Here is an 86,644-nt window from a genome sequence, read left to right on the forward strand (position 1 = left end):
GGAATTGGCGCGACCGAAATAAGCAAGTCAATCAAGCAGCCTGAGTGACCCCTACGCGGCTCTCACCGGATGCTTACAGTAATTCGGCCGAACGGTGCCATTCTGCTGCCCGATCTGCTAGCCGGTCATATTCGTTTGCAACCCGGAGCAACCGCTGCTTCTCTGCTGGGCTGCGCAAAACTCATCTGCCTTGGCTCTGGTTTCTTCCGCGCGGTCGCGCCAGTGCTTAGGATTTTGCAGGTAGCTTTTCATGTCGAACTCCCGGGATTCCGTGGGGAAACACATGGGGCATTGCACCTCGCTACGCTGATTGACGCGCGCCGAAGTAGGAACGAAATCGCGAGCTTAGGCGTCACGCGACGTCCGGAACTCGGACCGTAGTCCTGGTTGCGCTCAGGACACGAAGGGAGGCCATAAGATGGCCGCCCTCAGCGTCACCTAAGCCCGCTCTCGTGCACAGCCGGCAGCATTCCATTAGCGCGAGCGTCCCAAATCCAACTCGATTGCATCTCTTTCCCGAGTTCAGGAACGGAGGCGTTGCTGATTTCGTTCCATGAGCGGGGAGGATTCCAGTGTGATGACGATGGAAGATACGCTTCAACTTGCCTTGGTTGTTGCCTTTGCCGCAGTGTTGCTGGCGACGAGCCAGGCGTTTACGCACTATCGATCGTCAAGAAGCACCGATGTGCCTACTGCGGCAATGAGCTTGCGTGCAGAAAAAACCCGCGAGACCGATGTTGCAGGTTCGAGGCGTGCTTGGGCGCACAGCCTTTATCGTTGAATGTCTGTTCGCCTACGACGGCGCCTGATCAGCCAATAGACGCCGTAGCCAACGGCGAGAATTAGGAGACCTGCACCAGCGATCGGCCCGGGGGCTCCGTTGACGTTCTTGTTCTGCCCCGGCGCGTTTGCGCAATTACCCCTGTCGTTGCAGGCCTGCGCAGGCGGGATGAAGGTTGTCAGAGCGAGGGCCAAAATCGCGGCTGCAACGCCAAAGCCGGGTTTGACGTCTCCCTTCTTTCTGACTGACATTAAATGTGAAAATAAATAATATATAAAAAAACTTTAAATACAATTAAGTAAATGCCGAACTTTCCCGGCCGTGTCACGTTTCCGCTTCTTCCAAGAGGAGGCGGCTCGTATGCGCATTTCAATACGCACTGCCAGACAGCTTTGCGAGCAACTGGTATCAGATAGGGACATGCTCGCGCGGAAGATGTCGGATTTGCTTTCGCTTCGAGAACTCGTAGCCGGCGCTGAAATTGCGGCAAGTTTCCGCAGCAGCAAACTGCGCTCATCACTGAGACCGATTGCGCCCCTGAGCGAGGTCGCGGAGGGGACAAATGCGCTCCTCAGCTTGCTCGGATCGGAAGTGGAGCGAGTCACCGAGGCCAGAAAGACGAGCTGTTAGCCGTCTGGCTTTGGAGCCTTACAAGCGTCTGCCGAATATCGGTAGCGAGGAGCAACGCGTCGTTGCTTTTCGCGATGGCACTTAACGCATGTAGCAGCGGCCCTCTCGTGCCCGTGCTTTGATATTGGGGGTGGTCGTTGCAATGCCTGCGCCCATGCACCCAACGCGCCCTCACGTGCGTTGGCACGCGCTGTAGCGATTGCCGTTGTCTGCCCAGCCCGTGCGCCTCAGGTGCGCCGATGGTGCATCCTCCCCCGGGCACAGAGGCGCGCTTAGGGTGCACGGTGCGGGCTGCGCTTTTCTGAGCAAAGAGATGTTCGAGAGGGCATCCTCTACCGATGGCTGCTCGGGATTCCTGTCAACAGCCGCTTATCCGTAGCGCTAGCCTTGGACACGAAATCATGCTGCTCGCCTATGCCCAAATGCTCGGTTTGCCTTTTCACGACCTGTTCAAGCTGAAGCGCCTCAATGGCAAGCTCATCAGCCAAACGCTTAAACAGCCCGCGTTTACTTGGATCGGTCGCGGACATGCCCATGAGGGCAAAGTCGTTCGCATCAGCTCGGAGTCGGTGCAATTTTTCGTTGTGGTCCTTCATGGCTCATGTCCTTCGTTGGCGAGTGCCTGCGCGGACATGGGATTTTGGACAATTCGACCCTAAGTCTCGGTTCGGTTGAGCACAGTATGACATTAAATTTGCAGGAGTGCGCTGCACAATTGACGACCCGGCGAACGCTGTGAGCGGCCGGTCACCGTTCAGCGCGAACGAGACGACATCCTTCTTCTTCGTTTCCGGGTTCGGCTCTGGCGCGTATTCGGCGAAGCTGTTGAAAGGACTAGGCACCGGTTCTCCCGGCTTGAGCCAGCCGCGCCAATGCGGCGAGGACGTGTTGCGGATGTTGGTTACGGGCGGGCCGCCGGTCGCGGCGGCGGCATGCCCCAACGCGTCAGCACCATCTCGCGGCCGTCGCCGGCGTTGCGCACCACGGGGGCCGGATAATCAGGAAACACGCCCGGCATCGGCGGCAGGTTGCCGACATAGCGGTTGACGACCCGGAACAGTGCGCGGATCGCTTCCTGGTTGGTGGTGATGGAGTAGAGATTGCACATCAGGGGTCCTTAGCGTTCGTCCGGCCACCAGGTCGAGGGGATCCTGCGCCGAGATCTTGGTCGGTCGCAGCGCGACGAGGTGGCTCCGCTTGTAGGGATAGCCGCGCTCGTCCGAGCACAACTTGCAGCGCATGTAGCGCTCGAGCTCGTGGATCGGTGTCGTCTTCGGCCGGCGGACGATATCGAGGGCGACGGTCTGGTGCGTCTCGCATCCGAGGCACTTCACCTCGAGATAGGTGTAGCCGGCATTGAGTGCGTCGCCGAGGGCAGGCGAGGGCTGCGCCGGTCCCTGGAACGCAAGCATGCGCTTGTTCCAGGCTTCGCAAGCGAGCCGGTCGGCGCCCTTGCGCGCCTCGGCCGCTTGTTCGGCTGCCGCGCGCACTGATGCGCCAAAAATGCTCTCTCTGGACTTCGTACCCATCTCCTAAGCATCGCGTCCGGGCGCCGCCAGAGCAAGCCGCTAGGCCCTGTGGATTGACGGGGAAAAGCGTCTACAGGCTCGGAGGCCGAAAGAAGCAGCCCGGCCAGGGGCGGACCGAGCTGCTAGGGGACAGTGCACAGCACGGTTGGTGATCGTGTGCGCGCGCTTCCAACTTTGCGACGAAGCATCGGTTCCAAACCAGCCTGCCTGCCGGCGGTGTGCTGACCTTCTCGGAGCCGCACGGCTCGCCCGTGGTGACGAACAGCAATTTCAACCGGCCGATTGAATATCCTTCGCACGGCTATGCTTGAGTGGCCGGCAGCAGGGGGCAAGGCAACGATCTCAGCCGGACGTGGTCAGAGACGAGCAGGGTGCCTATGCCTGCCTCGTCTTCTACGCGAGAATGCCCCGCACAGTGGCGGAGGGGCATGACGGCTGAGGTATCATCTGTCTGAGATCTTCCTCATATTCGAGGCTTGCCAAACCCCTGCTGATCGTCGGGGCTTCCTTTAGAAATCGCGCCGCCGGGCTCGAAATACAGCGTCCCGACGGCGTTCATCTCACGGGTGCCCTGAAATCCCAGGACCGGCATCCTAGCGAGACGCTATCGGGGTGCATGTATGAAATGGCACACATAGTAGCAGCCCGGCCCAGGGGACAAATCCGGACCGAGCTGCCTTTGGGCACTACACACGTGGATCCTGTGTGCGACCGTTCAACGTTGCTACAAATGGACTGTTCCGCGTGGCCTCGCCAGCCGTGCCGAAGGGGCAAGAAGAACTCGTTCCTCGGGCGGAGATTACGAGGCCCAGAGCCGGCGAAAGACAGCTCGGCCGGGGCGTTGATGGCCCGAACTGCAAGGGGCAGGGTGCAGGTTGGTTTTTCTTGCCGCGGCCCATCCGGCCACCATAGAATACTTCCATTGTTCAAAAACGGAGTGCCGGCGTGGCGACAGGTATTGTGAAGTGGTTCAATGCAACGAAAGGTTATGGGTTCATTCAACCCGACAAAGGCGGCAAGGATGTCTTCGTGCACATCTCGGCCGTAGAAAAAGCGGGGCTTAGCGGTCTCAATGAGGGGACCAAGGTGAGCTACGAAGAAATGACCAACAGGGGCAAGACGTCCGCCGAAAATCTAAGAGTCGGATGAATTCAAATCCGCCGGCCTCGCGCTGGCGAAATTATGCCGAACATATAACCCGGCCTCAGTGCCGGGTTTTTCTTTGGGGCGGGCGGGAGCAGACGACTAGCCTGCTCGTGTCGCATCAGTGTCGCCAGCCCTTTCTGTCGAAGGCTGTCGAGTACCCCTTCGGAAGGCGCGGAGCTTCGCCGCGCTGCGGGACATTGCAGAACGGGCCGGGCGAGCCGGCCCACCGCACTCGCAGCCGTGCTCACCCTGCCACGCCCGCTTCGGGTGGTTCTCGCAGACCCAGCCACTATCCTCGCAAAGAAGGCACTTCATCTCATGTTCCAAGGCTGGAACACATTGGGGCAGAGGACGTTAATTTTCAGCCCCAGTCTGTTTGTCCGGGAGCCTGGAGAAAATTCCATCTGCGAGGCAAGCAAGTATGAATGGCATTTGGATGTCTCGGTGGAGATCATTTTGGAGAGAGATGGCGTCAAATGCGCGAACCATGGGGATCGGGGGCTACGCCTTAGTAGGCATCCTACTGATGTTGCTGAGCGCCGTGATTGTCCTTGCGATCATGGGCTGGTCGTCGGCTGAAGAAGCAGATGTTACTCCCTTCGGATATTCGCGATGGCAATCGGGATCCTGTTTTCTCTGGTGTTTGGTATCGGATTAATGGCTCTGCTCTTTTACAGCAGCCGCGCGGGCTACGACGAGCCCGCCAGGCTCGTCCCGCCGGACACTGACGAAAATCCCGAGTCTCGAACGCAAGATTGACCGTAGAACGGATTTGTGTCTGCGTAGGCTGATCGCGCTCCTGTTTCTTTGGCGCCAAGTTAGGAACGGACCTTTGGCACACACGATCCCTTAACCGTGAGCGCAGTCGCGCAAACGGCAGCTCGGTCTACCCCCGGCCGGGCTGCTTTATTTTCGTCATTGGGTGGTGTCCGCAATTAACCCTCGGCGTTAGCTTCGTCCTAATTGGGTTTTTGAACCAAGCGGCCGGCCATGGCATTAAGACGTTCATGGCTGAGTCATTCGGCACCGAATTTACGATTGTTGAAGTAACGGCAGACGACGCGATGACGGCGCAGCGGGACGAGGGCGCTGACCGCCACGACCAGCGCCCAATCCCGTTTTGTGAGCAGTTCATATTCAAACATCCTGATATCGCCAGGCAGCCTCACTTGGCGCCCCCTCTCGGCGAACAACTCCGCACCGGCCGGCGTGATCCGTAGGCCTCATTCGGATCGTTGGCTGGGTCGATGGGCATCACATGGCTCCAGGCTTAGGTTCCGGTGGAAAAGGGGAGGGAGCGGTGGGCCGGTTTCCTCCACGTTTCCCTCTGACATCCACCTCGATTTGCCTCCAAAAAAATTGTCTAATCGAATTGTACCTTACCCGTTTTTATCGCACCAAACGTGCCGGGCCGCCGTCCTAACTGATTGAAACTACAACAATTCCGAGTAACCTCCGAGCGCACCAATGGTCTAACACATTGGTATAAAAGGCGTTTTTGCTATTCTGTTGTTCCCGCATTGTTACTCGCAGCGAATGTTAGTACCAGCGAGTGTTCAGCGTCTCACGCGCTTTCGTGTGGCTCCTTATGAGTTGGTCACCTCCGGAGACACTCGCGTTGCAGCCTGTTGTCCAAGCCTTGTACCCAGTGTCTCTCGAAGAGAGTCCGGCGTTTGCTCCCGTGGTTCTCGCATTTCTATTTGAACGAAGATCCGGCGAGACAAAAGCACTGTTTCCTTGCGAGAGAGCTGCGCGTAGCTCAGCGTAGAAATCGGCCGGCTCTTCTCGCATTTATAATCGCCACGAGGCCCGAGCAGCGTTCGATCAAGGACAATCGGGCAGGGTGCGGTTGGGCATATTGTGCGACCCTGTTCTTCAGCGCGCGCACCGCCGGACGTCGATGCTGGCCTTTGCCGCCAGATAGACTAGAGGCGAGAATGTTTGCCTCTTGGGTTCGAGTCGTCCCCGCTACCATCGAGATCTGTAAGAATAGCTTAGTCCCACACACTTCCTAGACGTGCGGCCTCGGAATTTGTTCCGATACCGAGCGTACCTACCGTCGCGGAAAGGGACGCGATCGATCTGCGGCCCCTGCTGCGCGCTGCCCGCCATTTCGACCAGCAAGGCCGGCAGCTTCGCTGGCCTGCGCCGCGATTCAGCAGGTTGCGGTGCCCGGTCTTGCCGCATCAGGGCGGTCAGGGGCGATCCGGCGGAACGATGGCTGTGCGGGGACGCTCGTGTCGTCATAAAAATGTAATGGTGCCGACCTAGCTACCGTGCCGCAGATCGCTGCGTTTGTAAGGGGGCAGGGCGTTTGATGCGAGATGCGCTCGCAACCGCGCGCGTCCGCAGGGCATGTACCTGCCGGCCGCTCAGTCAAGGATTGGCGCTGATGCTCGCGCTGTCCCCGATCGGCGGGGCGATGGCGCGCGAGCGGCACATCAACTTTGATCTGGCCGCGCAGCCGCTCGGCAGCGCCTTGGTTGAATTCGCCAATCGGACAGGCATGACGGCGCTGATCGACGGCGAGTTGGCGAATGGGTTGCACTCGCCGCCTGTCAAAGGTCGTTTTTCTCCAACCGACGCCCTGCAGGTGCTTCTTGCCGGAACAGGCCTTGCGATCCGCTACGTCGGTGCCAACGCTTTCACCGTGGGCCCGCCGCCGCCGAATCCAACAGTCGGCATCCCGGGATCGCAATCGACGCATCGCTCTGACGAGAGTGCCTATTTTGCCGAGCTTCAGAATTCCGTCGAGCGCGCGTTGTGCCGTAATGATGACACGCGGCTTGGCACTTACCGCGCTGCATTTCAAGTGTGGATCGAAGAGAGCGGGCGGATACGGGCCCTGCATCTCCTTGGTTCGACCGGCAATGAAAGCCTCGACGCGGCGATCACTACGCGAATTACGAGTGACACCGTCGTGCCCCCGCCACGGGATTTGCCGCAACCGATCACGATAATCCTGCGCGCCGCATCGTCGAATGGTGGTTGCTCTCGCTCCGCGGGGGCACGACCATGACCGGCGCGCGAGCACGAATGATGAAGGTTTTCGAAGCAAGCTACCAACGGTTTCGCGAACGTCTTCGCTGGAGGCTTGGCTCGGACGCGTTGGCGACCGAGGTGCTGCATGAAACCTGGCTGCGAATAGCGCGCATAGACGATGTCGGCTTGGTGCAGCAGCCCGAGGCCTATCTGTTCCGGATGGCTCTCAATGTCGCCGCGGATCAAAGGGAGAAGGACAATCGGAAACTCACCGCTTCTGAGATCGAAGCGATTCGTCACACGATGGATGGCGCGCTTGATCCAGAGCGCATAGCTGAGGCGCGAGCGGAGCTTGCGATGCTCCGGGCTGCACTGGAAGAGCTGACGCCGCGCCGCAAAGCCATTCTGCTTCTCGCGCGGCTGGATAATGTGAAGCACGAGGAGATCGCAGAGCGGTTTGGCATTTCTCCCCGGATGGTCGAGAAGGAGCTCTTGAATGCGCTGCGGCATTGCTCCAATCGGCTTGAAAGAAAGCTGAATCGCAGGTTCAGTTCTGGTCCCCGAAAAGGGTCTTAGAAGTGCCATGCGCGAAGACGATCCGATCACACCGCCCGACATGCGGGCGACCATTAAACAAGAAGCACAGCAATGGCTGGTGCTCCTGACCTCCGGACGCGCCACCGTGGCCGATGCCGCGGCGTTGAAACGCTGGTGCGAGCGCAGCGAACTGCACGCTGAAGCCTTCGCGGAAGCGAACCTGCTCTGGGACAACATCGCATCGGCATCGCGACGTCCCCGGCGCGCCGTCCTCAACCGACGCACGATTTTGGCTGCCGCGGGGGCATCTGCGGCGGCTGCGGCACTCGGCTACTTTGTTGTGGAGCCGCCGCTTGACCTTTGGCCGTCGGCCTCCGAGTTGCGGGCGGACCTGCGGACCGCAATAGGCGAGCGACGTCGGATTGCGCTGCAATCGGGCGCCTCGATCGATCTCAACACGCGTACGAGCCTCAACATGCCACACGAGGCCAGCGAAGGGTCGCTGGAACTGGTGTCGGGTGAGGTGGCCATCGTCACAAGCAAGTCGCTCGATGCGCCGCTGACGATCATGGCAGCAGGCGGCCGCATCCGCGCTGTCGACGCGCATTTCAATGTACGCTGCGAAGGTGTGCGGGCGACCGTGACCTGCGAACGCGGCTCGGTGGCGATCGACTACTCCGGAAACTCAGTCACGCTGTATGAAGGCCGGCAGATCGCCTATGCCCAAGGCGCTTTGGAGCCCGTTGTCGCGGCCGATGTTGGAGCCGTCCTGGCTTGGCGCGAAGGCCAGTTGGTGTTTCGTCAAACCCCACTTTCAGAAGTGATCGGCGAGGTCAACCGCTATCGGCCAGGGCACATCATGCTCATGAACGAAGCGCTTGGCCGGCGCCGCGTGGAAGTTCGGCTTACGCTCGACCGTATCGACGATCTCATTGCGCTTATCCAGGACGTTTATGGCGCGCGCATTACACAACTGCCCGGCGGTGTCGTCGTTGTGTCATAGAATACGCCGAATGCGTGTGCGACGAGAACATTCCCTCTCATTCGAATTTTTTTCTCCGGCGCGGTTCAGTAACGCGCTGCTCGGCCGGTCTTACCGGGTGACATTGAGGGGATAGGCTCAAGACGTGTTTGCAGCGTGCATCCGACAGTTGGATGTCCGGGCGGCGTCGTCTGAACGGCATGTTCCCGACCGATTAAGAACCGTCGAGGAATGATCATGGCGTCGAGCAGTCGCAAGTCGCAGTTCACAACACGTCGTGCCAAGTTGTTTGCGACGGTCAGCGCTTTGGCTCTCATTGCGACGGTGCCGAGCGCAATGGCGCGGCCTCTTGGCGGACAACCATCGTCTCCCACGGCCGCTGCGGTCGCGGCCGCTCAGGCGGCCCAGCTCGAGGCTTCGAAGGCGGCGCGTGACGCGCAGAGTGCCTTGCAGCGCGCGACACTCGCGGTGCAGGCCATGCAGGCAAGCCAGCAGGCTGCTCGCGATGCGGCGCGCGTTCAGCTCGACGCCACGCCGAATATCGTGCCCAACGGCTTGCGGCCGGGCGGTCTTCAGGTGGCTCCGGGCGTGGCCACAAGGGCGAACCTGTGGCAGGGAGCGGAGCTCCCGACCGAGACCGTCAGTGCCGGCAACGCCAACGTCACGATCAAGCAATCGCAGCAAAAAGCCATCCTCGAGTGGAAGACCTTCAACGTCGGCGGCCGCACCCAGCTCTATTTCGACCAGCGTGCAGGCGGTTCAAATGCGTCGGATTGGATCGCGCTCAACCGCGTTCTCGATCCTTCGGAGGCACCGAGCAGAATCCTCGGCTCCATCAAGGCCGAAGGCCAAGTCTACATTATCAATCGGAACGGCGTCGTCTTCGGCGGCGCGAGCCAGGTGAATGTGGGGGCGCTCGTTGCTTCTTCGCTGGCCTTGTCCAATGAGCAGTTCCTGGCCGGTATCAACAAGCAGCTTTACGGTACCGACGCGAGCGGCGGCAACACCTACGTCTACAAGCCCCAGTTCGGTTATCTGGGGCAACAACAGCCGAACCAATTGGTCTCCGTCAACGACCCCAGTCAGGTTCCGGGCGCGGTGATCGGCGCGGCGCCGGGCAACGTGAGTGTTGAGGCCGGCGCTCGGATTGAGACCGCGAGCGCCGGCAAGGTCATGCTGTTCGCGCCGAAAGTGATCAATTCCGGCCAAATCTCGGCCCCGGATGGTCAAGTGATCATGGCTGCCGGTGAGCAGATCTATCTCTTGAGCAGTCAAACGGGCGTACGCGGTCTGGACGTCGCCGTATCGTCCCCGATGCGCTGGCTGTTCGACTATTATGCGATGCAGGCCGCGACCGATCCGCTAGCTCCGGCCAACGTCTTCGCGCGGGATTTGCGCGACATCGTCTTCCCCGAAATGGCGGCGAGGGCGGCTTCGGTCGGCTACCGCGTCGCCAATGACGGTGTGGTCCAAAGCGACCGTGGGAATATTACCATCATGGCTCGCGAGATCGTACAGGACGGCGCGCTTTTCGCGACTACAAAGCTGAACAATCGTGATGGCTCGATCCGGCTGCTCGCCTGGGATCAAGGCATGATGGCGAACGGTAGCTCGTTCAGCGGTTCGCCCCTGCAATACTGGTCGACCGGAAGTCTGACCCTGGGCAAGAACAGCGTCACCATGGCGACACCCGACCTGAGCGACGTCGAAGAGATCGAGCAGACATCACTCAAGACACGTTATCAGCCCGGCCGCGTCGAGTTGCGCGGAAATCTGATAGATGTGAAGGCAGGCGCAAGCGTGATCGTTCCGGCGGGCAAGATCAGCATCGTGGCAAGCACCTCGCCGCTTTCGGGGGAAGAGCCGATCTCCGGTGAGCCGACCGTTCGCGACGGCAGCCGCGTTTACATCGGCGAAGATGCCTATTTGAGCGTTGCGGGCCTGCAGGACATTGCGGTGTCGATGGACCGTAACTTCGTCGAGGCCCAGCTCTACATAAACGAGCTGCGCGATACGCCGCTCTATCGTGATTCCTGGTTGCGCGGCCTCAAAGTGATCGTCGATCGACGGCGGTCGGGTACCTTCACCAGCGGGCCCATGGCCGAGGTCAATTGGATCGACGGCCAGCCCGGGCGTTGGGTCGGCACACCTTTGGCTGATGTCTCGTCCTGGGTCGGTGTGGGTAAGACGGACCTTGCCGAACTCTCCACCAAGGCCGGCTCGATCGTCATAAAATCCAGCGGTTCGATCATTACCCGCGAGGGCTCATTGCTCGACGTCTCGGGTGGGTCGGTGCGCTATACGGATGGTTGGAACACCACCACCAAGCTGCTCGGCGCCGATGGACGAGTCTACAATATTGGCGACGCCTTTCCCGACCAGCTCTACACAGCGGTAGCGGGGGGCTTTACCCGTCGCCATGACCGGTGGGGCATCAGCGAAACGTGGACCAACCCGCTCGGCAAATCAGCGCGCACATTCGAGAAGGGATACACCGAGGGGCGTGACGCCGGTGAGATTCAACTCTTTGCAGCCGAAGCACTCGTTCTCGAAGGTAGCTATTGGGGCGGCGTGGTTGTCGGCGAGCGCCAGGCGGCGCTCGGTAATCCAGCGAAGGCTGGTACGTTAAAGATTGGCGCCAACAGCGATCCGGCCCGGTTGTGGCTACCCGGCGAGCTCATCATTGCGAGCGATCCGGTTCGCCTGGCTGATGATTTCAACGTCTCGAGCGCGCTCGACACCATCTGGTACGATCCGAATTCGGCCAATCCGCATCGCGACAAAGTCACTTACCTTGACCCCGCCGTGCTCGCCCAGTCCGGCATGGGTTCCTTCGAGTTCTATGTCGCCAAGGGTTTCACGCTCGGTGAAGGCGAAGCGCTCGAACTGTTGCCCGGCGCCAAACTGAACGTTATCTCCAACGTGCCGAACAACCTGCCGACCACGTTCACTGTCGACGGGACGATCCGTATCGCCGGCGGCGATATTTGGTTTGTCGGCCAGCACAGCACTTTCGGGGCAAATTCGCGCATCGACGTCAGCGGACAGTGGATCAATGAACTCTTGAACCCGGCAGCGCCGCTCTTCCGGAAGATCAATGGCGGTACGGTTCAGGTCGCCGGAGACTTCAAGCAAGGCGCTGTTATCGACGTTTCGGGTGGGGCAAGGCTCAGCGGTGGCAGCAAGCCCAGCATCACGGCCGGTGACGCGGGACGTATCAGGCTAGGAATTGCCGATGCCGATATGCTGTCGAATATCGATCTTCGCGGCTATGCGGCGGGCTCGGGCGGCGAACTGGAGCTCATTACGAACTCCGATGTAGAATTGGGCGGCGCCGGCACAAATGCCGCCGCCTTCCATCTGAACGATTCTCTTTTAGGTGATCGCGGCTTCCGTTCGCTGGCGATCACGACGCAAGGCTCGATTACGGTTGCCGATGGGGCGAACATCGAGCATCGCGTCTCCAACCTGGTGATCGATACCAAAAAGGCATTCGCTGCCGAAACGGGGACGTCCATTGCGGCTCTCGGAGCGCTTGCCGTCCTGCCTGTCTACGAGCGGGTCGAACGCAAGCCCAACGCTCTCAATCTGGCAGGCGGAACCAATGTCACAGTCGGAGCTGGCGCCGTCGTCAGGACTGACATCGGTGGCACCATTTCTCTTGCGACCTCCGAAACCGGCGGCAAGGTTGTGGTCAAAGGCACGCTGGATGCTCCTGCAGGAACGATCCAGCTTTCGGCGAACAATGGCGACGTTATGCTCGCTGATGGCGCCGAATTGCTGGCGCGTGGCGTATCGACGCTGGTCAAGAACGGCAATCTCCCTCCGGTCGTCGATGTTCGTGCTGGCGGTTCAGTGGGCATCAGCGGCGCCGTGGTGAACCTCGATGCCGGTTCACTCATCGATGTCTCGGGTGCGAGCGGTATTCTCACGGTGCCGAATGGCGGCCTCCAGCACAGCAACCTCGACTCCCGCATCGATAGCAACGGCGGTTCGATCTCCCTCACGCTGCAATGGGGTGTGATTGCAGGTCGTCTGGTCGCCAAGGCGGGCGGCCCTGGTGCGGTTAACGGCAAGATCTCGATAAACGCGGAGGTCTCGGGCGGCTTCAATCCGATCGAGGCGATCAAGAACGATGCGGGGCTCGGACAACTCGATCCCGACTGCTGGGGATATGTGGCCAACGGTGCGTGCGACAACAACCCGCTCGACGTGATCGGGTTCGACCTTGCGCGAATTGCCCGCGATCTGGGGATTCCGGCATCGGGCTCATGGCTCATTTCAAAGGAAATGATCGAGGCCGGGACCGGTGGAAACATCATCATCACCTCCGCGCCGGCGGCAAGCAGTAGCGGTGTTGATCCGAGAAATTACGGCTGGACCGACGCGACCATTCAAGAACTCCGGGATACGGTCGGGACGGACTTGCTTGCGATTTTCCCGTCCACTGTGCAGGTTCGCAATGCTTACGTTCGACCGGGTGTGCTGGCGTCTGGCTCTTTCGCCGACGTGTCGCTGACGACGGCAGCAAGCATCAAGCTCGACAATGCGGTCGTCAAAGCGGATCGTTCTCTTCAGATTTCGGCACCGCTCGTCAATCTCAACGGCGGCCGCTCCAGCCTGATCGCGCCATACATGTCATTGACTGGAACCGGACAGTCCAGCACCAGGCGCGAAGGCGGGCTCACATTGGTCGCATCCGTGATCGACGTGAACAGTGAGATGAATATCCGCGGCTTCGCGGAAACGGTCTTTGATACATCCGAGTTGCGGCTCAATGCACCGTTCGACGCCAGCATCCCGCCGCTCTCTGTTCTCGATGTCGATGGAGCGTTGGTTTTGAGAGCCGGGCAGGTCTATCCGGCGACGGGCACCAAGGCGACAATCAAAGCATCCGATCGGATAACGGTCGAGCGGAAGGACGTGGTCGCTCCGCCGTTGTCGGCCGGCGGCAGTTTGACTCTGGCGGCGCCTGTCATCGAACAGAACGGTGTGCTTCGAGCGCCGTTCGGGCAGATAACGCTAAAAGCAAGCGAGCGTCTGATCCTCGGTGCCGGCAGTGTGACATCGGTGTCGGGTGCTGGGCTCACCGTGCCATATGGAAGTCTGTCCAACGGAGAGAACTGGCTCGATCCGACCAAGCCAGGTGCGGTGGGCGCCGACGGTGTTCTGACCTCGCCTCCCGAGAAGCGGATTTCGCTTGAAGCCCCGGTTGTCGAGAGCCGGGCGGGGTCGGTCATCGATATCCGCGGCGGCGGCGACCTCTATGCGCGCGAATTCGTGCCTGGGCCCGGCGGTTCGCACGACATCCTGGCGTCGGCCAACAGCTACGCGGTGGTCCCCGGCTTCAATGGCGCGTCGCCGCGCGGTGCGGTTGGCGAGCGGGTCTGGCTCGCCGGTGGCAACGGTCTTGCTGCCGGCTGGTACACGCTGCTGCCGGCGAGCTACGCGGCGTTGCCCGGCGCTTATCTCCTCTCGCTTGTCTCCACGGCGACGACCACGCCGCTGGCGAGGCCTGTGAGCCTTGCCGACGGATCGGTCATGATGAGCGGTCGGCGCGGCGATGCGTTGCTAGGCAGCGAGGATCAGCTCTCGTCAGTCTGGCGGGTGATGACGGGCACGCAGTTGCGCCAGTACACCGAGTACAACGAGGCCTTCGCCAACACCTTCTTTGTCTCCGATGCATTCAAGCTCACACAATATCGCTTGACCGGGCTCAATGTGATGACGCCGCGGCTGCCGCTGGATGGCGGCGCCGTCGTGTTCAAGGCGACGCAGCAACTGATCCTCGACGGCAGCCTGCAAGCGCAGACGCCGGAAGGGGGCCGCGGTTCTCTTATCGACATCGCCGGAACCAAGATTGCGATCGTTGGCGCAGGCGTAGACCGCTCGGATCTGCGCGCCAATGGTTACCTGGTCATCGATTCCGCGAGCCTGTCCAGGTTCGGCGCTGGGAGTCTGTTGGTCGGCGGCATGCGCACAGGAGATCCCCTCGGCTTGCGTCTCGACGTGACCGCGAGCGATATCCTGGTCCGGAACGACTCCGGTTCGGCGCTCATCGGGCCGGAGATTATCCTTGCGGCGAGCGGGCTCGTCGACATCGGCGCCGGCAGCGTGATCAGGGCGGAGGGGACGGCGACGCGCGGCGCTGGCAATCTCATCATGAAGCCGCAGGTGGCGGCGCGTTACGAGGATCCCGACGGTTGGGACGACGGCAACCCGGCCGACGACGTCATGGTGGCGCCCTCCAAGGACTATGGCGCGCTGATCCGCGTGTCGAACGGTGATGCCGTCCAGGTGATCCGCGAGAATGTGGATACGACGATCGGTGGCACGGTGCGGGTCGGCGAAGGCGTTCGCCTTACGGCTGACGGTGCGCTCCTGATCGATGCGACGCAGACGACAGAGCTTGCCGGAAGCGCGCTGCTGTCAGCGGCCTCGCTGTCCGTCGCGTCGGGCCGGATCGGCTTCGGCGGTGGCACCAACGGCCTCGTCCTGTCTCTCGAATCCTTAAAGCAACTGAATCGCGCCGAGAGCCTGACGCTCCGCAGCTATACGACACTCGATTTCTATTCCTCGTTCAACCTGAGCGGCGCCGGACTTGCCTCGGTGACCTTCGATGGCGCCGGCCTCGTAGGATATGGCGCCAAGGACATCGAGGTGTCCGGCGGCTCGATCGCGCTCATCAACAGCGGTGGAGGAACGGCGACTGCGGGCACTGGATCGGGCACGCTGACGCTGGCCGCGGACCAGCTCATTCTCGGGGCCGGAACGAAAACGATCTCCGGTTTCGATCATGTCGTGATGGCGGGACGTCGCCAGATCACAGGGCAGGGCAATGGCGGGATCGACACCGGCATGGCAGCGCTGACGATCGACACCCCCTTGCTGACCGGGCGCAGCGGCGCTGCGCAGTCGTTGATCACGGGCGGCATGCTACGGCTCGCGGGAGCCGGCACGGCATCGACGAGTCTCGAGGAGAGCCTCGGCACCCGGCTTACGCTCCGCGGCCAGACGATTGAGGTCGCGACCCGCATTGCCGCGCTCGGCGGCGCGGTCGAACTGACGGCCGGCGCAGGTGGCGTGACGTTGTCCAACGGCGCGGTGATCGATGTCGGCGGCTTCGCCAAGCAATTCTTCGACGTCAGCGCCTATGGCGATGCCGGACGCATCAGCCTGACCGCCGTCGACGGCGGCAATGTTGTCGTTGGCTCTGGCGCGATCTTGAATCTGGCTGCGCACGCTGGCGGTGGCAATGCCGGCAGTCTTGCGGCGACGGCATCTGGTGGCGGCACGGTTGTGCTCGATGGCGCGGTCGCCGCGCAGGCCGGAGCGAACGGGAAGGGCGGCACATTCGTGCTCGACATCGCCGAGTTGCCGGGTTTTGCAGCTTTCGCCGACCGCCTTAACGCGGCGGGCTTCACCCGCTCGCGCCAATTTCGCATCCGATCCGGCGATGTCGTCGTTTCCGGCATGACGCAAGTCGAGGACTTTCAACTTGCGGCCGACCGGGGACGGGTGACGATCGCCGGCACCGTTGATGCACGCGCGACGTATGGCGGCAATATCTTGATCTCGGGCGGCAATGGCTTGGTGATGGAGAGCTCTGCCCATCTTCTTGCCGGTGCGACCGACGCCACACTTGGCTCTGGCCGAGTAACGCTCGAGGCGGCGGGCGGAAGGCTCGATGTCCGCGGCGGCGCGATCGATGTCGCGGGCGGCGAGGCCGGCCGGGTGCGCTTCCGCGCGCTGCAGAACGCAGGCCACGATGGCATCGCCGTCGATGCTTTAGCGGCCCATATCATCGGCGCTCGCTCGGCGGTGCTCGAGGGCGTGAGCGTCTATACCGGTGCGGCCACCAGCGCGGTTCAGGTCCAGGCGGTTGACGATGCCCACACGTTCGGTACCCATGCTGGTGCTATCGCGGCTGCCTTGGGGCTCAGCTCACGCGGCATCGAGCTCATGTCCGGGATCGAGATTCGCAGCACCGGCGACCTGTTGATCGACCAGGACTGGAACCTGTTCGCCGACTTTGGAGCTTCACAGCGTGAGGGCACGTTGACGCTCCGCGCTGCCGGCAATCTGATCATCAACGGCAACCTCAGTGACGGCTTCGATCGGGCCGACCGGTCCGGGGTGTTGCAGGATGCCGCATCCTGGAATCTTCGCCTCGTCGCGGGGGCCGATCTCGGCTCGGCGTCGGCGATCACCACGATGCCGCTCGCCGGTCTCGGCAGCAATTCTGGCACGATCACGGTAGGTAACAGCAGCAGTGGCATACTGGTGCGCACCGGCACCGGCGATATCGATCTCCGCGCCGGGCGCAACCTCGACCTCGCTCACTATCAATCGGTCGTCTACACTGCGGGGCGCAAAGATACGACGACCTGGGACAACTTCACTGCGCCCTCAGCGGCGACCTACGGAATCGAGGGTGGACACCTTACGATCGCCGCGGGAGGCAGCATTTCGTCGGCGCTTCCGGCCAACCCGAAGGACAACCAGCTCTTCGTTGAATGGCTCAAGCACGTCGGCGGCACGGATCAAGACTATGTCTTCCGTCCGGGCGAGCAGAGCTCCTGGTGGATTGACTACGCAAACTTTGCGCAAGGCGTTGGCGCGCTCGGCGGCGGCAATGTCTCGGTCTTCGCCGGAGGCGATCTCGACAATATTCTCGTGGCTCTCCCGACCAACGGTCGGGTACGCGGCGGTCGCACGAGCGGCGAGGCCAAATCGTTGGAAATGCGCAATGGCGGTGCACTGACTGTCGACGTCGAAGGCGCGCTCCGCGCTGGCTACTACTATGTCGGCCGTGGCACAGGCACGGTCACCGCGGGAGAGACTGCGACCGGGCGATCCGTAACCATCAGCGGACGCGTCGCCGGAATCTACAACATCGCCCCTGTCTTCGCTCTCGGCGACGCCGAATTGAGTGTGCGCACGGCCGGCGATTTGATCGTCCAAACCGTGCTCGATCCGCTGATGCTGAGCGGTGACCCTCTGTTATTGGGCGGTATCGCTCGTCGGAGCGCGATCATGAGCGGCTATACAAACCGCACCGCTCTCAATCTGGTATCGATCGGCGGCGACGTTCGACTCGTCAATCAAGGTCAATACCTGTCGAAGGACTTGAACCTCAGCTACGTTTTCGATGGAGATTCCGACTACGGTACGATCGGTCTCTTCGCCACGAATCTCTATCCTGCGATCACCAACGTGCTCGCGCTGAATGGCGACATCGTCAACTTCGGGAGGCTCTACACCGCGCCGGGCACGCGTCCGGAGCTGCAGTTGCTCGCCGACCGGGACATCGTCCTGGGCTCGATTACCCAAACGCGCGCCATTCCGGAGATGATGCCGTCTCCGTTCCTGCCTGTGGACGGCATCAACGGTCTCGTAATCACTTTCGCGGGCTCGCCTTTCGACGACATATTCCAGGATCCGCGGCAAAGCGGAAGCAGCTTCCACTTCATGCTGCAGAATGCCATTTCTGCCGAACGGGTCACTCACGGAGATCACGGTCTCTTCCTGCAACCATTCGCAACCCCGCGGTGCTCTCCAACGCCGAGGACTATGAGCCGAGCCGCATCTACGCCCGTCGTGGGACCCTCTCCAACGTGCTCCTGCGGAACGACGGCGATCCACTCTCGACGCAGGTCATGACCGCGGAGCAGACATGGTTCCGTGCCGGCACGGATATTCGCGACATCAACTATCAACTGCGAAATGTGCGTGGAACTGACGTCTCGCTTCTGGAGGCCGGCAACGACATCATCGGCGGCACCGTGCGGGTTCAAGGACCGGGATCAGTCACGCTGAGCACGGGTCGCGACGTCTACGGACAGGCTCTGTCCATTACCACGACCGGCAATCGCAGTTTCGACGGCAATAACCGGCCGATCGTCGGCACCGACATCAGAGGGCTACCGGAGCAGGGCGCCTCGATCTCTGTGATGGCAGGCCTGCAGGACAAGCGGCCATCGTACGATGCTTTCATCGCCGCCTATCTCGATCCCTCGCGTGTCGCGGCCATGCCGGCCTATTTGACGACAACATTGCCGGACGGCACGTTGGTGCCGCTCTATCTCACCGATCGGAGCGAGGAGCGCGACGGCCAGCACAAGCTGCTCAGATTTGGCCTCGTCTCTTTCATCGAAGAGAGGACGGGCGAGACCCTGTCGCCGCTCGAGGCGTGGGCGCGCTTCCAAAGCCTGCCGGAACTGGTTCGCCATGCCTTCGTCAATCGCGTCTATATGCAGGAGCTGCGTGAGGCCGGCCGCGATCAATTGACGCCCGACAGCAAGGGCCGGCCGCTCAATGGCGGATACAACCGCGGCTACGCAGCGATCGCGGCCTTGTTCCCGGGCGAGGGCTGGAAGGGCGATGTGCTCGGCCAGTCGCTGACATTGCGCACCATGGCCGGCGGCGGCATCGAGGTGCTGGCTCCCGGCGGTGGATTGCAGGTTGCAGCACTGGGCGCAGCCATCGGGGACGGGCAAGGCCTCGTTGCGCTCGGGCCGGGCGATATCAGCGTCTTCGTGAAGAAGAGCGTCACGGTGAATCGGTCGCGTGTCCTGACGTTTGGCGGTGGAGACGAGACGCTATGGGCTACACTTGGCGATATCGATGCCGGTCGCGGCGCAAAGACGGCCCGCGTTCCTTCGGCGCCGGAGGTTGCCACTAGCGTTGATGCGGTTACCCGTGTCCAAGAGCGGGCGGATATTTCCGGTAGTGGCATCGGCACCATCATCGGTTTTGCTGGCGTGGTTCAGGGCGATGTCGACCTCGTTGCGCCCGAAGGCACGGTGAATGCAGGGGATGCGGGCATCCGGGTTGCGGGCAATCTCAATCTCGCGGCGCTGCATGTCCTGAACGCCGCCAATATTGAAGTCGGCGGCCTGTCCAAGGGCGTGCCGGTGATCGAGGCGCCGAATATCGGTGGACTGGCGGAGGCCGGAAACACGGCCGGGGCCGCGGCCCAGCAGGCGGCGCCCCCGCAACAGCGGGCCAACGAACCATCCTCCGTCATTATCGTCGAGTTCCTCGGATTCGGCGGCGGCGATGGCGAGGAAGAACGTCCTCGCAAGCGCGAGCAGCGCTCACAGAATCCCGATAGTGCGGTGCAGATCGTTGGCGCGGGTAATCTTAGCTCAGGCGCGCTGCAACGACTGACGGCGGACGAACGCAAACGGGTCGTGCCGGCGAGTAGCGACGATGGACTTGTCCACTGAGACCATGCAGCCGACGCGAAGCGACTATGACGATCAAACTCGTTGCGTACACACGTTCCTCAATTCATTCGACGACCACGGCGCGGCGCATGACTTTCTGCGCCTTCGCCTGGTCGACACTGAACGCCAGCGTCCCGTAGTGCGAACCCCATGATCCCGATGCGTTCGGTGCGCGGGTGGCGAGGAAGAGGTCGACGACGTCCTGCGTGCTGTGACGCAGGAGCTCTGCACCCTGCAGGACGCGTGCGACCGCTTCGGTCATCGGACGGGCGACGAACTCGTCCTCAACGGCTTCGCGAACCAGCGTTTCGGTATGAAGGACCAGCGCGTCGAAGCGAGCGTCCTGACCGAGCAGGGGATGGGTCTCGTCGAAGAGTGCCTGGATCGTGCGCGGGTCCTTGGCCATCGCCCGACGGACATCCATGCACATCATGTTCGCCGTGCCCTCCCAGACGCTGTTCAGCGGCGCTTCGCGGTAGAGACGCGCCATCGGATTTTCTTCGATGAAGCCGTTCCCACCATGACACTGGAGCGCTTCGTAGGCGATGGACGGGGCGCGCGAGCAATTGAAGAGTTTGGCCGCTGGCGTGGCTACGCGGGCGAGCAGCCGTTCGTGTTCGGAGGCCTTCATCTGGTCTGTCGCCTTTGCGACGCGCAGCGCCAGAAGCGTGGCAGCTTCGACTTCGACGGCCATGTCGGCCAGCACGTTGGTCATCATCGGTCGGTCCGCGATGGAGGTGCCGAACGCCCTACGGGTGGTGGTGTGCTGCAGGGCCAGCGTCAGCGACTGACGCATCAGACCGGCGGAGCCAATCGCGAAGTCCAAGCGGGTCAGGTGCGCGTGCGACAGTATCTCGCGGATACCGTGGCCTTCCTCGCCGACGCGGATCGCCATGGTGCCGGCGTACTCGACTTCGCTGGAAGCGTTGCTCTTGTTGCCGGCCTTGTCCTTCAGACGCTGGACAAAGAAGTTGTTGTAGCTGCCGTCGGGCAGCGTACGCGGCAGGAAGAAGCAGGTCACGCCGCCATTGACCTTGGCGAGCGTGAAGAAGCCGTCGCTTTGCGGCACCGAGCAGAACCACTTGTGGCCGGTCAGTTCGTACCAGTGCGCCGTCTTGCCGTGATAATCCTCGGAGTGGGAGAAGCGAGCGGTCGTCTGTGTCTCGCGGAGATCAGAGCCGCCTTGCTTTTCGGTCATGGCGTAGCCGATCACGACCGAAGGCTTCTCGCTCACCTCGCGGCGGCTGAATTCGTATTCGGTCCCCTTGACCTTCTCCGCCCAGATCGCCAGCGCGGGCTCGGCCTCGAAGCCCGCGTACGAAGCGTAGGCCATGCCGGTCGGACAGGCGGTGCCTTGTTCGACCTGATTCCAGACGTAGGACAGCACGGCGCGGGCGTAGTGGCCGTTCTTTTGGTTGGTGCGCCAGGCGAGGTTCGGTACTTCATGCTTCCACGCCAGCGACATCAGTTCGTGCCAGCTCGGATGGAAGTCGACCCAGTCGATGCGGTTGCCGAACCGATCGTGGGTCTTCAGTTCGGGCAAGTGGCGGTTGGCGAGGCGGGAGAGCTCCTGCACATCCTCGTCGCCCGCGATCGCGCCGAGGGCCTCGCAGCGGTCCGTGGCCCAAGGAGCCTCGCGCTCGATCGCGGCGCGCAGCACGGCGTCGCCGGTAAAGGCGTTGAAGCCGGCGGCGGGCTTGGCCTGGTTTAGGACCTTGTGGGTGCCGTAACGGCTGGCGGGAGCTTCGAGTGCTTGGGTCATGGGACGCCTCCAATTCGTTCCTAGGTTCGTGGCTCGCTGCGTTGGCGAGCATTCTCGAAACCGAACCGACCCTCAGGCAGGATCGGAAAGTCCACCAAACTGAATCGATTGTTCAGTTTCATGTCAGCTCAGAAACGCTGATTTTCGCTAAATTACATCACCTCTTGACACCGATTGATTTCCGAATCAAGATGAAAATGAATTCGATTTCATTTTTGGTGACGAGATGGCGACTAGACAGGTCCGTTCCCTCGACAAGAAGACGCATATCCTGCGGGCCGCGCGCGGCGTCGTGATGGATGGCGGATTCCAGGAGCTTCAGATGAACGCGGTCGCGGCCGCAGCCGACGTCGCGGTCGGAACGATCTATCGATACTTCCCGTCACGTGCGGATCTCTGCGCCACCATCGTCAGCACGGTTTCGCAGCGCGAGGTCGACGTTCTATCGGGGATCGCCGTCGCGGAAGGAGAGCCGTCGCAGAAGGTGAGGGACGCGGTCCGCACTTTCGTGCTGCGAGCCGTGCGCGGCAAGCGCCTCGCCTACGGCCTTATCTTCGAGCCGATCGATCCGGAAGTGGAAAGCACGCGACTGAAGTATCGACTTGCCGTCGCGCGCGTCTTCGAGACCATTATCAAGGAAGGCCTCGCCGCCGACGAATTCCGCAAGGTCGACGTCAGGGTCGCCGCAACCTGCCTCGTCGGAGCCTTCATGGAAGGTCTGATCAGCGTTCTCGCGCCCGGAGCCAGCGGCGTCCCGGTGCAGACCGAAGAGTTCGCGGATTCCATCGCGGATCTATGCCTCGCCGCGGTCGCGAAGCCGGACAACCACCTGCTCGAGCGAGAGCGTCCCGCGACCGGTGCGGTGGAAGCCGTCTCTCTGAAGAAGTCCTGAGCGGCGGAAGAGCGAGGGGCCGACGGGGGCTCCCGCGGCCATGGGCCGACTGCTTCGCCCGATCAATGGACGCGGTAACGCGTCGGTTCACTTGGAAAGGACAACACAGATGGGCAACATGAAGGTGCTTTCCCTCGCCGACATCAAGTCGGCGGTCTCGCTCGATGAGTGGCAGACCCGGATCGATCTCGCCGCCTGCTACCGATTGATGGCCGTCTTTGGAATGACGGACCTGATCTACAACCACATCAGTGCACGCGTTCCGGGCGAGGAAGGAAGCTATCTCATCAACCCGTACGGGATGCTGTACGAAGAGATCACGGCGTCGAACCTCGTCAAGATCGACATCGACGGCAACACGCTCCTGCAACCCGATCACGGCTACAACGTCAACGTCGCCGGCTTCTATCTGCACGCTCCCATCCACAGGGCGCGACCGGACCTTCACTGCATCATCCACACGCACACCCGCGCCGGCACCGCCGTCAGCGGTCTGAGCGAAGGCTTGCTCCCGTTGTCCCAGACCGCGATGCGCTTCCACGGTCGGGTCGGCTACCACGAATTCGAAGGACCGGCGATCAGCGGCGAGGAGTGCGATCGCGTCGTCCGCGATCTGGGCGAACACGACGTGCTCCTGCTGCGCAACCATGGGCTGCTCGCCTGTGGCCGGACGATCCCGCAGGCCTTCAACGCCATCTACTGGCTCGAGAACGCTTGCCGGATCCAGGTCGATCTTCTGGCCTGCAACCGGCCGGTCCATCAGCCGTCTCCCGCCGCGATCGAGAACACGGTGACGTGCTTCTCCGGCAGCGAGATCACGCTGCTCAATGAAGCGGACACGAACCCCACGCTCAACGAAGGCGCGAGGCGGAATTCGGGCGGATACGGTTCGCTCGAATGGGCGGCCCTGCTGCGCAAACTCGACCGGCTCGATGCCTCGTTCCGGAGCTGATCGGGATGCCCAGCGCAAAATTCGGATTCATCGGGTGCGGCAGCGTCGGACGTACGCTCGCACAAGCCTTCAGTCGGGCGGGGTATCAGGTGGCCGCGGCCTGGAGCCGGGGCGGCGAGGGCGCGCTCCAAATGCGGCAGGAAGTCGAGGGGCTGCATGCGCTCGCGAGCGCGCAGGACGTGGCGGACGCGTGCGACTTCGTCTGGCTGACCGTATCGGACGATGCCATAGCGCGCGTCGCCGACGGCATCGCCTGGCAGTCGCATCATAAGGTCGTCCACTGCAGCGGCGCGACCGACATCGAAGCGTTGGCGAAGGCGAAATCGGACGGCGCGACGATAGGTGGCTTCCACCCCCTGCAGATGTTTACCGATCCGGCCGTCGCTCTGCGGGGCTTGCCGGGCGTGACGGTCGGCGTGGAGGCCGCCGAACCCGCATTCCTCGAGACGCTCAAGCGGCTGGCCGGCGACATCGGCTGCACCACCGTGGAGGTACCCCGAGGACAACGCGCGATCTACCATGCCTCGGTCTATTACGTTGGTCCTTTCTTCATCGCGCTGCTTTCGGAGGCCGTGTCGATCTGGAAGTCCTTCGGCGCCAGCGAACGTGACGCCTTGAACGCCCTCCTGCCGCTTCTCGCCGGAACCACCTCGGCAGTCACCAGCAGCAGCCTGGCCAAGGGAATGGGCGGCTGCGTCGCGAGAGGCGATGTCGGCACGGTGCGACGGCACGTAGCCGCGATGGACCTCTTCAGCCCTAACGCCGGTGAATTGTATCGCTCCTTGACTGAGCGAACCATTCCACTTGGGCTTGCGCGAGCAAGCCTGACGACATCGGTCGCGGACCAGATCCGAGAAGCGTTGTCGACCGCCCCGACAGCGAAAGGCTGAGAAGAAGCCGACATCCCGAGAGAAGGAAATGCAGTGGGTGCCATTCCGGGATTAATACAAGACAAGCAACTGATGATCAGCGACTTCATCGGTTATGCCCAATAGTATCGCTTGCTCTTGAGTATGCCTAAGGCTTCAAGCCGCCGTCGGGAATGTCAGCCAAGTTGGAATCGTATGCCGGTTACGGCAACGGAGGCTCCGGCCAAGCTCGGAGAGGGCGGTACGACGGCTGTACGAATCTTGCGGCGTCCTTGGCGGACCGCTGCTGCAGCTCTGATCGAGTGGAGCGGTACGGCTTCAGTGATCCTCGATGCTGCGCTGAGGGCGACGTTACAGTTTGGTTACAGCGATCCGCTCCTCGCATTACAGATGCAGCCATATCGCCCTGAACTCTCCGAAAAGAAAGCATACGAACGCGTGAGGGCGTCGGTTCAGGGCCCGCAGGATTCTTTGTCAACCTGCAACTCGCCGAGGCCCCGCATGTGAAGCTGAGGCCCACATCTGAAAGGGAGAATGCCTCATGTCCAATCTCACGGGAACCAACGGCGACGATATCCTGACCGGCACCGATGGGCCGGATCATATCTTCGGCCTTGCGGGCAACGATACGATTGACGGCAACGGCGGCAACGATACGCTGTCAGGCGATGACGGTGATGATACGCTCAACGGCGGTGATGGTGACGATCATGTCCTCGGCGGCGCGGGCAACGACGTCATCACCGGCGGCAACGGCAACGATCTTCTCGAAGGCGGATCGGGAAACGACCACATCAGCACCGGAGCGGGCAACGATGTCGTGTTCGCCGGTGACGGCATCGATACGATCGATCAGATGGCCGGTCATGACGTCGTCCACGCAGGTGCGGGCGACGATCTGATCTCGTGGAACGACAAGGTCGGTGATGTTGTCTTCGGCGATGAGGGCAACGACCGGATCATCGGTTCCGACACCGCGGCCGACGAGAGCCATGGCGGCGACGGCAACGACTTCATCCAGGCCTTCACGACTGACGCCGCGCACGCCACCGCAGGCGACAAGATCTTCGGTGATGCCGGCAATGACACCCTGATCGGCGGCGACGGCAACGACCACATCGAGGGTGGCACCGGAAACGATACCATCAACGGTGGAGGCGGCAACGACTACCTCGATGGCGGCGACGGCGATGATCACATCAGCACCGGTGCCGGCAACGATACGGTGTTTGGCGGCGATGGCAACGACACCATCGACCAGATGGCGGGCCATGACGTCGTCCACGCCGGCGACGGGAACGACACGATCTCCTGGAATGATGCCGTCGGTGACACCGTCTATGGCGACGGCGGCAACGACAGGATCATCGGTTCCGACACGGCGTCCGATGAAAGTCACGGCGGCGACGGTGACGATTTCATTCAGGCCTTCACCACGGATGCCGCACATGCGACGGCGGGCGACCGGATGTTCGGCGACGGCGGCGATGACACGTTGATCGGCGGCGATGCCGCGGACCACATCGAAGGCGGTACCGGAAACGACACCATCAACGGTGGAGGCGGCAACGACTACCTCGATGGCGGGTCGGGAAATGACCACATCAGCACCGGGGCCGGCAACGATCTGGTTTACGGTGGCGACGGCAACGACACCATCGACCAGATGATGGGACACGACGTCGTTCATGCCGGCGCCGGCGATGACGTCATCTCCTGGAATGATGCGGTCGGAGACACCGTCTTCGGCGACGGAGGCGATGACCGGATCACCGGTTCCGATACCGCGTCCGATGAAAGCCATGGCGGCGACGGTAACGACATCATCTCCGCGTTTACGACGGACGCGGCGCACGCCACGGCGGGCGACAAGATCTTCGGTGATGCCGGCGACGACACCCTGACCGGCGGTGACGGCAGCGACCATATCGAAGGCGGCACCGGAAACGACACCATCACTGGAAATGGCGGCACCGACATCCTTGATGGCGGTGACGGCGACGATCACATCAGCGGCGGCGGCAGCCATGATCAGATATTCGGCGGCCTTGGCAACGACGTGATCGATCATATGGGTGAGCACGGCTTCGCCGATGCGGGTGACGGCGACGATATCGTACAGTGGACCGAAACGTTCGGTGACGTGGTTCATGGGGGAGCCGGTAACGATAGGATCACCGGTGAACTCGCCTTCAATCCGCCGCTGGGCGGGGAGGCCGCCGCTGAGATTCACGGCGATGCCGGCAACGACTTCATCCAGGCGGCCAGTCCAGGCAGCAGTACGGTGTCTGACAAGCTCTTCGGCGACGAAGGCAACGACATCATCATCGGAGGCAGCGGCGCGGACCGCATCGATGGCGGTGTGGGCAACGACACTATGACCGGCAACGGCGGTGCCGATACCTTCACCTTCCAGATGTCGCAAGCCGGGCACGACGTCATCACGGACTTCGACGTGAACAACGACGTGATCAATTTGTCGGGCTTCGGCCCCAATTTTGATGCGCTTGCGCACGTGCATGACACCGCCAACGGCGCCGTTCTAGACCTCGGCGCCGCTGGGGACGTGACATTCCAGGGCGTCCATGCCGCGGACCTCTCTCACCACGACTTTGTCCTGAGCTAAGTCCGATCAGGATTGCCTGTCCTCGAAGCGACCTAACGGCGCTTCTGCCAAATACGGTCGCCCTCCTGTTTGGGGAGGGCGACCGTACTGGATGGGTTTTGAAGTCGCGACGTGCCTGTCAGATACGGCAGGAGCGCCGAGACTCGAATGTCACGACGAAGACATCAGAATTGGAAAATTGGGGCGCCGCATATGAAGCCGATGTCGAAGCTTGCGGTGGTCGATCCACATGAGAAAAGCGAGACAATCCTCAGCCGCGCCATCGGCTGTTGCAAGATTCAGCTGCTGGCGGTGGGCCTGTTCAGCGGCGTGGTCAATCTGCTGCAGCTCACCATCCCGATCTACATGATGCAGATTTTCGACCGCGTGCTGACGACGCACAATGTCGATACGCTTCTCTATCTGTCGCTGATCGCGGGCGTGTCCATCCTGTTGCTGGCTATTCTGGAAATCTCGCGCAATCAGACCCTGCAGCGCGTTGCAACCTGGGTCGAGCAGAAGGCCGCGCCGGAGGGCTTTGCGAGAGCGATGGAGAGCGTGCTCGCCGGTCATTCCTATCGCATGGAGGCACTACGCGATCTCGCCATTTGCCGCGGCTATCTCGGCTCGCCTGCTTTGCTTGCCCTCTACGATCTTCCCTGGGTGCTGATTTTTCTCGCCGTGATCTTCGTCCTGCATCCGGTGCTGGGTTGCATCGCGACGGCAGGAGCGATCCTCCTTTTTATTCTCACCTTGCTGAATGAGCTGACCACATCGCGACTGATGAAGGAGGCAAATGTTGCGGCGGCCAATTCGCAACGTCGCGCCGAGAGCAGCGCGCGCAATGCTGAAGTGATTGACAGCATGGGCATGTTGCCGGCGGTGATGCGCCGCTGGCAGGAGGCGGTGGCCGAAGTGCTGCCGCCGCAGCGGCGCGCGGCGCAGCGAGCCTCCGTTCTGCTGGCAATGGCCAAGTTCGCGCGCCTCTCGGTGCAGATCGCCGTACTTGGCGCGGGCGGCTATCTGGTGCTGCAGCATGAGCTGACATCGGGCGTGGCCGTTGCCGGCTCGATCATCATGGGCCGGGCGCTTGCGCCGGTGGAAATGCTGATCGGCAGCTGGAAGCAGCTTGTCCAGGCCCGGCAAGCTTTCTTTCGCTTGCAGCATTTTCTTCGCCAGCCTCGTCTTCGTCCGCCCGGACGGCCATTGCCGGCCCCGGTCGGCCGCCTGTCGGTGGAGCGTGTCACGTACGGCTTGCCGGGTTCGACGTCCCCGATCGTCAAAGGCGTGCAGTTCGCGCTGTCCCCAGGTGACAGTCTTGCCGTCATCGGCCCCTCGGCGGCCGGCAAGACCACGCTGATCAAGATGCTGATCGGCACGCTTGCGCCAAGCGCCGGCACCGTGCGCCTCGATGGCGCCGACGTCCATCGCTGGATGCGTGAGGATTTCGGCCGCTACGTCGGTTATCTGCCGCAATCCGTCGAGCTGTTCGAGGGTTCGGTATTCCGCAACATCGCACGGATGGGAGAGGCGACGCCCAAGCAGGTTTACCAGGCCGCGCAGCTTGCGGGCTGCCACGACATGATCTTGCGGCTTCCCTGCGGCTACGACACCGAGATCGGCGAGAACGGGCAGTATCTGTCCGGCGGGCAACGGCAGCTGATCGGCTTGGCGCGCGCACTGTTCCGTAGTCCGAAATTCGTGGTGTTGGATGAACCCAACAGCAATCTCGACGGCGATTCCGAGGCCAATCTGGCCGACACATTACGGAAGCTCAAGGCGCGCGGCACCACGGTGGTCCTGGTCTCGCACCGTCCGCGCTTGGTGCAGCATGTCGACCTTGTCTTGCTGATGCGGGATGGAGCGGCAGAAATGTTTGGACCGCGGGCCGAGATCCTGAACCGCGTTGTTGCCCCGGCACCCGACGCCCGCCCAACATTCACCGAACCTCGCATCGCCAGAGCCGCCATACCCGCCCGACGCGAACAGAACCGTGTTGCATCATGACCCGCGCTCTCACCTCTCCATCCGGGCGAGCCGTCGTCGCTGACGGCCACGGCCGATCGATCGCGTCGCCTGCGCCACCATTGATGGAGACGCCTCATCCGTCAACACGCGGCGTGATCCTGCTCGGATTCATGGCCATGGCGGTCTTCATCGGCGGCTTCAGCGTCTGGTCCGTCTCCGCTCCGCTGGCGGAAGCGGCGATCGCGAATGGTTTGATCGAGGTCGAGGGGCAGCGTCGCGTCATTGCGAACCAGGAGGGGGGATCGGTTCAGGAACTGCTCGTGCGCGAGGGCGATCATGTGCTTGCCGGTCAGGTGTTGATGCGACTGAACGACGTGCAGGCGAGCGCGACGGCCGAGACGGCGCGAGCCGAGCGCTGGGCATTGCTTGCAAAATTGGCCAGACTGGATGCGGAGACAGCCGGAAGGAGCGATATAAGCTTTCCTGACGATCTGCTGGCGGCGGCGAGCGGGCAAGGCTTCGACGCCCTGCGCGCCGCCGATGTGGTCAGCGGGCAGCGCGCGCTGTTCGAAGCGCGCACGGTCAGCTTGAAAAGCCAGGTCGCCGTGCTGCGAGACCGGGTCGATCAGCAACTTGGCGTGATTGAATCGGCAGAACAGCAGCAGCGAGCCACCCGGCAACAGCTCGAACTGATACGGCACGAGGCCGAGATCAAGCAGGGGTTGTTGACAAAGGGCTTGGCGACGCTGTCCGTCGTGCTGGCCTTGCAGCGAAACCAAGCCGGATTGGAAGGGACACTGGGTGACCTGAGCGGACAGATCCAACGCGCGCGGGCAACGATCGCGGAATCTCGTTCATCGATGAAGCAGATTCAAGACCAGCGGCTACAAGATGTCTCGAACGACATACGGGAAGCCCGTATCAGGCTGAACGAGGTGGACGACAAATTGCGCGCCGCGCAGGATGTCGCCGTGCGTCGCGATGTGGTGGCGCCCGAGGACGGCACGGTCCTTGGCATGAGGGTGTTCAACATCGGCGCTGTCGTCAAGCCCGGCGATACGGTCATGGAACTACTGCCATCGCGCGACCGGCTGGTGGCCAACGTGAAACTTTCGCCCAACGATATCGATGTCGTGTATCCCGGCCTTGAAGCACAGGTGCGTCTCCCCGCGTTCAAGCAGCGCCTCGTACCGTTCGTTGCGGGCCGCGTCACTTTCGTCGCCTCCGACGTCACCGCCGATGAGCAGACAAAAAGCAACTACTATAAAGTGCAGATCCTGATCGATCAGGACCAGCTTGCTCGTCTTCCCAACGTCCGCCTCACGCCGGGAATGCCGGTGGAGGCGATGGTGCAGCTTGGGGAGCGAAGCTTCTTCCGCTACATCACGCAGCCAGTTCGGGACAGCTTTCACCGCGCATTTCACGAGCAATGAGTGCGTGGTCTGCGCGAAGAGCGTGCAAGGTCGAGATTTCGAGCGATGGCGCCAAGAGCTGGAAGGATGCGCAGCTAAATCTGCCGGTATTGCCGAAGGCGCAAACGCGCTTTCAGATGGATTGGACCTGGGACGGTAAGCCGACCAAGATCGTCAGCCGTGCGACCGACGATAAGGGCAATGTCCAGCCCGACCGAAAATCCTTTATCGGCGCAATCGGGACCAACGCAACTTTTCACTAGAACGCGCAGCAGACCTGGAGCATTGAAGAGACCGGGAGGGTTCGAAATGTCCTCGACTAGCAAGGCACTCCTCACTGGCGCTATTGCGCTCGCTTCTCCCGTACTTGCATATGATTTCGGCCGTCCCGCGACACCCGGCGAGATCCCGCTAAGGAATATCGACGTCAGGCCCGATGGCAAGGGACTCCCGCCCGGCAGCGGTACCGTGGCGCAAGGATTTCGTTATCAGGAGAGCATGCAATGTCCGCTGATGGATTGATCACGCTGCCCAGCAGCTTTGGCCCGGAAGAAACGATGCACCGGTTTGAAGCGGAGGTTCGTACCAGGGGCATGGCGGTATTTAGCCATATCGACCACAGCGCTGGCGCTGCTGCGGTCGGCCTGCCACTGCGGCCGACGAATCTTCTGATCTTCGGCGCGGCGAAGGCCGGCACTCCGCTGATGCAATCGGTGCAGACGATCGGCATCGATCTGCCGTTGAAGGCGCTGGTCTGGCAGGACGAGGAGGGCAAGACTTTCCTTTCCTACAATGATCCGGCCTATATCACGCGTCGGCACGGTATCGGTGAATCGGCCAAGGCTGTCATTGAAGCGATGGCGAGCGTGCTGAAGGAAATGGCAGCAAAGTCGACAACGGCTCCTTGAGATCAGCGGGAGCCAACAGTGAGGCGCCCGCCATTCTGCGGATGTCTGCGCAGGTGGCATCCGTACGGATACGCGCGGCTCAATAAGAACCGTTACACGCGTAGCCAGTTAGGGACGGGTGACATTGTCTCCAACCGTTCCTACGACAGGCGCCGGCATCGCGACACTGAATCCGATCCCGGAGGTGCAGCCGGCAACGTCGATCTGATCGCGCCGCTCGGCACCATCGACGCAGGCGAAGCCGGCATCCGCGTCTCGGGCAACGTCAATCTTGCCGCGTTGCAGATCGTGAACGCGGCGAATATCCAGGTCCAGGGCAGCGCGACCGGAATTCCGGTCGTGCAGGCACCGCCGGTTGCCACGCTGAGCTCGGCGGGGAACGCCACTGCCGCCACTCAGCAAAGCGCCGCTCCAACGCAGTCGAACAATGACCGCCCATCGGTGATCCTGGTCGAGTTTCTTGGCTTTGGCGGTGGCGACGGCTCTCCCACGCCGAATCCGAACCCCGAAAAGAAACGGAGCGGTGACGACGGGCGAGCCCAAAACCCTGATAGCGCCTACCAGGTGCTCGGCGCGGGCGAGATGACGATGGACGAGGCAAAGCAATTGATCGCCGAACGCCGCCGTCGGATGCAGCCATAGTCGGGCCGAGGCGCGGCATCCTGAAACGACGTCGCGCCCCGTCCTCGACGCGTACCATCGCATCCTGCAGGTTGAGCCGAGGTAGCCGGAGAACGTCTACGTTGTCCGCTCTGGCGCGGCGACAAATTTTCCGCAACCGAGGTCGGTCGATGGCTTTCCGTAACACCCTTGGCGTACGCTAAGGGTGTTGAAGCTCGTGGGCCGGCGATTCCGAACCCGACGGGCGCCGTCGCTCACCGATCGCACGCCCGATTCGGAAATCCGGAAAACAGGATGATCCTGCTCAGCTACATCTATCGCTTCGTCTCCAATTTCGTGTTCCTGGCGCTGGTCTATTTCAGCCTCAACTTCATGGAAAAATACGAGCATCGCGCGCTCGTCGCGCTTCTGGTGCTGGTTTATGCCGCGATGCATGCGGCGTCCGCCTTGCGTTCGTTCTATTTCTTCCAGCGAATCGAACGCCTGGAAGGGGAGACGCGTCGGCTTGGGACGGCGGTGGTCGAGGGACCAAGTTCGACAGCGTCACGCAAGCAGATCGTCGGTGCCGTCACCGAGCTGCGTCATGCCGGCGAGATCAAGTCCTATATCGACCTGCTGTTCCTGGCGCTCGTCATTCTGCTCTGCATCGCCAAGATCGTGACGAATTGAGCGCCTGACGCTGCAATCGCCGCGCCGCGCTCTTCAGCGCTTTGCGACCTGAAGTGCGCGTCTGTTCGGCTGCGCCTGCACGGCATGCTTGGGGACGCCCCGACCCGCATGACCTCCTTGCGGGTTCTGATGCACGGCATGCCGGGAATGCGGCGCCTGGCGTGCGCCAATGGTGCGGGCTCTCGCGGACATCGGCCCCATCGCATTGGCGGCTTCAGGAGATGCTGCCACCTGTTGCGGCCGTTTGGCGGGTGAATGCGACGCGAGCAACGCCACACGCAGGCCTTCGGGCATCCTGAAGACGGAGGAGGCGGGGACCGGCAGGGCCGGACCGCTGTTCTCGGAGACCCGCAATGGCTCCGGCCATGCCGTCTGCGCGGCGATTGCGGCGCGCGGGCGGCGTCCTCGATCGAACAGGCCTGGATCACGCCAATCCAGATTCGAGAGTCCGGGGGCGGGCAGTTCCTGCGTCTGGACGAACACGAAATTCGCAATCTTCGGCCAGCGCACCGTTGCGACGGTCTCGATCGGCGGGTGCAATAGCCATTGCACAGGTTCGGTTGGCGTGGCCGGCTGCTCCGGCGTCGCCGGCACCACATGGACGATCCGATAGCCGCGCGCCTTCAACTCCTGCAGGATTTTCGGCAGCGCCGCCACCGTGCGCGGCTGGATGTCGTGCAACAGCAGGATGCCTTTGCCCTTCTCCTCCAGCCGCTGGATTGCGAGCTCGTAGACGCGCGCCGGAGCGATATGGCGCCAATCGTCGGCAACGAAATCGGCGCTCCAGTTCTGGATCCCACGCGACGCCAGATAGGTCTCGACCGCTTCGGCGCGCAGCAGCCCTGGAATGCGGAAGAAGGGCGCGAGCTTGCTCGCGTCGCCAAGCGCGGCCACCGTCGAGGCGATGCCGGCATCGACCTCCTGCTTGGCCTGCTCGATCGACATCTTGTTGAAGGTCAGCGGATGGTTCTGGCTGTGCGTGCCGACGGTGTGGCCGGCGGCGACGAGCTTGCGGACACCCTGCGGATTGGCTTTGGCCTGACTGCCGATGATGAAGAAGGTCGCCTTCACGCACTGGCTGGCAAGAATGTCCAGCACCTGGTTGCTGTATTTCGGCAGCGGGCCGTCATCAAATGTCAGCACCACTTCGTGATCGTCCAGCGGCAAGGTCTCGGCATATTGCATGGTGCCGATCCGGGGATGCTCGCGGGGATCGACCACCAGCGTTCGCGAGGTGCCGAGCGCATCAGGGGGACAGTCAGCCGCGATTGCGGACTGACTGCTCGCGCCGATCAGAATCAGCAGGGAGAGGGCAGTCCATGACCGCTTCCAAAATCCCTCGCCAACGCTACCGATCATCACACCCTGGCTGCATTCTCTTTGTCCGACGCCGAATCCTTACAGGTGGCGTCATGAACGCTACCTTAATGCTTTGTAACCCACAGCTGTCCTTTGGTTCAATGTGTTTGATCCGACACGGTTTTCGAGCCCGGCGGCACGATATGCACGATCCTGTAATTGTGATCGCGCAGATAGCGCAAGAAGGCCGGAAGCATCGCCGCGGTCTGCGTCTTGGGATCGTGCAGCAGGATGATTCCCTTGCCGGCGGCGTTCAGGCGCCCGGTCAGAAGCTTCAGCTCCTCCTGCGGCGTCATCTTGTTCCAGTCGCTCGCCCAGAGGTCGGCGCCGAACACGGCGATACCGCGCTTCTCCAGGTTCGCGAGCGTCTCCGGCGACATCTCGAAATAGGGGAAGCGAAAGAACGGCGTGCTCGGCGTCGTGGTCGCGCGCCCATGCAGCGCCGTTTCGACGGCGGCAATGCCCTTGTCGATCTCGCCAATGGCGTCGTCCGGTTTCATGTATTTGAGGTTGTGATGCGTCCATGTGTGATCGCCGATCGTGTGGCCGAGTGCCGCGATCTGGCGGACCAGCTCCGGATGTTCGGAGGCCGGCTTTCCGATCATGAAGAAGGTCGCGCGCACGCATTCGTGAGCGAGTGCCGCGAGGATCTTACGGTCGGTTGATGGCCATGGCCCGTCGTCGAACGTCAACACCACCTCGTGATCCTGCAGGGGGAGCGTGTCCGGAAAGCTCTTGGTGCCAACGCGCGGATAGCTCGCGGGATCGACGGTCAGGACGCGCGACGTTCCGAGTGCATCCTTGCGCGGGCATTCGTCGGCGGCGTGCGCCGCGCCGCTCCACGCGAGCAGGGCAAGAATGGCTGCACCGAACGATCTCATAAGCACACCTGTTCTTCGCGGTTGGCGATATTTGGCATTGCGCGGGACGCAGCCGATTGGGTAATGCGTGCGACGATAACTCAGACGAGTTCCTACCTTCTGTCAAACGGTGAGGCGCGGCATGGCCGAGAATATCGACGCTGCCCATCCCGCCGAAGCATCCATCCTCGATCGGTTGCCAATGCGGGACGAGGAGGGGCAGCTCCGCCACGAATTCGTCGAAAACATCGCGAGCGCGATCCACACTGCCGACCGGCCGTTCCTTTGCGAGGTGGTGGCGGAACTTCATGAGGCGGATCTCGGCGATCTCATCGCCGCGCTCGCGCCGGAAGACCGCGTCAGCCTCGTCGAGATCACCGGCACCGATTTCGACTTCTCGGCACTGAACGAGGTCGACGATGCCGTGCGCGAGGAAATCCTCGAAGAGCTCGAGCCGGAGACCGTCGCGGAAGGCGTCCGCGAGCTGGAATCCGATGATGCGATCGAGCTTCTCGAAGGTCTCGACGAGGAGGACAAGGAGGAGATCCTCGACAGGCTTCCGCCGTCCGAGCGCGCTGAGCTCGAGCGCAGCCTGCTGTATCCGGACAACTCCGCCGGCCGGCGGATGCAGACCGAGTTCATCGCGGTGCCGCCCGCTTGGACGGTGGGGCAGACACTCGACCACATGCGCAACACGCCGGACCTGCCGCACCGGTTCTACGAGATTTACGTCGTCGACGGCGACGGGCACTGGCTGGGCGCGGTACCGCTCGACGTGCTGCTGCGTTCCCGCGACCCGGAGCCGCTCACCGACCTGATCGATGAAGATCGCCGCCGCGTCTCCGCCCTGGAGGACCAGGAAGAGGTCGCGCGGATGTTCGGCAAATACAATCTGGTGGCCGCGCCCGTGGTCGACACCACAAACCGGCTGGTCGGTGTCATCACCATCGACGACGTCGTCGACGTCATCGAGGAGGAGGCTGACGAAGACCTGAAGGCGCTCGGCGGCGTCACCCGCCACGAAGAGTTGTCGGACAATGTCTGGACGATCGCGCGAGGGCGATTCAATTGGCTGCTGGTCAACCTCGCGACCGCCTTTCTTGCGTCCTCTGTGCTCGGCCTGTTCGAAGGCCAGCTCGAAAAGATGGTGGCGCTTGCGGTGCTGGCGCCGATCGTCGCCAGTCAGGGCGGCAATGCGGCGACCCAGACCATGACCGTCGCGGTGCGCGCGCTGGCCACCCGCGAGCTCGGATCCTACAACGCCGCCCGGGTGATCCTGCGCGAGATCATGGTGGGCCTCGTCAACGGTCTTGCCTTCGCCGTCATCACCGGCATCGCCGCGGTCGCCTGGTTCAAGATTCCGGGCCTTGGCGTGGTGATCGGGCTCGCCATCGTCTGCAACCTGGTTGCCGGTGCGCTCGGCGGGATTTTGATCCCGATGGTGCTTGAACGGGTGCGAGCCGATCCGGCCGTTGCGTCCGGCACCTTCGTCACCACGATCACGGACGTGGTTGGCTTCTTCTGCTTCCTCGGCATCGCCACTTTGTGGTTCGGCCTGAACTAGCGTCTCGCTTAGCGTTAATCGGGCCTTAAGTCGGTTCGCCCACAATGCGGCTTTCCGGAGCAGACCATGAAGCGCCTGCGGCTGAAAGCGGATGGACGGATCGTCGAGCTGCGAGACGGGCAGGAGTTCCCGCTCGCGCCCGAGACGCCGACCGGGTCGCTCACGGTGCGCGACCTGCGCCGCCGATCGCATCTGACCCAGCTCGAATTCGCCGCCAAACTCGGCGTGCCCGTGGAGACGATCCGCAATTGGGAGCAGGGCAAGCGAGCCCCGCGCGGACCGGCACGGGCGCTTCTGGCGGTCATCGCCCATTCGCCGGAAACGGTATTCGCTGCGCTGGCGACAGAGGCCTCTGCGGCGTGAGTTGGCAGCGGAGCTGCGGCGGCCCATAATGGGCGCATGAACATCATCGAAGCCAATGGCGCCAGGATCCCGGCGATCGGGCTCGGTACCTGGGAACTGCGTGGACGCACCTGCGCGCGGATCGTCGAGCAGGCGCTCAGGCTCGGCTATCGCCACATCGACACCGCGCAGATGTACGACAATGAGCGCGAGGTCGGCGAGGGGCTCCGCGCATCCGGCGTGAGACGCGACGACGTCTTCATCACGACCAAGGTCTGGACCACCCATTTCAGGCCCAACGACCTCGAGCGCTCGGCCAAGGAAAGCCTGGCGCGGCTGCGGCTGACCGAAATCGATCTCTTGTTGCTGCACTGGCCGAACCCGCAGGTGCCGCTGGCGGAAACGATGGGCGCGCTGGCGCATGCCAAACAGCTTGGGCTCGCGCGCCATATCGGGGTGTCCAACTTCACGGTCGCCTTGATCGAGGAGGCGGTGGCGGCCTGCGCGGAGCCGTTGGTGTGCGACCAGGTCGAGTATCATCCCTATCTCGATCAGGCGAAGGTGAAGGGCGCCTGCGCCCGGCACGGCATGGCGCTGGTCGCCTATAGCCCGATTGCGAAGGGCCGCATCCGGAACGACCGCGCATTGGCGCGGATCGGCGACCGCTATCGCAAGACGGCGGCCCAGGTCTGCCTGCGCTGGCTGGTGCAGCAGAATGTTGCCGCGATCCCGCGGACATCGAAGCTCGAACGGCTGTCCGAGAACATCAACGTCTTCGATTTCGAATTGTCGGAGGACGACATGAGCCTGATCTCGGCCATGGGCGGCGCCTCCGGCCGCATCACCGATTTCGGCTTCGCGCCGAAATGGGATTGAGACACCCCTCGATTGCCCGCTATGCTGATGACGGGCAGGGGGCTCAAACCTGATCAGTTGCGAATGAACCTGCGGGAGCTCATTCCTGTGGACGTGACGGCGTCGGCGGTTGCGCACGTGTCCGTGCTGGCCCTGGTGCTGCTCCTGTCCGAAGTCCATCCGTTTGACGTCGTGGCGGCTGACACCGTCCCGGTCGATATCGTCACACCGCAGGACATCGAGAAGAAGGACATCGAGAAGAAGCCCGAACCGACCCCGTCGCCGTCGCCTTCTCCGTCACCATCCATCGATCTGTCTGCGCTCCAAGAGCCGCCTGTAAGCACGCCGCCTCCACCGGCGCCGCAGCCCGCAGCGCCGCAGCCGGCAGCGTCGCCGCCGCCCCACCAGAACCAGCCGGAACCGGCGGAATCAGGTTCGGTCCGGCCGCAAGCCGCGGCAACACCGGCGGCCGCCCCAGCCTACACGCCGCCGGAGCCTGATCTCTCGATCAAATACAATGTCCAACTCGGTCTGCCGCCGGCCCTTCCGCCGATGGCGGCGCCAGCCCCGGCGCCGGTCGCGCGCTACGGTGGCAAGGTGGACGATGATTTCGATGCACCGGCCGTCAGAGCCGCCGACCTCACTCCGAGCGTCGTCGCCGAGTTTCGCCGCCATCTCAAGACCTGCTCGAAGCTGCCGGCGGCGCTAAAACCTTCCGACGACGTCAAGGTCACGCTGCGCGTGTTCATGACGCCGCAGGGGACGCTCGCCGACGAGCCGTTGCTGATCGAGGCGAGCGCGTCCGAGAAGGGACCGGTGTTGATGCGTGGCGCGATGACTGCACTGGAAGCGTGCCAGCCCTACAAGATGCTCCCAGCGGATCGCTATGGCGAGTGGAAGGTGCTCGATCTCAGCTTCACGCCGCAGGACTTCGCTTCGTAGCCGCGAAGCCAATGTCGTCGACGTCACGATGCGAGTTGGACGGTCGCGCCGCGCTGTGGCAAAGTAGCAATTCAACCGGATCCCCCGCACATGTTGAAGCTCGTCATCGGCAACAAGAACTATTCGTCATGGTCGATGCGGCCGTGGCTGGCGCTGCGCGCCAACAACATCGCGTTCGAGGAAGTCTTCATACCGCTGTACACCGATAAGGCGGACAAGGATCGGATCCTGAGTTTCTCGCGTGCCGGCAAGGTGCCGACGCTGATCGATGGCGATGTCACGGTCTGGGATTCGCTGGCGATCATCGAATACCTCGCCGAGAAATATCCGGAAACAAGGCTCTGGCCTGAGGATCGCGCGGCCCGCGCCCATGCGCGCTCGGTCTCCGCGGAGATGCATTCGGGCTTCATGCCGCTGCGCAATGAATGCGGCATGAACCTGCATCGCCCGATCCGGGCGATTCCGTTGTCGGACGATGCTCGCGCCAATGTCGCGAGGATTCAGGAGATCTGGGCGGACTGCCACGCGCGCTACGGCAAGCAGGGGCCGTTCCTGTTCGGGGCGTTCTCCGGCGCGGATGCGATGTTCGCTCCAGTCGTGCATCGCTTCCGCACCTATGCGATCCCGGTGAAGCCCGAGGCGCAGGCCTATGTCGATGCGATGATGTCGCTGCCGGCATTCCAGGAGTGGACGCGCGACGGGCTTGCCGAAACGCTCGTCATCGAGCGGTTCGAGACCGTCTAACCCGGCCGACCCAATTCGCAGTCATGCCTCGTGCTTTCCGGCGGCCGCCTACCATGCGAGCCCGGATGGCGGGCTGCCCCTAGGTGGCTGGATCGCAGGAATCCGCACTTTCGCCCATTCTCGTCGTGGAACGCGGCCGACTCGCTCGCGGGCCTTCTATCCTGCTGAAAAATATACGAATTTCGTGCGTTTGCTGGCCCCCGATCCTGCTGGATTTCGGGGCCGTTGGTGTGCTAACTTGACGCGGGGTTCTCAATGTTGGCCGCCGCTGTGGGACCTAAGGCAGCGCGCCGACGATCCAAGAAAATGGAGAGGGCGTTGAAGCACAAGTACGGCGTTGGAGAGACTGTCTATTTCACTGCGAGCAACGTGTCTCGTCCGGCCGCTACCGGGACCTATCAGGTGGTCCGGCTGCTGCCGACCGACGGTGACGATTGCCAATACCGCATCAAAAGCTCGACCGAAGCTTTCGAACGGGTCGCCAAGGAAAGCCAGCTCGCCCTGTCCTGAAGAGAGCTGTGCGCAAGCACCCGGTAGGCGCGGTTCCCTGATGGGTCGCCGTCAAAAGGCCCCGTTCGCAGAACGACTCTGCCGAAGGCCGAATGCCCGAAAGGAGGCGTTCGCCTTTGGCGACTGTGTTTTATGCTGCGTTGAGGGACATCGCGCATGAGCTGGGTTTCTTCGCTGGATCATATCTGGCGCTCCGCGACTTTTCCGATGTGGCTGACGCTGGCCGCCGCAGGATTTTTTGGGGTGATCCTGCTGATCACGCTGTTGCGCGCGGAGAAATCCGTGGCCAACGGCGCGTTGACGGTCATCACCTTGCTTGCGATTGCGGTCGCTGCTGCCTCGACCATTCGTGGCTTCGATTCCGGTAATCGGCTTGCTTCCGCTGATGCGCGATCGGCGCAGCCGGTCGTCGCGGCGCCAGCCGCGCTCGCCTGCATCGATGACCTCGCGGGCGATGCCGTGCTGAACGCCTGCGAAAAGGTGTTATTCGGTTCCGCCGACTCTGCGGCTGCCGCGGTCGCCTATGCGGCTTCCCAGATCTCCCGTCTAACGTCATTGGGGGATATTGCGACCGCCGAGCGCAACACATCGCCCGAACTGCAGGCGCTGCGTCGCGCGGTCGAGCGGGACCGCTACGGGCTCATGGCCTATGTGCTCACTGTCCGCGACCATTGCACGCCGGCCTCATGCGCGGCGTTCGGTTCGCTCGGGACCACCCAGCAGATCGCGTCCAATATGGACGAGCACCTCTATGAGAACCTGATCACCCGTTACGCGCCGTCGTGGAACGCGCCCGCGCCTGCCATTGCAGCGGCGGCCGGAGCAGGGGTGCTCGGAGCACTGCCGCCGTCGGTCCCCACCGGCAAACCTACCAACGCCGAATTTCCGTCGGCCGCGAATACCCCTCCGATCAGCATCATGACGCCTGAGCCCGCACCGAAGCCGTCGGCGGCTGCGGCGGCCGCCACGACCGCAGCTCCGCCTGCGTCGCGTCCCGCGCCAGCGGCTTCGCCCGCGCCGCCGGCCGCCGCCAAGAAACAGGCTGTGGCCAAACGTCCGCCGGCACCCGCGCCGGTGCCGATCACGCCGTCACCACCGGCGTCCACAGCCGCTCCCGCAACTTCGGACGAGTGATCTTTTCAAAACCGGAGCCGGCGGCTAAAGCGAAACGATCATGCCGCTTCATCTCATCAAGCTCGCCGTCGGTTGCGACTCGGTCAAGGAACTCAAGACCTGGGTCGCCGAGCGGATGGCGATCGCAAAGAAGAAGGGCTTGCCGCAGCGTCACATCCACATCACGCGGATGACGCCGAAACGGGAGGAGGAAATCCTTGCCGGCGGCTCGCTCTATTGGGTGATCCGCGGCGAGATCGCCGCGCGCGAGAAGATCATCGCGATCGAGCCGTTCCGCGACAAGGACGGCATCGGCCGCTGCCGCATCGTGATGCAACCCAAGGTGATCGCGGTATCGCCTCGCCCGATGCGCCCGTTCCAGGGCTGGCGCTATCTCACCGCCGATGCCGCGCCGCCCGACCTGACCAAATCGGCCGCTTCCGGCGTCGCGGCGATGCCCGAGCCGATGCGGCGCGAACTGCGCGATCTCGGATTGCTCTAGATTCTTGTTTTGACGCGTTTTCTTCACGCGAACCGGTGTCCACTTCGCTCGAAAACGCTCTAAGGCGCGGCCGCCCTAAACCGCGATATTGTCGATCAGTCTCGTGGTGCCGAGCCGTGCGGCCACCAGCATCCGCAACGGGCCGTCCTTGATCGAGGCGATCGGCGCCAGCGTCTCGGCGTGGCGCACTTCCAGATAGTCGAGCTTGAAGCCGGCCTTCTCGATCAGCTTGGCGCCGCCGGCGACAGCCGGCTTGATCGCTTCACCGGCACGGATCCGGCGGGCGGTTTCCTTCATGACGCGATAGAGTTCAGGCGCCACGCGCCGTTCTTCGGGCGAGAGGTAGACGTTGCGGGATGACATTGCGAGCCCGTCGCGCTCGCGCACAGTTTTCGAGCCGATCACCTTGACGCCGAGGTCGAGGTCTCGCGCCATCTGGGTCACGACCCGCAACTGCTGAAAGTCCTTCTCGCCGAAGATCGCAAAATCCGGCCGGCACTGCGTGAACAGCTTGCCGACGACCGTTGCGACCCCGCCGAAGAAATGCGGGCGGAAGCGGTCTTCGAGGCCGACGGTGGCGGGCCCCTCCGGCGCGATCCGCGTGGCAAAGCCATCCGGGTACATCGTCTTGACGTCGGGATGCCAGATCAGGTCGACCTTCTCGGCGGCGAGCTTTGCGACGTCGTCCTTCCATGTACGCGGATAGGAGCCGAAATCCTCTGATGGCGCGAACTGGGTCGGATTGACGAAGATCGAGACGATGACGCGCTGGGCGCGTCGCTTGGCAAGGCGTACCAGCGACACATGCCCGTCATGGAGAGCTCCCATGGTTGGGACCAGTGCTGTCATGGCCTTTCTTCCGCGCAAAGCCTCGACGGAGCGGCGCAAGGCGGGGACGGTGCGGACGACCACGGGACTTCGCGACATCTGGATTCAATCTCTTGGGCTGGTTCGGTCTGGTCGGGCGAGACGGGCTTGGACTCGCTCGATGAGGCGGGCACCCGACCATACCAAGGGGAAGGCGTCGACGCCAAGGCGGCAGGCGGGCGCACCTGACCCGCTTGGCGACCTCAAGCGATTGCGGGCTGGCATCTCCCGCGATGGATTCATGATCAAGGAAGACAGTCGGCTGCTCCTTGAGCGCATGGCGCATTTCACTTGACCGTCGAAGCGCCCGATTTGAAGATATCAAGGGGATCAGGTCATGCTGGTACAGGCTAGTCAGGCGCAATCCGGCTCCGCCCATGTGGTGGTGCTTGGCAACGAGAAGGGCGGTTCGGGCAAATCCACCACCGCCCTGCACATCGCCGTCGCCCTAATGAAGGCCGGCCAGCGGGTCGCCACCATCGATCTCGATTGCCGCCAGCAGAGCTTTACCCGCTACATCAATAACCGGCGGGCCTGGGCACGGCGCACCAATCTCGGCCTCGAAATCCCCGTGCATCATTGCATCAAGTACGGCGAGACGATGCAGATCGCGGAGAACGAGAACGCCGAGTTCCAGCAGTTCATGGCGGCGATCAGCGCGGTCGAGCGCAATTTCGATTTCATCGTCATCGATACGCCGGGCACGGACAGCTACCTGATGCGGCTCGCCCATTCGATGGCCGACACGCTGGTCACGCCGATCAATGACAGCTTCCTTGACTTCGACGTGTTGGGCACCATCGATCCCGTTACCTATTCGGTGATCGGCGAAAGCCATTACGCCGAGATGGTGCGCGACGTCAGGCGCAAGCGGCGCCAGGTGGACGGCACCACCACCGACTGGATCGTGGTCCGCAACCGCCTCTCGATGCTTGGGTCGCGCAACAAGCAACTCGTCGCAAGCGGCCTGAAACAGTTGTCGCTGCGGCTCGGTTTCCGCTCGATCGACGGCTTTGCCGAGCGCGTCGTGTACCGGGAATTCTTCCCGCGCGGCCTGACCGCGCTCGACGATATCGACGAGCAGACGCTCGGCACCCGGCCCAGTATGGGCCACGTCACGGCGCGCGAGGAGGTGACTGGCCTCCTGCGCCAATTGAAGCTGCCGCTCGACGAGCGCGGCCGCCGCCGCGCGGCCAACCGGGCCGAATGGTTCAGCCAGGTCGACAAACCGCTCGAGCTCCACGACATCATCGCGACTTGAGAGGGCGGCTCACGCCGGCTGCAGGATCGTCATCTTGAAAGGGCCGCCATTGGCGGCCGCGTGCGCCACCGCCTCGTTGACGTGGTCAAGGTCGAAGGTGGTAACCTCAAACAGGTCGAGCGGCAGCAGGCCCGCCCGGATCATGCCAACGAGACCGAGCGTTGCTTCCGGCGGATACATCCATACGCCGTGGATGGTGATGCATTCGCGCATGATCCAGGGGTAGGGCAATTCGAGGCCTGGGCCACCCAGCATCCCGACGCCGCCCATAAGCACCACGCGCCCGTAGGGGCGCACCGTCGTGATGGCCGCGCGCACCGTGGTTGCACTAACCGAGGGCGGCATCAGGTCGATCACGCAATCGATCGGGCCGTCAGCCGCCTCGCGCATCCGCCGGCGATCGTCCTCCTCATTGCCGGAAAGCCGGACCGGGCGCACCCTGTGGCCGAAGCGACGCCCCAGGTCGGCGAGCACCCTTTCATTGCGCCCCGGCGCCACCACGCATCTCGCGCCCATGGCGAGCGCTACCGCGACGGCGGCGCTGCCGAAATTGCCGGTGGCGCCGCTGACCAGCACCGTCTCCCCCGCCTGCAGTCTTGCCGCCAGGAAGCCGCCATACGGCACAAGGCATGTGCCGAGCGCGCACCAGGCTGGCGCGCGGACCGCATCGATCGTGCCGATGCGCTTGACGTTCTCGGTTGGGACCAGCGTCTGTTCCGCGAACGAACCGTGGCGGAAGTGCCGCTGCAGCCGCAACCCGCCTTCGCCGCGCGCTCCAGCCTTGCAGGGTAATGTCGGGCGAGATGGCGTCGTCGCGGGAGCGGAAGGTCGGGTCGCAATAGACCCAGTCGCCCACCGCGAGGTGCGTGGCGTCGGGCCCCACCGCGCGAACCCTTCCGATCGCGCCGGGTCCCGGCACGGCCGGCAACTCCAAGAGATAGTTTCGTTCGCCGCTGAAGACTTCGTTGGCATAGGACAGTACGCGCGTCGCCACGACGTCAACCACGACTTCACCGGTGCCGATCACCGGGTCGGTAACGGTTTCGATCGCGAGTGGCGATCCAAATGATCTCAAAACAGCAGCTTTCATGGCTCTTACCCCGCTTGAGACTGCATCATCGAAGCGCCTGTCCCGGGCAACAAGACCTGGTATTATCCTGGGATCAAGAGTCCCTCCTTTCGTCGCAGGAAGAGTCCCATGGCAGATGCCCGGCAAAGCGAACTCGGCGATTTCCTGCGCTCGCGGCGGGAGAAGCTGACTCCAAAAACTGCCGGCATTCCGATCGGACGACGCCGTCGGACGCCCGGCCTGCGCCGCGAGGAGGTGGCCGAACTCGCCGGCATCGGCGTCGATTGGTACACGCGGCTCGAACAGGGCCGCAGCGTCAGCCCTTCGCTGACGACGATCGACGCCTTGGCGCGAGCGCTACGGTTGACCAAGGCCGAGCACGCGCATCTGCGGGCGCTGATCCGCGACGCCGATCGGCGGCCGTTCATCCCGGAGGTGGTGCCACCGGCGATCCGGCGCACGATGGAGAGCTTGAACCAGCCGGCCTATATCACCGGGCGGCGCTGGGACATTCTGGCCTGGAACGATGCCGCAGAACAAACCTTCGGCTTCAGCCGACTTCCGCCAGCCGACCGCAACGTGCTCATCTGCATGCTGACCAATGAGGCGACGCGGCGTCTGTTCGGTCCATCATGGGCCGACGAAGCCCGCCGGATGGTGGCCCAGTTTCGCGCAAGTCACGATCTGTGGGCGGGCGATCCTGCCTTTCGCGACCTGCTCGCTCGGCTGCAGCACGGCTGCCAGGAATTCGCCCAATGGTGGGGGGCGCACGATATCAAAAGCAGCGTGTCCGGCCGCAAAGTGCTCAGCCATCCCAAGAGGGGCCGCCTAGCCTACGAATATGCGAGCTTTCAGGCCAATGACGACCCGGCGCTGAAACTTACCATCTACACGGCTGCCTGAACCCGTGTGACTACGGGGGAGGGCCCAAAGCTGGGAACAAACTTCAAAATAGGCCGTTTTATTACAAATGTATTGAGCGCCTAGACCCGAATTTCGCAGGTGCCATCATAAGGTTAGGAGGAAAGCCAAATCCCACAGCTACTTGTGCGTATGCACAAGGATTAGGTGCATCGCACAACGATCAGGCGGTCAACACACAACATTTGGACTTCCCGTCACGTCGCTGTGACATATATCATCCACACGGACCGTCAGAGTCCGGACAAATGGGATATAGCGCCAGAGGCGGGCGCGCCGAGGACGAATATGAAACGTGGAATTACCGTTCTGCTTTCACTTACCGTGCTTGTTACTGGCGCGTATTTCACCGCCAGCAAGTGGGCTATCCGTCACGAGACACTCAAATTCTATGATCCGGCGCGGGACAATCGCCTCGTTCCCGTCGACGTGGCCGTGCGCTGGGACAAGGAGATGCAGGCCAACGCCGGCATGATCACCCTGCCGGTGGCGATCCTCAACCACGGCAACACCGTCAAGAACACCGAGTATTCGTTCCTGACCAACATCTTTGCCGCGCGCGGCTATCTGGTGATCAGCCCGCAGCACGACCTGCCGACAGACCCGCCGATGGTGACCAAGGCCGGCGAGCTCTATGTCGGCCGCTTGCCGCAAATCCAGCGCGGCGTGGCCAATATCCACTTCGCTATCGACGAGATGAAGAAGCTCCAGCCTAACGCCGACTATGCCAAGGTCACCATGGTCGGACACTCGATGGGCGGCGACATCTCGATGTACTTCGCCAAGCAGTATCCCGACGAGATCAAGAAGGTCGTGACGCTGGACAATCTGCGCGTGCCGTTCCTGACCGACGGCAAGTTCAAGATCCTGTCGTTCCGCTCGAAGGATACCCATTTCAAGCCTGATCCGGGCGTCGTGCCCGATGATGAGGAGTGCGAGAAGTCCGGTATCACCGTGGTGAACACCAACTTCCAGCACAACGATATGCGCGACACCGGCCCGGACGTGGCGAAGAACTCGATCCAGGCGATGCTCGACAAGTTTCTAGTCGATAGCGACAGTGAGGTGGCGCCGGTCGACACCAGGAGTGCGCCGCCGAAGATCCTCGAACCGGGACCGGTCTCGCTCTACGTACCGGATCCCTCGACCAAGAAGGTCCAGAAGACCGAGACCGAGAAAGATCGCTCCGCCGTACCAAACTGACCTCTGGCCCCAATGCTCGGCGCATCCCGCGCGCGCATTGACGCTTTCCTGGTCTCGGCCCACATAATCCTCGCAGCAACGGCGAGGATTCATGGCTGGCGAACCGACCAAACCGAAATCCGGTAACGACATCGCTGCGCAGGCGGCCGAGGCCCGCAAGTTCGGTCGCCTGCCGGAAGCATCTCCGTCCAGCTCCGACGATATCGCCGCCTTCGTCGCCAAGGCGCGCGCGATGTCGCCGCATCAGGCCAGCGGGCGCGGAAGGCTGATTTTTGCACTCGACGCCACCATGAGCCGGCAGCCGACCTGGGACATGGCCTGCGCGCTGCAGGCGGACATGTTTCGCGAAGCCGCTTCCCTGGGCAGCCTGGATATCCGCCTAGTCTACTACCGCGGTTTCAACGAATGCCGGGCGACTGGCTGGATTTCCGACAGCGCTCACCTTGCCAGATTGATGGGCAAGATCGATTGCCAGGGCGGCAATACTCAGATCGGCAAAGTGTTGTCGGAGACGCGCCGCGAGGCGGTCGCCTCCGGGGTGCGGGCCGTGGTGTTCGTCGGCGACGCCATGGAGGAGTCCGTCGATGATCTCTGCACCAAGGCCGGCGAACTCGGGCTGCTCAAGGTACCCGTCTTCATGTTCCAGGAAGGCGGCGACGCCACCGCCGAGCAGGCGTTCCGCGAGATTGCGCGGCTGACCGGCGGCGCCTATTGCCGCTTCGATCCGGGTGCAGCGGCGCAATTGCGCGAACTGCTGCGGGCCGCTGCGGCCTACGCCGCCGGCGGCCGCGAGGCGCTGCTGCTGTTGTCGAAAACCGCGAGCGGTGCGGCCAAGTTGATCGGCCAGATGAAGTGACGGTGGTCGCCGCGTCGCCTGACAGCGCACGGCGGTGCACCAGCCAGGCTGGGTCGTTGTGGGCTTGGTTCGCGATGCTTTTCCTCGCCGCCGCGATTATATTGCGCCCATGCCAACCCTGATTGCCGGCGTCGTCGCCGTTGTCACGCTTTATCTCCTGCTGCAGATGTTTCGGGCCGCCAACCCGGCGATGATGGCGCGCGCGATCAAGATCGTCGGCGGCGTGTTGTCGCTCGCGGTCGCCGCCTATACCGGCATCAGGGGCGAACTTGCTGTGGCGATCCCGCTCGGGATCTTTGGCGCCGGCCTGCTCGGCTGGTCGCCGAACGTGCTGGGCAATTTCGGCAGCATCTTCGGCGGCACGCAGCGCTCCGCCGGACAGAGCTCGCGCGTGCGCTCGAAATATCTCGACATGAGCCTCGACCATGACACCGGCGCGCTGTCGGGCCAGATCGTGGAAGGACCGAATGCCGGCCGCTCGCTTGACGAGTTCGACCTTCAGGGATTGCTGGCGATGGCCGCCGGCTTCGACGCCGAAAGCGTCACGTTACTTGAAAGCTATCTGGACCGCCGGTTTCCCGCTTGGCGTCAGGACGCGCAGCGCAACGGGGCAGGGGGGCAACGCCGCGCGGCGCCGGGCGGCAAAATGACGGAAGAGGAGGCCTACCAGGTCCTTGGCCTGCAGCCGGGAGCCTCGCGTGACGAGATCAGCCGGGCGCACCGCGCTCTCATGAAGAAACTGCATCCCGACCAGGGGGGGTCGACGTACCTCGCCGCCCGTGTAAACGAGGCCAAGGATACCTTGCTTCGCACGCATTCTAGCTAACTCCGGCACGCTACCAACGCTACAAACCGAGAGTTGCCGCCGCTTCTCTGTGCTGACGCACCCTGTCTCGCCCGCCGTTGTCCAGCGTGGTCGATCCCCTGTTCTCGAAAGCTTAACCGTAAATCCTTGCCGAGAAGTTTCGCGAGGGAACAAGTGGCCGCGGCTGCGACAGGCCGACGCAAAAAAGCCGGCGCTGGTGGGCGCCGGCTTTGCGATTTTACGATCGGGCCGAAAGATCAGTTGCGGATGGTGATGCAGGAGATGTCGGCGCGTTTCAGCGTCCGGCACGCCGCCTCGGCCTGCTCGCGCTCGAGGCCGGCAAAGCGGGCGCGATAAAGCTTGCGGTTATCCTTGCCGACGACCGGCTCGGTGAAGGGATCGGCCTTGCCGAGGAGGCCGCGCGACTGGTTGCGCGCAAGATCGATGCGCTGGCGCGCCTCGTCTTCGCTTTCGAGTGCACCGACCTGGATGATCCAGCCGGTGTGCACGGCAGGCTGCGTGGGCTTGGCGACCGCGGCCGGCGACACCGCTTGCGGCTGGAGCGCGGCGACCGTCTGCGGCGAGGAGGTGGGCTGCTGCAGGCTCGACGCGGGCAACACACCGAGGATGCCATTGCCGGTGCCGAACCCGGCAGGCTGCGGCGGCATTTCGGCTCTGGCTGCGGACCTTGCGGCGTCGGTCTTGGCGACGTCGGCGCTTGCCACGACGGCGCTGGAGGTCTCGGCGACTTCCGGACGGGGTGGGATCGCATTGGTGACCGGTGGTGCCGGCTGGGATGGCGCGGCGGAGGCGAGCTTGGTGCCGCCGGCCTTGACCTGAACCGTCTTCACCTTGACCGGCTTCATCGGCTCGGCCGAGCCGGGAATGATCGCCATCGGCTGGCTCTGGATCACGCCGTTGGTCAGGGGCGCGGGTTCGGATTTGGGCTCCGGCCTCGCCGCTGGCTCAATCTTCGCTGGCGGCGGGGGAAGGGCGGCGGCCGCTGCGGCCATCAGCGATGCCTTTGCGGCCGGGCGCGGGGCCGTCGGCGTGAGCGCTGCCATTGCGGGTTCAGCGGAGGCGGCGGCGCTGGAAGTGACCTGCGCGGGCTGGTCGTTGCCGCGGGACGGCGTATCAGCTTCCGCGATATTGGTATTGCCATCCGCGACGTTCTTCTCGGTGATGGCGGCGGCGGTGCGGATCGTTGCGCCCTTCTCGAGGTTCTCGGCGAGCAGGCTGCGCATGATGGCGTCGCGCGAGCCGCCGCTGCGGCCACCCAACACGACGCCGACCAGATGGCGGTTGCCTCGGCGCAGCGAACTGACGAGATTGAAGCCGGAGGCGCGGGTGTAGCCGGTCTTGATGCCGTCGATGCCCTCCACCTTGCCGAGCAGGTGGTTGTGATTGCGGATCGACTGTCCCCGATAATTGAACACGGTGGTCGAGAAATACCGATAGTAGCGCGGGAACCGATCCTGGATCGCGCGGCCGAGGGTGGCCTGGTCGCGCGCGGTCGTCACCTGCTCATCATTGGGCAGGCCTGATGCGTTGCGGTAGACCGTCTTGCTCATGCCGAGCGAACGGGCCTTCCGCGTCATCATCTTGGCGAAATCATCCTCATCGCCGCCAATGGCTTCGGCGATCACGACGGCGGCGTCATTGGCGGAACGCGTCACCAGGCCCTTGATGGCGTCTTCGACCCTGATGGTCTGGCCGGGCCGGAGGCCAAGCTTGGTAGGAGACTGCTCCGAAGCGTGCTCCGATACCTGCATTTCCGTATCCAGCTTCATCCTGCCGGCTTCGAGGCGCTCGAACAGCAGATAAAGCGTCATGATCTTGGTCAGCGAGGCCGGGTGACGAAGACCATCGGGATTGTTGGATGCCAGCACCGAGCCGGAATTGCCGTCGACGATGATGGAGGAGAATTGGGGGCTATAGCTGTCGCGATCCACCTGATGAGAGCGCACGTGATGGCGGTGGCGGGAGCGACGCGCCTCGGCGCTCTCGCTGGAGATCAGGATCGCTGTGGTGAAGGTGATGAGCCCGAGAACGCCAACTCGCAAGACACGCGAGGAAGCGAAGGTTGTACGAAGCATTTACTTCCCCGTCCCAATTTCTATCTTGATCACCGGCCCGTGGGGCAAAATTGTGCCCGCCGGCCCGCTGACATCACCCTGTTCGACGATGGCTTCCGGAAACGAGGCTCCGGTTGCATCGGCCGGCCAGGGTCGCTGTTCTGGCTAAGATGCTGTTCACAAACAGTTTTCAGGCTGCTTGTCGGAAGATGAACCCGTTCGGGAATCAAGGTTAGGCCTGCCGAGTTTCCAAAAGCTTAATTAAGCGTTGCGTAAAGACCCGGGGTTTTCGGCAAATTCGAACAATTTGTGCAATGCACAATACCGCTTGACTTGATTGTGCGCCGCACTAGTTTGACGGCGCGTTCGGGGAGTCGGCTCCGTGCCGACAATGGGTTTGCGCAAAAAGTCTTGGGAAAGGATTCCAATGGTCAAGGTTGAAGACATTCAGAACTACGGAAAAGAGCAGATTGAGACGATCACAGCTTCGGCGAACAATCTGCAGAGCGGCGTCCAGGCGATCGCGACCGCCTATGGCGACTACGCGAAGAAGTCGTTCGAGGACACCAAGTCGTTTGTGGAAAAGCTGTCCGGCGTGAAGTCGCTCGAGAAAGCGCTGGAAGCCCAGACCGAGTATGCCCGCTCGGCCTACGAGACCTTCGTTGCCGAATCGCAGAAGATCGCCGGCCTCTACAGCGACTGCGCCAAGCAGACTTTCAAGCCCTTCGAGGGCCTGGTCGCCAAATTCGCCCCGACGCACTGATACGTTCCGCCGGCACCAGCCTCCGGAAAGCAAAAGCCCGGCCGTTCGGCCGGGCTTTTTGTCTGTCGGGGCGATCTGTAGCTATCGCGCGACGCGCAGTTTGGAGAGCGACGCTCCGATGGCGTTGAAGACCTGCGCTGTCTGGTTGGCCGACGTAACGAGATAGAAATTGCTCGTGCCACTCGCACAATATTGCAGCACCTCCGACGTCGGATCCCTACCGGTGTTGACCTGAACGGTGTAGATCGTTATGCCGGCCGCCTTGGCGTTGTCGCAGAGGATCTTCTGACGGGCGTCGATATCCTGCGTCGTGCGCGTGAAACGGTTCTGGGTGTTCATGCCGTCGGACAATAGGATGATGGCGTCCTTGTAAGTATAGTTCGGATCCTTTGCTGGGGCGTTGAACGGGGCTCCGGCACCAAGCGTCATCCAGGCCCAGGCAAGGCCAATCCCCTGGTTCGTGTTGCCCGTCGGCTTCATGTTGTTGACCCGCGTCTTGAGGGCGCTCCAGTCATAGGTCAGCGGCATGATCGGCTGCAGATACTCGCTATTAGTGGGCTTGCAGTAATTGTCGTATTCCTCCGCCGGAAACTTTGTCGACGGCATGGCGGGATCCGGCGTCGTGTTCATAGTATCGTAGTCCTTCTGTCGATCCGTGAAACAGCCGGTCCAACGCGACGTGTCTCGAGTCCAGTTCGCCCTCGCGGACCTGCAGTCGCTCCGCGTCGTGTATCTTGCGTTGCTGCAAGTTCCCCAGCTGTTCGTTACAGACTGGCTGTCCCAGACGCTCCAGTCGATCCAAAGCTGGTTGGCGTTGCTTGCGCCGCTGGCGTCTCTGCCAAAATTGACGTCCTTGGCGAACGGTACCACGGAGATGTAGATGTCGCCGTTGTCCTTGGCGAGCTTGCTGAGTTGGTCGATGAGGCCGTCGGTTCCGGCGACGGCGTTCTGCAGCGCGCCCATCTTGCCGTCGTCACGCATCGATCCTGTATTATCGAGCGCCATCGCGACCCGCATCCGAACCGTGCCCCAGAGAGAGGTGGAGCTGAGGTTGAAGCCGAGAGTGTCAAGGCTCGCGAACTTCAAGAATTCGGTATTCACGCTGCCGGAGCCATCGACCTTGATGGTCGAGCCGTTTCCGGTATTCTGCGTATAACTCGCGTTGATCGTCACCGATTGGGCATCGGGGTTAGTGTAGAGCGCGGCGAAATATTTCCGCGCCGTCGTGGTGACGTCCGAGGTCGATATCCTGCCGTCGGTCAGATCTTTCGCCACCATCAGCGCCGTCGAGTCGAGCGCCGCCTGCATCGAGGAGCGGGCGCTGTTGGCGCGGGAATAGTCGATCGCGGCACCGACGAGGGTGATGATCGGAACCGCAGCCAAGGCAAAAATTACCGCTATATTCCCTTGATCCGCGCCGGCGAATCGGCGGGCCGCTGTACGAAGGCGGTCGAAAATGGCTGTAACGGACATGGCGTTCACCGCAATCTGGTTGGTGCCGCCATTTCTCAGTGCGCCGCTAAATAGGTGGTAAACCGGTCCTCATAAAAACGGGTCAAAGCCAAGGCAAAAGCCGAACGACGGGGACGAAAGCGGACCTATTGTCAATGGTCGCTAAACGAGTAGTCGGCTTCCTTTGTCAAACCCGCCAGAAACGATTAACCTTCGCATGAGCGTCGAGACCCGGGAGTCGGGCCGGCCGGCCCCGTGTGAGCCACGCATCTGTGCTTGCAGCGGGACAAAGCCGGGCCCATATTGCCTTTTGCCGACCCAGCAAAGGATCGGACCGGGAAACGGCGATCTCTCGAGCGTGCTGGAAGTTCCGTGACGACTGTTTTCGGCGTTGCGCAACCTCCAAGTGCGTTGCGTGTTTCCTTTGGGGATGTCGAACGCCTGAGCCATGTCGCAGACAGTTTTTGCAACCAATTCGCCCATATCGGCGCTTGCCGCGCCATCAGCGCCCCGGATGAGCAACGATGAGGGCCGTAGTGGGGGGACCACCGGAGGTCCGTCCACTTCGGTCATTACCAAGGTCAAGCCGAAGACCAAGCGCCCGAATTTGTACCGCGTCCTGATCTTGAACGATGACTACACTCCGATGGAGTTCGTCGTTCATGTCTTAGAGAAGTTCTTCAACAAGGACGCGGAAGCGGCGACCAAGATCATGCTACACGTCCACCACCATGGCATCGGGGAGTGCGGGGTTTTCACCTATGAGATCGCCGAGACCAAGGTGACCCAGGTGATGGATTTTGCGCGGAAGCACCAGCATCCGCTGCAATGTGTGATGGAAAAGAAGTAACGCGGGCCCAGCGTCTAGCAGACCCGCCACGAAGCGGAACGGGTCTTGCATTTAATTCGCCTGATGGAAGCGCTTTGCCCGATGGAAGCGGACGGTGTTCCCGCTGCCTGGAGGGATGTGGCTCTCGGTCGCGGCGCCTTTGCTCGATTGGCTGACCGCTGCGCGAAGCCGGGCTTTCGCCACGATCGTGCGTGACTATATGACAGGGGATGACGAAGGTTGTTGTTGCCTGACCGGGCAATGGCGATCATGATGGCCGGGGGCCACAGAGGAAGCGAATGCCTACTTTTTCCCAAAGCCTTGAACAATCCCTGCATCGTGCATTGGCGATTGCAAACGAGCGTCACCATCAATACGCGACGCTTGAACACCTTCTGCTGTCGCTGATCGATGACTCGGATGCGGCCGCGGTGATGCGGGCCTGCAGTGTCGATCTCGACAAACTCAGGACCAGTCTCGTCAACTATCTTGAGACCGAATTCGAAAACCTGGTGACCGACGGCGCTGACGACGCGAAGCCGACCGCCGGTTTCCAGCGCGTGATCCAGCGCGCGGTGATCCATGTGCAGTCCTCGGGTCGCGAAGAAGTGACCGGCGCCAATGTGCTGATCGCGATCTTCGCCGAGCGCGAAAGCCACGCCGCCTATTTCCTGCAAGAGCAGGACATGACGCGCTACGACGCGGTCAACTACATCAGCCATGGTATCGCCAAGCGGCCGGGCGTCTCCGAGGCGCGGCCGGTGCGTGGCGTCGATGAGGAGACCGAGACCAAGGGTAACGAGGACTCCAAGAAGAAGGGCGAGGCGCTCGAGACCTATTGCGTCAACCTCAACAAGAAGGCGCGTGACGGCAAGATCGATCCGGTGATTGGGCGCAATGCCGAGATCAGCCGCGCGATCCAGGTGCTATGCCGCCGGCAGAAGAACAATCCGCTGTTCGTCGGCGAAGCCGGCGTCGGCAAGACCGCGATCGCGGAGGGACTGGCCAAGCGCATCGTCGACAGCGAAGTGCCGGAAGTGCTGGCCGCGGCCACCGTGTTCTCGCTGGACATGGGAACGCTGCTTGCCGGTACGCGCTATCGCGGTGATTTCGAGGAGCGCCTGAAGCAGGTGCTGAAGGAACTCGAGGCGCACCCGAACGCGATCCTGTTCATCGACGAAATCCATACCGTGATCGGCGCCGGCGCCACGTCGGGCGGCGCGATGGATGCGTCCAACCTGCTCAAGCCCGCGCTGGCTTCGGGCACCATCCGCTGCATGGGCTCGACGACCTACAAGGAATACCGCCAGCATTTCGAAAAGGACCGCGCCCTGGTGCGCCGGTTCCAGAAGATCGACGTCAACGAGCCGACGGTGGAAGATGCGATTGCGATCCTCAAGGGCCTCAAGCCCTATTTCGAAGATTACCATCGGCTGAAATACACCAATGAGGCGATCGAGGCGGCGGTGCAGCTTTCGTCGCGCTACATCCACGATCGCAAACTGCCTGACAAGGCGATCGACGTGATCGACGAGTCCGGTGCGGCGCAGATGCTGGTTGCCGAGAACAAGCGCAAGAAGACGATCGGCATCAAGGAGATCGAGACCACGATCGCGACCATGGCGCGGATTCCGCCCAAGAGCGTGTCGAAGGACGATGCCGAGGTGCTGAAGCACCTCGAGCAGACCCTGAAGCGCGTGGTGTTCGGTCAGGACAAGGCGATCGAGTCGCTATCGGCCTCGATCAAGCTGGCGCGTGCCGGCTTGCGCGAACCAGAAAAGCCGATCGGCTGCTACCTGTTCTCCGGCCCGACGGGCGTCGGCAAGACCGAGGTGGCAAAACAGCTCGCGGCGTCGCTGGGCGTCGAGCTGCTGCGCTTCGACATGTCCGAATACATGGAGCGGCACACGGTGTCGCGCCTGATCGGTGCACCTCCCGGCTATGTCGGCTTCGACCAGGGCGGCCTGTTGACCGACGGCGTGGACCAGCATCCGCATTGCGTGGTGCTGCTCGACGAAATCGAGAAGGCGCATCCGGATCTCTACAATGTGTTGCTGCAGATCATGGATCACGGCAGGCTGACCGACCATAACGGCAAGCAGGTCAACTTCCGCAACGTGATCCTGATCATGACCACGAATGCCGGCGCGGCGGACCTCGCCAGGCAGGCGTTCGGCTTCACCCGCAGCAAGCGGGAAGGCGACGACCACGAGGCGATCAATCGCCAGTTCGCGCCGGAATTCCGCAACCGGTTGGATGCGATCGTCTCCTTTGCGCATCTTAATGCCGACGTGATCGGCATGGTGGTCGAGAAGTTCGTGCTTCAGCTCGAGGCGCAGCTTGCGGACCGCGACGTCACCATCGAACTGTCCGAGCCCGCAAAGGCCTGGCTGATCGAGAACGGCTATGATGAGCAGATGGGTGCCCGCCCGATGGCGCGGGTGATCCAGGAGCACATCAAGAAGCCGCTGGCCGATGAAGTGCTGTTCGGTCATCTCAAGGGCGGCGGCCATGTCCGTGTCATCCTGGTCAAGGACGAGGCGACCGGCAAAGACAAGATCGGCTTCGAGTTCGTCGAGGGCCCGGTCACGCCGAAGCCGGAGAAGCTCCCGGGCGCCCGCAAGCGCAAGCCGAAGCCGGGCGGTCCCAATGGCGGCGGCGGCTCCAAGGGGCCGGCGCGCGGACCGCTGGTGAAGGTCTGACAGCGTTCTGATCGATACTAAAAAGGGGCCGGCTGCAAAGCCGGCCTTTTTCATGTCGGGATTAGGCCGCGCTCTCGCGGATGCTTTTCGCGATTTCCTTCTGCGCGTCGAAATCGCGACGAAGCCGCGCCAGTTCCTCCGCGCTCAGCGCGTCGGCGTTGCTGTAGTCGCGCTTCCAGGAATGATCGGCGCTCCAGCGCAGCGGCGATTGCACCGTCGTCTGCGGTCCCGGCGCGGACTCAAGCACACGCAGCGCGAGCTCGAACGTGAATGCCTGCGAAGCCGGGTCCTGCGGCTTGCCGGCTGAATTGCCGAGCGGGAAATCGCTGAACAGGAAGCGCGGCACGGCGGCGTGCTCGACGATATCCTTCGCGCAGCCCATCACGACGGTCGAAATGCCGTTCGCTTCGAGATGCCGTGCCACCAGGCTGACGGTCTGGTGGCACACCGGGCAATTCGGCACAAGCACCGCGGCATCGACGCCATCAGCGCGGCAGCGCGCCAGGATGTCCGGCGCCTCGGTCTCAATGGTGACGCGGTGGCTGCGGTTGGTGGGCGCGCCGAAGAAGCGCGGCGCGATCTCGCCGATCCGTCCTTCCTGCGCCAGCCGCCGCAATTGCGGCAACGGGAACCAGGTGCCGCTGTCCTCGGCCGAGCTGTGCACGCGGTCATAGGCGATATGGGAAATGCGCAGATCGTGCTGCTTCGATGTGTCGCCGTCATAGACCTGATAAAACTTGGCACCGCCGTTATATTTCGCCCCCGGCCCCTGATCGCCCTTGGCGGGATCGAACGGCGCCGCCGTGGTGATGATGGTGACGCGGGATTCGGCGAGCGACTTGCGCAGCGGCTGGAACGGCGCGCTGGTGTAATGCGCCCAGCGGTAGGGCGTCGTGTAGCCGATGGCCGCATAGTAGTCGCGCGTGCGTTTCATATAGCCGATCGGCGCATCGTCGTCGGGTGCGAAGTCGAGCTGCTGGTCGGACGTTGTTGTCATCTCGTGTGCTCCGAGTGATCAAGCCGGAAGCGACAGGCAATGGTCGAGCAAATTCGGATGGGTCGCGCAGATATGATGTGCGCCGGCGCCCTTCAGCTCCTCTTCGCTGCCATAGCCGTAGAGGACGCCGATGGCCGTCATGCCGTTGCTCCGCGCGCCGACGATATCGTGGCTGCGGTCGCCGATCATGATCGCCTGCGTCGGATCCACCTTCGCCGTATCGAGCGCATGCCGCAGCAGCTCGGTCTTGTCGGTGCGCGTGCCGTCGAGCTCCGAGCCGAACACCTGTTCGAAATAGGGACGCAGGCCGAAATGGTCGATGATCCGCTCGGCATAGACCGCGGGCTTGCTGGTGGCGATGAACATGCGCGGATGCGAGGCGGCCAGCGCGGACAGCGTCTCCTGGATGCCGTGATAGGTCTCGTTCTCGAACAGGCCGATATCGGCGAACCGCTCGCGATAAAGTGTCAACGCCCGATCTGCGAGCGCATCGCTGCCGACCAGTTTCTTCAGGCTCGCGTGCAGGGGAGGGCCGATGCACCAGGTCAATTCGTCTTCGCTTGGGATCGCCTGGCCCAGTCGCTCGAGGGCATATTGGATCGAACGGGTGATCCCGGGCTTGGGATTGGTCAACGTGCCGTCGAGATCAAAATAGATTGTGCGCATTTCGGCCCTGGGGCGTTGATAATGCCCAAGTTTGCTAGTTGGCCCGCCGCCTAAGTCAAGGACTGATTTGTCAGGTCTGAGATGATGCGAATAATCCCGCATTTCAGTGCCGCTTTCGCGATCTTGCTGTGGCTGGCACCGGCGGCGGCCGAGGAGCCTGACAGCCGCGTCGTGCACCCGAGCGTCGAGGAACTCGCGCAACCCCCGGAAAAGTCTGAGACCGCGCGCGAGAGCGAGGCGCGGGAGGCGATGTGCCTGATGATCGAATCCGCTGCACGGGCGAACGATCTGCCGCTCGAATTCTTTGCCCGCGTGATCTGGCAGGAGAGCCGGTTTCAGCCCGATGCGGTGGGCCCGATCACGCGGAACGGTCAGCGCGCGCAGGGCATCGCGCAGTTCATGCCGGGAACGGCGAGCGAGCGCGGCCTGCTCGATCCCTTCAATCCCGTGCAGGCGCTGCCGAAGTCGGCCGAATTCCTCAGCGAGCTTCGCAGCCAGTTCGGCAATCTCGGCCTTGCCGCCGCAGCCTACAATGCCGGTCCGCGCCGCGTGCAGGACTGGCTCGCCGGCACCGGCTATATGCCGCAGGAAACGCGCAACTATGTATACGCGATCACCGGCTCCAGCGTCGACGAATGGGCGTCCGCCGCCCGCAATGGCAAGGTGCCCACACGCCCGCAGACCTCGAGCTGCCGCGAATTGATGGCGCTCTTGAAGCGCGCGCCGAACCCGTTCGTTGCGGGCCTTGAACAGCACGTTACGCTCGCCGCTGCAAAGGTCTGGGGCGTTCAGCTTGCCGCTGGCTTCAACCGCGACAAGGCGCTCGCGATGTATGCGCGCGCGATGAAGAGCCTGAGCGCCGTGATCGGTGATCAGGACCCGAGCCTGTTCAGCGCACCCCTGCGCACGCGCGGGACCGCCACCTTCTATCAGGTGCGCATCGGCGCCGACACGCGGCCCGAGGCCGACAATCTCTGTAACCGCATCCGCAAAGCCGGCGGCGCCTGTTTTGTGTTACGGAACAGGGTGTGAGCGGGCTAGCGAAACTTGTCGTCCCGGCCTTGAGCCGGGACCCATAACCACAGGGCGTAGTCGTTTGATAAGGGCGTCGACCAGATCGCCTCACAGATAGATTCCGCGGTATGGGTCCCGGCTCAAGGCCGGGACGACAAACTGCTGCTGCATGCCAGCCCTGACTTGACGCGGCCCGTCTTCATTTGCCCTATGCCGCTCAATTCAAACCTTCCTCCGGTTCTCCGTGGCGCTTCCTCCGCTTGATTCTCCGCAATGGCACAGCTCGTTCCGCGCCTTCTTCTGGGGCGTGCGGTCGGTCGGCTCGACCATCCTGGCGCTGGTGCTGTTCGCGACCTATCTCGGCATCGGGGCGCTGGCGCATGACACGCATTTCTCGCTGGCCTGGACGCTCGCGAGCACGGTGTTTGTCTGGGCTGGACCGGCGCAGATCATCCTGGTGTCGACGCTGGGCTCCGGCGCGACCATCCTGCAGTCGGCGATTGCGGTGAGCGTCAGCGCCATCCGCCTGTTTCCGATGGTGGTGTCAGTCTTGCCAATGATGCGGACGCCAAAGACAAAACGGCGGCACCTGATCCTGGTGGCGCATCTCACCGCGGTGACGCTGTGGGTCGAATGCCATCGCTTTCTGCCACAGGTGCCGCGGGAGCGCCGCATCGCCTTCATTCATGGGCTCGGCTGCGGATTGGTCTTTCTCTCAGCGGTGGCCAACACGATCGGCTATTTGCTGGCGGCCAATCTTTCGCAGCTTTTCGCCGCGGCGATCCTGATGCTGACGCCCCTGGCGTTCCTGTTCTCGACCGCGCGCAATTGCCGCGAGCTGGCCGACGGCATCGCGCTCGCGCTCGGACTGGCACTGTATCCATTGGCGACGCTGCTCAACAGCGGCCTCGACATCCTGGTCAGTGGCGTCGTCGCCGGCACGATCGCCTATGGCGTGCACCGGGCAAGGGCAAAGGCGATCGCATGAGCACCTTCATCGGCGACTGGCACGCGCTCGTGGTCTTGTTCGTGGCCGGCGTGATCCCGAACCAGATCTGGCGGATGCTGGGCCTGTGGTTCGGCGGCGGGCTCGACGAGGGCTCGGAGCTTCTTGTGTGGGTGAGGGCGGTCGCGACCGCAATTCTTGCCGGCGTCATCGCGCAGATCGTGGTGCAGCCGCCCGGCGCGCTCGCAAGCGTTCCGGCCCTGTTGCGCTATGGCGCCGTGGCCGCAGGCTTCGCCGCGTTCATGCTGTCGCGGAGGTCGATCTTCGCAGGCGTTGCAATCGGCGAAGTGATCCTGGTCGGCGGCCAATGGTGGCTCGGCTGATTGCAGCCGCCGCGCAATGCGCTACTGTCGATCGGCAAGCTGCTATCTGTGGATTGAGACATGGTTCGAGAAGGTGAGATACGCCCGGGCGAAGTCGCCGTCGAGATGCCGCCGACGCAGGACGCCGGCCTGATCTTCATCGGCCGCATCCGCACGCCCTGGACCTCGCGGCTGACGACGCCGCGCCAAGGCCGCCAGGACGGGCCCGTCTGTCGTCTGGAGATTTTCGAGCCCTGGGTGCCCGCCATCAAGGGCGTCGATTTCTACGAAAATCTCGAGGTGCTCTACTGGCTGCACCAGTCGCGCCGCGACCTCGTGTTGCAGAGCCCGAAGAGCAACGGCAAGACCCGCGGCGCCTTCTCGCTTCGCTCCCCGGTGCGACCGAACCCGATCGCGACCTCGATCGTGAAGCTGGTCGGCGTCGAGGGCAACGTCATCCTGGTGCGCGGATTGGACTGTCTCGACGAGACGCCGCTGCTCGACGTCAAGCCCGACCGCTGCGAATTCACCCCGCTCGCGCCGTCACAGCCCGGCGATTTCGAGACGGAGTGATTTTCTCGTCCCGCTCGTCATTCCGGGGCGCGCGCAGCGCGAGCCCGGAATCCATTTCGCCGCAGCGCATGTGGTCCAATGGATTCCGGGCCTGCGCCTGACGGCGCATCCCGGAATGACGAGTGGAGAGAGCCGTTACCCCAGCGCGGCGATCAGCTTGGTCGCATTGTCCTCCAGCACCTTCACATCCTCCTTGCGGCTTGCAGGCGGCAACAGCGCGACGCCGTCCTGGCGCGGCATCACATGCATGTGGAGGTGGAAGACGACCTGGCCGCCGGCTGGCTCGTTGAACTGCTGCACGGTGATGCCGTCGGCCTGAAAGGCTTTCATCGCCGCTGCGGCGATCTTGTGGGCGGCGCGCGCGACATGGGCGTAATCGTCGGGCGAGATGTCGAGGATGTTGCGGGCAGGGGCCTTCGGGATCACGAGCGTATGGCCGGTCGAGCGCGGCATGATGTCGAGGAAGGCCAGCACGTACTCATTTTCGTAGACCTTGTAGCAGGGGAATTCGCCGCGCAGGATCTTTGCGAAGGGATTTTGGGGGTCATAGGCGGGCATGGCGGTTCCTCACATCAGTCTGAAGTTCTCGGGTCCTAGCAGAAAGCTCAAGCCTCGTCGCCGCCCTTGCGGAACGGGCCAGCGTCAGTGAGCTCACGGCCGACCTCGGCGACATAGGCGCGCTCGCGCTTGAGGTAATCGGCGATCGCCCGGCGCAGACCTGGGTCCGCGATATAGTGGGCGGAATAGGTCGTCTGCGGCAAATATCCGCGTGCGAGCTTGTGCTCGCCCTGCGCGCCGGCCTCGACCACCTTCAATCCGTTCTGGATGGCGAAGTCGATAGCCTGATAGTAGCAGACCTCGAAATGCAGGAACGGATGGTGCTCGATTGCGCCCCAGTTGCGGCCGAATAGCGTGTCCGAACCGATGAAGTTGATGGCGCCCGCAATCCAGCGTCCATTGCGCTTGGCCATCACCAGCAGCACGTCCTTGGCCATGCTCTGGCCGATCAGCGAGAAGAATTTCCGGTTCAGGTACGGCCGGCCCCATTTGCGCGAGCCGGTCTCCATGTAGAAGTCGAAGAACGCGTCCCACGCATCCTCGGTGATCTCCTCGCCAGTTAGCCAGTGGATCGTCACACCAGCCGCAAGCGCCTCGCGCCGCTCGCGCTTGATCGCCTTGCGGTGGCGCGAATTCAGCGTGGCGAGGAAATCGTCGAAGCTCTTGAAGCCGGCATTGTGCCAGTGGAACTGCTGGTCGGTCCGCTGCAGGAAACCATGTCCGCCCAGAAACTTTGCTTCGTCCTCGCCTGCGAAGGTCACATGCACGGAGGAGGCCTCGGTGGCCTCGCACAGCGCCATCAGGCCATGGGCAAGCGCCGACCTGATCTGCTCACGGTGGATGCCGTTGCGAAGCAGGAGGCGGGGCCCGGTGGCCGGCGTGAAGGGGACCGACACCTGGAGCTTCGGATAATACCGGCCGCCGGCGCGCTCATAGGCGTCCGCCCAGCCGCGATCGAAAACGTACTCGCCCTGCGAGTGGGACTTGAGATAGCAGGGGACGATCCCGGCGATCTCGCCATCCAGCCTGGCCAGGAGATGCCGCGGCCCCCAGCCGGTCCGCGCAACGGCCGAGCCAGAGGCCTCCAACGCTGCAAAAAAGGCATGTGAAACGAATGGGTTATAGGAAGGTCTTGCATGGATGCACGCAAGACCTCCGGAACTGGGTAAAGCCAGCGTGTCGAGGGCGTCGAGCGAGGTGGGATCGACCGTCGGATTGGCACAAGCGTCCCAATCGGCAGCCTTGATGTCGCTGACGGACGGAACGGCTTCGAGGGTGATTTCAGATGAGGCCATTGAGAATTTGAACCGGTCCCCTGTGCGAGCGGCCATCGCCCATGGTGACCTGCGCCTTGCAAAGATCGTGCATCGCAATGCCGACTTCAAGGCCGCCAGCCACATCTCAGGTTCCCGGCATGAAACCTTCGAAGATCATCTGGTCGGCATAGCGTGCCGCTTTCGCGCGCTGCTCCGCCGTGCGCACGGTCCAGGCCAGAAGCGGGCAGCCGAACAGGTTTCGGGCGATCCAGGGAGCGGGCGCCGGCAACTGGTCGACCCAAAAGGCGATGAAATGCGGCTCGGTGCGAAAGCCGTGGCGCAGGTAGAGCATGCTGTCGCGCTGTGCCGGCGTGAGCTTGGCCCAATACCCGTCGTCATAATTGCGCTGGGCGGTGATGCCACGGTGCAGTCTTGGCATGATCTCGCGCAGCGCCAGCACCTGGTCCGGATCAAAGGACATGCCGACCACGGGGCCGGCGTAGCTGCTCAGCACCTCGGCCATCCGCTTCACCAATTTGCGGTCGCCGTCGAAATGGCTCTTCACCTCGACCAGAAGCGGCACGCGGCCGGCAACCAGCGCGCAGAGGTCGCCGAGCGACATCATGCGCTCCGCGGTGTCCTTGAACCTGACGGTCTTCAGTTCGGCCGCCGTCTTGGTGCGCAGGAGGCCCGCGCCGTCGGTGAGCCGGCCGAGCGCATCGTCGTGATGCACCATGGCCTCGCCGTCGGCGGTAAGCTGGATATCGCACTCGATGGTGAAATTGCCCGCGATGGCCGCCTCTGCCGCCGCCGGCATGTTCTCGATGATGCCGCGCGCGGCATCATGCAGGCCGCGATGGGCGACCGGCCGTGCCGTCAGCCAGTCGGGGGCCCGCATCGCTCAGATGACCTCGAACAATCCCTCGACTTCCACGGCGGCGTCCGCCGGCAGCGAAGCGACGCCAACGGTGGTGCGGGCGTGCCGGCCCTTGTCGCCGAAGGCGGCCACCATCAGGTCCGAGGCGCCGTTCAGCACCTTCGGTGCGTCCAGGAAGTCGGGTGTCGAATTGATGAAACCGCCGAGCCGCACCACGCGCGCGATCTTGTCGAGGTCGCCGAGCGCGGCCTTGATCTGGGCAAACAGGTTGATCGCGCAGCCGCGGGCGGCGGCCTGACCCTGCTCAAGGGTGACGCCGGCGCCCAGCTTGCCCTTGGCGATCAGCTTGCCCTGGCCATCGAAGCAAAGCTGGCCGGAGACGAACAGCAGGTTGCCGGTCCGGACGAAGCCGACATAGTTCGCCACGGGAGCAGCGGGCTCGGGCAGGGTAATGCCCTGTGCCGCCAGTTTCTGTTCGACCGTACCTGCCATGTTTTCCGTCCCCGGTTCAGTGACAATCAGGGCGCACTGTTTCGCGCATCGCGCCGCCGCTTTCAAGTCGGCCGCGGATCGGTCAAGGACGGCGCTTTCTGCGTAAACCCCGGTGAAATATGCCGAAAAACGCATCACTCGCGTCCTCGGCGTTACCTTTTTGTGAAACTGCCCCAGTTGCGGCGCAATAGAGCCGTCACTATTGTGACGAATCGCCCGTTTCCTAAAGGGATATACATGGCCCGCCTGTTCCGGATTCCGCCTCGCGTTTTGGCGATGACTATTGCCGTAGCCGCAGGATCGGGATTCACTAACGGAGCGGCGACGGCCGGAACGGTGCCGTTTCTGTCGCATCAGGCGCTCTACGAGCTCAATCTCGTCAAGTCGCGTGGTTCCAACGCGATCAGCGGCGTGCGCGGGCGCATCCTCTACAATTTCTCCGGCAGCACCTGCGAGGGCTACACATCCGAATTCCGCCAGGTATCGGAGCTCGACAGCGGCGAGGGCAAGGTTACGCTCTCCGACCTGCGCTCTTCGTCCTGGGAGGATGCCGCCGGCAAGAGCTACCGGTTCAAGATCGATACGCGGATGAACGACGGCGATTCCGCGCCGGTGGATGGCGTGGCGGAGCGGGTGGGCGACCACATCACGGTCAAGCTGAAGCAGCCGGTGGCGAAGACGTTTCAGCTCGACGGCAAAGTCGTATTTCCGACCGAGCAGATCCAGCACATCATCACTGCTGCGCGCGAGGGCAAGAGCGTGCTCGAGCTCACGGTCTATGACGGCTCCGACAATGGCGAAAAGGTCTACAACACGCTTTCGGTGATCGGACAGCCGATCCCCGGCGAGCGCGCGCCGGCGTCGCCCGATGCTTCGAGCACGAACGATGCGATGAAAGCGATGACCCGCTGGCCGGTGACGGTGAGCTACTATGACCGGGACGCCAAGGCCGTTGATGGCGAGCAGACGCCGGTCTACGCGATGTCGTTCGAGCTCTATGAGAACGGCGTCTCCCGTGCGCTGGTGCTGGATTACAATGACTTCGTGATATCAGGCGCGATGGGCAAGTTCGACGTCAAGGACACGAAGCCCTGTAAGTGAGGCTCGAAAGAGCGTCACCGACTCTCGCCGTCATTCCGGGGCGATGCGAAGCATCGAACCCGGAATCTCGAGATTCCGGGTCTGGTCCTTCGGACCATCCCGGAATGACAGCAACAATTACTCTGTTTTTTCCGGCCCCTGATACGCAATCCCCCTAATCACCGCCGCATTTCCGAACTTCTTCCGCAGGTCATCCATCGCGCGCTCGGCATGGGCGGAGCGCCGGTCGAGCATGTCGGTGTCGTCTGCCGCCGATCCCGGCCGCAGCGCGCTGACGCCGACGCCCATCAGGCGAAAGGCGGTGCCGTCGATCTCCTTCGCCAGCATCTCGCGCGACACCGCAAAGATCTTTCCGGCGAGCTGGGTTGGCGCCGCGATCGATTGCGAGCGGGTGCGCGGTCGGAAATCGGCGGTCTTCAGCTTCAAGGTGATGGTGGAGCCTGCAAGCTCGCTATTCTTCAGCCGCGCCGAGACCTTCTCGGACAATCTCCACAGCAGCCTTTCCAGCGTGACGAAATCGCGGATGTCGTTCTCGAACGTGGTCTCGCTCGAGATCGTCTTGGCTCCGCGATCGGCTACCACGCGGCGGTCGTCGATGCCGCGCGCAAGTCGCCATAGCCTTCGGCCTTCGCTGGCGAACTGCTTCATCAGCTCGTTCTCGTCCGCGCGCTGCAGGTCGGCGATGGTGCGAAAGCCGCGCTGGATCAGCCTTTCCTGGGTCGCAGGGCCGACGCCGAAGATGAATCCGACCGGCTTGTCCGCGAGCATCTCGCGCGCTTCGTCCTGGTCGAGCGTGGCGAAGCCACGCGGCTTGTCGAGGTCGGACGCGATCTTGGCCAGGAACTTGTTGCAGGACAGCCCGACCGACACCGTGATGCCGATATTGCGCTCGACATCGCGGGCAAAGCCCGCGAGCACCTTCGCCGGGATCATGCCGTGGACGCGCTCGGTGCCGGAGAGATCGAGGAAGGCCTCGTCGATCGACAACGGCTCGACCAGGGGCGTCAGCGCCTGCATCGCGTGGCGCACCTCGCGGCCGACGCGAACATATTTCGCCATGTCCGGCGGGATCACGGTTGCCGACGGGCAAAGCTCAAGCGCTTTGAACATCGGCATGGCCGAGCGCACGCCAAAGGTCCGTGCGACGTAGCAGGCGGCCGAGACCACGCCGCGTTTGCCGCCGCCGATGATGAGGGGCTTGTCGGCGAGATCAGGATTGTCGCGTTTCTCGACCGTGGCGTAGAAGGCGTCGCAATCGACATGCGCCAGCGCAAGCCGGGGCAGGGCGTGATGGCGAACCAGGCGCGGCGAGCCGCAACGGCTGCAGCGCCTTGCCTTGAAGTCGAGATCGCCGAGACAATCCCGGCAGAAGCAGCGGGGGCCGTTGCTCGTGAGCGGAGCGCTCACGGCACGTCGCGTTCCCATTTGGGATCGTTCAAAACCTGGTGGGCCGCGGCGATGTTGGTCGGGTGCAGCTCGGAAGCCTTCGCAAACGCCTGCACGGTCGCATCATCCCGCATCACGAAATCGAGCACCGAGCTAAGGAACTTTGGATCGGAGGCGGCCGAGCGGAGCGTCTCCGGGCCGATTCCCGTCTCGGCCAGGAACAGGCCCAGCCTTTCGGGGTCGCCGGCAATGAAACCCAGCGCCTGAACCGCAACGATTTCAGCTACTTCGCGGGCATTTTGAACAGGCTTTTTCAACGGCCGGTTTGCCTTTCCGTTAACTTATGTTCTCTAATGAGACGCATCATGCCCGAGTCTTTCGGACCTGTTCAAGCAAGTGGAAACCACGCCACACAAGATAGCGTCGGGCTTAACGGGTTTGAGCGAATCTGGCGCTAGTTTGATTTTACATTTCGACGCGCCCGAGCGCGGTATCGAACGTACCGTATCAGGGACTGTTTCCTACGGCTTTGGAGGGACGGGATGGCCAAGACCGTCCTGATCGTGGAGGACAACGAGCTCAATATGAAGCTCTTTCGCGACCTGCTGGAGGCGCACGGTTATCAGACCTCCGGCACGAGCAACGGCTTCGAAGCGCTCGATCTGGTCCGCAAGCTGCATCCCGACCTGATCCTGATGGACATCCAGCTTCCGCAGGTCTCCGGGCTCGAAGTCACGCGCTGGATCAAGGATGATCCCGATCTGCGCAAGATCCCGGTGGTCGCGGTCACCGCGTTCGCGATGAAGGGCGATGAGGAACGCATCCGCGAGGGCGGATGCGAGGCCTATTTGTCCAAACCAATTTCGGTCGGCAAATTCATTGAGACCGTCCGACGCTTTATCGGGTAGGGGAGTGGAGTTTCGATGTCTGCGCGTATCCTCGTGGTCGATGACGTTCCCGCGAACGTCAAGTTGTTGGAAGCACGACTGTCGGCCGAATATTTCGACGTGCTGACCGCTTCCAACGGCGCCGAGGCCCTGCAGATCTGCGCTCGTGCCGAGTGCGATATCATCCTGCTCGACGTCATGATGCCTGACATGGATGGTTTCGAGGTGTGCCGCCGCCTCAAGTCCAACCCGGCCACGCACTTCATTCCGGTCGTCATCGTCACCGCGCTCGACAGCCCCGCCGATCGCGTGCGTGGGCTGGAAGCGGGCGCCGACGACTTCCTGACCAAACCGGTGTCCGACGTCGTGCTGATCGCACGCGTGCGCTCGCTGACGCGACTGAAGATGATGACCGATGAATTGCGCATGCGCGCGATCACCTCGCTCGAGATCGGCATGCAGGCGCCCGAACGCAGCGCGATTGCCGACAAGGGGCTTGGCGGCCGCATCCTTCTGGTCGACGACCGGCCGTCGTCCTACGAACGGCTCGCACCGATGCTGTCGGCCGAGCATACGGTCGATGTCGAGACCAACCCGGCGGAAGCGCTGTTCAATGCCGCCGAGGGCAATTACGACCTGCTGATTGTCTCGCTCAGCCTCGACAATTACGACGGCCTGCGGCTTTGCAGCCAGGCGCGCTCGTTGGAGCGGACCCGCCAATTGCCGATCCTCGCCATCTCGGATGCGGACAACAATGCGCGGCTGCTGCGTGGGCTCGAGATCGGCGTCAACGATTACCTGCTGCGCCCGATCGACAAGAACGAACTGTTGGCGCGGGCGCGCACGCAAATTCGGCGCCGGCGCTATACCGATCATCTGCGCGACAATGTGCAGAACTCGATCGAGATGGCGATCACGGACGCGCTGACCGGGCTGCATAACCGCCGCTACATGGAGAGCCATCTGGGGACCCTCGCCGAACAGGCCTCCGCCCGCGGCAAGCCGCTGGCGCTGATGATCCTCGACATCGATTACTTCAAGGCGATCAACGACACCTATGGTCATGATGCCGGCGACGACGTCCTGCGCGACTTCGCGACACGGATCCGCAAATCGATCCGCGGCATTGATCTCGCCTGCCGCTATGGCGGCGAAGAATTCGTGATCGTGATGCCTGAAACCGACCTTCACGTCGCTAGCATGGTCGCCGAACGCCTGCGCCGCTCGATCGCCGGTGAATCCTTCTCCATCAACAAGGGCGCCAACCGCATCGAGGTCACGATCTCGATCGGTCTCACCACGCTGGAGCGCAAGGGCGAGTCGGTCTCCGACGTACTCAAGCGCGCTGACAACGCGCTCTACCGTGCCAAGCACGATGGCCGGAACAGGGTGGTCTCAGCGGCGGCATAGCCGCTCCGTAGCGCGCGGGATGCGGCGTCCCCGCGGAGAGAACCCCTCATCCGTCGCGCATTGCATGCGCGCCACCTTCTCCCACAAGGGGAGAAGGAAAGGACGCGCCATCGCCGTTCGAACAGAATTCGTCCCTGCCTTGCAGGTGCCGGTTGATGCGCCCTCGCCCCTTGTGGGAGAGGGCTGCTCCGGTACCAGCAACGTACTCGTTTGGGTGAGGGTTCTCTCCAAGAGCACGTTCGCTCGCCTTCCGCTCCCCGGACTATGCTCTCGCTCCATCCGGGCTACTGACCTTCACCCCGGCATTCTCCAGCAGCACGCGCGCCGCATCTTTCGCCGCGCGCGCCATCGCGGGATCGTCGCGGACGAGATCCTGCGCGATCGAGCCATCGACCAGCAATTGCAGTTGGATCGCAAGCCCCTCCGGATCGGCAACGCCTAGCTCGACCAATCGATCGCGAAACCACAGCCGCCGACTTTCCTTGAAGGCGATGGCGATCTTCTTGACCGACTTGTCTTCACTGCCGAGTTCGGCGACCGCGTTGACGAACGGGCAGCCACGAAAATCCTTGGCGCCGAAACGACGCTCCAGCGCATCGAAGGTGCCGAAGATCTGCTCGACCGGTGACTTGTCCGACGGCCTCGGCTGCACGAAGCGATGCTCCAGATAGGCCGCGATCAATGCGTCCTTGGACGGAAAGTGATTGTAGAGCGTGCGCTTGCTGATGCCGATCTCCGCGGAAATCGTATCGACGCCGATGGCGCGAATGCCCTTCAGGTAGAACAGCCGGTCGGCGGTCTGAAGGATGCGCTCCCTCATCGTCTGTTTCTGGTGCGGAGAAGCCATGCGTTGGCTCCGTATCTCACTCGCTTGACAGTATCTTCGTGTTATAGCCAAAGTAAACAGATCTGTGTAACTAAAAAACGCGTGAATCGCAGGTGGGCTTTGCTGTGCCGCCATCGATAGGGAGAACAAAAACAATGCCCTTGCTGCAAGTCCTGCGTCCCACGCTGCCCATCCTGATCGGCGCCTCGATCATGCTCACGCTGAGCATGGGCCTGCGCCAGAGCCTCGGCATCTTCATGCAGCCGCTGACGCACGACATCCGGATTTCTGTTTCCGACTTCACGCTGGCGCTGGCGGTGCAGAACCTCGCCTGGGGCTTCCTGCAGCCGCTCGCCGGCGCCATGACGGTACGGTACGGCTTTCGCCCGATCATGGTGGTTGGCTCGCTGCTCTATATCGCGGGCCTTGCGTTCATGGCGGGCGCGCACGGCGTCATCAGCATCATGATCGGCGGTGGGGTCCTGATCGGTACCTCGATGGCGTGCACGGCAGCCGCGATCGCGATGTCGGTCGCTGCCCGCGCGGTGCCCGAGACGGTGCGCTCGACGGTGCTTGGCATCGTCTCCGGTGCCGGATCGCTCGGCGCGCTGCTGTCGGCCCCGATCGGACAGCTTCTCAATGAAGGTTTCGGCTGGCGCGTCGGTTTGCTCGGCTTCGTGGTGCTGGCGCTCGCGATGATTCCTGCCGCCTGGTACGCGGGGCGCATCGACAAGGTCCCGCTGCCCAAGCCGACGTCATCCGAGGACATCGGCGAGGCCACCGCAGCCATTGCCGCGCGAGCAGCGCTCGGCAACGCCTCGTTTGTGGTGATGACTTGCGCCTATCTCGTTTGCGGCATGCAGCTTGTCTTCCTCACCACGCATCTGCCGTCCTATCTCGCGATCTGCGGCCTCGATCCGATGCTGAGCGCGCAGACGCTCGGCATGATCGGGGGCTTCAATGTGCTCGGCTCACTCTTCTTTGGCTGGGCTGGCCAGCGCTGGAACAAGCTTGCGCTGCTCGGCATGATCTACATCCTGCGCTCGCTGGCGCTCGCCTGGTATTTCATGCTGCCGGCGACGCCCGCCTCCACGCTGCTGTTCGGAGCCATCATGGGCTTCCTGTGGATGGGCGTCGGCCCGCTGGTCGCGGGCGCCGTGGCGGAGATGTTTGGGCTGCGCTGGCAGGCGATGATCCAGGGGCTCGCCTTCATGAGCCACCAGATCGGCAGCTTCCTCGGCGCCTATGGGGGAGGGCTGCTGTACGACGCGCTCGGCTCCTACACCATGGCCTGGCGCATCGGCGTCGCGCTGGGGCTTGCCGGCGGCATCATCCAGGTGGCGTTTGCGCTGATGCGGCCCTCGCAGCCGCCGCTATTGAAGGCGGCGTAAAGTCCGCGCCGGTGGCTAGTCCTCCGCGGAGGACTGCTGCGCCATGCCGACGGCCATCGTGGCTGATTAAATTATGGTCAGTGATGTGCTTTCAAAATCGGCAGCAGCCAAGTCAGTTCACGCGTTGGTGAACGAGAGACGATGTTGATTCAACGGGTTTTCTCTGCATGGTTGGTGGCACGAAACTTGATTAAGTCTGGCTAAGAATTGGGAGTCGGAGACCGACACGGACGTCTTCCGACTTTGGTGTCTCTGAAAAGGCTGGCAGCCCATGAGGCTAGTCGCCGCCAATCCCAAGCCACTGAAACTCGGCGGCCGTGCCGCGGCGCCGAGTTGCCCGAGCTTTGTGCCCAAGTCGGGCACGTTGCCAATTCTGGGCAAGCACTGCAGGCCAATTGCGGCGTTCCGAAGCACTGCGAAAACCCGACGAGCGGGCCACAGCAGACATTTGGTGACGTCCGTTGAGCAGCAAGCCGCGCGTGTGCCGGCGCGGCAAAGCCTCTCTTCAAGCCTTTCGCCGACTTCTCTTGCGACGGGAGAAAGATGATGCACTCAAGGATCTATGCGAGCCAAAGGCTCGTGAAATTCGCGGCTGCTTTCCTGGCGACTTTCCTGGCAATTGCGCTCCTCGGTCTCGCACTGGGCGACATTGCGTTTGCGCAGGACGCGACGCCGCCGGCCTGCGGCGGCAAGGTCCTTGAAAAGTGCACGCCGAACTCGGGTGACACGGCGTGGATGCTCACATCCGTCGCGCTCGTCTTGATGATGACGATCCCGGGCCTCGGCCTGTTCTATGGCGGCATGGTGCGCAAGAAGAACGTCGGCGACACCGTGATGACCAGTTTCGCGGTCACCTGCCTCGTCACCATTCTATTCGCCATCCTGACTTACAGCATGGCATTTCGCGCTGGCACGCCCTTTGTCGGCGGCCTCGATCGCATGTTCCTCAAGGACATCCTGAGCGACATCGGCAAGGGTGGAATTGGCAATCCCAATCCGCTTGCTCCAACCATTCCCGAGGCCGTGTACATCTGCTTTCAGATGACATTTGCCATCATCACGCCGGCGCTGATTGCCGGCGCATTTGCCGAGCGCATGAAATTCTCGGCCATGCTCTGGTTCATCGGCCTGTGGGCGATCCTGGTCTATGCGCCGGTTGCGCACTGGGTCTGGGGACCCGACGGCGTCTTCGCCGCTGCCAACGAGAACGCATGGGTGAAGGTGCTCGATTTCGCCGGCGGTACCGTCGTGCATATCAATGCCGGCGTCGCGGGTCTGATGTGCGCCATCATGCTCGGCAAGCGCAAGGAGACGGGGCCCGCTCACAACATGGTTCTCACCTTCATCGGGGCCTCTTTGCTCTGGGTTGGCTGGTTCGGTTTCAACGCCGGCTCCGCCGTCACGGCAGGGATGCAGGCCGGCATGGCCATGCTGGTGACGCAGATCGCCACGGCGGTTGCTGCCTTCACCTGGATGCTGGTGGAATGGTCGCTCAAGGGCAAGCCGACCGTCGTCGGCATCTGCTCGGGCGCGGTCGCCGGCCTCGTTGCCATCACGCCGGCTTCCGGTTTCGTGGGACCGATCGGCGCCTTTGCAATTGGAATTGGCGCAGGCGTCTTCTGCTATTGGGGATGCACCGGCTTGAAGCGCACGTTCAACTATGATGACGCGCTCGATTGCTTCGGTGTGCATGCGATTGGCGGCATCGTCGGGGCACTGCTCACCGGCGTGTTCGCGGTCGAACAATACGGGGGGACGGCCGGCGTTCTGGAGGGGAACGCTGGTCAGTTCTTCAACCAGTGCGTCGGCGTGGCCTCCGTGATCGTTTACGATGCCGTCGTCAGCTTGATCATCCTCGCTGCGGTCAAGGTGTTCGTCGGGCTTCGGGTGCACGAGGACGCCGAGCGCGACGGCCTCGACCTCGCGCTGCATGGTGAAGTGGTGCACTAGACCGGCGCTCGCTGTTCTTGCCGCCGGGTCGAAACTCGGCGGTGTCATTTCTGCAAAAGCAGCGAACCATCCGGCGGATCGCGTCCGTCAGCGTGGTTTCCGCTGCACTTGGCTCGTGGCCAGACAGAGCAGGGCGGCTACGAGGGCGCAGCCGGAGAGCTGCAGCGCCCCGGCTGGCGTCCAGCCGAGCGCAGTCTTCAGCAGGCCGAGCAGATAGCCGGCGAAGGCGGCGGGAATGTAGAGCGCCGCAACGAACAGGCCTGACGCCTCGGCCGCCTTCTTCCGGGACACCGATTTGATGATGCCGGCGGAGAGGTTCGCATAGACCATGCCGCTAATGGCGACGCCGAAGATAAGGGAGACCGCCATATGCAGCGTCAGCGAGTGGCCAAGCTGGGTGAACAGCACCCCTCCCGACGCAGCGGCGATCAGCAGCGAGATCAACAGCAGCTTCCGATAGTCGAACCGGTCGCCGGACCAGCCGCCGATCAACGAGAACAGCGCGCCGAAGCCGTAGCAGCTCACGGCGAGCGCGGCTTCCTTGGGCGTGAAGCCGACCGCCTCGCGCAGATAGGTGGGGTACAGACCGAGATAGCCGTAGATCGCGAGCCCAGCGAATACGGTGGCGGCCGCCAGCAACAGCGGCTGGGCCGACCACAGGCTGTCGGCGGCGCCTTCCTCCGGGCCGCCCGCGGCTGCCTGCTCGGTCACGCTCGCCTCGCTGAACCATGGGCGCACGAAAAGCAGGATAAGGATTAGGGCCGGGATGCCGGCGAGGCCGAAGAGGACGAACGGCATCTGCCAGTGCGCCGCGTTCAGGATGGCGGCCCCGAGATTGGGGCCGGCGATGGCGCCGATGCCGAAGGTGAAGTTGAGTGAGCTTGCCGCCATGGCGCGGTGGTTGAGGAAGTAGGTCGTCCCGATCGCCAGGATCGCAGTGAGCTGCATCGCTTCGCCGAGGCCCGAGACGAAGCGGTAGACCAAGAGATCGGGCAGGCCGGTGGCATAGGCGGTCAACAGCGTCGCCGCCGAGAAGATGACGAGGCCGAGGAGGGTGACGCCCCGACGCGACATGTTGCGCAGCAGGTAGCCGGTCGGAATGCCGGCGAGCCCCATGCCAAGCGTGAAGATGGTGGAGGCCAGCCCGACCTCCGGCAGCGAAAGGTTCAGCGCCCTGCGGACATCCGTCGCCAGCAGCGAGAAGAGCTGGCGGTCCATCGCGTTCACCACGTAGGACAGCAGCAGGACGACGAACATCGCCAATGCGATCTTCTCACGCTTGCCATCCTTGCCGGTGACGGATGAAGTGCTCTGCGGTGTGCTCATGATAATGTGGTTCCGTTCCCTGCGCGTACCCTTGCGCGCTTGTGTGGAGGGCAAAACTCGATGCGGCGACGGTGACGAGGCCGCTGCTAGACCGCCTCCCGCTCCCGCCGGCTGCGGTGGCCTTCGGATCGCTCGGCATAAGCACTGGCGATCTCGTCCCGTGCGAGCCCCTGTCCGAGCAAGAGTTGCAGCAGGAGGCGAGCCTTGACGCCGCTCAACATGCCAGAGGGGATGACGCCGCGGCGGATGAGATCGATCTCGGAGCCGTCGAAGCCGTAGGTTCGTGTGAACACAGGCCCGGCACCGGTGCGGCTCGCCAGCACGACGGGCATCGCTTCTGCAAGCGCGCCGACGAGCGGGGCGACGCTAGCGGGGACATGTCCGGCGCCCATCGCCTCGATCACCGCGCCACGATAGCCGAGACCGGCAAGGGCTGAGAGCAGGCGGCCGTCGTCGCCGAGTCCGATCCGCACCAGCGCAACCGGAGGGACAGTCGTAGCGACCACTCGCCCTAGCGGAGGCAGGCGCTCCGGCTTGAACAGCAGCCACACGTCCCCTTCCGCGACCGGGCCGAGTGGCCCTGCCGTCGGCGAACGAAAAGCACCGGGCAATGAGGTGTCGGCCTTCGCGACATGGCGCGCAGCGTGAATCTCGTCACTAAGGACGACCGTCGTGCCGCAGCCGGTCATGATCGGCGCCGTCGCAACCGTGACTGCGGCGAGCAGATTGGCCGGCCCGTCCGCACCCGGCGAGGCGGCACCCCGCATGGCACCGGTCACCACGACCGGCTTGTTCGACTTGACGATAAGGTCGAGAGCGAAGGCGCTTTCCTCAATACTGTCGGTGCCCTGCACCACGACGGCTCCCGCATCGTTGCCGCCCAGACGCGCATCGATCAGCGCGGCGATCTCAGCCAAATCCGATAGTGTCAGCGAGGCGCCCGGCTTGGTGGAGAAGGTGACCACGTCGAGTGCCGCAATCGTGTCGAGTTCGGGGACGGCCCGGGCCAGATCCTCCCCGGTCAGCGCCGGCGCGATGCCACCGCCGACGCCGCCCGTCATGGTGATGGTACCTCCGGTCGACACGAGCAGGATGCGCGGGCGTGTCATGACTTGTCGCCCGTCTGGCTTTTGAAGATGTCCAGAATCTCGGCGCCGGTGCACATCAACACCCCCTCATGCGCCAGGATGTGATCGTACAGGGCCTCGAGATAGCGGATGCGGTGCGGAACGCCGGTCAAATAGGGATGGATGCTGATCGCCATGACCCGCGGGATCGAGGCGCCCTCCTGGTAGAGACGATCGAACTGGTCGCGTCCGCGCTGGAGGATAGCGTCCGACGGCTGCTGCTGGATCGCCGACAGCACCACATCGTTGACCTCGACGGTGTAGGGCACTGAGACGATATCGCCGGCGCGGGTCCTGATGAAAACCGGCTGGTCATCCAGCACCCAGTCGGCGACGTATTCGATGCCAGCTTCCGCTAGCAGATCGACCGTATCGCTGGTCTCGGTCAGGCCGGGACTTTCCCAGCCGCGCACCGGCTTGCCGGTGAAGCTGCGGATTGCATCGACGGTTTCGCGGATCGCCATGGCCTGGTCGGCGACGCCGTGCATCGGTCCCTGCACATAGCCGTGGCCCATGAAGTCCCATCCGGCGTCGCGTGCCGCTGCGCAGGCCGCGGGATAGCTAGCGATCGCCGAGCCGTTGACAGCAAACGAAGCCTTCAGACCGCGCGTCGCCAGCACATCGACGAAGCGCCAGAAACCGACGCGCATGCCGTACTCGTGCCAAGCCCAGTTGGGGATATCGGGCAACAGCGGCTGCCCCATCGGCGGCGACAGCACATTACGCGGCATCGCGCCGGCAGGATCCCAAGTCTCAACGTTTACGATCGTCCATACCGCGACGCGCGCTCCTCCCGGAAGCCGAAAGCGGCGACCGATGATCGGATCGTACGGAATGCGTTCCCGGATGGAGAAACCGGGCCGATCGTGAGTCATCACAGAAACCCTATCGCCGTAAGATAATTCCATTAATTGGAATTACACCGACGATAAGCGGGGTCACAAAAACAGTCAAAAAACCCTACATTCTGTCGATGAAATTCCATGTGAATTTTCAAATACCGGAATAAAGCGTCCCTGATTCAGAGTTTCACGCATTCATGGGTGCCTCGAATGACGCTCTACGGGGGATGCGGTATAGATCCGGCTTGATAAGGCGGCTGAAATATTCCACATATTGAAATTGTTTCGTGCGGAATACTCCGGAGCCAGGTTGTCTATGGTGGCAGACACGTCAGCGACGTCGATCGCAGGGACGCAAACCGTATCGCGTGCAATCCGCGCTCTGCGGCTGGTCGCGAAACGGCAAGGGAGAGGCGTTCGCCTCGCCGACATTGCTGCCGCGCTCGCGCTGCCGCGGCCGACGGTACACCGTCTGCTCGCGACGCTGGTTGACGAGGGGCTGCTCGCGCGCGAGCACGGCTCCCGTCGCTACGTGCTCGGATCCTTCGCACTCGAGATCGGCCTCGTCTCCGCGCGCGCGCTCACGATGCATCGGAGTTGTCACCCAATGCTCCAGCAACTCGCGGAGCGCACCGGCGACACGTCTTTCCTCTTCATCCGCAGCGCCAACGACAGCGTCTGCGTCGACAGAGTGCAAGGTACCCATCCGATCCAGACACCGTCGGTGCCGCTCGGCGCGCGGCATCCGCTGGGCATCACTGTTGGCGGCCTTGCGCTGCTCGCCGCGCTGAGCGACGACGATGCAGATGAGGTCGTGGCCGACAACGAGCCTTGGCTGCGTGCCTACGGCAATATGAGCGGCAACGAACTGCTCCGGCTGCGGCGGCAAGCGATCAAGACGGGCTATGCGTTGATTGGCAACCGGGCCGTTCCGGGCGTGACTGCCGTCGGCCTGCCGGTGCTCGGCCCCACCGGCGCGGCAGTGGCCGCCGTCGCAGTGGCCTCGACCAGCGAACGCATGACGATGGAACGCGTCGTCGAGTTATTGCCGGATCTTCGCAAAGCCGCGGACGAGATCGCCGCCCTCGTCTGAGCAGACACAAAGCCACTTAGCTCCGGTAGTAACGCCACATCCTGAGGAACGTCCGATGGATGTCGTCGGGCGACCGGTCGAATGGCTCCAGGTTGACGCACACCACGGCGCGGTGATCCATGCGCCACGGCAGCCGCATCAAGCGGCGATAGGCCGGCTGCTTGCGCCAGTCGGCGACGAGCGCGCCGCTGAGGGGCATGCTGAGCGCGATCTGCAATTCATGGACGGTCATCGCGCGCTCGGCGATCTGGACGAGGTCGATGCGTTCGATGGCGCGCCAGCGGATCAGGCCGAAGGCCTGGATGAAGATGCCGTACTGATTGGCGCCGATGGTCGGGCGCCCGGTCTCCAGCAGGGGAATGTTGTAGTAGGTGAAGCCAGCCGCCGCAGCCGCAAGCGCCAGCCAATACAGCGCGCCGGTGATCCAGGTGGCTGTGAAGAAGATCGCGGCGAGGGCGGCGGTGATGTAGACGGGAAAGTAGATGTCCTCGCGGCCATATGCGACCGAGTAACCGCCAACGCTTCCTTCGTCCAAGATTGCGATCATGTGAGCCCTGTGCCCCCGGGCCACAAAATAAAAACGGGGCCGCGAGGCCCCGTTCGAGTGGGTAGTGTCCCGCGATCTTACTTGATCTTGGCTTCGCGGAATTCGACGTGCTTGCGCGCGACCGGATCGTACTTCTTCTTGACCAGTTTGTCGGTCATGGTGCGCGAATTCTTCTTGGCGACGTAGTAGTAGCCGGTGTCGGCGGACGACACGAGCTTGACCTTGATGGTGACCGCCTTGGCCATGTCAAAACCTCAGGAAATGTGGGGTATAGGAGCCGGCCAATCGGCCCGCGTTTGGCCGGCAAACTAGTCAGAATCGGCCCAAAGTCAAGGTTTTCCGGACCCAAACCGGCCCAATTCGGGCGGATCAGTGCGCGAAAAACCGGTTTTTCGGCCGCGGCAGGCCCAGATTCTCCCGCAGCGTCTTGCCTTCATACTCCTTGCGGAAGATTCCGCGCTTCTGCAGTTCCGGCACCACCTTGTCGACGAAATCGTAGAGCCCGCCCGGCAGGTACGGGAACATGATGTTGAAGCCGTCGGAGGCATAGCTTGTTAGCCATTCCTCCATCTGGTCGGCGATCAGTTTCGGAGTGCCGACGAAGGCCAGCCCGCCATAGCCGCCGACGCGCTGTGCGAGCTGACGCACGGTGAGCTTGTCGCGCGCGGCGACGTCGACCAGGCGCTGGCGCCCGCTCTTGCTGGCATCGGTTTCGGGGATCGGCGGCAACGGCCCATCCGGATCGAAGCCGGACGCATCGGTGCCCAGGATCACCGAGAGCGAGGCGATCGCGCTGTCGTAATGCACGCGGCTATCGAGCAACGCTCGCTTCTCCTTGGCCTCCTCGACGCTGTCGCCGACGACGACGAAAGCGCCGGGCAGAATCTTCAGATGCTCGCGGTCGCGGCCGAGCTTGTCCATGCGGCCCTTGATGTCGGCATAAAGCTTCTGCCCGTCGCTGAGACTGCCGCCACCGGTGAACACCGCTTCCGCCGTCTCCGCCGCGAGCTGCTTGCCGTCCTCCGATGCGCCGGCCTGCACGATCACCGGCCAGCCCTGCACTGGGCGTGCGATGTTCAGGGGACCGCGCACCTTCAGATATTTTCCCTCATGATTGAGCACATGCATCTTCGAAGGATCGACGAAGAGCCCGGACTCGACGTCGCGCACAAAGGCATCATCGGCAAAGGAATCCCAGAGCCCGGTGACGACGTCGTAGAACTCCCGCGCGCGCCGATAGCGTTCGGCATGCTCCATATGGTCGTCGAGCCCGAAATTGAGCGCCGCATCCGGATTGGAGGTGGTGACGATATTCCAGCCGGCGCGGCCGCCGCTGATGTGGTCGAGCGAGGCAAAGCGGCGGGCGACATGATAGGGCTCGTCGAACGTGGTCGAGCCGGTCGCGACCAGGCCGATATTCTCCGTCACCGTCGCGAGCGCTGAGAGCAGCGTGAACGGCTCGAACGAGGTCACGGTGTGGCTGCGCTTCAGCGCGTTGATCGGCATGTTCAGCACGGCCAGATGGTCCGCCATGAAGAAGGCGTCGAACTTGCCGGCTTCCAGCTTCTGGGCGAGCTGCTTGATATGGGAAAAGTTGAAATTGGCGTCCGGCCAGGCGCCGGGATAGCGCCATGCGCCGGTGTGGATGCTGATCGGCCGCATGAACGCGCCGAGCTTGAGTTGACGCTGTGCCATCTGCCCCGTTTCCGTGTGGGTCGTTCAGGAGCAGATAGGCACGAAGCACGGCGGCGCCACCGGGAAGATTATTTTGTTTTTGCACACTTGCGCGACATGCCCGTCACGCTCCCAAAATGTCCTTGTGCATCCTGCCGCCGTAGAAATGGAAGAACGGCACCGGGGCGTCGTGGCTGAGGGGACCAGTGGCGAGCCGCCGGTCGAGCTCGGCGAGCACGTTCTTGGTCATGGCATGGGCGTCCGCCAATGGCTCGGAGCCGATCTCGACCCAGACCAGCTCGACCAATTCCGCATCGGCATGCACCACGCCCTCGACGCGGTGGGCGATGGCGGAGGCATCCGCCGTGAAGAAGCGCGTGTCGAAGCGGCGGACACGGCCAGGCGGGGTGATCGCGCGCGCGATGAGGAACAGGCCGGAGGGGTCGGGCAACAGGCCGGCATCGGCGAACGGCTTCCACGGACCATCGAGGTTGCCGGGCTTCTCAGCCTTGCGGCCGAGGCACAGGCCGGTCTCCTCGCAGGCCTCGCGGATCGCCGCATTGGCGAGCGCACGCGCGCGGCCGGGCGTGATCTTCGGGCTGCCCTTCAGCAGGTTCGTCTCGAGCTCCTTGCTGATCGGAGCGGCGACCGGGACGCGGTTGTCAGCCGCATCGACGCGGCCGCCGGGAAAGACGTATTTGCCGGGCATGAACACGACCTTGTCGTGGCGCTTGCCGACCAGCACCTTCGGCTTCGCACTGGAGCGATCGATCAGGATCAGCGTCGCGGCATCCTTGGGCCGGAAATACGGATGATGATCCGCTTCCTTTTCTTCCTTGACTTCCGCTTTGATCGCGGTCGCTGCTTCGGTCATTCCATCCCCGTTTGTTATTTTTTTGAATTTAAGGCTATCGGATCGGCGGAAGATCGTCTGGCGCGTTCTCGTCGAAACCGTGCATGCGCATCGCCCACTGGAAACCTACGACTGCGCCCTTGATCGGCTGCAACAGCAGCAGCGACAAGATCAAAGTCAGCGGCAGATAGATCGAGAGTTGCAGCCAGACCGGCGGCGAATAGTTGGTCTCGATCCACAGCGCGAGCGGCACCACGATGTGGCCGACGACGACGATAACGAGATAGGCCGGCAGGTCGTCGGCGCGATGGTGCGAAAAATCCAGGTCGCAGACCGGGCAGTGACCATCGACCTTGAGGAAGGCGCGAAACAATTTGCCTTGGCCGCAGCGTGGGCAGCGGCAGCGAAAGCCGCGCTTCAAGGCCGCCCACAGGTCACGCCGCTCGGCCGCCGCGGCTTCGCGGGTCCACACCGTCGTCACGGGCTTCAGCGTTTCCATGACTTGCCTCGCTTCGATTTGCCGGACTTCTGCTTGCCCGGCTTGCGATCCTTCTTGCTCGGCGCGCGACCCGCTTTCGCGCCCCGCACTTCTTTCTTCCGTTCGCGCCGGCCCTCGCTTTTTCTGCCACGCGGAATGGCCTGTCCGCCCGACAGCAATTCAAAGCGCAGTGCACCTGCGATCGGAGCCGCTTCTACCAGACGCACGTCGACCACGTCACCCAGTCGGTGCATGGCACCGCTGCGGGAGCCGATCAGGGCATGCCGTTTCTCGTCATAGTCGTAATATTCGGTGCCAAGCGTCCGGATCGGGATGAGGCCGTCCGCGCCGGTGTCGTCGAGCTTGACGAACAGTCCGGAGCGGGTGACGCCGGAAATGCGGCCCTGGAAGCTGGCGCCGACGCGATCGGCAAGATAGTGCGCGATCAGCCGGTCGGCGGTCTCGCGCTCGGCCTTCATCGCGCGCCGCTCCGTCATCGAAATCTCGGCGGCGATTTCGGCAAGCGTCTCCGGCGTCTCGCTGTCCGGCAGGGCGCCATCGCCGAGCCCAAGCGCGCGGATCAGCGCACGGTGCACGATCAGGTCGGCGTAGCGCCGGATTGGCGAGGTGAAATGCGCGTATCGCCTCAAGTTCAGGCCGAAATGGCCGTAGTTCTCCGAGGAGTATTCGGCCTGCGCCTGCGAGCGCAGCACCACCTCGTTGACCAGCGACTCGTAATCCTCGCCCTCGACCTGTGCCAGCACGCGGTTAAAAATCGACGGCCGCAGCGCACCGGCCTTCGTGAAGGGAAGATCGAGCGTCTTGAGGAATTCCTGGAGGTTGTAAACCTTCTCCTGCGTCGGCTCGTCATGCACGCGGTAGATCAGCGGCAGGCCTTTCTTCTCGAGCGTCTCGGCCGCGGCGACGTTGGCGAGGATCATGAATTCCTCAATCAATCTGTGCGCGTCGAGACGTTCGGGGACGATGACGCGGTCGACCGTGCCGTCCGCCTTCAAGAGGATCTTGCGCTCGGGCAGATCGAGGTCGAGCGGATCGCGCTCGTCGCGCGCCAGCTTCACGAGCCGGTACGCTTCCCAGAGCGGCTTCAGGATCGGATCGAGCAGGGGACCGGTGGTGTCGTCCGGCCGACCGTCGATTGCTGCTTGCGCCTGCGCATAGTGCAGCTTGGCGGCCGAGCGCATCAGCACGCGGTGGAATGTGTGCGAGCGCTTGCGGCCGTCGGCGCCGATCACCAGCCGCACCGCGAGCGCGCCGCGCGGCTCGCCCGGCACCAGCGAGCAGAGATTGTTGGAGATGCGCTCGGGCAGCATCGGCACCACGCGGTCCGGGAAATAGACCGAGTTGCCGCGGATCAGCGCATCATGGTCGAGCGCCGAACCCGGCCGCACATAGTAGGCGACGTCGGCGATGGCGACATGGATGACGTAGCCGCCCTTGTTGTTCGGATCGGGATCGGCTTCCGCGTGCACGGCGTCGTCGTGATCCTTGGCGTCCGGCGGATCGATGGTGACGAGCGGCACGTCGCGCCAGTCTTCGCGCGCTTGCAGCGTCGCGGGCCTCGCGTCCTCGGCCTCGCGCAGGGCGCCGCGCGAAAATTCCTGCGGGATTTCGTGAGTATGGATCGCGATCAGGCTGATCGCCTTTTCGCTCGCGATCGAGCCGAGCCGCTCTTTCACCTTGCCCGACGCCAGACCGAAGCCGCGGCTGCGAACGAGGTCGACGCTGACGAGGTCGCCATCCTTGGCGCCGCCGGCGTCGGCCTTGGCGATGTTGAGTTCGCGCCCGGCCTGCTTCTTGTCCACCGGCACCAGCCGGCCGCCGCCGTCGGGGAGGGCGCGAAACAGCCCGAGCACGCGCGTCCTGGCGTGGTCGATGACCTTGATGATGCGGCCGCGATAGGGCGTGCCGTCGGCATCTCCCACCATCTCGATGCGCAGCAGCGCGCGGTCGCCGACGCCGGCCGTGGTGCCGCGCTTCTGATGGCGCGGCGTGACGATACGGATTTTCGGCGCGGTGCCGTTCTCTTCCGTATCCCACTCGGTGGGCGTTGCGATCAGCTCGCCGTCGGCATCGCGGCCGGTGACGTCGGCCATCACGGTCGGCGGCAGCGCGGCCGGCTCATGAATCTTGCGGCCGCGTTTGGCGATCGTGCCGTCGTCGGCGAGCTCGCGCAGCATGCGCTTCAGCTCGACGCGATCGGCGTTCTTCAACCCGAATTCGCGCGCGATCTCCCGCGTGCCGACTTTTCCGGGATTGGATCGGATAAAGGCGACAATGGCGTCCCTGGCCGGAAAGCCATGGTCAAGCTTTTGCTTCACTTACCCTCGAGCCTTGCCCGCGCTTTTCTTCGCGGGCGTTTTCGATGTTGCGGCAGGTTTTGCCGCTGATGTCTTCGCTGCCTTCACCGGGGCGCGCGCCTTGCTGGCGGCATCCGATTTCGGCTTGCTCGGCGCTTTCTTCGCCGCCGCCTTCTTGGCAGGTTTTGCCGCGGCGTCGCCGTCGGCCTTGGCGGCCTTTTCCGCCTTGGCTTTCTTGGCCTTCTTGCCGCCGCCCTTGGCTGCGCGCTCGTCGATCAGCGCGATCGCGTCCGCAAGCGTCACCTCGTCGGGCGTCTTGTCGCTCGGGATCGTCGCATTGACGCCGCCTGCGGTGACGTAAGCGCCATAGCGACCGTTCTTCAGCGCGACCGCGCCAAGCGCCGGATGATCGCCGAGCGGTTTTCCCGGATCGGCGCCGAAACGACGTCCGCTCGGACCCTTCGCGATCTTCTCCGCGATCAGTGTCACCGCACGGTTGAGGCCGATGTCGAAGACTTCGTCGCCGGCCTCGAGCGAGGCGTAGGTCTTCTCGTGCTTCACGAACGGGCCGAAGCGGCCGATGCCGGCGGTGATCGGCTCTCCCGTCTCGGGATGCTTTCCAACCTCGCGCGGCAGCGACAACAGCTTGAGCGCAAGTTCAAGATCGACGTCGCTCGGCGAGGTGCCCTTCGGAATCCCGGCGCGCTTCGGCTTCTCGCCTTCGGCATAATCCTTCTGCTCGCCGAGCTGGATATAGGGGCCGAACCGTCCCGCCTTCACGGTGACATCAAAGCCGGTGTCCGGATCCTGGCCGAGCACGCGGTCGGCGGCAGCCTCGGAATCGGCAGCGAGCGGCCTCGTGTAGCGGCATTCCGGATAGTTCGAGCAGCCGATGAAGGCGCCAAACTTGCCGGCCTTGAGGTTCAATCGGCCGGTGCCGCAGGTCGGACACTGCCGGGGATCGCCACCATCCGCGCGCGGCGGATAGATGTGCGGACCCAGCATCTCGTCGAGCACGTCGAGCACCTCGGCGACGCGCAAATCCTTGATGTCGTTGACCGCGCCGATGAAGTCGCGCCAGAAATCCTTCAGCACCTGCTGCCAGGAGATCTCGTTGTTCGAGATGCGGTCGAGCTGTTCCTCGAGATCGGCGGTGAAGTCGTATTCGACATAGCGGCGGAAGAAGCTCTCCAGGAACGCGATCACGACGCGCCCCTTGTCCTCGCCGTGCAGGCGCCGCTTCTCGAGCTTCACATAGCCGCGGTCCTTCAGCACCTGCAGGATCGAGGCATAGGTCGAGGGACGGCCGATGCCGAGCTCTTCCATGCGCTTGACCAGCGAGGCTTCCGAGAAGCGCGGCGGCGGCTCGGTGAAATGCTGGGTGACGGAAAGGTCCTGCCGCTTCAGCGGCTCGCCCGCGCTCATCGCGGGCAGGCGGCGGGAGTCTTCGTCTTCGTCGTCGTCGCGGCCTTCCTGGTAGAGCGCGAGGAAGCCGTCGAACTTGATGACCTGCCCAGTGGCGCGCAATTCCAGCACGCGCGAGCCGGCCTTGGCTTCGATGTCCACGGTGGTGCGCTCGAGCTCGGCGGATTCCATCTGGCTGGCGATGGTGCGGGTCCAGATCAATTCGTAGAGCCGCGCCTGATCGTTATCCAGCCGCCGCTTCAGGTCGTTGGGCCGGCGCGAGAGATCGGTCGGGCGGATCGCTTCGTGCGCTTCCTGTGCGTTCTTGGCCTTGGCCTGGTACTGGCGCGGAGCGTCGGGCACATAGGCGTTGCCGAAGTCCTCGCCAATCACCTTGCGCGCCTGGGTGATCGCGGACGGATCGATCTGCACGCCGTCGGTACGCATATAGGTGATGAGGCCGGTGGTCTCGCCGCCGATGTCGATGCCTTCATAGAGCCGCTGCGCGATGCGCATGGTGTGGGCCGGCGCGAAGCCGAGCTTGCGGCTGGCTTCCTGCTGCAGCGTCGATGTGGTGAAGGGCGCCTGCGGATTGCGCCGGGCGGGCTTTGCTTCGACGGTCGCGACCTTGAACAGCGCGGCTTCGATGGCTTTACGAAAATCTTCGGCTTCCGCGCCCGAGCCGATGTCGAGCCGCGCGATCTTCTTGCCGTCGGCGCCGACGAGCCGTGCCTCGAAGGCGTCGCCGCGGGGCGTCAGAAGCGTCGCGACCAGCGACCAATATTCCCTCGGTACGAACTTCTCGATCTCTAGCTCGCGGTCACAGACCAGACGCAGCGCCACCGACTGCACCCGGCCGGCGGAACGCGCGCCCGGCAATTTGCGCCAGAGCACCGGGGAGAGGGTGAAGCCGACGAGATAGTCGAGCGCGCGGCGCGCCATATAGGCGTCGACCAGCGCGCCGTCGATCTGGCGCGGCGTCTTCATCGCTTCCGAGACCGCCTGCTTGGTGATGGCGTTGAACACCACGCGCTCGATCTTCTGATCCTTCAGCGCGCGCTTCTCCTTCAACACCTCCAGCACGTGCCAGGAGATCGCCTCGCCCTCGCGATCAGGGTCGGTCGCGAGAATCAGGCGATCGGCACCCTTCAGCGCCTTGGCGATGTCGTTGAGTCGGCCGGCAGCCTTGGGATCGACCTCCCAGATCATCTGGAAATCGGAGTCCGGATCGACCGATCCGTTCTTGGCGGGGAGGTCGCGGACATGGCCGAACGAGGCCAGGACCTCGTAGGAGGAGCCCAGATATTTGTTGATAGTCTTGGCTTTGGCCGGCGACTCCACAATGACGATATTCATGTCATTCCAATAGCTTAGGGGAGGAACTGAAAGCGGGCTCCGCGAGACTCGCGATCCCCTCTGTCGGGGCGAACATGGGTGTTGAGGGGCCCCCTGTCAAATCGAAGGATACTGAGAGGGTGGGGCCGGTCTACGACTTAATATCTAGGAAGTTGCAGAATGCGTCCTAGAGTTGCGGCCGAAAAGGCCCTATCCTCATTCCAAAATGATGCTTTTGGAAAAAATTTTTGGCTAGGGCGGGAGGCCGCCGGAAGCGCTCCGCTTCCGGTCGGGAAAAGCGATCGCAACTGGATGAACCCGGCGAGGAGGGCGGCCCTGACGAAGCCGTGGCCTTCATTGCGGAGACTGTGACCGAGTTGGTGAAGCTCGCGGAACGTCACCGGCTGGAGGTTTTGAGCCATTTATTGGGCATGGCGAAGCTCGAGGCCGAAGAACGGCTGCGGCTGCGCAGCAAGCGCAAGCTGTCGTGAGGGGGACGCACCGTCCCGGTAGGAGGGGTAGAGCACAGCGAAACCCATCGCGATGAAGCAAACCGCGCGAATGATGGGTTTCGCTCCGCTCTACCCATCCTACGATTCTCTCACGCCTCGCACCGCTGTCGTCCCCGCGAAAGCGGGGACCCATAACCACAGCGAGCGGTTGTGGCGCGAGCAAGGGGTTGCGGAGCCGTAGGGTGGGCAAAGGCGCGTCAGCGCCGTGCCCACCATTACCACTCCGCTCGTGATGGTGGGCACGCTTCCGCCTTCGCTCGTTGAGCTACGGCGGACAAGTCGCTTTGCCCACCCTACGAGACTGTGAATCTTTTTATATCGGGCGCGTGGCAGCTGTGATTCTCTTCGCGGATTGATTTGCAGGAGGGGGATG

Annotated in this window: 75 protein-coding genes and 3 pseudogenes; 47 read left to right on the top strand and 31 right to left on the bottom strand. The window is 63.1% G+C overall.

Annotated elements, in window-relative coordinates; translation table 11 throughout:
• Nucleotides 1-117: 117 nt before the first annotated feature.
• Nucleotides 118-252 carry a hypothetical protein gene (locus ACZXDY_RS18955; protein WP_464346526.1) on the bottom strand — a complete coding sequence of 45 codons (135 nt, stop codon included), beginning with the start codon at nucleotides 250-252 and terminating at the stop codon, nucleotides 118-120.
• A 325-nt stretch (nucleotides 253-577) separates the two neighbouring features.
• Between ACZXDY_RS18955 and ACZXDY_RS18960 the strand changes: the two genes are divergently transcribed.
• Nucleotides 578-781, top strand: coding sequence for a hypothetical protein (locus ACZXDY_RS18960; protein WP_464346527.1), 204 nt, complete (start codon nucleotides 578-580; stop codon nucleotides 779-781).
• A gap of 962 nt (nucleotides 782-1,743) precedes the next feature.
• Here ACZXDY_RS18960 and ACZXDY_RS18965 read toward each other — a convergent pair.
• From ACZXDY_RS18965 to ACZXDY_RS18975, 3 genes and pseudogenes are all read right to left on the bottom strand, one after another.
• The gene (locus ACZXDY_RS18965) at nucleotides 1,744-2,007 is read right to left on the bottom strand and encodes a hypothetical protein (RefSeq protein WP_464346528.1); all 264 of its coding nucleotides are present in this window, start codon (nucleotides 2,005-2,007) and stop codon (nucleotides 1,744-1,746) included.
• 126 nt (nucleotides 2,008-2,133) lie between these two features.
• A pseudogene (locus tag ACZXDY_RS18970) lies at nucleotides 2,134-2,519 on the bottom strand (SOS response-associated peptidase family protein); the annotation flags it as partial.
• 9 nt (nucleotides 2,520-2,528) lie between these two features.
• A pseudogene (locus ACZXDY_RS18975) lies at nucleotides 2,529-2,940 on the bottom strand (hypothetical protein).
• Between the two features lie 945 nt (nucleotides 2,941-3,885).
• Between ACZXDY_RS18975 and ACZXDY_RS18980 the strand changes: the two are divergent.
• Both ACZXDY_RS18980 and ACZXDY_RS18985 read left to right on the top strand, forming a co-directional pair.
• Nucleotides 3,886-4,089 (top strand): cold-shock protein, encoded by a 204-nt coding sequence (locus ACZXDY_RS18980; RefSeq protein ID WP_028165752.1) that lies wholly within the window; start codon nucleotides 3,886-3,888, stop codon nucleotides 4,087-4,089.
• Between the two features lie 609 nt (nucleotides 4,090-4,698).
• Entirely contained in the window at nucleotides 4,699-4,845 is a 147-nt protein-coding gene (locus ACZXDY_RS18985; RefSeq protein ID WP_464346529.1) for a hypothetical protein, read from the top strand.
• Between the two features lie 257 nt (nucleotides 4,846-5,102).
• On the opposite strand, the gene ACZXDY_RS18990 is transcribed toward ACZXDY_RS18985, so the two are convergent.
• Nucleotides 5,103-5,231 (bottom strand): hypothetical protein, encoded by a 129-nt coding sequence (locus ACZXDY_RS18990; RefSeq protein WP_464346530.1) that lies wholly within the window; start codon nucleotides 5,229-5,231, stop codon nucleotides 5,103-5,105.
• A gap of 1,247 nt (nucleotides 5,232-6,478) precedes the next feature.
• On the opposite strand from ACZXDY_RS18990, the gene ACZXDY_RS18995 reads away from it, so the two are divergent.
• The 5 genes from ACZXDY_RS18995 (at nucleotide 6,479) to ACZXDY_RS19015 (ending at nucleotide 19,818) form a co-directional block, all read left to right on the top strand.
• Nucleotides 6,479-7,105: a secretin and TonB N-terminal domain-containing protein gene (locus tag ACZXDY_RS18995; protein ID WP_207231040.1), complete on the top strand. Its 627-nt coding sequence runs from the start codon at nucleotides 6,479-6,481 to the stop codon at nucleotides 7,103-7,105.
• Nucleotides 7,102-7,644, top strand: a complete 543-nt coding sequence (locus ACZXDY_RS19000) for an RNA polymerase sigma factor (RefSeq protein ID WP_028164001.1) — start codon at nucleotides 7,102-7,104, stop codon at nucleotides 7,642-7,644. The genes ACZXDY_RS18995 and ACZXDY_RS19000 overlap by 4 nt, the downstream gene beginning before the upstream one ends.
• A gap of 7 nt (nucleotides 7,645-7,651) precedes the next feature.
• Nucleotides 7,652-8,608, top strand: a complete 957-nt coding sequence (locus tag ACZXDY_RS19005) for a FecR family protein (RefSeq protein WP_035690151.1) — start codon at nucleotides 7,652-7,654, stop codon at nucleotides 8,606-8,608.
• Nucleotides 8,609-8,824: 216 nt separating this feature from the next.
• Nucleotides 8,825-18,250 carry a two-partner secretion domain-containing protein gene (locus ACZXDY_RS19010; RefSeq protein ID WP_464346531.1) on the top strand — a complete coding sequence of 3,142 codons (9,426 nt, stop codon included), beginning with the start codon at nucleotides 8,825-8,827 and terminating at the stop codon, nucleotides 18,248-18,250.
• Nucleotides 18,247-19,818, top strand: coding sequence for a filamentous hemagglutinin family protein (locus ACZXDY_RS19015; RefSeq protein WP_464346532.1), 1,572 nt, complete (start codon nucleotides 18,247-18,249; stop codon nucleotides 19,816-19,818). The genes ACZXDY_RS19010 and ACZXDY_RS19015 overlap by 4 nt, the downstream gene beginning before the upstream one ends.
• Before the next feature lie 64 nt (nucleotides 19,819-19,882).
• Here ACZXDY_RS19015 and ACZXDY_RS19020 read toward each other — a convergent pair whose 3' ends face one another.
• Nucleotides 19,883-21,580, bottom strand: coding sequence for an acyl-CoA dehydrogenase family protein (locus ACZXDY_RS19020; RefSeq protein WP_464346533.1), 1,698 nt, complete (start codon nucleotides 21,578-21,580; stop codon nucleotides 19,883-19,885).
• Between the two features lie 226 nt (nucleotides 21,581-21,806).
• Here ACZXDY_RS19020 and ACZXDY_RS19025 point away from each other — a divergent pair, with 226 nt between their 5' ends.
• From ACZXDY_RS19025 to ACZXDY_RS19075, 11 genes are all read left to right on the top strand, one after another.
• The gene (locus ACZXDY_RS19025) at nucleotides 21,807-22,472 is read left to right on the top strand and encodes a TetR/AcrR family transcriptional regulator (protein WP_464346534.1); all 666 of its coding nucleotides are present in this window, start codon (nucleotides 21,807-21,809) and stop codon (nucleotides 22,470-22,472) included.
• Between the two features lie 109 nt (nucleotides 22,473-22,581).
• Nucleotides 22,582-23,424: a class II aldolase/adducin family protein gene (locus tag ACZXDY_RS19030; protein ID WP_464346535.1), complete on the top strand. Its 843-nt coding sequence runs from the start codon at nucleotides 22,582-22,584 to the stop codon at nucleotides 23,422-23,424.
• 5 nt (nucleotides 23,425-23,429) lie between these two features.
• Nucleotides 23,430-24,314 (top strand): Rossmann-like and DUF2520 domain-containing protein, encoded by an 885-nt coding sequence (locus tag ACZXDY_RS19035; RefSeq protein WP_464346536.1) that lies wholly within the window; start codon nucleotides 23,430-23,432, stop codon nucleotides 24,312-24,314.
• Between the two features lie 520 nt (nucleotides 24,315-24,834).
• On the top strand, nucleotides 24,835-26,919 hold the full coding sequence (locus ACZXDY_RS19040; RefSeq protein WP_464346537.1) for a calcium-binding protein: 2,085 nt from the start codon (nucleotides 24,835-24,837) through the stop codon (nucleotides 26,917-26,919).
• A 192-nt stretch (nucleotides 26,920-27,111) separates the two neighbouring features.
• Nucleotides 27,112-28,905 carry a type I secretion system permease/ATPase gene (locus ACZXDY_RS19045; protein ID WP_464346538.1) on the top strand — a complete coding sequence of 598 codons (1,794 nt, stop codon included), beginning with the start codon at nucleotides 27,112-27,114 and terminating at the stop codon, nucleotides 28,903-28,905.
• The gene (locus tag ACZXDY_RS19050; RefSeq protein ID WP_464346539.1) at nucleotides 28,902-30,299 is read left to right on the top strand and encodes an HlyD family type I secretion periplasmic adaptor subunit; all 1,398 of its coding nucleotides are present in this window, start codon (nucleotides 28,902-28,904) and stop codon (nucleotides 30,297-30,299) included. Before ACZXDY_RS19045 ends, ACZXDY_RS19050 begins: the two co-directional genes overlap by 4 nt.
• Nucleotides 30,296-30,541, top strand: a complete 246-nt coding sequence (locus ACZXDY_RS19055; RefSeq protein ID WP_464346540.1) for a hypothetical protein — start codon at nucleotides 30,296-30,298, stop codon at nucleotides 30,539-30,541. The genes ACZXDY_RS19050 and ACZXDY_RS19055 overlap by 4 nt, the downstream gene beginning before the upstream one ends.
• 46 nt (nucleotides 30,542-30,587) lie before the next feature.
• The gene (locus tag ACZXDY_RS19060) at nucleotides 30,588-30,800 is read left to right on the top strand and encodes a hypothetical protein (protein ID WP_464346541.1); all 213 of its coding nucleotides are present in this window, start codon (nucleotides 30,588-30,590) and stop codon (nucleotides 30,798-30,800) included.
• Complete coding sequence (locus tag ACZXDY_RS19065) at nucleotides 30,782-31,186, top strand: DUF302 domain-containing protein (protein WP_464346542.1); 405 nt, start codon at nucleotides 30,782-30,784, stop codon at nucleotides 31,184-31,186. Before ACZXDY_RS19060 ends, ACZXDY_RS19065 begins: the two co-directional genes overlap by 19 nt.
• Nucleotides 31,187-31,204: 18 nt before the next feature.
• Nucleotides 31,205-31,828, top strand: a complete 624-nt coding sequence (locus ACZXDY_RS19070) for a filamentous haemagglutinin family protein (protein ID WP_464346543.1) — start codon at nucleotides 31,205-31,207, stop codon at nucleotides 31,826-31,828.
• Nucleotides 31,829-32,101: 273 nt separating this feature from the next.
• On the top strand, nucleotides 32,102-32,476 hold the full coding sequence (locus tag ACZXDY_RS19075) for a hypothetical protein (RefSeq protein WP_028163989.1): 375 nt from the start codon (nucleotides 32,102-32,104) through the stop codon (nucleotides 32,474-32,476).
• Between the two features lie 33 nt (nucleotides 32,477-32,509).
• Here ACZXDY_RS19075 and ACZXDY_RS19080 read toward each other — a convergent pair whose 3' ends face one another.
• Together ACZXDY_RS19080 and ACZXDY_RS19085 are read right to left on the bottom strand one after the other, a co-directional pair.
• A complete protein-coding gene (locus tag ACZXDY_RS19080) occupies nucleotides 32,510-33,835 on the bottom strand; it encodes a polysaccharide deacetylase family protein (RefSeq protein WP_464346544.1) in 1,326 nt (441 codons plus the stop codon).
• A 98-nt stretch (nucleotides 33,836-33,933) separates the two neighbouring features.
• The gene (locus ACZXDY_RS19085) at nucleotides 33,934-34,716 is read right to left on the bottom strand and encodes a polysaccharide deacetylase family protein (protein WP_464346545.1); all 783 of its coding nucleotides are present in this window, start codon (nucleotides 34,714-34,716) and stop codon (nucleotides 33,934-33,936) included.
• Nucleotides 34,717-34,837: 121 nt separating this feature from the next.
• Here ACZXDY_RS19085 and mgtE point away from each other — a divergent pair, with 121 nt between their 5' ends.
• From mgtE to ACZXDY_RS19125, 8 genes are all read left to right on the top strand, one after another.
• A complete protein-coding gene (gene mgtE, locus ACZXDY_RS19090) occupies nucleotides 34,838-36,259 on the top strand; it encodes a magnesium transporter (RefSeq protein ID WP_028163987.1) in 1,422 nt (473 codons plus the stop codon).
• Between the two features lie 66 nt (nucleotides 36,260-36,325).
• Nucleotides 36,326-36,622, top strand: coding sequence for a helix-turn-helix domain-containing protein (locus ACZXDY_RS19095; protein ID WP_028163986.1), 297 nt, complete (start codon nucleotides 36,326-36,328; stop codon nucleotides 36,620-36,622).
• Between the two features lie 36 nt (nucleotides 36,623-36,658).
• Entirely contained in the window at nucleotides 36,659-37,477 is an 819-nt protein-coding gene (locus tag ACZXDY_RS19100; protein WP_464346546.1) for an aldo/keto reductase, read from the top strand.
• A gap of 63 nt (nucleotides 37,478-37,540) precedes the next feature.
• Complete coding sequence (locus ACZXDY_RS19105) at nucleotides 37,541-38,398, top strand: hypothetical protein (RefSeq protein ID WP_464346547.1); 858 nt, start codon at nucleotides 37,541-37,543, stop codon at nucleotides 38,396-38,398.
• 90 nt (nucleotides 38,399-38,488) lie between these two features.
• Nucleotides 38,489-39,142, top strand: a complete 654-nt coding sequence (locus ACZXDY_RS19110) for a glutathione S-transferase family protein (protein ID WP_028163983.1) — start codon at nucleotides 38,489-38,491, stop codon at nucleotides 39,140-39,142.
• A gap of 306 nt (nucleotides 39,143-39,448) precedes the next feature.
• Entirely contained in the window at nucleotides 39,449-39,652 is a 204-nt protein-coding gene (locus tag ACZXDY_RS19115; RefSeq protein ID WP_130231764.1) for a hypothetical protein, read from the top strand.
• A 156-nt stretch (nucleotides 39,653-39,808) separates the two neighbouring features.
• A complete protein-coding gene (locus ACZXDY_RS19120; protein ID WP_464346548.1) occupies nucleotides 39,809-40,786 on the top strand; it encodes a hypothetical protein in 978 nt (325 codons plus the stop codon).
• A gap of 40 nt (nucleotides 40,787-40,826) precedes the next feature.
• On the top strand, nucleotides 40,827-41,267 hold the full coding sequence (locus tag ACZXDY_RS19125; protein ID WP_464346549.1) for a DUF1489 family protein: 441 nt from the start codon (nucleotides 40,827-40,829) through the stop codon (nucleotides 41,265-41,267).
• A gap of 75 nt (nucleotides 41,268-41,342) precedes the next feature.
• Here ACZXDY_RS19125 and panC read toward each other — a convergent pair whose 3' ends face one another.
• Entirely contained in the window at nucleotides 41,343-42,194 is an 852-nt protein-coding gene (panC, locus tag ACZXDY_RS19130; protein ID WP_130230822.1) for a pantoate--beta-alanine ligase, read from the bottom strand.
• 61 nt (nucleotides 42,195-42,255) lie between these two features.
• Between panC and ACZXDY_RS19135 the strand changes: the two genes are divergently transcribed.
• Together ACZXDY_RS19135 and ACZXDY_RS19140 are read left to right on the top strand one after the other, a co-directional pair.
• Entirely contained in the window at nucleotides 42,256-42,429 is a 174-nt protein-coding gene (locus tag ACZXDY_RS19135; RefSeq protein ID WP_464346550.1) for a hypothetical protein, read from the top strand.
• Nucleotides 42,430-42,471: 42 nt separating this feature from the next.
• Nucleotides 42,472-43,395 (top strand): division plane positioning ATPase MipZ, encoded by a 924-nt coding sequence (locus ACZXDY_RS19140; RefSeq protein WP_464346551.1) that lies wholly within the window; start codon nucleotides 42,472-42,474, stop codon nucleotides 43,393-43,395.
• A gap of 9 nt (nucleotides 43,396-43,404) precedes the next feature.
• On the opposite strand, the pseudogene ACZXDY_RS19145 reads toward ACZXDY_RS19140, so the two are convergent.
• Nucleotides 43,405-44,485, bottom strand: a pseudogene (locus ACZXDY_RS19145) (zinc-binding dehydrogenase).
• Between the two features lie 108 nt (nucleotides 44,486-44,593).
• On the opposite strand from ACZXDY_RS19145, the gene ACZXDY_RS19150 reads away from it, so the two are divergent.
• From ACZXDY_RS19150 to ACZXDY_RS19165, 4 genes are all read left to right on the top strand, one after another.
• The gene (locus ACZXDY_RS19150) at nucleotides 44,594-45,367 is read left to right on the top strand and encodes a helix-turn-helix transcriptional regulator (protein WP_028163976.1); all 774 of its coding nucleotides are present in this window, start codon (nucleotides 44,594-44,596) and stop codon (nucleotides 45,365-45,367) included.
• Between the two features lie 306 nt (nucleotides 45,368-45,673).
• Nucleotides 45,674-46,588: an alpha/beta fold hydrolase gene (locus ACZXDY_RS19155; protein WP_051396718.1), complete on the top strand. Its 915-nt coding sequence runs from the start codon at nucleotides 45,674-45,676 to the stop codon at nucleotides 46,586-46,588.
• 91 nt (nucleotides 46,589-46,679) lie between these two features.
• Complete coding sequence (locus tag ACZXDY_RS19160; RefSeq protein WP_464346552.1) at nucleotides 46,680-47,444, top strand: vWA domain-containing protein; 765 nt, start codon at nucleotides 46,680-46,682, stop codon at nucleotides 47,442-47,444.
• A gap of 109 nt (nucleotides 47,445-47,553) precedes the next feature.
• Entirely contained in the window at nucleotides 47,554-48,270 is a 717-nt protein-coding gene (locus ACZXDY_RS19165; RefSeq protein WP_464346553.1) for a DnaJ domain-containing protein, read from the top strand.
• A gap of 236 nt (nucleotides 48,271-48,506) precedes the next feature.
• On the opposite strand, the gene ACZXDY_RS19170 is transcribed toward ACZXDY_RS19165, so the two are convergent.
• Nucleotides 48,507-50,345, bottom strand: coding sequence for a serine hydrolase (locus tag ACZXDY_RS19170; protein ID WP_464346554.1), 1,839 nt, complete (start codon nucleotides 50,343-50,345; stop codon nucleotides 48,507-48,509).
• Between the two features lie 406 nt (nucleotides 50,346-50,751).
• Between ACZXDY_RS19170 and ACZXDY_RS19175 the strand changes: the two genes are divergently transcribed.
• The gene (locus ACZXDY_RS19175; protein WP_464346555.1) at nucleotides 50,752-51,087 is read left to right on the top strand and encodes a phasin family protein; all 336 of its coding nucleotides are present in this window, start codon (nucleotides 50,752-50,754) and stop codon (nucleotides 51,085-51,087) included.
• Between the two features lie 81 nt (nucleotides 51,088-51,168).
• Here the strand turns inward: ACZXDY_RS19175 and ACZXDY_RS19180 are convergent, their stop codons facing one another.
• On the bottom strand, nucleotides 51,169-52,560 hold the full coding sequence (locus ACZXDY_RS19180) for a TadE/TadG family type IV pilus assembly protein (RefSeq protein WP_464346556.1): 1,392 nt from the start codon (nucleotides 52,558-52,560) through the stop codon (nucleotides 51,169-51,171).
• Nucleotides 52,561-53,053: 493 nt separating this feature from the next.
• Between ACZXDY_RS19180 and clpS the strand changes: the two genes are divergently transcribed.
• Entirely contained in the window at nucleotides 53,054-53,389 is a 336-nt protein-coding gene (clpS, locus tag ACZXDY_RS19185) for an ATP-dependent Clp protease adapter ClpS (RefSeq protein ID WP_028163970.1), read from the top strand.
• A gap of 278 nt (nucleotides 53,390-53,667) precedes the next feature.
• Nucleotides 53,668-56,070, top strand: a complete 2,403-nt coding sequence (clpA, locus tag ACZXDY_RS19190) for an ATP-dependent Clp protease ATP-binding subunit ClpA (protein WP_464346557.1) — start codon at nucleotides 53,668-53,670, stop codon at nucleotides 56,068-56,070.
• 61 nt (nucleotides 56,071-56,131) lie between these two features.
• Here the strand turns inward: clpA and ACZXDY_RS19195 are convergent, their stop codons facing one another.
• Both ACZXDY_RS19195 and ACZXDY_RS19200 read right to left on the bottom strand, forming a co-directional pair.
• A complete protein-coding gene (locus tag ACZXDY_RS19195) occupies nucleotides 56,132-57,067 on the bottom strand; it encodes a glycine/sarcosine/betaine reductase selenoprotein B family protein (protein ID WP_464346558.1) in 936 nt (311 codons plus the stop codon).
• A gap of 18 nt (nucleotides 57,068-57,085) precedes the next feature.
• Nucleotides 57,086-57,733, bottom strand: coding sequence for an HAD family hydrolase (locus ACZXDY_RS19200; protein WP_028163967.1), 648 nt, complete (start codon nucleotides 57,731-57,733; stop codon nucleotides 57,086-57,088).
• A gap of 84 nt (nucleotides 57,734-57,817) precedes the next feature.
• On the opposite strand from ACZXDY_RS19200, the gene ACZXDY_RS19205 reads away from it, so the two are divergent.
• From ACZXDY_RS19205 to tsaA, 4 genes are all read left to right on the top strand, one after another.
• Entirely contained in the window at nucleotides 57,818-58,765 is a 948-nt protein-coding gene (locus tag ACZXDY_RS19205; protein ID WP_464346577.1) for a transglycosylase SLT domain-containing protein, read from the top strand.
• Between the two features lie 226 nt (nucleotides 58,766-58,991).
• On the top strand, nucleotides 58,992-59,735 hold the full coding sequence (locus tag ACZXDY_RS19210; RefSeq protein WP_464346559.1) for an AzlC family ABC transporter permease: 744 nt from the start codon (nucleotides 58,992-58,994) through the stop codon (nucleotides 59,733-59,735).
• Nucleotides 59,732-60,076: an AzlD domain-containing protein gene (locus tag ACZXDY_RS19215; protein WP_208822340.1), complete on the top strand. Its 345-nt coding sequence runs from the start codon at nucleotides 59,732-59,734 to the stop codon at nucleotides 60,074-60,076. Before ACZXDY_RS19210 ends, ACZXDY_RS19215 begins: the two co-directional genes overlap by 4 nt.
• Before the next feature lie 60 nt (nucleotides 60,077-60,136).
• Entirely contained in the window at nucleotides 60,137-60,628 is a 492-nt protein-coding gene (gene tsaA / locus ACZXDY_RS19220; protein ID WP_464346560.1) for a tRNA (N6-threonylcarbamoyladenosine(37)-N6)-methyltransferase TrmO, read from the top strand.
• Between the two features lie 135 nt (nucleotides 60,629-60,763).
• Here the strand turns inward: tsaA and ACZXDY_RS19225 are convergent, their stop codons facing one another.
• The 4 genes from ACZXDY_RS19225 to ACZXDY_RS19240 form a co-directional block, all read right to left on the bottom strand.
• Nucleotides 60,764-61,186, bottom strand: a complete 423-nt coding sequence (locus ACZXDY_RS19225; RefSeq protein ID WP_028163962.1) for an HIT domain-containing protein — start codon at nucleotides 61,184-61,186, stop codon at nucleotides 60,764-60,766.
• 47 nt (nucleotides 61,187-61,233) lie between these two features.
• On the bottom strand, nucleotides 61,234-62,481 hold the full coding sequence (locus tag ACZXDY_RS19230) for a GNAT family N-acetyltransferase (RefSeq protein ID WP_464346561.1): 1,248 nt from the start codon (nucleotides 62,479-62,481) through the stop codon (nucleotides 61,234-61,236).
• Nucleotides 62,482-62,587: 106 nt separating this feature from the next.
• Nucleotides 62,588-63,340 (bottom strand): glycerophosphodiester phosphodiesterase, encoded by a 753-nt coding sequence (locus tag ACZXDY_RS19235; protein ID WP_464346562.1) that lies wholly within the window; start codon nucleotides 63,338-63,340, stop codon nucleotides 62,588-62,590.
• A gap of 3 nt (nucleotides 63,341-63,343) precedes the next feature.
• Complete coding sequence (locus ACZXDY_RS19240) at nucleotides 63,344-63,811, bottom strand: RidA family protein (RefSeq protein ID WP_464346578.1); 468 nt, start codon at nucleotides 63,809-63,811, stop codon at nucleotides 63,344-63,346.
• 237 nt (nucleotides 63,812-64,048) lie between these two features.
• Between ACZXDY_RS19240 and ACZXDY_RS19245 the strand changes: the two genes are divergently transcribed.
• Nucleotides 64,049-64,912: a cell envelope integrity EipB family protein gene (locus ACZXDY_RS19245; protein WP_464346563.1), complete on the top strand. Its 864-nt coding sequence runs from the start codon at nucleotides 64,049-64,051 to the stop codon at nucleotides 64,910-64,912.
• Between the two features lie 117 nt (nucleotides 64,913-65,029).
• Here the strand turns inward: ACZXDY_RS19245 and ACZXDY_RS19250 are convergent, their stop codons facing one another.
• Nucleotides 65,030-66,337 carry a DNA polymerase IV gene (locus tag ACZXDY_RS19250; protein ID WP_464346564.1) on the bottom strand — a complete coding sequence of 436 codons (1,308 nt, stop codon included), beginning with the start codon at nucleotides 66,335-66,337 and terminating at the stop codon, nucleotides 65,030-65,032.
• Nucleotides 66,316-66,615: a DUF3572 domain-containing protein gene (locus ACZXDY_RS19255; protein ID WP_464346565.1), complete on the bottom strand. Its 300-nt coding sequence runs from the start codon at nucleotides 66,613-66,615 to the stop codon at nucleotides 66,316-66,318. Before ACZXDY_RS19255 ends, ACZXDY_RS19250 begins: the two co-directional genes overlap by 22 nt.
• A gap of 225 nt (nucleotides 66,616-66,840) precedes the next feature.
• Here ACZXDY_RS19255 and ACZXDY_RS19260 point away from each other — a divergent pair, with 225 nt between their 5' ends.
• Both ACZXDY_RS19260 and ACZXDY_RS19265 read left to right on the top strand, forming a co-directional pair.
• On the top strand, nucleotides 66,841-67,206 hold the full coding sequence (locus ACZXDY_RS19260; RefSeq protein ID WP_027581229.1) for a response regulator: 366 nt from the start codon (nucleotides 66,841-66,843) through the stop codon (nucleotides 67,204-67,206).
• Nucleotides 67,207-67,221: 15 nt separating this feature from the next.
• Nucleotides 67,222-68,595: a PleD family two-component system response regulator gene (locus ACZXDY_RS19265; protein WP_028163955.1), complete on the top strand. Its 1,374-nt coding sequence runs from the start codon at nucleotides 67,222-67,224 to the stop codon at nucleotides 68,593-68,595.
• Between the two features lie 262 nt (nucleotides 68,596-68,857).
• Here the strand turns inward: ACZXDY_RS19265 and ACZXDY_RS19270 are convergent, their stop codons facing one another.
• Nucleotides 68,858-69,442: a TetR/AcrR family transcriptional regulator gene (locus ACZXDY_RS19270; RefSeq protein ID WP_464346566.1), complete on the bottom strand. Its 585-nt coding sequence runs from the start codon at nucleotides 69,440-69,442 to the stop codon at nucleotides 68,858-68,860.
• A gap of 134 nt (nucleotides 69,443-69,576) precedes the next feature.
• Between ACZXDY_RS19270 and ACZXDY_RS19275 the strand changes: the two genes are divergently transcribed.
• Both ACZXDY_RS19275 and ACZXDY_RS19280 read left to right on the top strand, forming a co-directional pair.
• Nucleotides 69,577-70,812, top strand: a complete 1,236-nt coding sequence (locus tag ACZXDY_RS19275; RefSeq protein ID WP_464346567.1) for an MFS transporter — start codon at nucleotides 69,577-69,579, stop codon at nucleotides 70,810-70,812.
• Between the two features lie 543 nt (nucleotides 70,813-71,355).
• Nucleotides 71,356-72,762, top strand: a complete 1,407-nt coding sequence (locus tag ACZXDY_RS19280; protein WP_464346568.1) for an ammonium transporter — start codon at nucleotides 71,356-71,358, stop codon at nucleotides 72,760-72,762.
• A gap of 87 nt (nucleotides 72,763-72,849) precedes the next feature.
• Here the strand turns inward: ACZXDY_RS19280 and ACZXDY_RS19285 are convergent, their stop codons facing one another.
• From ACZXDY_RS19285 to ACZXDY_RS19295, 3 genes are all read right to left on the bottom strand, one after another.
• On the bottom strand, nucleotides 72,850-74,088 hold the full coding sequence (locus ACZXDY_RS19285; protein WP_464346569.1) for an MFS transporter: 1,239 nt from the start codon (nucleotides 74,086-74,088) through the stop codon (nucleotides 72,850-72,852).
• A gap of 86 nt (nucleotides 74,089-74,174) precedes the next feature.
• Nucleotides 74,175-75,197, bottom strand: coding sequence for an asparaginase (locus ACZXDY_RS19290; protein ID WP_464346570.1), 1,023 nt, complete (start codon nucleotides 75,195-75,197; stop codon nucleotides 74,175-74,177).
• Nucleotides 75,194-76,090 carry a polysaccharide deacetylase family protein gene (locus ACZXDY_RS19295; protein ID WP_035690137.1) on the bottom strand — a complete coding sequence of 299 codons (897 nt, stop codon included), beginning with the start codon at nucleotides 76,088-76,090 and terminating at the stop codon, nucleotides 75,194-75,196. The genes ACZXDY_RS19290 and ACZXDY_RS19295 overlap by 4 nt, the downstream gene beginning before the upstream one ends.
• A 283-nt stretch (nucleotides 76,091-76,373) precedes the next feature.
• Between ACZXDY_RS19295 and ACZXDY_RS19300 the strand changes: the two genes are divergently transcribed.
• A complete protein-coding gene (locus tag ACZXDY_RS19300; protein WP_455997536.1) occupies nucleotides 76,374-77,150 on the top strand; it encodes an IclR family transcriptional regulator in 777 nt (258 codons plus the stop codon).
• Nucleotides 77,151-77,166: 16 nt separating this feature from the next.
• Here the strand turns inward: ACZXDY_RS19300 and ACZXDY_RS19305 are convergent, their stop codons facing one another.
• The 7 genes from ACZXDY_RS19305 to topA all read right to left on the bottom strand — a co-directional run bounded on the left by ACZXDY_RS19305 (nucleotide 77,167) and on the right by topA (nucleotide 85,780).
• Nucleotides 77,167-77,697 (bottom strand): hypothetical protein, encoded by a 531-nt coding sequence (locus ACZXDY_RS19305; RefSeq protein ID WP_464346571.1) that lies wholly within the window; start codon nucleotides 77,695-77,697, stop codon nucleotides 77,167-77,169.
• A 77-nt stretch (nucleotides 77,698-77,774) separates the two neighbouring features.
• On the bottom strand, nucleotides 77,775-77,942 hold the full coding sequence (gene rpmG / locus ACZXDY_RS19310; protein WP_027581235.1) for a 50S ribosomal protein L33: 168 nt from the start codon (nucleotides 77,940-77,942) through the stop codon (nucleotides 77,775-77,777).
• A 124-nt stretch (nucleotides 77,943-78,066) separates the two neighbouring features.
• Nucleotides 78,067-79,392, bottom strand: a complete 1,326-nt coding sequence (locus ACZXDY_RS19315) for an LLM class flavin-dependent oxidoreductase (protein ID WP_464346572.1) — start codon at nucleotides 79,390-79,392, stop codon at nucleotides 78,067-78,069.
• Between the two features lie 103 nt (nucleotides 79,393-79,495).
• Nucleotides 79,496-80,245 carry an NUDIX hydrolase gene (locus ACZXDY_RS19320; RefSeq protein ID WP_464346573.1) on the bottom strand — a complete coding sequence of 250 codons (750 nt, stop codon included), beginning with the start codon at nucleotides 80,243-80,245 and terminating at the stop codon, nucleotides 79,496-79,498.
• Between the two features lie 34 nt (nucleotides 80,246-80,279).
• Nucleotides 80,280-80,723 carry a DUF983 domain-containing protein gene (locus tag ACZXDY_RS19325; protein ID WP_464346574.1) on the bottom strand — a complete coding sequence of 148 codons (444 nt, stop codon included), beginning with the start codon at nucleotides 80,721-80,723 and terminating at the stop codon, nucleotides 80,280-80,282.
• On the bottom strand, nucleotides 80,711-83,041 hold the full coding sequence (rnr, locus tag ACZXDY_RS19330) for a ribonuclease R (RefSeq protein WP_464346575.1): 2,331 nt from the start codon (nucleotides 83,039-83,041) through the stop codon (nucleotides 80,711-80,713). The genes ACZXDY_RS19325 and rnr overlap by 13 nt, the downstream gene beginning before the upstream one ends.
• A complete protein-coding gene (topA, locus tag ACZXDY_RS19335; RefSeq protein WP_464346576.1) occupies nucleotides 83,042-85,780 on the bottom strand; it encodes a type I DNA topoisomerase in 2,739 nt (912 codons plus the stop codon). It lies immediately after the preceding gene.
• Between the two features lie 326 nt (nucleotides 85,781-86,106).
• Between topA and ACZXDY_RS19340 the strand changes: the two genes are divergently transcribed.
• Complete coding sequence (locus tag ACZXDY_RS19340) at nucleotides 86,107-86,250, top strand: hypothetical protein (RefSeq protein WP_245287282.1); 144 nt, start codon at nucleotides 86,107-86,109, stop codon at nucleotides 86,248-86,250.
• The last annotated feature ends 394 nt before the right edge of the window (nucleotides 86,251-86,644 follow it).

This window comes from Bradyrhizobium sp. LeoB3 (assembly GCF_055456055.1).

What these genes read in the sequence shown, in the direction of transcription:
- ACZXDY_RS18955 (WP_464346526.1), bottom strand. Translation starts at nt 252, where the DNA reads ATGAAAAGCTACCTGCAAAATCCTAAGCACTGGCGCGACCGCGCGGAA.
- ACZXDY_RS18960 (WP_464346527.1), top strand. Translation starts at nt 578, where the DNA reads ATGACGATGGAAGATACGCTTCAACTTGCCTTGGTTGTTGCCTTTGCC.
- ACZXDY_RS18965 (WP_464346528.1), bottom strand. Translation starts at nt 2,007, where the DNA reads ATGAAGGACCACAACGAAAAATTGCACCGACTCCGAGCTGATGCGAAC.
- ACZXDY_RS18985 (WP_464346529.1), top strand. Translation starts at nt 4,699, where the DNA reads ATGGCAATCGGGATCCTGTTTTCTCTGGTGTTTGGTATCGGATTAATG.
- ACZXDY_RS18990 (WP_464346530.1), bottom strand. Translation starts at nt 5,231, where the DNA reads ATGTTTGAATATGAACTGCTCACAAAACGGGATTGGGCGCTGGTCGTG.
- ACZXDY_RS18995 (WP_207231040.1), top strand. Translation starts at nt 6,479, where the DNA reads ATGCTCGCGCTGTCCCCGATCGGCGGGGCGATGGCGCGCGAGCGGCAC.
- ACZXDY_RS19000 (WP_028164001.1), top strand. Translation starts at nt 7,102, where the DNA reads ATGACCGGCGCGCGAGCACGAATGATGAAGGTTTTCGAAGCAAGCTAC.
- ACZXDY_RS19005 (WP_035690151.1), top strand. Translation starts at nt 7,652, where the DNA reads ATGCGCGAAGACGATCCGATCACACCGCCCGACATGCGGGCGACCATT.
- ACZXDY_RS19010 (WP_464346531.1), top strand. Translation starts at nt 8,825, where the DNA reads ATGGCGTCGAGCAGTCGCAAGTCGCAGTTCACAACACGTCGTGCCAAG.
- ACZXDY_RS19015 (WP_464346532.1), top strand. Translation starts at nt 18,247, where the DNA reads ATGACCGCGGAGCAGACATGGTTCCGTGCCGGCACGGATATTCGCGAC.
- ACZXDY_RS19020 (WP_464346533.1), bottom strand. Translation starts at nt 21,580, where the DNA reads ATGACCCAAGCACTCGAAGCTCCCGCCAGCCGTTACGGCACCCACAAG.
- ACZXDY_RS19025 (WP_464346534.1), top strand. Translation starts at nt 21,807, where the DNA reads ATGGCGACTAGACAGGTCCGTTCCCTCGACAAGAAGACGCATATCCTG.
- ACZXDY_RS19030 (WP_464346535.1), top strand. Translation starts at nt 22,582, where the DNA reads ATGGGCAACATGAAGGTGCTTTCCCTCGCCGACATCAAGTCGGCGGTC.
- ACZXDY_RS19035 (WP_464346536.1), top strand. Translation starts at nt 23,430, where the DNA reads ATGCCCAGCGCAAAATTCGGATTCATCGGGTGCGGCAGCGTCGGACGT.
- ACZXDY_RS19040 (WP_464346537.1), top strand. Translation starts at nt 24,835, where the DNA reads ATGTCCAATCTCACGGGAACCAACGGCGACGATATCCTGACCGGCACC.
- ACZXDY_RS19045 (WP_464346538.1), top strand. Translation starts at nt 27,112, where the DNA reads ATGAAGCCGATGTCGAAGCTTGCGGTGGTCGATCCACATGAGAAAAGC.
- ACZXDY_RS19050 (WP_464346539.1), top strand. Translation starts at nt 28,902, where the DNA reads ATGACCCGCGCTCTCACCTCTCCATCCGGGCGAGCCGTCGTCGCTGAC.
- ACZXDY_RS19055 (WP_464346540.1), top strand. Translation starts at nt 30,296, where the DNA reads ATGAGTGCGTGGTCTGCGCGAAGAGCGTGCAAGGTCGAGATTTCGAGC.
- ACZXDY_RS19060 (WP_464346541.1), top strand. Translation starts at nt 30,588, where the DNA reads ATGTCCTCGACTAGCAAGGCACTCCTCACTGGCGCTATTGCGCTCGCT.
- ACZXDY_RS19065 (WP_464346542.1), top strand. Translation starts at nt 30,782, where the DNA reads ATGTCCGCTGATGGATTGATCACGCTGCCCAGCAGCTTTGGCCCGGAA.
- ACZXDY_RS19075 (WP_028163989.1), top strand. Translation starts at nt 32,102, where the DNA reads ATGATCCTGCTCAGCTACATCTATCGCTTCGTCTCCAATTTCGTGTTC.
- ACZXDY_RS19080 (WP_464346544.1), bottom strand. Translation starts at nt 33,835, where the DNA reads ATGATCGGTAGCGTTGGCGAGGGATTTTGGAAGCGGTCATGGACTGCC.
- ACZXDY_RS19085 (WP_464346545.1), bottom strand. Translation starts at nt 34,716, where the DNA reads ATGAGATCGTTCGGTGCAGCCATTCTTGCCCTGCTCGCGTGGAGCGGC.
- mgtE (WP_028163987.1), top strand. Translation starts at nt 34,838, where the DNA reads ATGGCCGAGAATATCGACGCTGCCCATCCCGCCGAAGCATCCATCCTC.
- ACZXDY_RS19095 (WP_028163986.1), top strand. Translation starts at nt 36,326, where the DNA reads ATGAAGCGCCTGCGGCTGAAAGCGGATGGACGGATCGTCGAGCTGCGA.
- ACZXDY_RS19100 (WP_464346546.1), top strand. Translation starts at nt 36,659, where the DNA reads ATGAACATCATCGAAGCCAATGGCGCCAGGATCCCGGCGATCGGGCTC.
- ACZXDY_RS19105 (WP_464346547.1), top strand. Translation starts at nt 37,541, where the DNA reads ATGAACCTGCGGGAGCTCATTCCTGTGGACGTGACGGCGTCGGCGGTT.
- ACZXDY_RS19110 (WP_028163983.1), top strand. Translation starts at nt 38,489, where the DNA reads ATGTTGAAGCTCGTCATCGGCAACAAGAACTATTCGTCATGGTCGATG.
- ACZXDY_RS19115 (WP_130231764.1), top strand. Translation starts at nt 39,449, where the DNA reads ATGGAGAGGGCGTTGAAGCACAAGTACGGCGTTGGAGAGACTGTCTAT.
- ACZXDY_RS19120 (WP_464346548.1), top strand. Translation starts at nt 39,809, where the DNA reads ATGAGCTGGGTTTCTTCGCTGGATCATATCTGGCGCTCCGCGACTTTT.
- ACZXDY_RS19125 (WP_464346549.1), top strand. Translation starts at nt 40,827, where the DNA reads ATGCCGCTTCATCTCATCAAGCTCGCCGTCGGTTGCGACTCGGTCAAG.
- panC (WP_130230822.1), bottom strand. Translation starts at nt 42,194, where the DNA reads ATGTCGCGAAGTCCCGTGGTCGTCCGCACCGTCCCCGCCTTGCGCCGC.
- ACZXDY_RS19135 (WP_464346550.1), top strand. Translation starts at nt 42,256, where the DNA reads ATGAGGCGGGCACCCGACCATACCAAGGGGAAGGCGTCGACGCCAAGG.
- ACZXDY_RS19140 (WP_464346551.1), top strand. Translation starts at nt 42,472, where the DNA reads ATGCTGGTACAGGCTAGTCAGGCGCAATCCGGCTCCGCCCATGTGGTG.
- ACZXDY_RS19150 (WP_028163976.1), top strand. Translation starts at nt 44,594, where the DNA reads ATGGCAGATGCCCGGCAAAGCGAACTCGGCGATTTCCTGCGCTCGCGG.
- ACZXDY_RS19155 (WP_051396718.1), top strand. Translation starts at nt 45,674, where the DNA reads ATGAAACGTGGAATTACCGTTCTGCTTTCACTTACCGTGCTTGTTACT.
- ACZXDY_RS19160 (WP_464346552.1), top strand. Translation starts at nt 46,680, where the DNA reads ATGGCTGGCGAACCGACCAAACCGAAATCCGGTAACGACATCGCTGCG.
- ACZXDY_RS19165 (WP_464346553.1), top strand. Translation starts at nt 47,554, where the DNA reads ATGCCAACCCTGATTGCCGGCGTCGTCGCCGTTGTCACGCTTTATCTC.
- ACZXDY_RS19170 (WP_464346554.1), bottom strand. Translation starts at nt 50,345, where the DNA reads ATGCTTCGTACAACCTTCGCTTCCTCGCGTGTCTTGCGAGTTGGCGTT.
- ACZXDY_RS19175 (WP_464346555.1), top strand. Translation starts at nt 50,752, where the DNA reads ATGGTCAAGGTTGAAGACATTCAGAACTACGGAAAAGAGCAGATTGAG.
- ACZXDY_RS19180 (WP_464346556.1), bottom strand. Translation starts at nt 52,560, where the DNA reads ATGTCCGTTACAGCCATTTTCGACCGCCTTCGTACAGCGGCCCGCCGA.
- clpS (WP_028163970.1), top strand. Translation starts at nt 53,054, where the DNA reads ATGAGCAACGATGAGGGCCGTAGTGGGGGGACCACCGGAGGTCCGTCC.
- clpA (WP_464346557.1), top strand. Translation starts at nt 53,668, where the DNA reads ATGCCTACTTTTTCCCAAAGCCTTGAACAATCCCTGCATCGTGCATTG.
- ACZXDY_RS19195 (WP_464346558.1), bottom strand. Translation starts at nt 57,067, where the DNA reads ATGACAACAACGTCCGACCAGCAGCTCGACTTCGCACCCGACGACGAT.
- ACZXDY_RS19200 (WP_028163967.1), bottom strand. Translation starts at nt 57,733, where the DNA reads ATGCGCACAATCTATTTTGATCTCGACGGCACGTTGACCAATCCCAAG.
- ACZXDY_RS19205 (WP_464346577.1), top strand. Translation starts at nt 57,818, where the DNA reads ATGCGAATAATCCCGCATTTCAGTGCCGCTTTCGCGATCTTGCTGTGG.
- ACZXDY_RS19215 (WP_208822340.1), top strand. Translation starts at nt 59,732, where the DNA reads ATGAGCACCTTCATCGGCGACTGGCACGCGCTCGTGGTCTTGTTCGTG.
- tsaA (WP_464346560.1), top strand. Translation starts at nt 60,137, where the DNA reads ATGGTTCGAGAAGGTGAGATACGCCCGGGCGAAGTCGCCGTCGAGATG.
- ACZXDY_RS19225 (WP_028163962.1), bottom strand. Translation starts at nt 61,186, where the DNA reads ATGCCCGCCTATGACCCCCAAAATCCCTTCGCAAAGATCCTGCGCGGC.
- ACZXDY_RS19230 (WP_464346561.1), bottom strand. Translation starts at nt 62,481, where the DNA reads ATGGCCTCATCTGAAATCACCCTCGAAGCCGTTCCGTCCGTCAGCGAC.
- ACZXDY_RS19235 (WP_464346562.1), bottom strand. Translation starts at nt 63,340, where the DNA reads ATGCGGGCCCCCGACTGGCTGACGGCACGGCCGGTCGCCCATCGCGGC.
- ACZXDY_RS19240 (WP_464346578.1), bottom strand. Translation starts at nt 63,811, where the DNA reads ATGGCAGGTACGGTCGAACAGAAACTGGCGGCACAGGGCATTACCCTG.
- ACZXDY_RS19245 (WP_464346563.1), top strand. Translation starts at nt 64,049, where the DNA reads ATGGCCCGCCTGTTCCGGATTCCGCCTCGCGTTTTGGCGATGACTATT.
- ACZXDY_RS19250 (WP_464346564.1), bottom strand. Translation starts at nt 66,337, where the DNA reads ATGGGAACGCGACGTGCCGTGAGCGCTCCGCTCACGAGCAACGGCCCC.
- ACZXDY_RS19260 (WP_027581229.1), top strand. Translation starts at nt 66,841, where the DNA reads ATGGCCAAGACCGTCCTGATCGTGGAGGACAACGAGCTCAATATGAAG.
- ACZXDY_RS19265 (WP_028163955.1), top strand. Translation starts at nt 67,222, where the DNA reads ATGTCTGCGCGTATCCTCGTGGTCGATGACGTTCCCGCGAACGTCAAG.
- ACZXDY_RS19270 (WP_464346566.1), bottom strand. Translation starts at nt 69,442, where the DNA reads ATGGCTTCTCCGCACCAGAAACAGACGATGAGGGAGCGCATCCTTCAG.
- ACZXDY_RS19275 (WP_464346567.1), top strand. Translation starts at nt 69,577, where the DNA reads ATGCCCTTGCTGCAAGTCCTGCGTCCCACGCTGCCCATCCTGATCGGC.
- ACZXDY_RS19280 (WP_464346568.1), top strand. Translation starts at nt 71,356, where the DNA reads ATGATGCACTCAAGGATCTATGCGAGCCAAAGGCTCGTGAAATTCGCG.
- ACZXDY_RS19285 (WP_464346569.1), bottom strand. Translation starts at nt 74,088, where the DNA reads ATGAGCACACCGCAGAGCACTTCATCCGTCACCGGCAAGGATGGCAAG.
- ACZXDY_RS19290 (WP_464346570.1), bottom strand. Translation starts at nt 75,197, where the DNA reads ATGACACGCCCGCGCATCCTGCTCGTGTCGACCGGAGGTACCATCACC.
- ACZXDY_RS19295 (WP_035690137.1), bottom strand. Translation starts at nt 76,090, where the DNA reads ATGACTCACGATCGGCCCGGTTTCTCCATCCGGGAACGCATTCCGTAC.
- ACZXDY_RS19300 (WP_455997536.1), top strand. Translation starts at nt 76,374, where the DNA reads ATGGTGGCAGACACGTCAGCGACGTCGATCGCAGGGACGCAAACCGTA.
- ACZXDY_RS19305 (WP_464346571.1), bottom strand. Translation starts at nt 77,697, where the DNA reads ATGATCGCAATCTTGGACGAAGGAAGCGTTGGCGGTTACTCGGTCGCA.
- rpmG (WP_027581235.1), bottom strand. Translation starts at nt 77,942, where the DNA reads ATGGCCAAGGCGGTCACCATCAAGGTCAAGCTCGTGTCGTCCGCCGAC.
- ACZXDY_RS19315 (WP_464346572.1), bottom strand. Translation starts at nt 79,392, where the DNA reads ATGGCACAGCGTCAACTCAAGCTCGGCGCGTTCATGCGGCCGATCAGC.
- ACZXDY_RS19320 (WP_464346573.1), bottom strand. Translation starts at nt 80,245, where the DNA reads ATGACCGAAGCAGCGACCGCGATCAAAGCGGAAGTCAAGGAAGAAAAG.
- ACZXDY_RS19325 (WP_464346574.1), bottom strand. Translation starts at nt 80,723, where the DNA reads ATGGAAACGCTGAAGCCCGTGACGACGGTGTGGACCCGCGAAGCCGCG.
- topA (WP_464346576.1), bottom strand. Translation starts at nt 85,780, where the DNA reads ATGAATATCGTCATTGTGGAGTCGCCGGCCAAAGCCAAGACTATCAAC.